At 71.3% G+C, this 112,587-nt stretch carries 101 protein-coding genes, 1 tRNA gene and 1 other RNA gene (2 of these 103 only partly in view); 51 read left to right on the forward strand and 52 right to left on the reverse strand.

The features are described 5' to 3' along the window. From AACH10_RS08860 to cyoA, 7 genes are all read right to left on the reverse strand, one after another. Positions 1–101, reverse strand: partial view of a response regulator transcription factor gene (locus tag AACH10_RS08860; protein ID WP_341410027.1) — the 5' end (the start) only. It extends 463 nt beyond the left edge of the window; the window shows 101 of its 564 coding nt (coding positions 1–101); it begins with the start codon at positions 99–101; its stop codon lies off the left edge, out of view. Beyond that, positions 98–1,534 (reverse strand): ATP-binding protein, encoded by a 1,437-nt coding sequence (locus AACH10_RS08865; protein ID WP_341410028.1) that lies wholly within the window; start codon positions 1,532–1,534, stop codon positions 98–100. The genes AACH10_RS08860 and AACH10_RS08865 overlap by 4 nt, the downstream gene beginning before the upstream one ends. A 158-nt stretch (positions 1,535–1,692) precedes the next feature. Further along, positions 1,693–2,469, reverse strand: a complete 777-nt coding sequence (locus AACH10_RS08870) for an SURF1 family protein (protein ID WP_341410029.1) — start codon at positions 2,467–2,469, stop codon at positions 1,693–1,695. Between the two features lie 110 nt (positions 2,470–2,579). Then, a complete protein-coding gene (gene cyoD / locus AACH10_RS08875) occupies positions 2,580–2,963 on the reverse strand; it encodes a cytochrome o ubiquinol oxidase subunit IV (protein WP_341410030.1) in 384 nt (127 codons plus the stop codon). Between the two features lie 11 nt (positions 2,964–2,974). Further along, positions 2,975–3,616, reverse strand: coding sequence for a cytochrome o ubiquinol oxidase subunit III (cyoC, locus tag AACH10_RS08880; protein WP_341410031.1), 642 nt, complete (start codon positions 3,614–3,616; stop codon positions 2,975–2,977). 34 nt (positions 3,617–3,650) lie between these two features. Further along, the gene (cyoB, locus tag AACH10_RS08885) at positions 3,651–5,687 is read right to left on the reverse strand and encodes a cytochrome o ubiquinol oxidase subunit I (protein ID WP_341410032.1); all 2,037 of its coding nucleotides are present in this window, start codon (positions 5,685–5,687) and stop codon (positions 3,651–3,653) included. Beyond that, entirely contained in the window at positions 5,687–6,832 is a 1,146-nt protein-coding gene (cyoA, locus tag AACH10_RS08890; protein WP_341410033.1) for a ubiquinol oxidase subunit II, read from the reverse strand. The genes cyoB and cyoA overlap by 1 nt, the downstream gene beginning before the upstream one ends. Positions 6,833–7,069: 237 nt before the next feature. Here cyoA and AACH10_RS08895 point away from each other — a divergent pair, with 237 nt between their 5' ends. Continuing rightward, entirely contained in the window at positions 7,070–8,398 is a 1,329-nt protein-coding gene (locus tag AACH10_RS08895; RefSeq protein ID WP_423228581.1) for an MFS transporter, read from the forward strand. A 191-nt stretch (positions 8,399–8,589) separates the two neighbouring features. Here the strand turns inward: AACH10_RS08895 and AACH10_RS08900 are convergent, their stop codons facing one another. The 3 genes from AACH10_RS08900 to AACH10_RS08910 form a co-directional block, all read right to left on the reverse strand. Continuing rightward, complete coding sequence (locus AACH10_RS08900) at positions 8,590–10,959, reverse strand: sensor histidine kinase (protein WP_341410035.1); 2,370 nt, start codon at positions 10,957–10,959, stop codon at positions 8,590–8,592. Between the two features lie 43 nt (positions 10,960–11,002). Beyond that, positions 11,003–11,743, reverse strand: coding sequence for a LuxR C-terminal-related transcriptional regulator (locus AACH10_RS08905; protein WP_341410036.1), 741 nt, complete (start codon positions 11,741–11,743; stop codon positions 11,003–11,005). Between the two features lie 107 nt (positions 11,744–11,850). Beyond that, positions 11,851–12,825, reverse strand: a complete 975-nt coding sequence (locus AACH10_RS08910; protein ID WP_341410037.1) for an NADPH:quinone oxidoreductase family protein — start codon at positions 12,823–12,825, stop codon at positions 11,851–11,853. A 131-nt stretch (positions 12,826–12,956) separates the two neighbouring features. Between AACH10_RS08910 and surE the strand changes: the two genes are divergently transcribed. The 6 genes from surE to rlmD all read left to right on the forward strand — a co-directional run bounded on the left by surE (position 12,957) and on the right by rlmD (position 19,359). Further along, on the forward strand, positions 12,957–13,730 hold the full coding sequence (gene surE / locus AACH10_RS08915; RefSeq protein WP_341410038.1) for a 5'/3'-nucleotidase SurE: 774 nt from the start codon (positions 12,957–12,959) through the stop codon (positions 13,728–13,730). Beyond that, a complete protein-coding gene (locus AACH10_RS08920) occupies positions 13,727–14,557 on the forward strand; it encodes a protein-L-isoaspartate(D-aspartate) O-methyltransferase (protein WP_341410039.1) in 831 nt (276 codons plus the stop codon). The genes surE and AACH10_RS08920 overlap by 4 nt, the downstream gene beginning before the upstream one ends. Positions 14,558–14,583: 26 nt before the next feature. Continuing rightward, positions 14,584–15,480 (forward strand): peptidoglycan DD-metalloendopeptidase family protein, encoded by an 897-nt coding sequence (locus AACH10_RS08925; protein ID WP_341410040.1) that lies wholly within the window; start codon positions 14,584–14,586, stop codon positions 15,478–15,480. A gap of 53 nt (positions 15,481–15,533) precedes the next feature. Beyond that, positions 15,534–16,529 (forward strand): RNA polymerase sigma factor RpoS, encoded by a 996-nt coding sequence (rpoS, locus tag AACH10_RS08930; RefSeq protein WP_341410041.1) that lies wholly within the window; start codon positions 15,534–15,536, stop codon positions 16,527–16,529. A 146-nt stretch (positions 16,530–16,675) separates the two neighbouring features. After that, positions 16,676–17,839, forward strand: a complete 1,164-nt coding sequence (locus tag AACH10_RS08935; protein WP_341410042.1) for an ABC transporter substrate-binding protein — start codon at positions 16,676–16,678, stop codon at positions 17,837–17,839. Between the two features lie 158 nt (positions 17,840–17,997). After that, positions 17,998–19,359: a 23S rRNA (uracil(1939)-C(5))-methyltransferase RlmD gene (gene rlmD / locus AACH10_RS08940; RefSeq protein WP_341410043.1), complete on the forward strand. Its 1,362-nt coding sequence runs from the start codon at positions 17,998–18,000 to the stop codon at positions 19,357–19,359. A 66-nt stretch (positions 19,360–19,425) separates the two neighbouring features. On the opposite strand, the gene AACH10_RS08945 is transcribed toward rlmD, so the two are convergent. Beyond that, on the reverse strand, positions 19,426–20,124 hold the full coding sequence (locus AACH10_RS08945; RefSeq protein WP_341410044.1) for a Bax inhibitor-1/YccA family protein: 699 nt from the start codon (positions 20,122–20,124) through the stop codon (positions 19,426–19,428). 150 nt (positions 20,125–20,274) lie between these two features. Between AACH10_RS08945 and AACH10_RS08950 the strand changes: the two genes are divergently transcribed. The 5 genes from AACH10_RS08950 (at position 20,275) to AACH10_RS08970 (ending at position 26,445) form a co-directional block, all read left to right on the forward strand. Beyond that, positions 20,275–20,688 (forward strand): GlcG/HbpS family heme-binding protein, encoded by a 414-nt coding sequence (locus AACH10_RS08950; RefSeq protein ID WP_341410045.1) that lies wholly within the window; start codon positions 20,275–20,277, stop codon positions 20,686–20,688. A 238-nt stretch (positions 20,689–20,926) separates the two neighbouring features. Beyond that, positions 20,927–22,099: a glutamine-hydrolyzing carbamoyl-phosphate synthase small subunit gene (gene carA, locus AACH10_RS08955; protein WP_341410046.1), complete on the forward strand. Its 1,173-nt coding sequence runs from the start codon at positions 20,927–20,929 to the stop codon at positions 22,097–22,099. Further along, complete coding sequence (carB, locus tag AACH10_RS08960) at positions 22,092–25,397, forward strand: carbamoyl-phosphate synthase large subunit (protein ID WP_341410047.1); 3,306 nt, start codon at positions 22,092–22,094, stop codon at positions 25,395–25,397. Before carA ends, carB begins: the two co-directional genes overlap by 8 nt. A 115-nt stretch (positions 25,398–25,512) precedes the next feature. Continuing rightward, entirely contained in the window at positions 25,513–25,989 is a 477-nt protein-coding gene (gene greA / locus AACH10_RS08965) for a transcription elongation factor GreA (RefSeq protein ID WP_341410048.1), read from the forward strand. A 9-nt stretch (positions 25,990–25,998) separates the two neighbouring features. Beyond that, a complete protein-coding gene (locus tag AACH10_RS08970; protein WP_341410049.1) occupies positions 25,999–26,445 on the forward strand; it encodes a DUF4149 domain-containing protein in 447 nt (148 codons plus the stop codon). Here the strand turns inward: AACH10_RS08970 and AACH10_RS08975 are convergent, their stop codons facing one another. Then, positions 26,446–26,922, reverse strand: coding sequence for a YhbY family RNA-binding protein (locus AACH10_RS08975; protein WP_341410050.1), 477 nt, complete (start codon positions 26,920–26,922; stop codon positions 26,446–26,448). It abuts the gene before it with no gap. 58 nt (positions 26,923–26,980) lie between these two features. Between AACH10_RS08975 and AACH10_RS08980 the strand changes: the two genes are divergently transcribed. From AACH10_RS08980 to phoR, 12 genes are all read left to right on the forward strand, one after another. Further along, complete coding sequence (locus AACH10_RS08980; RefSeq protein WP_423228582.1) at positions 26,981–27,865, forward strand: ABC transporter substrate-binding protein; 885 nt, start codon at positions 26,981–26,983, stop codon at positions 27,863–27,865. A 107-nt stretch (positions 27,866–27,972) separates the two neighbouring features. Then, complete coding sequence (locus AACH10_RS08985) at positions 27,973–28,641, forward strand: RlmE family RNA methyltransferase (RefSeq protein ID WP_341410051.1); 669 nt, start codon at positions 27,973–27,975, stop codon at positions 28,639–28,641. Between the two features lie 215 nt (positions 28,642–28,856). Further along, positions 28,857–30,773, forward strand: a complete 1,917-nt coding sequence (gene ftsH, locus AACH10_RS08990) for an ATP-dependent zinc metalloprotease FtsH (protein WP_341410052.1) — start codon at positions 28,857–28,859, stop codon at positions 30,771–30,773. 89 nt (positions 30,774–30,862) lie between these two features. Beyond that, positions 30,863–31,687, forward strand: a complete 825-nt coding sequence (gene folP, locus AACH10_RS08995) for a dihydropteroate synthase (RefSeq protein ID WP_341410440.1) — start codon at positions 30,863–30,865, stop codon at positions 31,685–31,687. Positions 31,688–31,722: 35 nt separating this feature from the next. Next, positions 31,723–33,054 (forward strand): phosphoglucosamine mutase, encoded by a 1,332-nt coding sequence (glmM, locus tag AACH10_RS09000; RefSeq protein ID WP_341410053.1) that lies wholly within the window; start codon positions 31,723–31,725, stop codon positions 33,052–33,054. A gap of 149 nt (positions 33,055–33,203) precedes the next feature. After that, on the forward strand, positions 33,204–34,238 hold the full coding sequence (gene pstS / locus AACH10_RS09005; RefSeq protein WP_341410054.1) for a phosphate ABC transporter substrate-binding protein PstS: 1,035 nt from the start codon (positions 33,204–33,206) through the stop codon (positions 34,236–34,238). A 121-nt stretch (positions 34,239–34,359) separates the two neighbouring features. Next, on the forward strand, positions 34,360–35,355 hold the full coding sequence (gene pstC / locus AACH10_RS09010; RefSeq protein WP_341410441.1) for a phosphate ABC transporter permease PstC: 996 nt from the start codon (positions 34,360–34,362) through the stop codon (positions 35,353–35,355). Next, positions 35,352–36,245: a phosphate ABC transporter permease PstA gene (pstA, locus tag AACH10_RS09015; protein ID WP_341410055.1), complete on the forward strand. Its 894-nt coding sequence runs from the start codon at positions 35,352–35,354 to the stop codon at positions 36,243–36,245. Before pstC ends, pstA begins: the two co-directional genes overlap by 4 nt. Before the next feature lie 10 nt (positions 36,246–36,255). Beyond that, positions 36,256–37,041 carry a phosphate ABC transporter ATP-binding protein PstB gene (gene pstB, locus AACH10_RS09020; RefSeq protein WP_341410056.1) on the forward strand — a complete coding sequence of 262 codons (786 nt, stop codon included), beginning with the start codon at positions 36,256–36,258 and terminating at the stop codon, positions 37,039–37,041. Positions 37,042–37,057: 16 nt separating this feature from the next. Beyond that, positions 37,058–37,765, forward strand: a complete 708-nt coding sequence (gene phoU, locus AACH10_RS09025; RefSeq protein WP_341410057.1) for a phosphate signaling complex protein PhoU — start codon at positions 37,058–37,060, stop codon at positions 37,763–37,765. A gap of 36 nt (positions 37,766–37,801) precedes the next feature. Further along, positions 37,802–38,503: a phosphate regulon transcriptional regulator PhoB gene (gene phoB / locus AACH10_RS09030; protein WP_341410058.1), complete on the forward strand. Its 702-nt coding sequence runs from the start codon at positions 37,802–37,804 to the stop codon at positions 38,501–38,503. A 37-nt stretch (positions 38,504–38,540) separates the two neighbouring features. After that, positions 38,541–39,896 carry a phosphate regulon sensor histidine kinase PhoR gene (phoR, locus tag AACH10_RS09035; RefSeq protein ID WP_341410059.1) on the forward strand — a complete coding sequence of 452 codons (1,356 nt, stop codon included), beginning with the start codon at positions 38,541–38,543 and terminating at the stop codon, positions 39,894–39,896. On the opposite strand, the gene AACH10_RS09040 is transcribed toward phoR, so the two are convergent. The 4 genes from AACH10_RS09040 to trxA all read right to left on the reverse strand — a co-directional run bounded on the left by AACH10_RS09040 (position 39,889) and on the right by trxA (position 43,931). Beyond that, positions 39,889–41,559 carry a hypothetical protein gene (locus AACH10_RS09040; protein ID WP_341410060.1) on the reverse strand — a complete coding sequence of 557 codons (1,671 nt, stop codon included), beginning with the start codon at positions 41,557–41,559 and terminating at the stop codon, positions 39,889–39,891. The genes phoR and AACH10_RS09040 overlap by 8 nt on opposite strands. Before the next feature lie 126 nt (positions 41,560–41,685). Next, complete coding sequence (locus tag AACH10_RS09045) at positions 41,686–41,952, reverse strand: type B 50S ribosomal protein L31 (RefSeq protein WP_341410061.1); 267 nt, start codon at positions 41,950–41,952, stop codon at positions 41,686–41,688. 96 nt (positions 41,953–42,048) lie between these two features. Further along, entirely contained in the window at positions 42,049–43,314 is a 1,266-nt protein-coding gene (gene rho / locus AACH10_RS09050) for a transcription termination factor Rho (protein ID WP_341410062.1), read from the reverse strand. A gap of 287 nt (positions 43,315–43,601) precedes the next feature. Next, positions 43,602–43,931, reverse strand: coding sequence for a thioredoxin TrxA (gene trxA, locus AACH10_RS09055; protein ID WP_341410063.1), 330 nt, complete (start codon positions 43,929–43,931; stop codon positions 43,602–43,604). Positions 43,932–44,164: 233 nt separating this feature from the next. Between trxA and AACH10_RS09060 the strand changes: the two genes are divergently transcribed. Together AACH10_RS09060 and AACH10_RS09065 are read left to right on the forward strand one after the other, a co-directional pair. Then, positions 44,165–46,060, forward strand: coding sequence for a serine/threonine protein kinase (locus AACH10_RS09060; protein ID WP_341410064.1), 1,896 nt, complete (start codon positions 44,165–44,167; stop codon positions 46,058–46,060). Further along, positions 46,057–48,510, forward strand: a complete 2,454-nt coding sequence (locus tag AACH10_RS09065; protein ID WP_341410065.1) for a protein kinase domain-containing protein — start codon at positions 46,057–46,059, stop codon at positions 48,508–48,510. Before AACH10_RS09060 ends, AACH10_RS09065 begins: the two co-directional genes overlap by 4 nt. Positions 48,511–48,632: 122 nt before the next feature. On the opposite strand, the gene ffs is transcribed toward AACH10_RS09065, so the two are convergent. Beyond that, positions 48,633–48,730, reverse strand: an RNA gene (ffs, locus tag AACH10_RS09070) — signal recognition particle sRNA small type. 99 nt (positions 48,731–48,829) lie between these two features. On the opposite strand from ffs, the gene AACH10_RS09075 reads away from it, so the two are divergent. Then, a complete protein-coding gene (locus AACH10_RS09075; RefSeq protein ID WP_341410066.1) occupies positions 48,830–49,525 on the forward strand; it encodes a response regulator transcription factor in 696 nt (231 codons plus the stop codon). Positions 49,526–49,539: 14 nt separating this feature from the next. On the opposite strand, the gene AACH10_RS09080 is transcribed toward AACH10_RS09075, so the two are convergent. From AACH10_RS09080 to AACH10_RS09100, 5 genes are all read right to left on the reverse strand, one after another. Further along, positions 49,540–51,003 (reverse strand): sensor histidine kinase, encoded by a 1,464-nt coding sequence (locus AACH10_RS09080; RefSeq protein WP_341410067.1) that lies wholly within the window; start codon positions 51,001–51,003, stop codon positions 49,540–49,542. Then, positions 51,000–52,484, reverse strand: coding sequence for a sensor histidine kinase (locus tag AACH10_RS09085; protein WP_341410068.1), 1,485 nt, complete (start codon positions 52,482–52,484; stop codon positions 51,000–51,002). The genes AACH10_RS09080 and AACH10_RS09085 overlap by 4 nt, the downstream gene beginning before the upstream one ends. 87 nt (positions 52,485–52,571) lie before the next feature. Continuing rightward, positions 52,572–53,345, reverse strand: coding sequence for a Crp/Fnr family transcriptional regulator (locus AACH10_RS09090; RefSeq protein ID WP_341410069.1), 774 nt, complete (start codon positions 53,343–53,345; stop codon positions 52,572–52,574). 282 nt (positions 53,346–53,627) lie between these two features. After that, positions 53,628–55,154: a phospholipase D family protein gene (locus AACH10_RS09095; protein WP_341410070.1), complete on the reverse strand. Its 1,527-nt coding sequence runs from the start codon at positions 55,152–55,154 to the stop codon at positions 53,628–53,630. Between the two features lie 105 nt (positions 55,155–55,259). Further along, positions 55,260–56,399, reverse strand: a complete 1,140-nt coding sequence (locus tag AACH10_RS09100) for an AIR synthase related protein (RefSeq protein ID WP_341410071.1) — start codon at positions 56,397–56,399, stop codon at positions 55,260–55,262. Positions 56,400–56,463: 64 nt separating this feature from the next. Here AACH10_RS09100 and dnaX point away from each other — a divergent pair, with 64 nt between their 5' ends. The 4 genes from dnaX to AACH10_RS09120 all read left to right on the forward strand — a co-directional run bounded on the left by dnaX (position 56,464) and on the right by AACH10_RS09120 (position 60,021). Beyond that, positions 56,464–58,617 (forward strand): DNA polymerase III subunit gamma/tau, encoded by a 2,154-nt coding sequence (gene dnaX, locus AACH10_RS09105; RefSeq protein WP_341410072.1) that lies wholly within the window; start codon positions 56,464–56,466, stop codon positions 58,615–58,617. 72 nt (positions 58,618–58,689) lie between these two features. Further along, positions 58,690–59,016, forward strand: a complete 327-nt coding sequence (locus AACH10_RS09110) for a YbaB/EbfC family nucleoid-associated protein (RefSeq protein WP_341410073.1) — start codon at positions 58,690–58,692, stop codon at positions 59,014–59,016. A gap of 25 nt (positions 59,017–59,041) precedes the next feature. Then, positions 59,042–59,629 (forward strand): recombination mediator RecR, encoded by a 588-nt coding sequence (gene recR / locus AACH10_RS09115; RefSeq protein WP_341410074.1) that lies wholly within the window; start codon positions 59,042–59,044, stop codon positions 59,627–59,629. Between the two features lie 14 nt (positions 59,630–59,643). Further along, positions 59,644–60,021 carry a cupin domain-containing protein gene (locus AACH10_RS09120; protein WP_341410075.1) on the forward strand — a complete coding sequence of 126 codons (378 nt, stop codon included), beginning with the start codon at positions 59,644–59,646 and terminating at the stop codon, positions 60,019–60,021. 13 nt (positions 60,022–60,034) lie between these two features. Here AACH10_RS09120 and AACH10_RS09125 read toward each other — a convergent pair whose 3' ends face one another. Then, positions 60,035–61,780: a transglycosylase SLT domain-containing protein gene (locus AACH10_RS09125; protein WP_341410076.1), complete on the reverse strand. Its 1,746-nt coding sequence runs from the start codon at positions 61,778–61,780 to the stop codon at positions 60,035–60,037. After that, positions 61,777–62,550, reverse strand: coding sequence for a hydroxyacylglutathione hydrolase (gene gloB, locus AACH10_RS09130; RefSeq protein ID WP_341410077.1), 774 nt, complete (start codon positions 62,548–62,550; stop codon positions 61,777–61,779). Before gloB ends, AACH10_RS09125 begins: the two co-directional genes overlap by 4 nt. Between gloB and AACH10_RS09135 the strand changes: the two genes are divergently transcribed. Together AACH10_RS09135 and rnhA are read left to right on the forward strand one after the other, a co-directional pair. Next, positions 62,549–63,469, forward strand: a complete 921-nt coding sequence (locus AACH10_RS09135; protein WP_341410078.1) for a class I SAM-dependent methyltransferase — start codon at positions 62,549–62,551, stop codon at positions 63,467–63,469. The genes gloB and AACH10_RS09135 overlap by 2 nt on opposite strands. Continuing rightward, on the forward strand, positions 63,462–63,908 hold the full coding sequence (gene rnhA / locus AACH10_RS09140; protein ID WP_341410079.1) for a ribonuclease HI: 447 nt from the start codon (positions 63,462–63,464) through the stop codon (positions 63,906–63,908). Before AACH10_RS09135 ends, rnhA begins: the two co-directional genes overlap by 8 nt. On the opposite strand, the gene AACH10_RS09145 is transcribed toward rnhA, so the two are convergent. From AACH10_RS09145 to AACH10_RS09155, 3 genes are all read right to left on the reverse strand, one after another. Next, positions 63,905–65,023 carry a protein-glutamate methylesterase/protein-glutamine glutaminase gene (locus tag AACH10_RS09145; protein ID WP_341410080.1) on the reverse strand — a complete coding sequence of 373 codons (1,119 nt, stop codon included), beginning with the start codon at positions 65,021–65,023 and terminating at the stop codon, positions 63,905–63,907. The two genes, rnhA and AACH10_RS09145, sit on opposite strands and share 4 nt — an antisense overlap. A gap of 47 nt (positions 65,024–65,070) precedes the next feature. Further along, entirely contained in the window at positions 65,071–65,745 is a 675-nt protein-coding gene (gene cheD, locus AACH10_RS09150) for a chemoreceptor glutamine deamidase CheD (protein ID WP_423228583.1), read from the reverse strand. Positions 65,746–65,818: 73 nt separating this feature from the next. Next, the gene (locus AACH10_RS09155) at positions 65,819–66,694 is read right to left on the reverse strand and encodes a CheR family methyltransferase (RefSeq protein WP_341410081.1); all 876 of its coding nucleotides are present in this window, start codon (positions 66,692–66,694) and stop codon (positions 65,819–65,821) included. Between the two features lie 184 nt (positions 66,695–66,878). On the opposite strand from AACH10_RS09155, the gene AACH10_RS09160 reads away from it, so the two are divergent. From AACH10_RS09160 to AACH10_RS09170, 3 genes are read left to right on the forward strand one after another with little or no spacing between them, the layout of a single operon-like run. After that, positions 66,879–67,658: a GGDEF domain-containing protein gene (locus AACH10_RS09160; protein ID WP_423228584.1), complete on the forward strand. Its 780-nt coding sequence runs from the start codon at positions 66,879–66,881 to the stop codon at positions 67,656–67,658. Next, a complete protein-coding gene (locus AACH10_RS09165; RefSeq protein WP_341410082.1) occupies positions 67,655–68,482 on the forward strand; it encodes a MinD/ParA family protein in 828 nt (275 codons plus the stop codon). Before AACH10_RS09160 ends, AACH10_RS09165 begins: the two co-directional genes overlap by 4 nt. Further along, positions 68,479–68,907: a group II truncated hemoglobin gene (locus AACH10_RS09170; protein WP_341410083.1), complete on the forward strand. Its 429-nt coding sequence runs from the start codon at positions 68,479–68,481 to the stop codon at positions 68,905–68,907. Before AACH10_RS09165 ends, AACH10_RS09170 begins: the two co-directional genes overlap by 4 nt. Before the next feature lie 163 nt (positions 68,908–69,070). On the opposite strand, the gene AACH10_RS09175 is transcribed toward AACH10_RS09170, so the two are convergent. Then, positions 69,071–70,027, reverse strand: a complete 957-nt coding sequence (locus tag AACH10_RS09175; protein ID WP_341410084.1) for a LysR family transcriptional regulator — start codon at positions 70,025–70,027, stop codon at positions 69,071–69,073. A gap of 194 nt (positions 70,028–70,221) precedes the next feature. Here AACH10_RS09175 and AACH10_RS09180 point away from each other — a divergent pair, with 194 nt between their 5' ends. Together AACH10_RS09180 and AACH10_RS09185 are read left to right on the forward strand one after the other, a co-directional pair. After that, positions 70,222–71,493 (forward strand): M20 aminoacylase family protein, encoded by a 1,272-nt coding sequence (locus AACH10_RS09180; protein ID WP_423228585.1) that lies wholly within the window; start codon positions 70,222–70,224, stop codon positions 71,491–71,493. Between the two features lie 54 nt (positions 71,494–71,547). Next, complete coding sequence (locus tag AACH10_RS09185; RefSeq protein WP_341410085.1) at positions 71,548–72,546, forward strand: Bug family tripartite tricarboxylate transporter substrate binding protein; 999 nt, start codon at positions 71,548–71,550, stop codon at positions 72,544–72,546. Between the two features lie 24 nt (positions 72,547–72,570). On the opposite strand, the gene AACH10_RS09190 is transcribed toward AACH10_RS09185, so the two are convergent. The 5 genes from AACH10_RS09190 to radC all read right to left on the reverse strand — a co-directional run bounded on the left by AACH10_RS09190 (position 72,571) and on the right by radC (position 77,248). Continuing rightward, complete coding sequence (locus tag AACH10_RS09190; RefSeq protein ID WP_341410086.1) at positions 72,571–73,668, reverse strand: PEP-CTERM sorting domain-containing protein; 1,098 nt, start codon at positions 73,666–73,668, stop codon at positions 72,571–72,573. Positions 73,669–73,781: 113 nt separating this feature from the next. Then, a complete protein-coding gene (locus AACH10_RS09195; RefSeq protein WP_341410087.1) occupies positions 73,782–75,158 on the reverse strand; it encodes a sensor histidine kinase in 1,377 nt (458 codons plus the stop codon). Continuing rightward, the gene (locus AACH10_RS09200; protein WP_341410088.1) at positions 75,148–75,816 is read right to left on the reverse strand and encodes a response regulator transcription factor; all 669 of its coding nucleotides are present in this window, start codon (positions 75,814–75,816) and stop codon (positions 75,148–75,150) included. The genes AACH10_RS09195 and AACH10_RS09200 overlap by 11 nt, the downstream gene beginning before the upstream one ends. A 99-nt stretch (positions 75,817–75,915) precedes the next feature. After that, positions 75,916–76,563 (reverse strand): Smr/MutS family protein, encoded by a 648-nt coding sequence (locus AACH10_RS09205; RefSeq protein ID WP_341410089.1) that lies wholly within the window; start codon positions 76,561–76,563, stop codon positions 75,916–75,918. Between the two features lie 10 nt (positions 76,564–76,573). Next, positions 76,574–77,248 carry a RadC family protein gene (gene radC, locus AACH10_RS09210; protein ID WP_341410090.1) on the reverse strand — a complete coding sequence of 225 codons (675 nt, stop codon included), beginning with the start codon at positions 77,246–77,248 and terminating at the stop codon, positions 76,574–76,576. Positions 77,249–77,393: 145 nt separating this feature from the next. Between radC and AACH10_RS09215 the strand changes: the two genes are divergently transcribed. The 9 genes from AACH10_RS09215 (at position 77,394) to AACH10_RS09255 (ending at position 86,637) form a co-directional block, all read left to right on the forward strand. After that, positions 77,394–77,861 carry an FKBP-type peptidyl-prolyl cis-trans isomerase gene (locus AACH10_RS09215; protein ID WP_341410091.1) on the forward strand — a complete coding sequence of 156 codons (468 nt, stop codon included), beginning with the start codon at positions 77,394–77,396 and terminating at the stop codon, positions 77,859–77,861. A 1-nt stretch (position 77,862) separates the two neighbouring features. After that, positions 77,863–78,861, forward strand: coding sequence for a 4-hydroxy-3-methylbut-2-enyl diphosphate reductase (gene ispH, locus AACH10_RS09220; RefSeq protein ID WP_341410092.1), 999 nt, complete (start codon positions 77,863–77,865; stop codon positions 78,859–78,861). Between the two features lie 97 nt (positions 78,862–78,958). Further along, on the forward strand, positions 78,959–80,278 hold the full coding sequence (gene serS, locus AACH10_RS09225; protein WP_341410093.1) for a serine--tRNA ligase: 1,320 nt from the start codon (positions 78,959–78,961) through the stop codon (positions 80,276–80,278). A 96-nt stretch (positions 80,279–80,374) separates the two neighbouring features. Continuing rightward, a tRNA-Ser gene (locus tag AACH10_RS09230) sits at positions 80,375–80,465 on the forward strand. Positions 80,466–80,850: 385 nt separating this feature from the next. Then, positions 80,851–82,548: a methyl-accepting chemotaxis protein gene (locus AACH10_RS09235; RefSeq protein WP_341410094.1), complete on the forward strand. Its 1,698-nt coding sequence runs from the start codon at positions 80,851–80,853 to the stop codon at positions 82,546–82,548. Between the two features lie 154 nt (positions 82,549–82,702). Then, positions 82,703–83,611 (forward strand): hypothetical protein, encoded by a 909-nt coding sequence (locus tag AACH10_RS09240; RefSeq protein WP_341410095.1) that lies wholly within the window; start codon positions 82,703–82,705, stop codon positions 83,609–83,611. Between the two features lie 116 nt (positions 83,612–83,727). Next, positions 83,728–84,309, forward strand: a complete 582-nt coding sequence (locus AACH10_RS09245) for a Spy/CpxP family protein refolding chaperone (protein WP_341410096.1) — start codon at positions 83,728–83,730, stop codon at positions 84,307–84,309. A gap of 94 nt (positions 84,310–84,403) precedes the next feature. Next, positions 84,404–85,114 (forward strand): response regulator, encoded by a 711-nt coding sequence (locus AACH10_RS09250; RefSeq protein WP_341410097.1) that lies wholly within the window; start codon positions 84,404–84,406, stop codon positions 85,112–85,114. Between the two features lie 23 nt (positions 85,115–85,137). Further along, complete coding sequence (locus AACH10_RS09255) at positions 85,138–86,637, forward strand: sensor histidine kinase (RefSeq protein ID WP_341410098.1); 1,500 nt, start codon at positions 85,138–85,140, stop codon at positions 86,635–86,637. On the opposite strand, the gene AACH10_RS09260 is transcribed toward AACH10_RS09255, so the two are convergent. Together AACH10_RS09260 and AACH10_RS09265 are read right to left on the reverse strand one after the other, a co-directional pair. Further along, positions 86,629–88,023 carry an MATE family efflux transporter gene (locus AACH10_RS09260; RefSeq protein WP_341410099.1) on the reverse strand — a complete coding sequence of 465 codons (1,395 nt, stop codon included), beginning with the start codon at positions 88,021–88,023 and terminating at the stop codon, positions 86,629–86,631. The two genes, AACH10_RS09255 and AACH10_RS09260, sit on opposite strands and share 9 nt — an antisense overlap. After that, positions 88,020–88,493, reverse strand: coding sequence for a DUF3717 domain-containing protein (locus AACH10_RS09265; RefSeq protein WP_341410100.1), 474 nt, complete (start codon positions 88,491–88,493; stop codon positions 88,020–88,022). The genes AACH10_RS09260 and AACH10_RS09265 overlap by 4 nt, the downstream gene beginning before the upstream one ends. A 127-nt stretch (positions 88,494–88,620) precedes the next feature. Here AACH10_RS09265 and AACH10_RS09270 point away from each other — a divergent pair, with 127 nt between their 5' ends. Beyond that, on the forward strand, positions 88,621–89,772 hold the full coding sequence (locus AACH10_RS09270) for a hypothetical protein (protein WP_341410101.1): 1,152 nt from the start codon (positions 88,621–88,623) through the stop codon (positions 89,770–89,772). 43 nt (positions 89,773–89,815) lie between these two features. Here the strand turns inward: AACH10_RS09270 and AACH10_RS09275 are convergent, their stop codons facing one another. The 3 genes from AACH10_RS09275 to AACH10_RS09285 all read right to left on the reverse strand — a co-directional run bounded on the left by AACH10_RS09275 (position 89,816) and on the right by AACH10_RS09285 (position 93,868). Beyond that, complete coding sequence (locus AACH10_RS09275; RefSeq protein WP_341410102.1) at positions 89,816–91,576, reverse strand: DEAD/DEAH box helicase; 1,761 nt, start codon at positions 91,574–91,576, stop codon at positions 89,816–89,818. 358 nt (positions 91,577–91,934) lie between these two features. Next, positions 91,935–93,545, reverse strand: coding sequence for a GMC family oxidoreductase (locus AACH10_RS09280; RefSeq protein ID WP_341410103.1), 1,611 nt, complete (start codon positions 93,543–93,545; stop codon positions 91,935–91,937). Between the two features lie 134 nt (positions 93,546–93,679). Beyond that, positions 93,680–93,868, reverse strand: a complete 189-nt coding sequence (locus AACH10_RS09285; protein WP_341410104.1) for a hypothetical protein — start codon at positions 93,866–93,868, stop codon at positions 93,680–93,682. A 388-nt stretch (positions 93,869–94,256) separates the two neighbouring features. On the opposite strand from AACH10_RS09285, the gene AACH10_RS09290 reads away from it, so the two are divergent. Then, positions 94,257–95,054 carry a ParA family protein gene (locus AACH10_RS09290; protein WP_341410105.1) on the forward strand — a complete coding sequence of 266 codons (798 nt, stop codon included), beginning with the start codon at positions 94,257–94,259 and terminating at the stop codon, positions 95,052–95,054. Between the two features lie 43 nt (positions 95,055–95,097). Here the strand turns inward: AACH10_RS09290 and AACH10_RS09295 are convergent, their stop codons facing one another. From AACH10_RS09295 to AACH10_RS09315, 5 genes are all read right to left on the reverse strand, one after another. Then, entirely contained in the window at positions 95,098–95,601 is a 504-nt protein-coding gene (locus AACH10_RS09295) for a DUF3016 domain-containing protein (protein WP_341410106.1), read from the reverse strand. 86 nt (positions 95,602–95,687) lie between these two features. After that, positions 95,688–96,002 (reverse strand): 2Fe-2S iron-sulfur cluster-binding protein, encoded by a 315-nt coding sequence (locus AACH10_RS09300; protein WP_341410107.1) that lies wholly within the window; start codon positions 96,000–96,002, stop codon positions 95,688–95,690. A 5-nt stretch (positions 96,003–96,007) separates the two neighbouring features. After that, positions 96,008–96,643, reverse strand: a complete 636-nt coding sequence (locus AACH10_RS09305) for a DUF938 domain-containing protein (protein WP_341410108.1) — start codon at positions 96,641–96,643, stop codon at positions 96,008–96,010. Between the two features lie 49 nt (positions 96,644–96,692). After that, the gene (locus tag AACH10_RS09310) at positions 96,693–97,739 is read right to left on the reverse strand and encodes a glycoside hydrolase family 18 protein (protein WP_341410109.1); all 1,047 of its coding nucleotides are present in this window, start codon (positions 97,737–97,739) and stop codon (positions 96,693–96,695) included. A gap of 5 nt (positions 97,740–97,744) precedes the next feature. Beyond that, positions 97,745–100,396 carry a TonB-dependent receptor gene (locus tag AACH10_RS09315; protein ID WP_341410110.1) on the reverse strand — a complete coding sequence of 884 codons (2,652 nt, stop codon included), beginning with the start codon at positions 100,394–100,396 and terminating at the stop codon, positions 97,745–97,747. A gap of 303 nt (positions 100,397–100,699) precedes the next feature. Between AACH10_RS09315 and AACH10_RS09320 the strand changes: the two genes are divergently transcribed. Further along, a complete protein-coding gene (locus AACH10_RS09320; protein ID WP_341410111.1) occupies positions 100,700–101,461 on the forward strand; it encodes a GntR family transcriptional regulator in 762 nt (253 codons plus the stop codon). Positions 101,462–101,552: 91 nt separating this feature from the next. Here the strand turns inward: AACH10_RS09320 and AACH10_RS09325 are convergent, their stop codons facing one another. Genes AACH10_RS09325 through AACH10_RS09350 form a run of 6 tightly spaced genes read right to left on the reverse strand, consistent with a single transcriptional unit; the run spans position 101,553 to position 108,323 of the window. After that, positions 101,553–102,389, reverse strand: a complete 837-nt coding sequence (locus tag AACH10_RS09325) for a glycoside hydrolase family 16 protein (protein ID WP_341410112.1) — start codon at positions 102,387–102,389, stop codon at positions 101,553–101,555. Continuing rightward, complete coding sequence (locus AACH10_RS09330; RefSeq protein ID WP_341410113.1) at positions 102,386–103,681, reverse strand: MFS transporter; 1,296 nt, start codon at positions 103,679–103,681, stop codon at positions 102,386–102,388. Before AACH10_RS09330 ends, AACH10_RS09325 begins: the two co-directional genes overlap by 4 nt. Next, positions 103,678–105,222, reverse strand: a complete 1,545-nt coding sequence (nagZ, locus tag AACH10_RS09335) for a beta-N-acetylhexosaminidase (RefSeq protein ID WP_341410114.1) — start codon at positions 105,220–105,222, stop codon at positions 103,678–103,680. Before nagZ ends, AACH10_RS09330 begins: the two co-directional genes overlap by 4 nt. 38 nt (positions 105,223–105,260) lie before the next feature. Beyond that, a complete protein-coding gene (locus AACH10_RS09340) occupies positions 105,261–106,301 on the reverse strand; it encodes an SIS domain-containing protein (RefSeq protein WP_341410115.1) in 1,041 nt (346 codons plus the stop codon). Beyond that, positions 106,291–107,409, reverse strand: a complete 1,119-nt coding sequence (gene nagA, locus AACH10_RS09345) for an N-acetylglucosamine-6-phosphate deacetylase (protein ID WP_341410116.1) — start codon at positions 107,407–107,409, stop codon at positions 106,291–106,293. Before nagA ends, AACH10_RS09340 begins: the two co-directional genes overlap by 11 nt. Next, a complete protein-coding gene (locus AACH10_RS09350; protein WP_341410117.1) occupies positions 107,406–108,323 on the reverse strand; it encodes a glucosamine kinase nucleotide-binding domain-containing protein in 918 nt (305 codons plus the stop codon). The genes nagA and AACH10_RS09350 overlap by 4 nt, the downstream gene beginning before the upstream one ends. A 275-nt stretch (positions 108,324–108,598) precedes the next feature. Here AACH10_RS09350 and AACH10_RS09355 point away from each other — a divergent pair, with 275 nt between their 5' ends. Next, complete coding sequence (locus AACH10_RS09355; protein ID WP_341410118.1) at positions 108,599–109,645, forward strand: BMP family ABC transporter substrate-binding protein; 1,047 nt, start codon at positions 108,599–108,601, stop codon at positions 109,643–109,645. A gap of 54 nt (positions 109,646–109,699) precedes the next feature. Here AACH10_RS09355 and AACH10_RS09360 read toward each other — a convergent pair whose 3' ends face one another. The 3 genes in view from AACH10_RS09360 to AACH10_RS09370 are tightly spaced (at most 54 nt apart) and all read right to left on the reverse strand, a layout consistent with a single transcriptional unit that may run on beyond the window. Further along, a complete protein-coding gene (locus AACH10_RS09360; RefSeq protein ID WP_341410119.1) occupies positions 109,700–110,338 on the reverse strand; it encodes an HAD-IA family hydrolase in 639 nt (212 codons plus the stop codon). Between the two features lie 54 nt (positions 110,339–110,392). After that, the gene (locus tag AACH10_RS09365) at positions 110,393–111,223 is read right to left on the reverse strand and encodes an urease accessory protein UreD (RefSeq protein ID WP_341410120.1); all 831 of its coding nucleotides are present in this window, start codon (positions 111,221–111,223) and stop codon (positions 110,393–110,395) included. Positions 111,224–111,266: 43 nt separating this feature from the next. After that, on the reverse strand, positions 111,267–112,587 hold the 3' portion of the coding sequence (locus AACH10_RS09370) for a class I adenylate-forming enzyme family protein (protein ID WP_341410121.1). 320 nt of this gene lie beyond the right edge of the window; the window shows 1,321 of its 1,641 coding nt (coding positions 321–1,641); its start codon lies off the right edge, out of view; it ends in the stop codon at positions 111,267–111,269.

Below are 112,587 nucleotides of genomic sequence, written 5' to 3' on the forward strand. Positions count from 1 at the left end.
TCGAAGCTGCGGCGCAGCGTGGCGGCCAGCGCGTCGTCGTCCTCCACGATCAGCAGCGTGCGCTCGTCGTCGTCGTCAGTGGGGCGGTGGGCGCTGCTCATGCCGGGCTCCAGGGGGCGGGGCGGGGGTCGGCCGTCAGGGCCAGGGCGGCCAGCGGCAGGGCGATCGTGACCTCGGCGCCGCCGGTCTCGCGGTTGCGGGCGTTGACATTGCCCCCCAGCTTGCGCGCCACGTTGACGCTGAGGAACAGGCCCAGCCCGCCGCCGGGCCGGCCCTTGCTGGAGTGGTAGGGCCGGCCGAAGCTGGCCAGCATCTCGTCGCTGAAACCGGGGCCGCGGTCCAGCACGCGCAGCGTCAGGCGGTCGCCGTCGCAATCGGCCAGCAGCCGCGGCGTGGCCGGCGGCGCGGTGCCGGCGGCCTGCATGGCCTCCAGCGCGTTGTCGAGCACATTGGTCACCATCTGGCGCAGGCCGGTGTCGGCGACTATGGGCGTGGCCGGCAGCGGCCCCAGCTCGGCGCGGAAGCCGCCCTGGTTGCGGCGTGCGCGCCAGTCGTCGCTGAGCTCGTCCAGGAAGTCATGCAGCGTGGTGGCCGTGGGGGCGTCGCCGCGGGTGTCACCGGCCGACATCAGGATGCCGCTGATGATGGCCTTGCAGCGTTGCACCTGGGCTTGCATCTGCTCGATGTCGTCGCGCAGCTCGGGCTCGGCGGCAAACGGTGTCATGTGCGCCCAGTCGCCCAGGATGATGCTCAGCGTGGCCAGTGGGGTGCCCAGCTCGTGTGCGGCGCCGCTGGCCAGCAGGCCCATGCGCACGATGTGGTCCTCCTCGGCGGCGCGCTGGCGCAGCGCGGCCAGGCGCGCGTCGCGCAGGCGCAGGTTGCGGCCGAAGCGGCCGATGGCCACCACCAGCAGCGACGCGCACAGCGCAAAGCACATCAGCAGTCCGCCCAGGTAGTGCAGCGACAGGCGCTGCGGCTGCGGCGCATCGGGCCAGGCCAGCGGCAGGTGCCACTGCGCCAGCAGCATGATGGCCGTGCAGGCGCCCAGCACCAGGGTCCAGGCATAGGCGCTGCGCAGCAGCAGCGCGCCTACGGCCAGCTGCGGCAGGTAGACGAAGACGAAGGGGTTGTTGACGCCGCCGGTCAGCGCCAGCAGCCCGGTCAGCACCACCATGTCCATCAGCAGGCCCAGGAACAGCTCGGGCTGGCCCACGTGGCGGGCGGTGCTGGCGCGCAGCCAGCTGGCCAGGTTGAACAGCGACAGCGCCGCCAGCAAGGACAGCAGCGCCAGGATCGGCAACCGGATGCCGAGCACGAAGTGCACGGCCAGCACCGTGCCCAGCTGCCCGCCCACGGCCAGCCAGCGCAACTGCACCAGCTGCATCAGGTTGCTGCGGCCGGCGCGGGCTTCGGGGGGCAGGGCGGGGTCGTCGGCCAGCGGCGCGTCGGGCACCGGGGCCGGAGGCGGCGCACCGTCGGTGCGCGCGGGCTCGTCATCCGCCGACGCGCCACGCCAGGGCCACCAGGGTGGCATCGGGGCAAGGCGGAACGGCAGCATGGTGGCGTTGAGAGGCGGCGTGGGCGGGCGGTGCGGGCGGTGCGAGCCTGGCGGCGCAGGTGGCTGCGGGCGCCCCGGGTGTGCCGCAGCGGGGCCGGACACCCCGCGCCAGGAGCCGCGCGGGCGGCCCGTGTTCAGGCCGCGCGACGGGCGGGCGCCAGGCGCCACAGCACGGCCGCGGCCACCACGGTGCCGGCGGCCAGCGCCAGCCAGGTGAGCGCGTAGACGAGGTGATTGTTGCTGAAGCGCAGCACGGTCAGGCCGCCGCGCGGAAAGCCCGCGTTGCGCGCCGTGGCGTGCGGCACGGCGGGGGCGCCGTCCGTGCCGATGGCCTCGGCGACCGGGCGTTCGCCCGCCTCGGCCACGTCGATGAAGAAGGGGGCGGCACTGATGCGCGCGGCGCGCGACATCGCGGCCAGGTCGCGGCCCACCCAGCGGCCGCTGGCGGGGTCGTTGCGCTGCCACAGCCACTGGCCGGCTTCGCTGAAGCGCAGCAGGCCGGTGACGGTGATCTCGCCGGTGGGGGCGGGGCGGGTGGCGGGCTCGGTGTGGGCGTCGTCGACGAAGCCGCGGTTCAGCCACACGCGGGCACCGTCGGGGCTGCCGTCGGTGTGGCTGTGGGCGATGCGCAGCGGCACCATCACCCAGTGGCCGCGGCCCAGTTCGGTGCTGGCCAGCACGCGGATCTCGCGCTGCGGCTCCAGATGGCCGCGCAGCGTGACCGGGCGGTACTCGTCGTTGTCACGCGAGATGCCGGCCCAGGCCGCTGGTGCAGCCAGCGGCTGCGGCGCGGCGGCCTGCTGGCGGGCGATGCGCGCCAACAGCGCCTCCTTCCAGGCCAGCCGCTGCCACTGCCAGGCCGACAGCGTTGCGAAGCCGATAGCCGAAGCGAGCAGCAGGCCAGTGAGCACCACCCTGAGCAGTCCGCCGCCCCAACCCAGCGGCCGCCGTGGAGCTGGCTCTGCCAGTCCACTGGCGGCGCCCCCCCGGGGGGGGGCGGCCTTGGCCGCTTCGGGGGGGGTCAAGGTCTGATCCGCATGTCGTGCGTGGGCATCATGTTGGCGTTCAGGTGATGCATCACCCAGATCGAGCCCGCCATCATGATCACCACCAGCACGCCGGTGAACACCAGGGCCAGCAGCGACCAGCCCTGTTCGACCTTGGCGTTCATGTGCAGGAAGTACACCATGTGCACCACCACCTGCACGGCGGCAAAGCCCAGGATCACCGCGGCTGTGGTGGCCGGCGAGGCGATCACCTTGCCCATCACCAGCCAGAACGGCACGGCGGTGAGCAGCACCGACAGCAGGAAGCCGATGACGTAGCCCTTGTAGGTGGCGTGGTACTCGGCCTCACCGTGGCCGTGGTCGTCGTGGTGATCGTGAGAGTCGTGAGCGGCAGCCATCGCGGTGCTCCTCAAGCGGTGGCGGGCATCGAGCCCATCAGGTAGACGAAGGTGAACACGCCGATCCACACCACGTCCAGGAAGTGCCAGAACATCGACAGGCACATCAGGCGGCGGCGGTTGGCCTGGGTGAGGCCCAGCTTGGCCACCTGGATCATCAGCGTGCCCAGCCACAGGATGCCGAAGCTCACGTGCAGGCCGTGCGTGCCCACCAGCGCGAAGAAGGCCGACAGGAAGGCGCTGCGCTGCGGGCCGGCGCCCTCATGGATCAGGTGCTTGAACTCGTACAGCTCCAGGCTGACGAAGCCCATGCCCAGCAAGCCGGTCAGCGCCAGCCAGCCCAGCACCTGGGCCTTGCTGCGCTGGTTCATGCCGATCATCGCGAAGCCGTAGGTGATCGACGAGAGCAGCAGCAGGCCGGTGTTGACGGCCACCAGCGGCAGGTCGAACAGGTCGGCGCCCGAGGGGCCGGCGGCATAGCTGTGCGAGTACACCGCGAACACCGCGAACAGGATCGCGAAGATCAGGCAGTCGCTCATCAGGTACAGCCAGAAGCCGAGCAGGGTGCCCTGCTGCGGATGGTGGCTGCCGTCGTCGTAGAACTGCGGCGGCGTGGCGCGGGCCGCGTCCAGCGCGGCGGAGGAACTGGCCATCAGCATGGTGAAGTCCTTGATTCGTGGATCGTGATCAGGCGGCGGCCGTGGGCTTGCCACCCAGGCCCAGCGAGGCCAGCAGCTGCGTGCGCAGCGCCTCGGTGCGGGTCACGGTGTCGGCGGGGATGTGGTAGTCACGGTGGTAGTTGAAGGTGTGGATCACCGCACCCAGCACCGTGCACACGAACGAGGCCGCCACCAGCCACCAGATGTGCCACACGGCGGCAAAGCCGAACAGCGTGGCCATGCCGGCGATCAGCACGCCGGCGGCGGTGTTGCTGGGCATGTGGATGGGCTGGAAGCCGCTGGTCGGGCGCTGGGCGCCGGCTTCCTTCATGTGGTGCCAGGCGTCGCGCTCGTGCACCACCGGCGTGAAGGCGAAGTTGTAGTCGGGCGGGGGCGAGGCGGTGCTCCACTCCAGCGTGCGGCCGGTGCCCCAGGCATCGCCGGTGAGGTCACGGTACTGCTCGCGGCGCACGAAGCTCACCACCAGCTGGATGATGAAGCTGGCGATGCCGAGCGCGATCAGCACGGCGCCGAGTGCGGCCACCTGGAACCAGGGCTGCAGGCTCATGTCGTTGAAGTGGCTCATGCGGCGGGTCACGCCCATCAGGCCCAGCACGTACAGCGGCATGAAGGCCAGGTAGAAGCCGATGAACCAGAACCAGAAGGAGGCCTTGCCCCAGAACGGATCGAGCTTGTAGCCGAAGGCCTTGGGGAACCAGTAGGTGATGCCGGCGAACACGCCGAACACCACGCCGCCGATGATCACGTTGTGGAAGTGCGCGATCAGGAACAGGCTGTTGTGCAGCACGAAGTCGGCCGGGGGCACGGCCAGCAGCACGCCGGTCATGCCGCCGATCACGAAGGTGATCATGAAGCCGATGGTCCACAGCATCGGCACCTCGAAGCGGATGCGGCCGCGGTACATCGTGAACAGCCAGTTGAAGATCTTCGCGCCCGTCGGGATCGAGATGATCATCGTGGTGATGCCGAAGAACGAGTTCACCGATGCGCCCGAGCCCATCGTGAAGAAGTGGTGCAGCCACACCAGGTACGACAGGATGGTGATCACCACCGTGGCGTAGACCATCGAGGCGTAGCCAAAGAGGCGCTTGCTGCAGAACGTGGCTACCACCTCACTGAAGATGCCGAACACCGGCAGCACCAGGATGTAGACCTCGGGGTGGCCCCAGATCCAGATCAGGTTCACGTAGACCATGGCGTTGCCGCCCAGGTCGGTGGTGAAGAAGTTGGTGCCGACGTAGCGGTCCAGCGTCAGCAGCACCAGCACGGCGGTCAGCACCGGGAAGCTCACGACGATCAGCACGTTGGTGCACAGGCTGGTCCAGGTGAACACCGGCATCTTCATCAGCGTCATGCCCGGCGCGCGCATCTTGATGATGGTGACGATCAGGTTGATGCCCGACAGCGTGGTGCCCACACCGGCCACGTTGAGTGACCACAGGTAGTAGTCCACCCCCACGCCTGGATCGGCCAGGATGCCTGAGAGCGGCGGATAGGCCAGCCAGCCGGTGCGCGCGAACTCGCCGACGAACAGCGAGATCATCATCAGCACCGCGCCGCCCACCGTCATCCAGAAGCTGAAGTTGTTCAGGAACGGGAAGGCCACGTCGCGCGCGCCGATCTGCAGCGGCACCACGTAGTTCATGAAGCCGGTGACGAAGGGCATCGCCACGAAGAAGATCATGATCACGCCGTGGGCGGTGAAGATCTGGTCGTAGTGGTGCGGCGGCAAGAAGCCGGCCTGGTCACCGAAGGCGATGGCCTGCTGCGCGCGCATCATCAGCGCGTCGGCAAAGCCGCGCAGCAGCATCACGATGCCCAGCACCATGTACATGATGCCGATCTTCTTGTGGTCGATGCTGGTGACCCAGTTGCGCCAGAACGGGCCCCAGGCACGGTAGCGGGTCATCAGCGCCAGCACGGCCAGGCCGCCGAGCGCGGCCATCGCGAACGTGACCAGCAGGATGGGCTCGTGCAGCGGCAGCGCCTTCAGCGACAGGCGGCCGAGCAGCAGGGTTTCTTCGACGGGGGCGGCGTTGGACATCACAGCTCCGTGGCGTTGTTGTTGGTGTTGTTGGCGGGCAGGCTGCGTGCGGCCTTGGCGGCGGGTGCAGCGCTCACGGCGACGGGGCCACGGCCTTCCGGATCGGCGGCGGTGCACAGGCCGGCGACCACGGTCTGCTGGCCATCACGCCAGTTGGCGCGGGTCACGGCGGCCAGGCCGCCCTTGCCGGCGCCACCGCGGGCGTCGATGGCCATCATGTCGGCCATGCACATGCGGCCGGGCTCGACGCAGCGGTTCACCACCGCGTCGAACAGGCCCTTGTCCACGCTGGCGAAGCGGCGCACCGCGTCGCGCTGGCTGGGCTTTTCCAGCGCCAGGTAGGTGGCGCGGTCCAGCGCGGCGCCGGCGCCGCGGGCGCCCTCGACCCAGCGGTCGAAGTCGGCCTGCGCCAGGCCGTGGAACGCGAAGCGCATGCCCGAGAAGCCTTCACCGCTGTAGTTGGCAGAGAAGCCTTCCCAGGTGCCGGGCTTGTTGATCACGGCGTTCAGCTGCGAGGCCATGCCGGGCATGGCGTAGATCTGGCCGGCCAGCGCGGGCACGTAGAACGAGTTCATCACCGTCGATGCGGTCAGCGTGAAGCGCACCGGGCGGTCCACCGGCAGCGCCAGCTCGTTGACCGTGGCGATGCCCAGCTCGGGGTAGACGAACAGCCACTTCCAGTCCAGCGCCACGGCCTGCACTTCCAGCGGCTTGACGTTGGCCGGCAGCGCGCGGTTCTCGTCCAGGCGCGACAGCGGGCGGAACGGGTCGAGCTGGTGCGTGCTGATCCAGGTGATCGTGCCCAGCGCGATGATGATGGCCAGCGGCGCGCCCCAGATCAGCAGCTCCAGCTTGGTGGAGTGGTCCCAGTCCGGCTCGTAGCGGGCGCTGCTGGCGCCGGCCTGGCGCACGCGGTAGCGCCAGGCGAACAGCAGTGTCAGCGCGATCACCGGCACGATGATCAGCAGCATCAGCACCGTCGAGGTGACGATCAGGTCGGCCTGCTGGCGCGCGATGTCGCCGGCGGGGTTCATCACGATGGTCTTGCAGCCGGCAAGCGGCAGCACGGGCAGCAGGGCGGCCAGCGGCAGCAGGGCACGGCCGCGGTGGCGTGGGGTGGGGGTGTGGGCGCGGAGGTCGGACATGGCTAGGTGTCTGCCCTGAGAAGGCAGGATTCGCGGGAATCTACCTAGATTGACCGTTGTCAACGATTGGACACTTTGTCCCACCCCCCGTGCCTGGGCGTGCACGGCGATTGACCGGCGCCCCTTGCCAAACGGTGGCTGCCTGTCTCTGATTCCTGCGTGAAACCGCCCTGATCGACGCGTTCTTCCGCCTGTTCCGACCCGTTCTGAACCGCGCCTGCCGGCGCGCCCCCTGCGATGTACGAACGCTTCCCGCTCTCCCGCCTCTGGTCTGCCGCACTGCCTCGCCGAGAGGTGTCACCGCCGCACCGTGATGGTGCAGTCACCCCCGACGACATCGCCGTCGGCGTGGTGGTCGGTCGGGCCAGCGAGTATTTCGACTTCTTCGTCTACGGCCTGGCCTCGGTGCTGGTGTTTCCGGCGCTGTTCTTCCCCGGCCAGCCGCCGCTGCAGGCGCTGCTGGCCTCGTTCACGGTGTTCGCGCTGGCCTTCATCGCGCGGCCGCTGGGCACGCTGGGCGGCATGGCAGTGCAGCGGCGCTTCGGGCGGGGCGCCAAGCTCACGCTGGCCATGTTCGGCCTGGGCACCGCCACCTGCACGATGGCCCTGCTGCCCGGCACGGCCGAGTGGAGCGGCGCGGTGATGCTGCTGGCCGCCTGCCGGCTGCTGCAGGGCCTGGGCATCGGCGCCTCGTGGGACGGCCTGCCCTCGTTGCTGGCGATGAACGCGCCCGCCCACCGGCGCGGCTGGTATGCGATGCTGGGCCAGATCGGCGCGCCGGTCGGCTTCGGCCTGGCGGCGGCGCTGTATGCCTACTTGTGGACCCACCTCAGCGCCGAAGACTTCCTCGGCTGGGGTTGGCGCTTCCCGTTCTTCGTGGCCTTCGCCCTGAACGTGGTGGCGCTGTTCGCGCGGCTGCAACTGGTGCTCGACGACGACTATGCCGACGCGCTGCGCCAGAACGAACTGGAACCCTGCGACCTGCGCGAGCTGCTGCAGTCCGGCGGCGGCCGCACGCTGCTGATCGGCGCGTTTGCCGCGCTGGCCAGCTTTGCGCTGGTGCACCTGGTCACGGTGTTTCCGCTGTCCTGGCTGAGCCTGAGCTCGCCGCGCGAGCTGGGTGAGCTGCTGTGGCTGCAGGTGGCCGGCGCGCTGGTGGCGGCGGCGGTGATGCCGCTGTCGGGCTGGCTGGCCGACCGCATCGGCCGCCGCACCACGCTGGGCACGCTGTCGGTGGCCATCGGCATGTTCGGCCTGGTGTCGCCCTTCCTGCTGGACGGCGGCGCGGCCGGGCAGAACCTGTTCTTCCTGCTGGGCTTCGCGCTGTTCGGCCTGAGCTACGGCCAGGCCGCCGGCGCGGTGGCCTCGGCCTTCGCGGCGCGGCTGCGCTACCTGGGCGCGGCGTTGTCGGCCGACCTGGCCTGGCTGGTGGGCGCGGCCTGCGCGCCGGTGGTGGTGCTGTACCTGTCGGCCCACCACGGCCTGGGCGCCGTGAGCCTGTACCTGCTGTCGGGCATGGCCGGCACGCTGGCCGCCCTGGGCATCCACAAGACACTGGCCAAATGAGTACCGGCGTCTGACGACGCCTGTCATCGCACTGCCACAAACTGAGGCAGCGCAAGGCGAAGCCCCGGCTGACAAGGACTTGGCGCCGCCGGGCCCAGCCATCCCACAGCCTTGTCCACAGGAACTGTGGGCAGAACCGGCTTGTGGACAAGCCGGGCCGGCCGGGTCTGGCGTCGGGGTGGGTGCGGGCGTCAGCCGCGGCCGTCGCGCAGCGGCACGCGCACGTCGCAGCGGATGCCGCGCTGTGCCTGCTCGCGCCACTGCACCTGGCCGCCCAGCTGCTTGACCCGCTTGCGCACGCCGCCCAGCCCCAGCCCGTGCGCCCACAGCGACGGCTCGCGGCCGATGCCGTCGTCCAGCACCGTGAGGTGGAACTCGCCCCGGTCCACGTGCACGCTGATCTCCACCTGCGAGGCCTGGGCGTGGCTGATGATGTTGTTGACCAGCTCGCGCATCACCCGCGTGAGCGCCGACCACTGCACCACGTTCAGCGTCAGGTCGCGCTCGCTGGAAAAGCTCCAGTGCAGGTCGCAGCCGGTGGCCGACAGGCGCTGCGTGATGTCGGCCTTCCATTCGGCGGCGGCATGCGAGAGCCGGTGGTTCGAGGCCGCCAGGCCGCGGGTCAGCGTCTTCAGGTCCTGCAGCGTGTGGCGGATGTACTCCTCGATCTCGCCGTTGGGCGCCTTGTACATCAGCGTCAGCAGGCGCGCGCCGATGTCGTCGTGCAGATCCTGGGCGATGCGGGCGCGCTCCTCGGCGCGGCCATGCTCCACCGCGCGGTCATGGGCCACGGCGTGGCGCAGTTGCTCGATCACGCGTTCGGTGAGTTGCCGGTCCTCGTCGGTGAACAGGCGCCGGCCGCGCTGCGCGTGGCGCAGCACCAGCGCGCCCTGTGTGGCCTGTGCGGGCGCACCATCGCTCAGGTCGGGCACCGGCACGCCCAGCGTCGAGCCGTCGCCGGCCACCCGCACGCGCGACAGCGTGCGCGGCGTCCGGCTGATCTCCAGCGGGTCGAAGAACTCGCGCAGCAGGATGCTCAGCTGGTCGCCTGCCTGGCGCGGCGACTGCTCGAGCTCGCGCGCGGCGCGGTACAGGCTGTCGAACATGCGCTCGGCGCTCACCGTCACCGAGCCGGTGAGCTGGCGCACGATCCAGTGCCGGGCCAGGTGGTACAGGCCCAGCCCCACCCCCAGCGCCATCAGCAGCGCCGCCAGATGGCCGAACGGGAACAGCGTCGCGAACAGCAGGTTCAGCGAGGCCACCGTGGTGGCGATGCCCGCCAGCAGCGCGAACATGCGCAGCACCTGCTGCGAGCGCGACAGGAACGGCGCCAGCATCAGCAGCGCGGTGAAGAACACCATCCACACCACCGGGCCGATCACCGCCACATCGGCCGGCGCCCGGGCGTTGCCACCGCCCACGCCACCGGCCACCCCAATCGCCAGCAGCAGCAGCGCCAGCGTGCCGGTGCCGGCCAGGTTCAGCCACAGCAGCGTGGTGGCCATGGCGTGGCGCGCGTGTCTCAGCGTCCAGCGCAGCAGGCCGATGCCCAGCAGGCCGCAGCCCAGGCCCAGCGCCGAGATCCACCACCACAGGCCCGGCAACGGCAGCAAGGGCGCCGCCACTGCCAGGCCCAGCGCCAGCACCCAGGTGGGGCCGGCCAGCCAGCGCCAGCGCGGCAGCGGCTGCGGGTGCACCAGCAGCAGGTGCACCAGCGCGGCCGAGGTGGTGGCGTCGGCCAGCAGCCGCAGCCGCAGGTCGATGCTGGCCAGGCCCGACGGCACGCCCAGGCCGGGCAGCAACTCGGCGCCGATCAGCAGCAGGTTCACGCACTGCGGCAGCGTCATGGCCGCATACAGCAGCGTGGGCAGGCCCGGGCGCCACACCCACACGGCCACCGTCACCAGGTACAGCAGCAGCGCCAGCGCGCCCAGCACGCCGCTGGCCAGGCCCACGCCCCACAGGCCACGCGGCCGCGGCTGCACGCTGGCCTGGGCCTCGCCGCCCTGGCTGGTGGTGAACACCAGGGTCAGGGCCGGCTGGGCCTGGGCGCGCGACAACTCGGCCTGGGCCGCGGTCTGCCGGGTGCGCGCCTGCTCGTCGATGATCCAGCGCGGCGAGCGCGCCAGCCACTCGGCGCGGGCCAGCACGCGCTGGCCATCGGGCGCCTGCAGCGCCAGCAAGCGCTGGCCGACGTGCGGCGCCAGCGCCGGATCGGTGCTGGCCACCAGTTCCAGCCCGGCCGGTCCGCCGGCCGGCACGCGCCAGCGCGCCGCCAGGTGCGGCTCGGCCGCCATCCAGCGCAGCCACAGCGCCAGCAGCGCCACGCCCAGCAGGCCCGCCAGCAGCAGGCGGCGAGCCACCTCCACCGGGCGGCGCGGCGTGCGGCGCGCGCCCAGCGTGGCGGCTTCGGTCCAGGCCGAGTCGGCCTGCGTGTCGCCCGAGGCGTCGGGCGTGGTCGGGCGGGGGCCCGCCGGGCGCGGCCAGGGGTCGGTGGGGCGGCGGCTGCGGGGCAGCGGCTGGCGGTGCGCCGGATCGTCGGGGCCGGAGGTCGGGCTCACGGCCGCGGTGGCGCTGGCGGGTCGCCCGGCGCGCGGGCGCCGGTCAGACCAGGCCCTGCTTGGTGGCCAGCACCGCGGCCTCGGCGCGGCTGGACACGTTGAGCTTCTTGTAGATGGACTTGATGTGGTCGTTGACGGTGAACCACTTGATGCCCATCAGGCTGGCGATCTCCTTGATCGTGAAGCCCTTGCTCAGGTAGGTGAGCACCTCGCTCTCGCGCGGGGTGAGCCGCTCGTGGTCGGGCAGCTTCTCGATCGGCACCGGCGCACTGGTGGTGGCGAACTCGCCCGGCACCGTGAAACCCGAGTCGGGCACGCTGCCGTCGGGCCGACCGCCATGGCGGAAGTGCGTGAGCAGGCGGCGCGCGATGGCCGGCGACAGCGGCGGCTGGCCGCGCACGATCTTCTGCAACTCTTCGACCAGCACCTCGAAGCGGTCTTCCTTCAGCAGGTAGCCGTCGGCGCCGCGCTGCAGCGCAGGGAACAGGTGGTCGTCGTCGGAGTACAGCGTGGTGACGATCTTGGTGGCCGGGTAGTGGCCCAGCTCGGCCAGCAGTTCCATGCCGTTGCCGTCGGGCAGTTCCAGATCGACCAGGATCAGCTTGAACGGGTCGACGCCGTGCAGGCCGCTGGCGCCGCCGGCCAGCTTGATCTGGGCGCGCGCGGTTTCCAGGTCACCGGCCTCGGTGATCGCGATGGTGTCGCTGAAGCTTTCGCGCACCACGCGGCACAGGAAGGCGCGGGCGACCGGGTTGTCTTCGAGGATCAGGACCTTGACGGCCATAGGCTGGGCTCTCCGCCGTGCATGCTAGCGCAGAAGACCCGTGGGCGCGAAGCGCGGACGTCCCATCACGGGGGTACGCCCGGGTGGACCGGGCGCACGCCGTCGTGTTAAGGCGTCAGCACCAGCTTGCCGATGACCTGGCGGCCCGACATCATCGCGTAGGCCTTGTGCAGGTCGCTCATGGGCAGGGTTTGGTGCACCAGCGGCTTGACCTTGCCCTCGGCGTACCACTGGCCCAGTTGGCGCATGTCGCGCTGGAAGCCGGCCGGCTCGCGGCGCACGAAGTCACCCCAGAACACGCCCACCAGGTCGGCGCCCTTGAGCAGCGCCAGGTTCCACGGCAGGGCCGGGATGCCGCCGCCGGCGAAGCCGATCACCAGGTAGCGGCCGCGCCAGGCGATGCTGCGGAACACCGGCTCGGCCAGGTCGCCGCCCACCGGGTCGTAGACCACGTCGGGGCCCTTGCCGCCGGTCAGGGCCTTCAGCGCCTCGCGCAGGTTGGCACTGCTGTAGTTGATGGTCTCGTCGGCGCCGATCTCCTTGCACAGCGCGCACTTCTCGTCGCTGCTGGCCGCGGCGATCACGCGCGCGCCAGCGGCCTTGGCGATCTGCACCGCAGCGGTGCCCACGCCGCCGGCGGCGCCCAGCACCAGCACCGTCTCGCCGGCCTTCAGGCGGCCGCGGTCGAGCAGGGCGTGGATGCTGGTGCCATAGGTGAACGCGAAGGCGGCGCCATGTTCGTAGCTCATCGCATCGGGCAGCGGGAACAGCTTGTCGGCCGGCACGATGGCATGGCTGCCGAAGCCGCCGTTGCCGGCCAGCGCCGCCACGCGGTCGCCCGGCTTGAAGGCGGTGACGCCTTCGCCCACGGCCTCGACCACGCCGGCGAACTCGCTGCCCGGCACAAAGGGCAGCGGCGGCTTGAACTGGTACTTGTTCTCCACGATCAGCAGATCGGGAAAATTCAGGCTCGCGGCCTTGACCGCCAGCAGCACCTGGCCGGCCTGGGGCTGGGGCGTAGGGGCCTCGCGCCACTGCAGCGCATCCACGCCGATCGGGTTGTCGCAGAACCAGGCTTGCATCGTGTCTCCTCGGGGGCGCGCAGTGCGCATCAAACTCAAAGCGAATGATGATAGGCAGCGACCGCGTGCCAACCCGTCGCCCGGGTGACGAGGCCGGCGGCCGGGCCGGGCGGCTCCTACAATCGCGGCCCATGCGCATCCTGATCGCCAACGACGATGGTTACCTGGCCCCCGGCATCGCCGCCCTGGTGCAGGCCGTGCAGGGTCTGGGCGAGATCGATGTGTTCGCGCCCGAGCAGAACGCCAGCGGCACCAGCAATGCGCTCACGCTGAGCCGCCCGCTGTCGGTGTTCACCGGCGGCGGGGCGCAGCAGGGCTTTCGCGTCGTCAACGGCACGCCGTCCGACAGCGTGCACGTGGCGCTGACCGGCGTGCTGGGCCACCGCCCCGATCTGGTGCTCTCGGGCATCAACCAGGGTGCCAACATGGGTGACGACACGCTGTACTCGGGCACCGTGGCCGCGGCCATGGAGGGCTATCTGTTCGGCATCCCGGCCATCGCGTTCTCGCAGGTCACCAAGGGCTGGACGCACCTCGATGCCGCCGCCCGCGTGGTGCGCGCGGTGGTCGAGGAGGTGCTGGCGCAGGGCATCGTCGGCACGCCCAGCGCCGCGCCCTTCCTGCTGAACGTGAACATCCCCAACCGCGCCGATGCCGACACGCTGCCGCGCCGCATCACGCGCCTGGGCCGCCGCCATGCCAGCGAGCCGGTGATCCGCCAGACCAGCCCGCGCGGCGAGACCATCTGGTGGATCGGCCCGGCCGGCGATGCGCGCGAGGCGGGCGAGGGCACCGACTTCCACGCCACGGCCAACGGCTGCGTGTCGATCACGCCGCTGCAGGTGGATCTGACCGACCATGCCGGCCTGGGCACCTGGGCCGGCCGACTGGCCCGCGGCGGATGAGCGCCGGCAGTCCCAAGCCGCCACGCTTTCCGCTCGGACTGGACAGCGTGGGCCATGGCGCGGTGCGCAGCCGCGCCAAGCCCGAGCCGCGTGCCGTGCTGCGTCCGCAGCGCCCGTTGCACGAGGCCGCGCGCGACGCCTCGCGCCAGGCCACGCCGCAAGGGCTGGGCCTGGATTCGCAGCCGGTGCGCGAGCGCATGATCGCGCTGCTGCGCCGCGAGGGCATCCGCTGCGAACCGGTGTTCGAGGCCATGCGCCGCGTGCCGCGCCACGCCTTCGTCGACACCGCGCTGGCCAACCAGGCCTACGAGGACACCAGCCTGCCGATCGGCCTGGGCCAGACCATCTCCAAGCCCTCGGTGGTGGCGCGCATGATCGAGCTGCTGTTCGACGGTGCCCAGGCTCGCACCCATGGCAGCCTGGGCGGCACGCTGGAGGTGGGCACCGGCTGCGGCTACCAGACTGCGCTGCTGGCGCACCTGGCGCGGCGCGTGGTGTCGATCGAGCGACTGAAGCCGCTGTTCGACAAGGCCGGCACCAACCTCTCGGCCTGGCGCCTGGACCATGTGCGCCTGGTGCATGGTGACGGCCGCCTGGGCCATGCGCCCAATGCGCCCTACGACAGCATCATCGCCGCCGCCGGCGGCGAGGACGTGCCGCAGGCGTGGCTGGACCAACTCGCCGTGGGCGGCCGCCTGGTGGCGCCGATGCACCGTGGCGGCGGGCGTGGCCAGGTGCTGGTGGTGATCGACCGCCATGCCCACGGTTGCCAGCGCACCGAGCACGAGGCGGTGCACTTCGTCCCTCTAAAATCGGGCATCGCCTGAATCCGCCGCTCATGCGGCGCGTTGTCATGACACCGTCCCGCTGCCTGCTGCCCCGCACCCGCCTGCTGACCTGGCCGGCCCTGGCCCTGGCGCTCGTGCTGGCCGGTTGCGCCTCGCCCAAGCACAAGGCGCCGGTGGAAGACCGTGGCAACGCACCGCGGGCCAGCGCACCTGCGCCGGCGGCCGGCCCCACGGGCTCCAGCAGCGCGGCGGGTACCGGCAGCGCCGCGCCCGAGGCCGCCGCCAAGCCGCCGCCGCCGGGCATCGAGAACGCCGGCAAGCCCGGCTACTACACCGTCAAGCCCGGCGACACGCTGACCCGGGTGGCGCTGGAGAACGGCCAGGGCTGGCGCGACATCGCGCGCTGGAACGGACTGGAGAACCCCAACCTGATCGAGGTGGGGCAGGTGCTGCGCGTGGTGCCGCCGAATGTGGACGCCGGTGCCGTGGTGGCGCGCCCGGTCACCTCGGGCCAGGTGGAGACGCGTCCGGCGGCCGCTTCCGCCGCCGGCACCCCGGCCCCGGCGGCGCAACCCGCCCAGCGTGAGGGCGACGAGGACATCGCCTTCAGCTGGCCGGCCAGCGGCCCGGTGATCGCCGGCTTCGACGACGGCAAGAGCAAGGGCCTGTCGATCGGCGGCAAGGCCGGCGATGCCGTGCTGGCCGCTGCCGACGGCCGCGTGGCCTATGCCGGATCGGGCCTGCGTGGCTACGGCAACCTGGTGATCGTCAAGCACAACAACATGTACCTGACCGCCTACGCGCACAACCAGACCCTGCTGGTCAAGGAAGACCAGGTGGTGCGTCGCGGCCAGAAGATTGCCGAGATGGGTGCCAGCGACGCCGAACGGGTGCAACTGCACTTCGAGATCCGGCGCCAGGGCAAGCCGGTCGATCCGGCCAAGTTGCTGCCGGCGCGCTGAGCGCGGCATGATGCGGGCCTGACGGATCGGCGGGCAAGCCCAGGGAGCGCAGCGTGAAGCATGAATCACAGCGCCCCGCCCACGCACCGCAAAACGCAGCGCAGAACGGGGCGCTGAGCGACGCCGCCGCACCGGCCGATGCCGCTGACGCCGAGGCCGGCGACGGCCCGCCGCCCGCCACCGGGGCCGATGCCGAGGGCGAATCGGGCAACACGCTGCAGCGCTACCTGCACGAGATCCGCCGCGCGCCGCTGTTCTCGGCCGACGAGGAGCAGGCCACCGCCCGTGCGGCGCGCGGTGGCAGCTTCGCGGCCCGTCAGGCCATGATCGAGCACAACCTGCGGCTGGTGGTCAGCATCGCCAAGCACTACCTCGGCCGGGGCCTGCCGCTGCCTGACCTGATCGAGGAAGGCAACCTCGGGCTGATGCACGCCATCGCGAAGTTCGAGCCCGAGCGGGGCTTCCGCTTTTCCACCTACGCCTCGTGGTGGATTCGCCAGGCCATCGAGCGCGCGCTGATGCACCAGACACGCCTGGTGCGGCTGCCGGTGCACGTGGTGCGCGAGCTGAACCAGGTGCTGCGGGCGCGGCGGGCTCTCGAGTCCGAGGCAGCCGGTGCCGCCTCGGGCGAACCGGTGCGTGCCGAGGACATCGCCCGCCGCCTGGGCTGGGACGTGGCGCAGGTGGGCGCGTTGCTGGCCATGACCGAGCAGCCGGCCTCGCTGGATGCGCCGCTGGAGCGCGGCGAGGCAGCCGAGACGCTGCTGGACGGCGTGGCCGACGAGCGCGCGGCCGATCCCGCCGGTCTGATGCTGAGCCAGGAGGTCTCGGCGCTGCTCGCCCAGGGCCTGGGCGGGCTGAACGTGCGCGAGCGCGAGGTGCTGGCCGGCCGCTACGGTCTGGGCGATCGCGAGCCCGAGACGCTGGAGGTGCTGGCCCAGCGCCTGGGCCTGACCCGTGAGCGCGTGCGCCAGATCCAGCAGGAGGCCCTGTTGAAGCTCAAGCGCCGCCTGCTGGGCCAGGGTGTGGGGCGCGACGCGCTGTTTTGAGCGGCGCTGTCTTGCGCTTTGTGGCTGGTTGGCGCGGCCGGCGCTCATCGCTTCCCCGAGCAGTGCGCGCCGGGCCTGCGGGCTAGCATGGCCGGCAAGGCCGGACCACCGGCTTGGCCCTTCGCACCCTTCCGGAGCCCCATCGCATGCAGCGCGTTTCCCTCCTGCCCCTGGCCTTCGCCGCATTGGGCGCGGCCAGCACCGCCCAGGCCCAGACCCAGGGCGTCAGCAAGACCGAGATCGTCATCGGCACCATCCAGGACCTGTCGGGCCCGATCGCGGCGCTGGGCAAGCAAAGCCGTGGTGGCATGCAGCTGCGTGTGGACGAGATCAACGAGCAGGGCGGCATCCATGGCCGCAAGCTCAAGCTGATCGCCGAGGACTCGGGCTACGACCCCAAGCGCGCCGTGCTGGCGGCGCAGAAGCTGGTCAGCCAGGACAAGGTGTTCCTGGTGGCCGGCACCATTGGCACCGCCCCGGCCAATGCGGCCATGCCGGTGCAGTTCGAGAAGAACGTCATCAACTTCCTGCCGATCACCGCTGCGCGCGAGATGTACGAGCCCTTCCACAAGCTTAAGTACTCGTTCGCCGCCACCTACTACGACCAGATCCGCCTGACGCTGCCCAAGCTGGTGAAGGAGAAGGGCGCCAAGAAGGTGTGCTCGATGTACCAGGACGACGAGTTCGGCCTGGAGGTCATCCGCGGCGCCGAGGCCGCGCTCAAGGGCCTGAGCATGGAGGTGGCCGAGAAGACCACCTACAAGCGCGGCGCCACCGACTTCAGCTCGCAGATGGCCAAGCTCAAGGCCGCCGGCTGCGACCTGGTGGTGCTGGGCACCGTGATCCGCGAGACCGTGGGCGGCATCGCCGAGGCACGCAAGATCGGCTTCAACCCCACCTTCCTGGGCGCCAGCAGCACCTACTCGGAGCTGATCCACAAGCTGGGTGGCAAGGGCATGGACGGCTTGTACGCCACCATGACCACGCAGATCCCGTACACCGACGAGCCCTCGCAGCCGATCCGCTTCTGGGCCAACAAGTACAAGACCAAGTTCGGTGACGACCCCACCGTGTACTCGGCCTACGGCTACAACATCATCGACATCTTCGCCAAGGCGGCGCAGAAGGCCGGTGCCAACCTCACGACCGAGAGCTTCATCAAGGCCATGGACACCATGGTGGTGCCGCCGGACATCTTCGGCAGCGCCGAGGCCACCTACACCGCCACCAAGCGCCTGGGCAGCGAGTCGTCGCGTCTCTCCCAAATCGTGGACGGTCGGTGGAAAGTTGTCAGCGAGTACATCAAGTGAGATGGTGCACCCGGTGCCGCGGGTACGCGGCACCACCCGCCGGGCGGGTCGCCGGCCGGCTTCGGGCGGCCGGGCGCTCGGCCGGCGCGCCTTCGATGGCCTCCTGATCTGCGCAAGCCGCCCCCGGGCGGCTTTTTCATGCCCGGATAATCCGGCCCATGACTGCACGTGACGAATGGTTGAAGGTCGACGCGATCGACCTGGAGGCGCAGGGCGTGGCCCGCAACGCCGAAGGCAAGGTGGTGTTCATCGAGGGCGCCCTGCCGGGTGAAGAGGTGCAGGTCCAGGTTGGCCGCAGCAAGAACGCCTGGGAGCAGGGCGCGCTGACCGCGCTGCGCAAGGAAAGCGCGCTGCGCGTGCGCCCCGGCTGCCCGCACTTCGGCCTGCACGCCGGCGCCTGCGGCGGCTGCAAGATGCAGCACGTGGATGGCGCCGCCCAGGTGGCCATCAAGCAGCGCGTGCTGGAGGACAACCTGGCCCACCTGGCCAAGGTGAAGGCCGAGAACCTGCTGCGCCCGATCCAGGGCCCCGACTGGGGCTACCGCTTCCGTGCGCGCCTGTCGGTGCGCTACGTGCCGCGCAAGGGCACGGTGCTGGTGGGCTTCCACGAGCGCAAGAGCCGCTACGTGGCCGACATGCAGGTCTGCCCGGTGCTGCCGGCCAAGGTCAGCCAGATGCTGATGCCGCTGCGTGCACTGATCGGCGGCATGGACCAGCGCGACCGGCTGCCGCAGATCGAACTGGCGATCGGCCAGGCCGAGGCCGGCCCGGTCGTCGCGCTGGTGCTGCGCCACCTCGAGCCGCTGACCGAGGCCGACCTGGGGCGCCTGCGCGCCTTCGGCGCCGAGCACGGCGTGCAGTGGTGGCTGCAGCCCAAGGGGCCCGACACGGTGCATCTGCTGGACGAGGGTGGGCCGGAGTTGGCCTACACGCTGCCCGAGTTCGGCATCGTGATGCCCTTCAAGCCCACCGACTTCACGCAGGTGAACCACCAGATCAACACCGTGCTGGTGGGTCGCGCGCTGCGCCTGCTGGCGCCCACGCGCGACGAGCGGGTGATCGACTGGTTCTGCGGCCTGGGCAACTTCACGCTGCCGATCGCCACGCTGGCGCGCGAGGTGCTGGGCATCGAGGGCAGCGAGACCCTGGTGCAGCGCTCGCGCGAGAACGCGGCGCGCAACGGCCTGACCGAGCGCGCCACGTTTGCCGCACGCAACCTGTTCGAGTTGTCGCCCGATGACCTGGTGGCCTACGGCCAGGCCGACAAGTGGCTGGTGGATCCGCCACGCGAAGGCGCCTTCGCGCTGTCCAAGGCCCTGGCCGACCTGCATGCCGCGCCGCGCGCCGACTGGACACCGCCCAAGCGCATCGTCTACGTCAGCTGCAACCCGTCCACGCTGGCGCGCGATGCCGGCCTGCTGGTGCACCAGGCCGGCTACCGCTGCGTGGCGGCCGGCGCGGTGAACATGTTCCCGCACACGGCGCATGTGGAGAGCATGGCGGTGTTCGAGCGCGGTTGACGCGCTTCTGGCGAGCATGAAAAAGGGCACCCGAGGGTGCCCTTGTCGTTTCAGCAGGTGCTGCGATCAGTCGCGCTCGCCGCCGACGATGCCCAGGATGGACAGCAGGCTCTGGAACACGTTGTAGATGTCCAGGTAGATGGCCAGCGTGGCGCTGATGTAGTTGGTCTCGCCGCCGTCGATCACGCGCTTGATGTCGAACAGCATGAAGCCCGAGAAGATCACGATGGCCAGCACCGACAGCGTCATCATCAGCGCGCTGCTTTGCAGGAAGATGTTCACGAGGCCCACCACCATCAGGATCAGGGCGCCGACGAACAGGAACTTGCCCATGTTCGACAGGTCGCGCTTGATCACCGTGGCCAGCGTGGCCATGCCGAAGAACACCACGGCCGTGCCGCCGAAGGCGGTCATGATCAGGCCGCTGCCGTTCTTGAAGCCCAGGATGGCCGCCAGCAGGCGCGACAGCATCAGGCCCATGAAGAACGTGAAGGCCAGCAGCACGGCGACGCCGGTGGCCGATTCCTTGGTCTTCTCGATCGCGAACATGAAGCCGAACGCGCCGGCCAGGAACACGATGGCCGACAGGCCCATGCCCATCGAGGCCATGATGCCGGTGCTGACACCGACCCAGGCGCCCAGCACGGTGGGCACCATCGACAGCGCGAGCAGCCAATAGGTGTTGCGCAGCACGCGGTTGCGGCTGGCCGCCAGCGCGCCGCCGCCGGCGTAGCCGGTGCCGAAGTGCAGGCCTTGTTCGTTCATGAGGACTCCTGGTCTTCAAGGGTTGAGGAATGCGGGTCAGACCGCGCCGCGGATTCTAAGTTCCGCAGGTCAGTTGTGGCCTTTTGAACAGGAATCGCGGGCATTCCCTGGGTCACACTGCCGGCCTCTCTCCTCAACGGTCGCAGAACCATGAACACCAAGCCTTTTCTCACCCTCGACGATGCGCGCGCCATGGCCCAGGCGGCCGAGCGCGAGGCCCTGGCCCACCAGTGGGCCGTGACGATCGCCATCGTCGACGACGGCGGCCACCTGCTGTGGCTGCAGCGCCTGGATGGCGCGGCGCCGATCTCGTCGCAGATTGCCCCGGCCAAGGCGCGCACGGCCGCCGTCGGCCGTCGCGAGAGCCGGGTGTACGAGGAAATGATCAACGGCGGACGCGTTTCCTTCCTCAGTGCCCCGTCGCTCGAGGGCCTGCTCGAGGGCGGCGTGCCGGTGCTGGTGGACGGGCACTGCATCGGCGCGGTGGGCGTCAGCGGTGTGAAGTCCAGCGAGGACGCCCAGATCGCGCGCGCCGGCATCGCGGCGCTGTCGGCGGCGGCCTGATCGCGATGGCCTGAGCGCGGCGAGACGGGTGGACTGGGCCCCAGTGCCCGGCGCACACCCGTGCACCGGCTGAGGGCATGGTGCTCTCCGGGCAAACCCTTGCGGCTATAATTCGAAGGTTTACCCGCCACCACCGCAGCCTTAGCGAAACTCCCCGCGAAGTTTCCGTCCGGATGCCGTCCCCCAGCTTCTTCGGGGTCGACGGCGCTGGGGCTGCGCGACTTCCGGAGCTTCTCCCTTGCTGCCAGTTCTGCCCCCCGCCATCCTCGCACTCGCAGACGGCACGGTCTTTCAGGGCATCTCGATCGGCGCTGCCGGTCACACCGTGGGCGAGGTGGTGTTCAACACCGCGCTCACCGGCTACCAGGAAATCCTCACCGACCCCAGCTACTGCCGGCAGATCGTCACGCTGACGTATCCGCACATCGGCAACTACGGTGTCAACGAGGAAGACGTGGAAGCCGCGAAAGTCCACGCCGCCGGCCTGATCATCAAGGACCTGCCGCCGCGCATCTCGAACTTCCGCGCCGGCCTCACGCTGTCGCAGTACCTCGAGCGCGAAGGCACCGTGGCCATTGCCGGCCTGGACACCCGCCGCCTGACCCGCGTGCTGCGCACGAAGGGTGCGCAGAACGGTTGTATCGCCACCTTCGCCGCTGGCCATGTGGTCAGTCAGGCCGACATCGACACCGCCATCGCCCACGCCCAGGCCGCGCCCAGCATGGCCGGCCAGGACCTGGCCCAGGTGGTCACGGTGAGCGAGCCCTACGCCTGGACCGAGACCGAATGGCAACTGGGCAGCGGCTACGGCCAGGTCAGCGACGCCCGCTTCCACGTCGTGGCCTATGACTTCGGCGTCAAGCGCAACATCCTGCGCATGCTGGCCAGCCGCGGCTGCCGCATCACCGTGGTGCCGGCCAAGACGCCCGCCGCCGAGGTGCTGGCCCTCCAGCCCGACGGCATCTTCCTGTCCAACGGCCCCGGCGATCCGCAGCCCTGCGACTACGCCATCGCCGCCGCCAAGACGCTGATCGAGACCGGCATCCCCACCTTCGGCATCTGCCTGGGCCACCAGATCATGGCCCTGGCCTCGGGCGCCAAGACCTTCAAGATGAAGTTCGGCCACCACGGTGCCAACCACCCGGTGAAGGATCTGGACTCGGGCCGCGTGTCGATCACCAGCCAGAACCATGGCTTCGCGGTCGACGAGACGAGCCTGCCGGCCAACCTGCGCCCCACGCACGTGAGCCTGTTCGACGGCACGCTGCAGGGCCTGGCCCGCACCGACAAGCCGGCCTTCTGCTTCCAGGGCCACCCCGAGGCCTCGCCCGGCCCTCACGACATTGCCTACCTGTTCGACCGCTTCACCACGCTGATGGCCGAGAAGAACGTGGAGAAGAAGAATGCCTAAGCGTACCGACCTGCACAGCATCCTGATCATTGGCGCTGGTCCGATCATCATCGGCCAGGCCTGCGAATTCGACTACTCCGGCGCCCAGGCCTGCAAGGCGCTGCGCCAGGAGGGCTACCGCGTCATCCTGGTCAACAGCAATCCGGCGACCATCATGACCGACCCGGAGATGGCCGATGCGACCTACATCGAGCCCATCACCTGGCAGGTGGTCGAGAAGATCATCGCCAAAGAGCGCGCCGCGCGCCCCGACGAGAAGATGGCCGTGCTGCCCACCATGGGTGGCCAGACGGCGCTGAACTGCGCGCTCGACCTGCACAAGCACGGCGTGCTGGCCAAGTACGGCGTGGAGATGATCGGTGCCAACGAGCACGCGATCGAGAAGGCCGAAGACCGCCTGAAGTTCAAGGACGCGATGACCTCGATCGGCCTGGACTCGGCCAAGTCGGGCATCGCGCACACGATGGAAGAGGCCTGGGGCGTGCAGAAGCGCATCCAGGCCGAGATCGGTGGCACCGGCTTTCCGATGGTCATCCGCCCCAGCTTCACGCTGGGCGGCACCGGCGGCGGCATCGCCTACAACCCGGAAGAGTTCGAGGAGATCTGCAAGCGCGGCCTCGACCTGAGCCCCACCAACGAACTCCTGATCGAGGAAAGCCTGATCGGCTGGAAGGAGTACGAGATGGAGGTCGTCCGCGACAAGGCGGACAACTGCATCATCGTCTGCTCGATCGAGAACCTCGACCCGATGGGCATCCACACCGGTGACTCGATCACCGTGGCCCCGGCGCAGACGCTGACCGACAAGGAATACCAGCTGCTGCGCAACGCCTCGATCGCCATCCTGCGCGAGATCGGCGTGGACACCGGCGGCTCCAACGTGCAGTTCTCGATCAACCCGGCCAACGGCCGCATGATCGTGATCGAGATGAACCCGCGTGTCTCGCGCTCGTCGGCCCTGGCCTCCAAGGCCACCGGCTTCCCGATCGCCAAGATCGCTGCCAAGCTGGCGGTGGGCTACACGCTCGACGAACTGAAGAACGACATCACCGGCGGCGCCACGCCGGCCTCGTTCGAGCCCTCGATCGACTACGTCGTCACCAAGATCCCGCGCTTCGCGTTCGAGAAGTTCCGCGAGGCCGATCCGCACCTGACCACGCAGATGAAGAGCGTGGGCGAGGTGATGGCCATGGGCCGTACCTTCCAGGAATCGTTCCAGAAGGCGCTGCGCGGCCTGGAGACCGGCATCGACGGCCTGACCGAGCGCACCGAGGTGCACGGCGGAGACCGCGAGGAGATCGTCGAGGCCATCGGCAACGCCGGCCCCGAGCGCATCCTGTTCCTGGCCGACGCGTTCCGCATCGGCATGACGCTGGACGAGATCTTCGAGGAAACCGCGATCGACCCGTGGTTCCTGTCGCAGATCGAGCAGATCATCGCCACCGAGAAGCAGCTCGCCGGCCGCACGCTCGAGAGCCTGAGCGCCGCCGAGTTGCGCTACGTGAAGCAGAAGGGCTTCTCCGACAAGCGCCTGGCCAAGCTGCTGGGCACGCACCAGCATGCCGTGCGCGCCGCCCGCCATGCCGCCGGCGTGCGCCCGGTGTACAAGCGCGTGGACACCTGCGCGGCCGAGTTCGCCACGCAGACCGCCTACCTGTACAGCTGCTACGAGACGCTGGACGGCGAGTGCGAAGCCGAACCCACCGACAAGAAGAAGATCATGGTGCTGGGCGGTGGCCCGAACCGCATCGGCCAGGGTATCGAGTTCGACTACTGCTGCGTCCACGCCGCCCTCGCGATGCGCGAGGACGGCTACGAGACCATCATGGTCAACTGCAACCCGGAAACCGTGTCGACCGACTACGACACCAGCGACCGCCTGTACTTCGAGCCGGTGACGCTGGAGGACGTGCTCGAGATCGTCGACAAGGAAAAGCCGGCCGGCGTGATCGTGCAGTACGGCGGCCAGACGCCGCTGAAGCTGGCGCTCGACCTCGAGCGCGCCGGTGTGCCCATCATCGGCACCAGCCCCGACAGCATCGACATCGCCGAGGACCGCGAGCGCTTCCAGCAGCTGCTGCACACGCTGGGCCTGAAGCAGCCGCCCAACCGCACCGCGCGCACCGAGGACACCGCGATCGCGCTGGCCAACGAGATCGGCTACCCGCTGGTGGTGCGCCCCAGCTATGTGCTGGGCGGCCGCGCGATGGAGATCGTGCACGGCGACAAGGACCTCGAGCGCTACATGCGCGAGGCCGTGCGCGTGTCCGAGAAGAGCCCGGTGCTGCTGGACCGCTTCCTCGACGATGCGGTCGAGGTCGACGTCGACTGCATCAGCGATGGCACCGACGTGATGATCGGCGGCATCATGGAGCACATCGAGCAGGCCGGCGTGCACTCGGGCGACTCGGCCTGTTCGCTGCCGCCGTACACGCTGTCGGCCGCGCTGCAGGATGAGCTGCGTCGCCAGACCGCGCTGATGGCCAAGGCCCTGAAGGTGGTGGGCCTGATGAACGTGCAGTTCGCCATCCAGGGCGACGTGACTGGCAGCCTCGAGGCCTGCACCGTCTACGTGCTGGAAGTGAACCCGCGCGCCTCGCGCACCGTGCCCTATGTGTCCAAGGCCACCGGCCAGCCGCTGGCCAAGATCGCCGCCCGCTGCATGGCCGGCCAGAAGCTGCAGGACCAGAAGGGCCTGGGCGGCGTGGCCCCGCACGAGGTGGTGCCGCCGTACTTCTCGGTGAAGGAGGCGGTGTTCCCGTTCAACAAGTTCCCGGGCGTGGACCCCATCCTCGGCCCCGAGATGCGCAGCACCGGCGAGGTGATGGGCGTGGGCCGCAACTTCGGCCAGGCCATGCTGAAGAGCCAGCTCGGCGCCGGCAGCCGCCTGCCGGCCAAGGGCACGGTGGTGATCACCGTGAAGAACAGCGACAAGGCCCGTGCCGTGGAAGTGGCACGCCAGCTGGTGGCGCTGGGCTTCGCGGTGGTGGCTACCAAGGGCACGGCCGCGGCCATCGCGGCGGCCGGCATCCCGGTCCGCCAGGTGAACAAGGTCAAGGACGGCCGCCCGCACATCGTCGACATGCTCAAGGCCGGCGAGATCCAGCTGGTCTTCACCACCGTGGACGAGACGCGCACCGCGATCGCTGACTCGCGCAGCATCCGCACGGCCGCGCTGGCCAACCGCGTGACCTACTACACCACCATGGCCGGCTGCGAGGCGGCCACCGAGGCGCTGCAGCAGCAGGGTGCGGTGGAGGTCTACAGCCTGCAGGAATTGCACGCCGAACTGCACTAAACTCGCACGCGAACACGGCTCCGCCGCGTCTGCCTCCCGGCCTGCCGGGGGATCAGCGCGGCGGATTCGTTTTGTCAGGCGTTTGTCCAGAACATCACGATTTCAGGAGGCTCCCATGGCCACCATCCCGATTACCACCCGTGGCGCCGAGAAGCTCAAGGAAGAGCTGCACCGCCTGAAGACCGTGGAGCGCCATGCGGTGATCCAGGCCATCGCCGAGGCGCGCGCCCAGGGCGACCTGTCGGAAAACGCCGAGTACGACGCCGCCAAGGACAAGCAGGGCTTCATCGAAGGCCGCATTCTCGAGATCGAGGGCAAGCTGGCCGCCGCGCAGATCATCGACCCGTCCTCGCTGGACGCCGGTGGCCGCGTGGTCTTCGGTGCCACCGTGGTGCTGTCGGACGACGACACCGGCGCCGAGGTCACCTACCAGATCGTCGGCGACGACGAGGCCGACCTGAAGCTGGGCCGCATCTCCATCAGCAGCCCGATCGCCCGGGCGCTGATCGGCAAGGAGACCGGCGACGAGGCCGTGGTGCAGGCGCCGGGCGGCGAGCGGCACTACGAGATCGTGGACGTGCGCTACCTCTGACGCCGGCACATGGCCCGCGCTGAGCTGATGGCCCGTGCGCAGCGCCTGCTGCCGGCGCTGTGGGCCGGTGCGCTGGCCTGCGTGGGCCTGATCGCCACGCCGGCGCCCTTTGCCATGCTGGCGGTGCACGATGCGGGCCGCGTCGTCTCGCGCATCCTGGCGCAGGAGGCGTGGCTGAGCCTGGCGGCCGGGGTGGGGGTGCTGCTGCTGGCGCGCCTGCGGGCGCGAGCCGATGCGCAGGCCGGCCGGGGCTCGGCCTTCAGCACCGACATGGTGCTGGCGCTGGCCACCGTGTTCTGCACGGTGGCCGGCTACTTCGCGATCCAGCCGCTGCTGCCCGCCGCGCGGGCCGGGCAGGGGCCGTTCAGTTTCGGCCAGCTGCACCTGGCCAGCGCATCGTTCTTCGTGCTGAAGGCGCTGCTGGTGCTGGTGCTGGCCTGGCGCGCGTCGCGCTGATCAGTCGGCCACCTTCTTCTTCACGCTGGTCGGGCGCTTCTTCTTCACGCGCTTGATGTTGCCGCCGGGCGTGACGCGCTCGTTGCCGAGCACGCGCACCTTCTTGACCTGCGGGCGCGTGCTGCCGCTCTTGGCGAACTTGACGATCTTGACCACGCGCGGCGCCGGCGCGCGGTCGCTGCGCTCGGCCTTGGCCTTCTCGGGCACCGGGCGCCACAGCACCAGCAGCTTGCCGATGTGCTGCACCGGCGCGGCCGACAGCTGGTCGGCCAGCTGCGCCAGCAAGCCCTCGCGGGCGGCGCGGTCGTCGGAGAACACGCGCACCTTGATCAGGCCGTGGGCGCTCAGGGCGCGGTCGATTTCCTGAACCACCGCGGGCGTCAGGCCCTCGCCGCCGATCAGGACGACCGGGTCGAGGTGGTGGGCACCGGCGCGGTGCTCCTTGCGTTGGGCGGGGGAGAGGAGAAGGGCAGACATGACGCGATTGTCCTATGACTGGCGCACGAGACCCGGTTTTATGATGCATCGGACGCCGATGCCTGCCTCTCCTGCCTCGCCAGCCCCACCGATGCCGCCCTTGTCACCGCCACCGCACGCGCCCCGCCACGCCCGCCTCGGCCTGACGCTGCACAGTCGGCGCGCCGCCAGCGCGCTGGCCCTGGCGTGCCTGGCCGCCGTGACGCAACCGGTGAGCGCCGGCCCGGTGGCCGAGCGCCAGCGCAGCAGCGGTGAACTGCGCGTGTGCATCTGGCCCGACTACTACGGCATCACCTACCGCAATCCGCGCACCGAGCAACTGGTGGGCATCGACATCGACCTGTCGGCCGAGTTCGCCAAGTCGCTGGGGCTGAAGCTGCAGTATCTGGAGTCCTCGTTCGCGAAGCTGGTGGACCATCTGCTCGAGGACCGCTGCGACATCGCCATGCACGCCGTGGGCGTGACGCCGCAGCGCCAGAAGGTGCTGCGCTTCTCGCAGCCTTACCTGCAGAGCGACATCTACGGCATCACCACGCGCAGCAACCATGTGGTGCGGCGCTGGGAGGACATCGACCGGCCCGGCGTGCGCGTGGCGGTGCAGGCCGGCACCTTCATGGAGCCGGTGATGACCGAGGCGCTGAAGCAGGCGCAGATGGTGATCATCCGCCCGCCCAAGACCCGCGAGCAGGAGCTGGAGGCCGGCCGCGTGGATGTGTTCATGACCGACTTCCCGTACAGCCGCCGCCTGCTGGACAACGCCGACTGGGCCCGTCTGGTGGCGCCGCCACGGCCCTTTCACACCATTCCCTACGCCTACGCCGTGAAGCCCGGCGACGATGACTGGCTGCGCCAGGTGGACCAGTTCGTGGCCCAGATCAAGCGCGACGGCCGCCTGGAAACCGCGGCGCGGCGCCACGGCCTGGGCGAGATCGTCGTCAAGTAGGCGCGCGGCCCGGGGCCGGCGGCCTGGCGGCCCATCGGCGATACTCCTGCCCCCGCGATGGCTCCCGGCCGGCGCGTCCACCGCACGAGCGCGAGCCCTTTCCCCTCATGGCGACCAAATCCAAGAAGGTCAACCGAGCCTGGCTCAACGACCACCTGAACGATCCCTACGTCAAGCTGGCGCAGAAGGAGGGCTACCGCGCCCGCGCCGCCTACAAGCTCAAGGAGATCGACGAGGCGCTGGGCCTGTTCCGGCCCGGCCAGGTGGTGGTGGATCTGGGGTCGGCGCCCGGTGCCTGGAGCCAGTACCTGCGCCGGCGCTTTGCGCCCAAGGTGGCCGGCGCCGGCGGCGCGGCCTCGGGCGAGTTGCAGGGCACGATCATCGCGCTGGACCTGCTGCCGATGGAGCCGGTGGAGGATGTGCTGTTCCTGCAGGGCGACTTCCGCGACGATGCGGTGCTGGCACAGCTGAACGCGGCCGTGGCCGGCCGGCCGGTGGACGTGGTGGTCTCGGACATGGCGCCCAACCTGTCGGGCATCGCCTCGTCGGACTCGGCACGCATCGAGCACCTGATCGAGCTGGCGCTGGATTTCGCGCAGCAGCACCTCAAGCCCGAGGGCGCGCTGGTGGCCAAGGTGTTCCATGGCAGCGGCTACAGCCAGCTGGTGGAGCTGTTCAAGCAGCAGTTCCGCGTCGTCAAGCCGATCAAGCCCAAGGCCTCGCGCGACAAATCGGCGGAAACCTTTCTGGTCGGCATCGGTCTGAAGAGCCGCTGAGGTGCCGGTCCGGGCTCGGCGCGCGATTGCGCTGCGTCGAATTCGGCCCGATTTCCCCCCGCTCACGCCGGTTTTCACGCCCGCGCCCGGGGGCTTGACTCGACTAGAATTGGCCCCATCTGCCGTGGAACTGCGTTTTTGTCTCGCGGGAGCGGGCACGCCACGGCGGTGCCGGCACCCTTTGCGCAGTCTCGGTATTGGCTGAAGGAGCCGCGGTGAACAATCAATGGTTCTCGAAGGTCGCTGTCTGGCTGGTGATTGCACTCGTGCTGTTCACCGTGTTCAAGCAGTTCGACCGCGGGGTGTCGTCGGGATCCCAGATCGGGTATTCCGAGTTTCTCGATGAAGTGCGCGCCAAGCGGGTCAAGCAGGTCACCCTGCAGGAAGGCAACGGCGGCACCGAGATCCTGGCCGTCACCAACGACGACAAGCGCATCCGGTCCACCGCCACCTACCTCGACCGGGGCCTGGTGGGCGACCTCATCAACAACGGCGTCAAGTTCGACGTCAAGCCGCGCGAAGAGCCCTCGCTGCTGATGAGCCTGCTGATCAGCTGGGGCCCCATGCTGCTGCTGATCGGCGTGTGGGTGTACTTCATGCGCCAGATGCAGGGCGGCGGCAAGGGCGGCGCGTTCAGCTTCGGCAAGAGCAAGGCCCGCATGCTGGACGAGGCCAACAACTCGACCACCTTCGCCGACGTCGCCGGCTGCGACGAGGCCAAGGAAGAGGTCAAGGAACTGGTCGACTTCCTGAAGGACCCGCAGAAGTTCCAGAAGCTGGGCGGTCGCATCCCGCGCGGCGTGCTGCTGGTCGGCCCCCCGGGCACCGGCAAGACGCTGCTGGCCAAGGCCATCGCCGGCGAGGCCAAGGTGCCGTTCTTCAGCATCTCGGGTTCTGACTTCGTCGAGATGTTCGTCGGCGTGGGCGCGGCCCGCGTGCGCGACATGTTCGAGCAGGCCAAGAAGAGCGCGCCCTGCATCATCTTCGTCGACGAAATCGACGCGGTGGGCCGCCACCGTGGTGCGGGTCTCGGCGGCGGCAACGACGAGCGCGAGCAGACGCTGAACCAGATGCTGGTCGAGATGGATGGCTTCGAGACCAACCTCGGTGTCATCGTGATGGCGGCCACCAACCGGCCCGACATCCTGGATCCGGCGCTGCTGCGCCCGGGCCGCTTCGACCGCCAGGTCTATGTCACGCTGCCCGATGTGCGTGGTCGTGAGCAGATCCTCACCGTGCACATGCGCAAGGTGCCCATCGGTCAGGACGTGCGCGCCGACATCCTGGCCCGCGGCACGCCCGGCTTCTCGGGTGCCGACCTCGCCAACCTGGTCAACGAATCAGCCCTGTTCGCCGCACGCCGCAATGCGCGCGTGGTGGAGATGGTCGACTTCGAGAAGGCCAAGGACAAGATCATGATGGGCCCCGAGCGCAAGTCCATGGTCATGCCCGAGGAAGAGCGCAAGAACACCGCCTATCACGAGGCCGGCCATGCCCTGGTGGCGCGCCTGAGCCCGAAGACCGACCCGGTGCACAAGGTCACCGTGATCCCGCGCGGCCGCGCGCTGGGCGTCACGATGCAGCTGCCCGAGGGCGACCGCTACAGCATGGACAAGGAGCGCATGCTCTCGACCATCTCGGTGCTGTTCGGCGGCCGCATCGCCGAAGAGGTGTTCATGAACCAGATGACCACCGGCGCCAGCAACGACTTCGAGCGCGCCACGGCCATCGCCCGCGACATGGTCACGCGCTACGGCATGACCGACGAGCTGGGCCCGATGGTCTATGCCGAGAACGAGGGCGAGGTGTTCCTGGGCCGTTCGGTGACCAAGCAGGTGCACATGTCCGAGGCCACCATGCAGAAGGTGGACAAGGAAGTGCGCCGCATCATCGACGAGCAGTACGCCACCGCGCGCAAGCTCATCGAGGACAACCAGGACAAGATGCACGCCATGGCCAAAGCCCTGCTCGACTGGGAAACCATCGACGGCGAGCAGATCGACGACATCATGGCCGGCAAGCCGCCACGCCCGCCCAAGGACTGGACGCCCACCGCGCGCAACACCGGCAGCGGTGGCGCCAGCGGCAGTGGCCCGGTCAGCACCGACGGTGCGCCGGCCGCCGCGGCCTGACCGCCCAGGCCGTCCTCCCAAGCACGCGGGGCCTTCGGGCCCCGTTTTCATGCCAGCGTGTCCCTGACACGCCTTCCCACATGGCCGTCATGTTCTGGCAGACCACCCGTTTCCGCATCGACCTGGGCCGGCCGCAGGTGATGGGCATCGTCAACGTCACGCCCGATTCGTTCTCGGACGGTGGCCGGCATGACGAGGCCCATGCGGCGCTGGCGCATTGCGAGCGGCTGCTGGCCGAAGGCGCCGACATCCTGGACATCGGGGGCGAATCCACGCGGCCGGGCTCGCGCAGCCCGGCGCCCGGCGAGGAACTGGCCCGGGTGCTGCCGGTGCTGCGCGGCGCCGTGACACTGGGGGTGCCGGTGTCGGTGGACACCAGCGCGCCCGAGGTGATGCGCGCCGCGCTCGACCTGGGCGTGGACATCGTCAACGACGTGCGGGCGCTGCAGCGCCCGGGCGCCCTGGCGGCGGTGGCCGCCCACCCGGCGGCCGGCGTGTGCCTGATGCACATGCGCGGCGAGCCCGACACGATGCAGCAGCTGACCGGCTACGACGACGTCGTCGCCGAGGTGCTGGCCTGGTTGCGCCAGCGCCGTGACGAGGTTCACGCGGCGGGCATCACGCGCGACCGCATTGCGGTGGATCCAGGGATCGGCTTTGCCAAGACGCCCGAGGACAATTGGGCGTTGTTGCGCCGGCAGTCCGAGTTGCTGGCGCTGCAGGCGCCGCTGCTGCTGGGCTGGAGCCGCAAGGGCACGCTGGGCCTGCTGACCGGCCGACCGGTGCACGAGCGCCAGTCGGCCAGCGTGGCGGCTGCGCTGGCTTGCGTGCAGCGCGGCGGCCATGTGGTGCGGGTGCACGACGTGGCCGCCACGGTGGATGCCTTGAAGGTCTGGCGCGCTGCCGGGCTGTGAACGATTTCGACAGACAGGGTGAAGGACAGAGACAGATGACACGCCAATACTTCGGCACCGACGGCATCCGTGGCACGGTGGGCCAGAGCCCGATCACGCCCGACTTCATGCTGCGCCTGGGCCATGCGGTGGGCCGCGTGCTGCGCCGCCAGGGTGGCCGGCCCACGGTGCTGATCGGCAAGGACACGCGGATCTCGGGCTACATGATCGAGTCGTCGCTGGAGGCCGGCCTGGCGTCGGCGGGCGTCGACACGCTGCTGACCGGTCCGCTGCCCACGCCGGGCGTGGCCTACCTGACCCGTGCGCTGCGCCTGGACCTGGGCATCGTCATCAGCGCCTCGCACAACGCCTTCCCCGACAACGGCGTCAAATTCTTCTCCGCGATGGGCGAGAAGCTGCCCGACGACTGGGAACTGGCGGTCGAGGCGGCCCTGGACGAGCCGCCGCAGTGGGTCGATTCGGCCAATCTGGGCAAGGCCCGCCGCATCGAGGACGCGCGCGGCCGCTACATCGAGTTCTGCAAGAGCTCGGTGCCCAAGGCCATGTCGCTGAAGGGACTGAAGCTGGTGGTCGATGCGGCGCACGGTGCTGCCTACCATGTCGCGCCCGACGTGTTCCATGAGCTCGGTGCCGAGGTCATCACCATCGGCTGCAGCCCGAACGGCCTGAACATCAACGACGGGGTGGGTGCCACCTCGCCCAAGGCGCTGATCGCCGCCGTCGCCCAGCATGGCGCCGACTACGGCATCGCGCTCGATGGCGACGCCGACCGCCTGCAGTTCGTCGACCGCCATGGCCGCCTGTTCAATGGCGACGAGATCCTGTACGTGATGGTGGCCGAGCGCCTGGCCCGCGGCCATGCCGTGCCGGGGGCCGTGGGCACGCTGATGACCAACCTGGCGGTCGAGGTGGCGCTGAAGCAGCGTGGTGTGGAACTGGTGCGCGCCAAGGTCGGCGACCGCTATGTGCTGGAGGAACTGGCCGCGCGCGGCTGGCTGCTGGGCGGCGAAAGCTCGGGCCACCTGCTGGCGCTGGACAAGCATTCCACCGGCGACGGCATCATCAGCGCGCTGCAGGTGCTGCATGCGGTGCAGCAGGCCCAGGCCACGCTGGCCGACCTGCTGGCCGACGTGGTGCTGTTCCCGCAGACCATGATCAACGTGCGCCTGCGCGACGGGCTGGACTGGAAGAACCACGCCGGCTTTGCCGCCGAGCAGGAGCGCGTGCGCGCCGAACTGGCCGACACCGGCCGCATCCTGATCCGTGCCTCGGGCACCGAACCGGTGCTGCGCATCATGGTCGAGGCGCGCGATGCGGCCCAGGCCAAGGCCGCCGCCGAGCGCCTGGCCGCCACGCTGCAGGCCTGAGCGCCGGGAGGTTGGCGGGCGCGGCTGTCATGTGACGGTTTTTGAACTGTCATGTGACAGCCTGGGCCCCAGGGTAGGGTCTGTCATGGACCTGTCACAGCCTGTTCTTAGAGTGTCGGTCAGTGCAAGACACCTCGAAAGGCGACACCATGATCACCCATTGGATCCGCATCGCTGGCCTCGGCGCCACGCTGGCCCTGACCACCGCCGTCCAGGCGCAGGACATGACCGGCGCCGGCGCCTCGTTCCCGGCCCCCATCTACGCCAAGTGGGCCGATGCCTACAACAAGGCCACCGGCGCGCGCCTGAACTACCAGTCGATCGGCTCGGGTGGCGGCATCAAGCAGATCAAGTCGAAGACGGTGGACTTCGGTGCGTCCGACATGCCGCTGACCGACGAGGAACTGGCCAAGGACGGCCTGGTGCAGTTCCCCACGGTGATCGGCGGTGTGGTGCCGGTGGTCAACATCCCGGGCATCAAGCCGGGTCAGATCAAGCTGACCGGCACCGTGCTGGCCGACATCTACCTGGGCAAGATCACCAAGTGGAACGACGCCGCCATCGCCGCGCTGAATGCCGGCGTGCCGCTGCCGGCCGCCGACATCTCGCCGGTGATGCGCGCCGACGGCTCGGGCACCACCTTCATCTTCACGAACTACCTGTCCAAGGTCAGTGCCGACTGGAAGGCCCAGGTGGGTGAGGGCACCACGGTGAAGTGGAAGGCCGGCACCGGTGGCAAGGGCAACGAAGGCGTGGCCGCCTTCGTGCAGCGCCTGCCCAACTCGATCGGCTATGTCGAGTACGCCTACGCCAAGCAGAACAAGATGTCCCATGTGCAGATGCGCAACAAGGACGGCGTGTACGTGAACCCGAGCGACGACGCCTTCAAGGCGGCCGCTGCCGGCGCCGACTGGGCCAAGAGCTTCTACCAGATCCTGACCGAGCAGGCCGGCAAGGACAGCTGGCCGATCACCGGTGCCACCTTCATTCTGATGCACAAGGTGCAGGACAAGCCGGCCAACGCCACCAACGTGCTGAAGTTCTTCGACTGGGCCTATGCCAACGGCGACAAGGCCGCCGACGACCTGGACTACGTGCCGCTGCCGCAGTCGGTGAAGGACAAGGCCCGCAAGCTGTGGACCGAGCTGAAGGACGGCGCGGGCAAGCCGGTCGCCACCAAGTAAGCTGAGCCGGGCCGGCATCCGGCCCGCGATGGCCGCCGGCGCGTCTTCCGCGCCGGCTCAGGTCGTCCATCCCGTCCGCGACGTGGAGAATCCGGTGACTGCTGCACTACCCGCCAACGCCATGCCCGACCGTCCGTCCCTGGCGCGCTCCACGCCCCAAGGCCACCCGCCCAACCGCCGGCGCGTGGCCCCCTGGGCCGACAGCGTGTTCTCGCTGCTCACCCATGGCGCCGCCTGGCTCACGCTGGCGCTGCTGGTGGGCATCATCGGCTCGCTGATCATCGGCGCCGCGCCGGCCATCGAGAAGTTCGGCCTGGGCTTCCTGTGGTCCAAGGCCTGGGATCCTGTGAAGGAGGAGTTCGGTGGCCTGGTGATGATCTACGGCACGCTGATGACTTCGGCCATCGCGCTGCTGATCGCGGTGCCGGTCAGCTTCGGCATCGCGCTGTTCCTCACCGAGCTGTCGCCGGGCTGGCTGAAGCGGCCGCTGGGCATCGCGATCGAGCTGCTGGCGGCGGTGCCGTCCATCGTCTACGGCATGTGGGGTCTGCTGGTGTTCAGCCCCATCCTGTCGCAGTACGTGCAGCAGCCGCTGCAGGCGGCGTTCAAGGGCGTGCCGGTGCTGGGCAGCCTGTTCGCTGGCCCGCCGGTGGGCATCGGCATCCTGTCGGCCGGCATCATTCTGGCCATCATGATCATCCCGTTCATCGCCTCGGTGATGCGCGATGTGTTCGACGTGACGCCGCCGATGCTCAAGGAATCGGCCTACGGCCTGGGTTGCACCACCTGGGAGGTGGTCTACCGCGTCGTGCTGCCCTACACCAAGACCGGCGTCATCGGCGGCATCATGCTGGGCCTGGGCCGGGCGCTGGGCGAGACGATGGCGGTCACCTTCGTGATCGGCAACTTCAACCAACTGGACTCGATCTCGCTGTTCGAGGCCTCCAACAGCATCACCTCGGCCCTGGCCAACGAGTTCGCCGAGGCCGGCGAGGGCCTGCACCAGGCCTCGCTGATCTACCTGGGTCTGGTGCTGTTCTTCATCACCTTCGTCGTGCTGGCGCTGTCCAAGCTGCTGCTGGCCCGTCTGAAGAAGGGCGAGGGCACCCGCGCATGAGCACCGATACGCTTCCAGCCGGCGCCGCGGCGCTGGCGCTGCAGGCCAGCCGCCTGGCCCACCACCGCCGGCGCAAGCTGGTCAACCGCATCGCGTTGACGCTGTCGCTGGCCGCCATGGCCTCGGGCGTGTTCTGGCTGATGTGGATCCTGTTCGAGACGGTGCGCTTGGGGCTGGGTGGCCTCAGCCTGAGCCTGTTCACCGAGATGACGCCGCCGCCGCAGGCCGAGACCGGCGGCCTGGCCAATGCCATCTTCGGCTCGCTGCTGATGGTGGGTGTGGCCACGCTGGTGGGCACGCCGATCGGCATCCTGGCCGGCATCTACCTGGCCGAGTACGGGCAGAAGACCTGGCTGGGCACGGCGGTGCGCTTCATCAACGACATCCTGCTGTCGGCGCCGTCCATCGTCATCGGCCTGTTCATCTACGCCGCGATCGTGGCCCGCATGAAGGCCTTCTCGGGCTGGGCCGGCGTGCTGGCGCTGGCGCTGATCGTGATCCCGGTGGTGATCCGCCAGACCGAGAACATGCTCACGCTGATCCCGAACGCGCTGCGCGAGGCCGCCTACGCACTGGGCACGCCCAAGTGGAAGGTGATCCTGTCGGTCACGCTGAGCGCCGCGCGCTCGGGCGTCATCACCGGCGTGCTGCTGGCCGTGGCGCGCATCTCGGGCGAGACGGCACCGCTGCTGTTCACCGCGCTGTCCAACCAGTTCTGGACCAGCCACCTGGGCGAGCCGATGGCCAGCCTGCCGGTGACGATCTTCAAGTTCGCGATGAGCCCGTACGAGAACTGGCAGAAGCTGGCCTGGGCCGGCGTCTTCCTGATCACGCTGGGCGTGCTGGTGATCAACATCGCCGCCCGCGTGCTCTTCAAGAACAAGCACTGAGAGAAACACCATGGACGCACGTGTCAACGCCCCGGTGGCCGAGAAGGCCAAGATCTCGGTGCGCAACCTGAACTTCTACTACGGCAGCTTCCTGGCGCTGAAGAACATCAACCTCGACATCCCCGAGCGCAAGGTCACGGCCTTCATCGGTCCGTCGGGCTGCGGCAAGAGCACGCTGCTGCGCACCTTCAACCGCATGTTCGAGCTCTACCCCGAGCAGCGCGCCGAGGGCGAGATCAACGTCGACGGCGAGAACATCCTCACCAGCAAGGAAGACGTCTCGCTGATCCGCGCCAAGGTGGGCATGGTGTTCCAGAAGCCCACGCCGTTCCCGATGTCGATCTACGACAACATCGCCTTCGGTGTGAAGCTGTTCGAGACCATCTCTCGCGCCGAGATGGACGAGCGCGTGGAGTGGGCGCTGAAGAAGGCCGCGCTGTGGGGCGAGGTCAAGGACAAGCTCGACCAGAGCGGCGCCGGCCTGTCGGGCGGCCAGCAGCAGCGTCTGTGCATCGCCCGCGGCATCGCCATCAAGCCCGAGGTGCTGCTGCTCGATGAACCCTGCTCGGCGCTCGACCCCATCTCGACCGGCAAGATCGAGGAACTGGTGCATGAGCTGAAGGCCGACTACACGGTGGTCATCGTCACGCACAACATGCAGCAGGCCGCGCGCGTGTCGGACTACACCGCCTACATGTACCTGGGCGACCTGATCGAGTTCGGGCCGACGAGCGAGCTGTTCATGAAGCCCAAGCGCAAGGACACCGAGGACTACATCACCGGCCGCTTCGGTTGATCACGAGGAATCCAGCATGACCGACAAGCATCTGTCCACGCAGTTCGATTCCGAACTGAGCGCCGTCTCCACCCGCGTGCTCGAGATGGGTGGCCTGGTCGAATCCCAGGTGGCCCAGGCCATCTACGCGCTGTCCAACTTCAGCGGCGAGACCGCCTCGCAGGTGCTCAAGCAGGAAGAGCGCGTCAACGCGCTTGAGGTCGAGATCGACCGCGACCTGTCGACCATCATCGCCCGCCGCCAGCCCACCGCGCGCGACCTGCGCCTGCTGATTGCCGTGAGCAAGACCATCGGCAACCTCGAGCGCATCGGCGACGAGGCGGCGCGCATCGCGCGCACGGTGCAGCGCCTGCTGAACTCCGGCGTCTCCAGCCGCCTGCGCCTGCCGGTGGCCGACCTGGCCTTCGAGAGCGAGCTGGCCACCAAGCAGCTGCGCAAGGCGCTCGACGCCTTCGCCCGCCTGGACACCGACGCCGCGCTCGACGTGCTCAAGCACGACGACCAGATCGACCAGGAGTTCGACGGTCTGCTGCGCAAGCTGATCACCTACATGATGGAAGACCCGCGCACCATCTCGTCGTCGATCGACCTGGTGTTCGTGGCCAAGGCCATCGAGCGGGTGGGCGACCACGCCAAGAACCTGGCCGAGCAGATCATCTACATCGTCAAGGGCACCGACGTGCGGCACAACCCGCTGGACGCGGTGGAGAGCCTCGTGCGCTGACGCGCCGGGGTCACGGAATCCGAGGGAGAACGAGTCATGAGCACCATCGTGGTGGTCGAGGACGAATCGGCGATCGCCGAGCTGATCGCCATCAACCTGCGCCATGCCGGGCATGAGGTGACCATTGCCGCCACCGCCGAGCAGGCGCAGCGCGAGGTCGACGCCATGCTGCCCGACCTGGTGGTGCTGGACTGGATGCTGCCCGGCCAGTCGGGCCTGGCGCTCGCGCGCCGCTGGCGTGGCGATGCCCGCACGCGCGAGCTGCCGATCATCATGCTCACCGCCCGTGGTGAAGAATCCGACAAGGTGGCCGGCCTGGATGCCGGCGCCGACGACTACCTGACCAAGCCCTTCTCGACCAACGAGCTGATGGCGCGCATCCGTGCCGTGCTGCGGCGCAAGGCGCCGGAGGCGCTGGACGAGGCGGTCGACGTTGCCGGCCTCAAGCTCGACCCGTCGACGCGCCGCGTCAGCCACGGCGAGCGCGAGCTGAAGATGGGGCCCACCGAGTTCCGCCTGCTGCACTTCCTGATGACCCACCCCGAGCGCGTGCACAGCCGTGCGCAGCTGCTCGACCGCGTGTGGGGCGACCATGTGTTCATCGAGGAACGCACGGTGGACGTGCATGTCAAGCGCCTGCGCGAGGCGCTGTCGCCCGCGCAGTGCGCCGGCATGATCGAGACGGTGCGCGGCGCCGGCTACCGCCTCACGCGCCACGCCAGCGCGGTGCAGGCCTGATCCGCCGCCAACCGGGGCGCGCCACCGAGGCCCTGCGATGACCTGGCTGCTGCCCCGTCTGCTGGTGGTGCTGGCGGCCCTCGGGCTGGGGGCGCTCGCGGGCTACCTCGCCGGTGGCTTGTTGCACACGCCCGACCTGGGCACGGCCATCGGTGCGGCCGTCGGCGTGGACCTGGTGGTGCTGCTGGACACCGTGCGCGGCGCCCGCCTGCTGCGCTGGCTGCGCGGCGACATGGCACTGGGCGCACCGCGCGACGCCGGCTTCTGGGCCGAACTGGCCTACCGGGCCGAGCGCGCCGTGCGCGAGCGCGATAAGGCCATTGCCGACGAGCAGCAGCGCCTGGCCGATTTCCTGTCGGCCATCGAGGCCTCGCCCAACGGCGTGGTGCTGCTCGACGGCAATGACCAGGTGCGCTGGTGCAACGCCATCGCCGCCGATCATCTGGGCCTGGACGGCAAGCGCGACCTCGGCCAGCCGATCACCAACCTCGTGCGCATGCCGGCCTTCGTGGCCTTTCTGCAGGGGCGCGACTGGCGCGAGCCGGTGCTGCTGACCGCGCCGGATGGCCGCTCGACCCTGCAGCTGGTGATGCGCGGCTATGGTGAGCGGCAAACGCTGCTGATCACGCAGGACGTCACCGAACGGCAGCGCGCCGACGCGATGCGGCGCGACTTCGTGGCCAATGTGTCGCACGAGATCCGCACGCCGCTCACGGTGCTGGCCGGCTTCGTCGAGACCATGGCCACGCTGCAGCTCACCGGCGCCGAGCGCACCCGGGTGCTGGCCCTGATGCAGCAGCAGACGCTGCGCATGCAGACCCTGGTGGCCGACCTGCTGACCCTGGCCCAGCTGGAGGGCAGCCCGCGGCCGCCGGTCGACCGCTGGGTGGCGTTGGGTCCCTTGCTCGAGCGTGCCGTGGCCGATGGCCGCACGCTGTCGGCCGGTCGTCACACGCTGGCGCTGGGGGCGGTGCCGGCGCTGGATATCGCGGGCCAGGAGAGCGAGCTGTTCAGCGCCGTGGTCAACCTGGTCAGCAATGCCGTGCGCTACACGCCTGATGGCGGCAGCATCGGCGTCACCTGGCAGGCGCGGCCCGACGGCGGCGGTGAGGTCCAGGTGCGCGACACCGGCATCGGCATCGCGCGCGAGCACATCTCGCGGCTGACCGAGCGCTTCTACCGCGTGGACGGCAGCCGGTCGCGTGACACCGGCGGCACCGGCCTGGGCCTGGCCATCGTCAAGCATGTGATGCAGCGCCATGGCGGCACGCTGGAGATCGACAGCGAGCCGGGCAAGGGCTCGTGCTTCCGCATCGCGCTGCCGGCCGGCCGGGTGCGGTCGCAGCCGCTGGTGCTGGAGACGGCCGAGGCGCCGGCCTCGCGCGTCAGCTGACCGGCCCGGCGCGGCGGAACACCAGCGTCCACTCGAAGCGGTCGGTCGGCCGGCGCTCGCGGGCCACTTCGGTCCAACCGGCCTGCCGGGCCGCGGCCACGCCGGGCGAATCGGCCTCGCCGCGCTGCACCAGCATCAGCACCGGGCAGGGGCCCTGGGCCGCATGGCTGGCGGCGTCCACGCGGTGACGGCCATGGAATTCCAGCGCCGCCACCAGCGAGGTCGACGCATCGGGCACGGCGATGCAGGCCCCGGGCGGCACATGCCGGGCCAGGCGCTGCGCCAGTGGCCGGTTGCTGCGCGCATAGTCCAGCAGCGGCAGCCACAGCGTCATCAGCAGCAGCCAGCACAGCGCCACGCCGCCGGCCGGCAACACCTGGCTCTTCCACAGCGCGGCGCGGTGGCGGCCGGTGCGCCAGCGCACCAGGGCCAGCCACACCACGCTGCCGGCCAGCGCCAGCAGCAACGGCAGCCAGGCCACCTGGGCCTGGAATCCCGGCGCCAGGCGCGCGATGTTGGCGGCCGGACGCGGCGGCACGCCGGTCTGCATGGCCAGGTACATCACCCAGATCACCCCAGCCGCCAGCGTGAAGAAGCACACCGAGAACCAGTCGACCGCCGCCGCGGTGCCGCGCTGCAGCGTGGGCAGCGCAAAGGCCGCCAGCACGGCCAGGCCGGGCAGGCCCAGCATCAGCGCGCGGTCGGTGCCGCCCATCGCCAGGCTGGCCGCAAAGGCCACACCGAACACCAGGCCGGGCAGGGCCAGGTGCCGTTCGGCCAGGTGGCTGCGCCAGCGCCATAGTGTCCACAGCGCCAGCGGCCAGGCCGGCCACAGGAACCACAGCCACAGCTTCAGCAGCGGCAGTGCAGCCGGCACGGTGGCCATGCGCCAGGCCCAGCTGTGCGTGGGCCAGCCGGCCAGCGCCGCCAGCACCAGTGCGGCGGCCAGCCAGGGCCACAGCGCGCGCACCTCGCCGTCGCGGCTGGTCAGAGACAGCCCCAGAGCCCCGGCACCCAGCACCAGGGCCATCGTGGGTGCACCACAGGCCGCCAGGGCCGGCAGCAACAGCAGCACGCCGATGCGTGGTCGCGATCCCGATGCGGCGGCCAGCACCCACTGCAGCCCGGCCACCACCGCCAGCTGGGCGATCTCGGGCGTCGTCTCGTGGCCCAGTTGCAGCAGGCCCAGCGTGGCCATCAGGGCCAGCAGCGCGGCGTCGGCCATCGCACGGGCATAGTCCAGCGGCGCCGCCTCGCCGCCGAAGGCGAAGGGCAGCGGCTGCGCAGCCTCGCTGCGGGCCAGGTGGAAGGTGGCGTACCAGGTGCCCGCCAGCGCCAGCGCCAGCAGCGCGGCAAAGGGCAGGCGGGCGGCCAGCGCCGGGTCCAGCCAGGGCTGGGTGAGCACGATGGCTGCGGCGCCCAGCCAGTGCGGCAGCAGCGCGGCATCGGTGGGCACGCCGCCCAGCGTGGGCAGCCACCACGACGAGCGCCCTTCGGCGATGGCCAGCATCTGGCCGAAGGCGGTGAGGTCGGCGCCGCGCCAGGGGTCGCGGCCGAACAGCCCCGGCAGCAGGTAGGCGGCGCAGAACAGGATCAGGGCCAACCGCGGCAGGCGCTGCGCGGCCTCGGCGGTGACGAGGGCAGGGCGGGGCGAAGGTGTCACGGCGGCGATGATGCCCGATGTGGCGAGGCGCTCCGGCAGGCGGCGCACAATGCAAAACGGCAGCCGAAGCTGCCGTTGTAGAGAGAGGCGGGTGGCGCCGCGTGCCCGCGACGCCAGGCGCCTTGTTCAGGCCTTCTTGGCGATGCCGACCTTGGCGAACTTGTTGCGGAACTTCTCGACGCGACCGCCCAGCGTGTCCACGCTCTTCTGCGTGCCCGTGTAGAACGGGTGGGTCTCGCTGGTGGTTTCCAGCTTCACCAGCGGCAGTTCACGGCCGTCGTCCATCTTGATGGTTTCCTTGCTCTGCACCACCGAACGGGTGACGAACTTGAAACCATTGGTCAGGTCGACGAAGCAGACGTCGCGGTAGTTGGGGTGGATGCCTTCTTTCATGGGAAACCCTTCGCTGTGGTGGCAGGCAGCCACGCGGCACCCTTTGCCACGCACTTGCCCGAAGCGGAAAACCCGCGATTATAGCGTGAGCCGAGGTCAGCCGCCTCGCCGCATCATGTCGAAGAAGTCCAGGTTGTTCTTGCTGGCCTTCATCTTGTCGAGCACGAACTCCATCGCCTCGATCTCGTCCATGTTGTAGAGCAGCTTGCGCAGGATCCAGGTCTTTTGCAGGATCTCGGGGCGCAGCAGCAGTTCTTCGCGCCGCGTGCCGCTCTTGTTGATCAGGATCGAGGGGTACACGCGCTTCTCGGCCATGCGGCGATCCAGGTGGATTTCGCAGTTGCCGGTGCCCTTGAACTCCTCGTAGATGACCTCGTCCATCTTCGAGCCGGTGTCGATCAGCGCCGTGCCGATGATGGTCAGCGAGCCACCTTCCTCGACATTGCGCGCGGCGCCGAAGAAGCGCTTGGGGCGCTGCAGTGCGTTGGCATCGACGCCACCGGTCAGCACCTTGCCGCTGGAGGGCAGCACGTTGTTGTAGGCGCGGGCCAGGCGGGTGATCGAGTCGAGCAGGATGACCACATCCTTGCCCAGCTCGGTCAGGCGCTTGGCGCGTTCGATCACCATCTCGGCCACCTGCACGTGGCGGGCCGCGGGCTCGTCGAAGGTGGAGGAGATGACCTCGCCGCGCACGCCGCGGACCATTTCGGTCACTTCTTCCGGCCGCTCGTCGACCAGCAGCACGATCAGGTGGATCTCGGGATGATTGGCCACCAGCGCGTGCGCGATGTGCTTCATCATGATCGTCTTGCCGGTCTTCGGCTGGGCAACGAGCAGTGCGCGCTGGCCTTTGCCGATCGGGGCGATCAGGTCGATGATGCGGCCGGTGACGGCGTCCTCGCCCTTGAGGCCTTCACGCTCGAGCTTGAACGCTTCCTTGGGGAACAAGGGCGTCAGGTTCTCGAACATGATCTTGTGCTTGTTCTCCTCGGGCGTCAGGCCGTTCACGCGGTCGACCTTGACCAGCGCGAAATAGCGCTCGCCGTCCTTGGGAACCCGCACCTCGCCCTCGATGAGGTCGCCGGTGTGCAGGTTGAAGCGCCGCACCTGGCTGGGGCTGAGGTAGATGTCGTCGGTCGACGCCATGTAGCTGGTGTCGATCGAGCGCAGGAAGCCGAAGCCATCGGGCAGCACTTCGAGCACGCCGTCGCCGAAGACCTGCTCGCCGGCCTTGGCGCGCTTCTTCATGATGGCGAACATCAGCTCCTGCTTGCGCAGGCGCGAGACGTTGTCGATCTCCAGCGCCTCGCCCATCTTGATGAGTTCGGAGACGTGGAGCGCCTTCAGTTCGGACAGATGCATCGGGGGTTCACCCTGGGGTGGTTGCCGCGCGCCTTGCCGGGGCGCAGTCGGCCGGATCGGACGGCCCCGGCTGTGGGCCCGCCGCCTTCAGCCGTTGGGGCCGAGGCTTGCACGCCGCACAGATGCGGCGTTGGCAGACTGGAACACGGGGGAGGGGCCGAGACCACGCGGTTCAAGCGCCGGGCGGCAGGCCCGGGTGGCGTGGTGGCAGGTGCCGGATCGCGCTGTGTGCCCGCTGTTGCGCCACTTGTGGCGGCGCACGGGAAATTCAGCGCGTTGGCAGCAGATTATAGATGCGGCGCGAGGAAGGCGGTCAATTGCGCCTTGGACAGCGCGCCCACCTTGGTGGCGGCCAGCTGGCCGTCCTTGAACAGCATCAGCGTCGGGATGCCGCGGATGCCGAACTTGGCCGGCACTTCACGGTTCTCGTCGACGTTCATCTTGGCGATGCTGAGCTTGGCGCCGTATTCCTTGGCGACCTCGTCCAGGATCGGGGCGATCATCTTGCACGGCCCGCACCATTCGGCCCAGTAGTCCACCAGCACCGGGGTGCCGGACTCGAGCACGTCAGCCTGGAAGCTGGCGTCGGTGGTGTGCTTGATCAGTTCGCTGCTCATCTGTGATTCCTTGGCGGCAGGGCCCTCCGTGGGGGAGTCGAAAGATTGTGGCACAAAGGCCCTGGCGTCGCGGCCGCCGGGGCCATGCACGGACGCAAGGTCGGCCGGCCGTCGGGCCCAATTCGGCCAGCTGACGGCGAACTGGCGCCGAACTGGCGGCGGCGCAGCCCGCATTTCAGGCCTTCGACGCAACAGCGGCGCCGTTCCAATCGGGCGAGACCCGCCCACCGCCCATGAACGCGCCCACCTCCTCCGAGCGACCCGCCGCTGCCGGCCAGGCGGTGCGTCGCCTGGGCCGTTTCCAGCTGCTGCGCCTGCTGGCCAAGACCCAGCAGAGCATGATGTGGCTGGTGAGCGAACCGCGCTTCGGCCGCGAGTGGGTGCTGGTGATCCCGCGCCGCCAGCCCGAGGATGCCGATGCGCTGCAGGCCTGGCTGCAGACGGCGCAGCGCGCCTCGCGCATCGATCACCCCGGCCTGGCCCGGCCGGTGGAGATCGGCGAGCAGGAGCGCTGGCCTTACGTGGCGTACGAGCGCGACAGCGGCGTGCTGCTGTCCGAGCGCATCGGCCGTTCCGGTCTGCCGGGCACCGAACTGGCGCCGCTGGCCATCCAGCTGCTGGAGGGCCTGGCCATGGCCCACGAGGCGGGTGTGGCCCACCGCGACCTGCACGCCGCCATGGTGCTGCTGCACGAAGGCGGTGGTGCACAGCTGCTGGGGCTGGGCGTGGTGCAGTCCGACGGTGCCGGCGGGCTGCCGGCCCAGCGCCGGGCCGCCGAGCAGGATGTGCTGGCCTTCGGCCTGGTGATGCACCATGGCCTGGTGGGCGAACCGGCGCTGCAGCAGCCCGACGTGATGCAGGTGGTGGCGCAGATGCCGCCGCTGGGGCGTGAGTTCGTGCGTCTGCCGCGTGGCACGGGGCCGGTGATTCCGGATCCCCTGCGCGCCATCGTCAACCGAGCCACCGACCGCCAGGAACGGCAGCGCTACCGCAGCGCACGCACGCTGGAGCGGGCGCTGTCGGGCTGGCTGCGCGCCGCGGGGGATGGCAACCTGGGGCCGCTGGCCCTGCTGACCGACCGCATGCGCAGCGCCGGCCTGCTGCCGGGCATGCCCGGTGGCGCGCGGCGTGCGGCGCGGCTGGCGCTGATGGACCGCGAGCGCACCTTCGAACTGGCCGCCGTGGTGCTGGAGGACGTGGGCCTGTGCTTCGAGCTGCTGCGCCAGGTCAACAGCGCCGCGGTGCGCGGTGCCATGGGGGCCGGCAGCGGACCGATCCTGACGGTGCGACGCGCCATCGCGCTGCTGGGCCTGGACAGCGTGCGCCAGGCCGCGCAGGCCATGAAGCCCTGGCCTGGTGCGCTGGGCGAGGCTCAGGCGCAGGATCTGTCGCAGCAGTTCGCGCTGGCCCGCCAGGCCGGGCGCATCGCGCAGATGCTGCGCCCTGCCGGCTACGACGCCGAGCTGTGCTACCTGCTGGCCTTGCTGCAGCGCCTGGGGCGGCTGCTGGTGCAGTACCACTTTCCGGAAGAGGCGGCGCAGATCCGCCGCCTGATGCTGCCGGCGCCCTCGGGCCGGCCCGACGAGCCCGAGGACCCCGGCATGAGCGAGGAGAGCGCCTCGTTCGCGGTGCTGGGCATCGACGTCGAGTCGCTGGCCACCGCGGTCGGGCGCCAGTGGGGGCTGGACGACGACGCCCAGCACATGATGCGCCGCATGCCGCTGGACGCCCCGGTGCGCGCGCCGCACAGCGACACCGAGCGCCTGCGCATCACCGCCAGTGCCGCCAATGAACTGGTCGACAGCCAGCTGCAGCCGCTGCACCACCGGGCCGCGGCGCAGCAGCGCGTGGCCCAGCGCTACGGTCGTGCGCTGGACGTCAGCCTGGCCGATCTGCAGCAGGCCCTGCTGGGCGAGCCGCCCACCGAGCCGGCCACGCTGGGGCCGCGGCCGGTGGACATCCGCCCCGACGATGCTCTGGACGACACGACCGCTGCGCCTGCCGCGGCGGCCATGCCGCCCGGCCGATCCGGCGCGCCCGCCGGAGCCCCCCCCGCCGCCGCGGCCGGCAGCCTGGCCGCGCGCCTGGCCGACGCCCGCCGCGCGGCCCGCCAAGGATCCACCTCATGAGCGCCGTGTTGCAGGCATCGTTGCCCTTGCGTCCCGGCCAGCGCCTGGGGCGGTTCCGACTCGAGGCCGTGCTGGGCCGTGGTGCCCAGGCCACCGTCTGGCGGGCCACGGACGAGCGACTGCAGCGCGAGGTGGCGCTCAAGCTGTTCACCGAGGGTGCCGACGCGGTGGGTGCCGCGCACTGGCTGCACGAGGCGCGCGCGGTGGGCCGGCTGGCGCATCCGCACATCGTGCCGGTGTTCGATGCCGACACCTTCGACGGCCATCCGGCCCTGGTGTTCGAGCTGGTGCAGGGCCCCACGCTGGCCGAGGTGCTGCGCCGCGACGGCGCGATGCCGGCGCGCGCCGCGGTCGAGCTGATGCTGGGCGTGGTGGATGCGCTGCGCGCCGCCCATGACCAGGGCATCGTGCACCGCGACCTCAAGCCCTCGAACATCCTGATCGATGCCGAGGGCCGCGCGCGGGTGATGGATTTCGGCATCGCCGCCCGCCTGGCGCGCCCGGGCGAGGGCGCGGCGGGCGAGGGCATGGTGGCCGGCACGCCGGGCTACCTGTCGCCCGAGGCGGCGCGTGGCGCGGCACCGACACCGCGCATGGACGTGTTCGCCGCCGGTGTGGTGCTGGCCGAGATGCTGTGCGGCCGGCGCCTGCTGGCCGAACGCGACGTGGCGCGCGCGCTGGAGCGCGTGCAGACCGAGGACCTGCGCCTGCCCGACGACACCGCGGCCGACGACCGCCTGCGCGCCGTGGTGCAGCACGCCATCGCGCGGGCGCCGGACGACCGCTACGAGAGCGCGGCCGCGCTGCGCGATGCGCTGATGCTGTGGCTGCAGCCGCCCGACGAGGCGCTGCCCGACAGCAGCACCGGCCATGGCACGCTCGACTTCCTGCTGCGGCGCATGCGCCACAAGAGCGACTTTCCGGCCATGTCGGACCGCGTGCTGCGCATCCAGCGCATGGCCAGCTCCGAGACCGAGTCGCTGCACAGCGTGTCCGACGAGATCCTCAAGGACGTGGCGCTGACCGGCAAGCTGCTGAAGCTGGTGAACACCGCGCATTTCCGGCGCGACGTGCACGGCGTGTCCACCGTCTCGCGCGCGGTGGCCCTGGTCGGCATGGCCGGCATCCGCAATCTGGCCCTGTCGCTGGTGCTGGTCGAGCACATGAAGGACAAGGGCCATGCGCAGCGCCTGAAGGAGAGTTTTCTGCGCGTGCTGCTGGCCGGCGAGATGGCGCACGAGCTGGCTGGCAACCCGCGCGATGCCGAGGAGGCCTTCCTCGGTGCGATGTTCTACAACCTGGGCCCGCTGCTGGCCGAGTACTACTTCCCCGACGAGGCCGAGACGGTGCGCGACGAACTGGCGCGCCAGCAGCGCGAGGGCCGCCTGGACCCCAAGGTGCATCCGGACCTGCTGGCCGACCGCGTGGCGCAGCAGGTGCTGGGCCTGGGCTGGGAGTCGCTGGGCGTGGGCGTGGCCAAGCACTGGGGCCTGCCCGAGGTGCTGCAGCAGTGCATGCGCCGGCCGAATGCGGCCTCGCCGGCGCGGGCCCTGCCGGCCGGGGCCGAGCGCATGCGCTGGCTGGCGGTGGCGTCCAACGAGATGGTCGAGGCGGTGTGGGAAGGCGACGAGCAGGGCCTGCCCGAGCGCCTGGAAGCCGTCGCCACCCGCCATGGCCGCGCGCTGGGGGTGGTGGGCACCGACCTGCGCCGTGCGGCCGAAGGCGCGCAGCGCGCGGTGCTGGAGATGGCGCCGGCGCTGGGCCTGTCGGTGCCGGCGGCGCGCCGCATGCTGGGCGCCAGCGCGGCGCTGCCTGGGCCGGCCCGCGTGCCGGCCGAGGTGCTGGCCACCGTACGACTGGACCACCGCCAGACGGCCGATCCCGCGGCGCAGGCGGCTGCGCTGGCTGCCGCACGCGAGGCGGCGGTGACGCTGCTGAATGCCGGCATCCAGGACATCACCGACACGCTGGCTGGCGATGCGGTGCAGCTCAACCAGGTGCTGCGCATGGTGCTGGAGACGGTGTACCGCGCGCTCGGCTGCCGCCGCGTGCTGTTCTGCCTGCGCGACGGGGCCACCGGCCGGCTGCGCGGCCGCTTCGGCCTGGGCGAGCAGGCCGACAGCCTGGCGCCGCAGTTCATCGTCCTGCCGGCGGCGCCCGAGGGCACGACGCCCGACCTGTTCACCGTGGTGTGCCAGAAGGGCACCGACACGCTGATCCCCGACCTGGCCGAGCCGCGCGTGGCCTCGGCGCTGCCGGCCTGGTTCAGGCGGCAGGGCTTCGGTGGCTCGTGCCTGCTGCTGCCGATGTCGCTGCGCGGCGCCCCGTTCGCGCTGATCTACGCCGACCACGCCGGCACCATGCCGGTCGAGGAGCGGGGTCGCGCGCTGCTGCGCACGCTGCGCAACCAGACCGTGCTGGCCTTCCGCCAGGCCGGTCACGGCCAGTGACCTGGCGCGGCATGGCCGCGCGACGCGGGTGGGGAGGGGTGGCCCGCGGACATGACCGCCGGGCGGGGGATCCAGGCAGGCACCGCGCACACGGGCGTTCGGTGGCTGTCTGACGGGTGAGAGGTGACGAGCCTGAACCTCGGCACTGGTTGCAACGGTTGGGGCTGCTTCGTTCCCGACCTGACCCGGTTGGCCGCGCTTCCATGCGAGGGGGCCCGTCGCCTTCATTGTAGGTGATGCGCCGGCGGGTCGGCCGGTGTGCCGGCGCCCATGACGCAGAATGGGTGTTTTTGGCGCCGCCACTGCTTGGCTCCCGTCCGTGACCACGCTCCCGCAGACCCTGGCGCTGATCGACGACGACGTCGCGTTCAGCGAGTACCTCACGCAGTTCCTGCAGCAGCAGGGCATCTCGGTGCGCTGGTTCGCCGACAGCGACGACCTGCTGTGCAGCGAGCGCCCGTTCGAGTTCGACTTCTACATCGTCGACCTGATGCTGCCGGGCGTGGACGGGCTGAGCCTGCTGCGCCTGCTGCGCCGGCGCACCGACGCCGGCGTGCTGGTGGTCTCGGGCAAGCTGGGCAATGACGTATTCGACCAGGTCATCGGCGCCGGCGCCGACATGCACCTGGCCAAGCCGGTCACGTTCGAGCAGGTGCTGCTGGCAGTGGGCAGCGTGTACCGCCGTGCGGCGCGCACGCTGGACGCCACGCCGGCCCAGGCCTGGCGGCTGGACGAGTTGCAGCGCCGCCTGGTGGCGCCCGACGGCGCCACCATCGAACTGAGCCCCACCGATGTCAGCGTGCTGGCCTGCCTGCTGGAGGCCAAGGGTGAGACGGTGGGCCATCAGACGCTGCTGAGCCTGCTGGGCCTGTCGTCCGAGGACGACCCGAACCGGCTGCATGCCACCATCTACCGGCTGCGCCGCCGCATCGAGCGGGCCACGCCGGCGCTGGTGCCGCTGCAGTCGAAGTCGCGCGTGGGCTACGTGTTCCGCGCGCCGCTGGTGCGCGCCTGACCGGCGGGGCCGGCTCAGGCCGGCGTGTCGCTGGGGTCGGGGAACACCAGGCGGGCGCGCAGGCCCTGCGGCAGGTTGGCCGACAGCACCAGCCGGCCATGGTGCAGCGCCATCACGCGGCGCACGATGAACAGGCCCAGGCCACGGCGCGGCACGGCCGGCGTCGCGGTGTCCGGGCCGGGCGTCGGCGGGGCGCCGGCTTCCAGCAGCGCCGACAGGCGGCCCTGGCCGTCGTCGGACACCACCAGGGCCACGGCGGGCGGATCGTCCTGCTCCTCGATCGACAGGCTCACCTGCACGTCCGGGCCGCCATGCTCGAAGGCGTTGCGCATCAGGTTGCGCAGGGCCAGGCGCACCAGGCCGGGCTCCAACTCGGCCGAGCGCAGCGGCGTCTGCCACTCCACCCGCGTGCGTGCGCGCTGCGACTCGGGCAGGTCGCCCAGCACCAGGTGCACCAGCAGGTGCAGGTCGACGTCCTGCACCACCAGCGGTTCGCGGCGGGTGAGCATCAACGCCGCAGCCAGCGTGTTGTCGAGCACCGAGCGCACATCGCCCAGCATGGCCTGCGCGCGCACCACGCGCTCGGTGAGCTGGCGCGCGTCGGTCGGCTGCGGCGCCTGCACCAGCAGGGCCGCGGCCTGCAGCGCACCGCTGGCGTTGTGCAGCGGCTGGCGGATCTCGTGCGCCAGCACGCGCAGCAGCTGGTCGCGCTCGGTGGCCAGCTGGTCGCGCTCGGCCAGCAGGGTGCGCAGTGCGGTGGCGGCCTGCTCGGCGGCCTGGCGCCGCGCGGTCTCGGCCATCTGGTCCTGCCGCGCGCGGTGCTCGGCGCGGCGCACGCGGTCCAGCACCATGCCCAGGTAGCCCAGGTTGCCGTACAGCGCGGCGGCCAGGGCCGCCAGCACCAGCAGGGCGAAGTCCCAGCTCATGCCCTGCGGCTGCGCCGGCAGCCAGCCCAGCGCGATGCCGGCCACGCGCAGCAGCAGCACCAGCACCAGGGCCGACTCCACCCAGGCCAGCGCCATGCCGTTGCGCGAGCGGGCGGCCAGCGCGGCGTGGTAGGCCTGCCAGGCCAGCACCGCGGTGCCCAGCGCCAGCGCGCCCTGGCCGAACAGCGAGCGGCCCAGTGGCGTGAGCCACAGCGCCGCCAGCTGGTAGGCGGCCACCATCGCCAGCCAGGCCGCCAGCGCACGGCCGCAGCGGGCGGGGCGGCCCATGTCCAGCCGCAGGGCCAGCACGCGCAGCGGAAACGAGCCGAAGGCCAGCGCGAAGGTGCCGGTCTGGGCCAGCCAGGACGGCACCTGCTCGCGCAGCGCCAGCATGGCCATGGCCAACCCGGCGCTGGCAGCGCCCAGCGACCACAGCGCCAGCGGCACGCGTGGATGGCGGCGCTGCAGCAGCGCCCACACGGTGAGCGCCACCAGGGCGTAGAGCAGGCCGACGATCAGCGTGGCGGCTGTCGGGCGGATGTCCAGCATCATGGCCGCAGGGCGGCCGGGGCCGGGCCGTTCTCGCTGGGATCGGGAAACACCAGGCGAGCCTGCAGGCCGCGCGGCATGTTCGGCGCCAGCACCAGCTGGCCGTGGTGCAGCGCCATCACGCGGCGCACGATCACCAGCCCCAGGCCGCGGCGCACCAGCGCCGGTGCGCCGGCATGGGGCGGCACCGGCGGTGCGCCGCCTTCCTCCAGCTGCGGGCCGGGACGGCCGTCACCGGTGTCGGCCACGGTCAGCACCACGGCGGGCGGCGCCTCCTGCTCCTCGATGCGCAGCGTCACCTGCACGTCGGGCCCGCCGTGCTCGAAGGCATTGCGCAGCAGGTTGCGCAAGGCCAGGCGCACCATGCCGGGCTCCAGCTCGGCCGAGCGCAGCGGCGTGAGCCAGTCCACCCGGATGCGCGCGCGCTGTGCCTCGGGCATGTCGCCCAGCACCAGGTGCGCCAGCAGGTGCAGGTCCACGTCCTGCACCACCAGCGCGTCGCGCCGCGTGAGCATCAGGGCCGCGGCCAGCGTGTTGTCGAGCACCGAGCGCACGTCGCCCAGCACGGCCTGGGCACGCCGCAGCCGGCCCGACACCTCGGCCGTGTCGGCCGGCCGGGGGGCCTGCACCAGCAGGGCCGCGGCCTGCAGCGCGCCGCTGGCGTTGTGCAGCGGCTGGCGGATCTCGTGGGCCAGCATCTGCAGCAGCTGGTCGCGCTCGGTGGCCAGCTGGTCGCGCTGCTCGATGGCCTGTCGCAGCTCGGTGGCCGACCGCTCGGCGGCCTCGCGGCGCGCCGCCTCGGCCAGCTGATCGCGGCGCGCGCGCAGCTCGGCCTCACCCAGGCGGTCGAACTCCATGCCCAGGTAGGCCAGGTTGCCGTACAGCGCCGCGGCGATCAGCACCACCACCAGCAGCCAGAAGCTGGGCACGTCGGCCATCGGCTCGGCGGGTGACTCGCCGGCCAGCACCGACTGGGCGCGGTACAGCATGGCCACCACCAGCAGCCATTCGACGCCAGACAGCACCAGGCCGCTGCGCGAGGGCAACTGGCGGCCGGCGCGCAGCGCATGCTGGGCCACCAGCGCGGTGCCGCCGGCGCTCAGCAGCAGGCCCACGAGCACCCGCAGCGTGGTGTCGCCCTGTTCGGCCACGGCCACGAACAGCGCGATCGCGCCGGCGCACAGCGCCGCCAGCCGCCGTCCGTGCACCGGCAGGCCCAGGCCCTGGCGCAGCCCGGCCACACGCAGCGCGTGCGAACACAGCATCAGCGCATTGGCCAGCGGCACGCTCACCCACCACGGCACCGCCGGGCGCGCGGCGATCAGCATCACGCCGATGCCCAGGCACATCGAGCCGGCCGACCACAGATCGACATGCGGCGTGCTGCGGCCCCGGCGCACCGTGACCCAGACCGTGATCGACAGCAGGGCGTAGATGGCGCCGGACAGCAGGGTCAGGGCGGGGGCGGAAATCGACGGCAACATCGCAGGCGGGCGCCCGCCGCGGGCCGCGCGACACCGCGGCCGCCGCAGACGGGCAAGCGGGCGATTGTCGGTGCGCCGCGCGGTGGGTCAGCCCTCGGCGGGCGGGCGCACGATGATCGAGCCGTCGTCCAGCGCCTCGGCGATGCCGCGGCGGCTGAGCTGGCGCATCACGCGGCACACCATCTCGCGCGAGGCGCCGACCATCAGCGCCATCTCGGTGCGGCTGACGCGGCCACGCGCATGGAAGGCGCCATCGCCGCAGGGCTCGCCATGCTCGCGCAGGTAGTCGATGACACGGTCGTGCACGTCGTGCAGCGCCAGCGAGGCGATGCGCCGGTTGGCGCTGCGCAGGCGCTGCACCAGCACCTGCACCATGGCCTGGGCGAACTCGGGCCAGTCGCGCAGCTGTTGGTCGATGTCGCGGCCGGACAGCATCAGCACCTCGCACTGCACCAGGCAGCGCACGCTGCCGCCATGCGGCAGCCCGTCGAGGACGCCCAGCTCGCCGAAGAAGTCGCCGCGGCGCAGCACCTGCAGCAGCAGCGCGCGGCCGTTGTGGCCGGTGCGCACCGCATGGGCCTTGCCGCTGAGCAGCACGTGCAGCGTGTCGCTGCTGCGGCCCTGCTCGACCACGCGCTCGCCACGGCGGAAGTGGCGCACGGTGGCCCGCGCCAGCAGCGACGCCACCCGCGCCGGTGGCAGCGTGCTGAACAGCGGCAGCTCGCACAAGGCCGCCGGGCTGAGGTCGATGGGGGCTCGCGTGACGGCGGCGGCGGGCGGCTCGGCCGCCGCCGCGCGCAGGGGCGGCACGGATCCGAACACGGCGCTGGGCGCAAGGAGAGCAGTGGGCGACGACAGCATGGTGCATTTCCGGCAGACCTGGCGCCGAGCCCGCGGTGGCAACGCCCGCCGCTTCGGCCCGACACCCCGGTTGCAGGACTCCCTGAGTGAGTTCGATCGGGTATGACCTGATTGTGATCATATATGACCGATGCTGATCAATGCTCGCCCGTGAACCCGCAGTCGTGGGGGCGGGGCGGAACGTGGAAACGCTTTCTTTCCTGCTGGCGGTAATAACGCGAAAAACGAGCGTACAAAACGCCGGCGCCGATCAGAAAATGGCGCCGCCACCGGGCGCGGGCCTCAGAGGAGGTCGTCGGGCACCAGCTGGTACAGCAGCCACAGCTTCAACCGCTGCCACCAGGGCGGCGTGGGTTCCTCGCGCAGGCGTTCGTCAACGCCGGCGGCGGCATCGCGGCCCAGCCACTCCAGGCTCTGGCCGTCGGCGGCTAGGCGCACCTCGAACAGGCCCGACGGTTCGGCCGGCTGCAGCTGCTGCTGCACCTGGCGCACCAGCTCGGCGCTGTCGACCAGCAGCATCAGCTCGGTGTTGGTGCCGGCCGAGCGCGGGTCGAGGTTCATCGAACCCACCAGCAGCAGCCGCTCGTCGATGAAACCCAGCTTGGCGTGCAGCCGGCCCACGCTGTTGGCCAGCACCTCGCGCAGCGGGGCATGGCGCTTGAGCCGCTCGGACGACAGCTCGAACAGCCGCACGCCCGACTGCAGCAGCGCCAGCCGGTGGCGGCCATAGGCCACGCTGACCAGCGGCTCGTCGCTGTCGACCAGCGAGTTGGTGGTGACCTGCACCTCCACGCCGCGCTCGCGCGCGCGGCGCATGCCGTCCAGTCCGGCGGCGCTGGGCAGGAAGTAGGGCGTGACGATGTCCACCTTGCGTTGCGCCGTGGCCAGCAGCTGGGCCACCGGCAGCGTGGGGGTCGGCGTGCCGCGGGCGGCGGTCTTGTCGGGGGAATCGAAGAAGACCTGCGCGCGCTCGGCCACCACCCAGGGGGCGCGGCCCAGGCTCCAGCTGGCGGCCTGGCCGGCCGGCACCGCACGCAGCGGCGCCAGGCCGGGGCGGGTGAGGGCCTCGACGCTGGCGCGGCGCGCGTCGGTATCCAGCGTGTTGTCGGCCAGCTGCTGCACCGGCACCGCGAAGCGGCTGTTCCAGAAGTCGTCGAAGTGCGTGGCCAGCTCGGGCACCACGGCGCCGGCGCACAGCAGGTCGAAGTCGATGAAGTTGCCCTCGTCGCTGCGCATGAAGTAGGCATCGGCCAGGTTGCGCCCGCCCACCACGGCCAGGCGGCCGTCGGCGATGAACAGCTTGTTGTGCATGCGCCGGTTCAGCCGGCCGAAGTCGCTCACCAGGCTGAAGCCGCGCAGCAGCCAGCTGTCGCGGCCGGCCGGAAACGGGTTGTACAGCCGCACCTCGACATTCGGCTGGGCCGCCAGGCCCAGCAGCAGATCGGTCAGGCCGGCGGTGTACAGGTCGTCCACCAGCAGGCGCACGCGCACACCGCGCGCCGCGGCCTCGCTCAGCGCGCGCAGCAGCTGGTGGCCGGTGGCGTCGTCACCCAGCAGGTAGGTCTGGATGTCGATGCCCGACTGCGCGCGGGCGATCAGCGACAGCCGGGCCTGCAGCGCCACGCTGGACAGCAGCATCGGGCGGAAGGCCGAGCCGCCGGCCGGGGCACCCGACGCGGCCGCCACGCGCGACAGCGGGGCGTCGTCGACGGCGGTGATGAAGCGGGCCGGCGGGCCGGGCGCGCGTTCGGGCGTGGGCAGTGCGGCGCAGCCGCCGAGCCCGGCCAGCAGCCCGGTGGACAGCAGCATTGCCAGCCGCCTGGTCAGCCATCCGACCAGCCAACCCGCGAGCCAACCAATCTGCCACCGTGGCGGCGTGATCGGGCGCCTGCGGGCCACGGCCGTGGCCTGCCTTCAGCGCAGCTGCAGGTCGTCGTCGCCGAAGCGCACGCCGATCGGCTCGATCAGCAGCTGCTTCGGGCCGGCCTCCACCACGCCGGCGATGCGCGCGCCGATGCCCTGGGCCTGGGCCACGGCCACCGTGCGCTCGGCATCCTCGGCGGCGACGAAGATCGCGAAGCCGGCGCCCATGTTCAGCGTGGAGTACGCCTCGCGGTCGTCGTGCTGGGCATGGTGCTGGATGAACTTCAGCACCGGCGGCACCGGCGGGAGGGTGTGGATGCGGTAAGTGAAGGCCGCCGGGTGGCGCAGCAGCTTGCGCCAGCCATGGCCGGTGATGTTGGCGCAGTAGTGCGGCACGATGCCGGCGGCCCACAGCGCCTCGGTGACGGGCGAATACAGCGGCGTGGGCGCCAGCAGCGCAGCGCCGTAGGTGAGGCCGGGGTGGTTGACCGGGTCGACCTCGGTCAGCCAGCCGTTGGGCAGGCGCTCCACCAGCTTGCGCGCCAGGCTCAGGCCGTTGGCGTGGATGCCACTGGCGTCCAGCAGCACGATCGCGTCACCGGCCTGCAGGCCATCGCCCACCGAGAGCCGCTGCTTGGGGTTGATCAGGCCGGTGCACGAGGCCGCCAGGTCGATGCGGCCGGCTTCGACGATGCCGGCCAGCGCCGGCGTCTCGCCGCCGCCCCAGGCCACGTTGCACACCTCGCAGGCCTTCTTCCAGCCGGCCACCAGGGCCTGGGCGCGCTGCGCGTCGCCGAACCAGTCGGAGCCGCCGGCGGCCCAGTAGGCCTGCACCACCAGCGGCGTGGCGCCCACGGTGATCAGGTCATTGACCGCCATCGCAATGGTGTCCTGCGCGATGCCGTCGTACCAGCTGCGGCCGGTGAGGGTGGCCATCTCGTCGGCCACCAGGGCCTTGGAGCCCAGGCACTCGACGATGGAGGCGATGTAGAACGGGCCCACGTCGACCACATAGGCCGATTCGCCGCGCGAGGCGGCCACCTCGGTGAAGCCGTGGCGGCCCAGCTGGGTGGCGGTGGAGGCGGCAGCGCGCTGGGCGCTGACCTTCAGCGGATCGATCAGGTCGTAGTTGACACCGGCCTGCTCGTAGCTGAGCGTGCCCGGGTTCGAGGGGGCGTGCGAGGAACTCATGGGCGGGATTATCGGCGACGGCTGCGGCCGCCCCGGGCGAGGGCAGTCCCTACAATGCCGCCGCATGAGTGATGTCGTCCTGGCCCGCAAGTACCGCCCGCGCAGCTTCGAGCAGATGGTGGGCCAGACGCACGTGGTGCAGGCGCTCACGCACGCGCTGCAGTCGGGCCGCCTGCACCATGCCTACCTGTTCACCGGCACCCGCGGCATCGGCAAGACCACGGTCAGCCGCATCCTGGCCAAGAGCCTGAACTGCACCGGCCCCGACGGCACCGGCGGCGTCACCGCCCAGCCCTGCGGCCGCTGCCAGGCCTGCACCGAGATCGACGCCGACCGCTTCGTCGACTACATCGAGCTCGACGCCGCCAGCAACCGCAGCATCGACGAGATCCGCGACCTCATCGAGCGCGCCGCCTACAAGCCCAGCGTCGGCCGCTACAAGGTCTTCATGATCGACGAGGCGCACCAGCTCACCAAGGACGCCTTCAACGCGCTGCTCAAGACCCTGGAAGAGCCGCCCGAGTACCTGAAGTTCGTGCTGGCCACGACCGACCCCGAGAAGATGCTGCCCACGGTGCTGAGCCGCTGTCTGCAGTTCAACCTGCGGCCGATGGCGCCCGAGACCGTGCGCGAGCACCTGGCCCAGGTGCTGCAGGCCGAAGCCGTGCAGGCCGACGCCGGCGCGCTGCGCCTGCTGTCGCGCGCCGCGCGCGGCTCGATGCGCGACGCGCTGTCGCTGACCGACCAGGCCATCGCCTACGGCGGCGGCCAGCTGGGCGAGGAGGCCGTGCGCGCCATGCTGGGCAGCGTGGACCGCTCGCACGCCACCCGCCTGGTGCTGGCCCTGGCCCAGCGCGACGGCCCCACGGTGCTGGCCACCGTGCAGGGCCTGCGCGACCGCGGCCTGTCGGCCGCCGGCACGCTGGAGGAGATGGCCGCGCTGCTGCAGCAGATGGCCATCGAGCAGGCCGTGCCCGGTGCGCTGGACGACACCGATCCCGACACCGCCGGCGCGCGCCACCTGGCCGCCGCGCTGGCCGCCGACGAGACGCAGCTGCTGTACGGCATCGTGATCCACGGCCGCGCTGAGCTGGGCCTGCTGAGCGACGAGTACGCGGCGCTGACCATGGTGCTGCTGCGCTTCCTGGCCTTCCCGCCGGCGGGCGCCGCCGCACCGGCCCCGGCCCGCGCCGCACCGCTGGCCGTGACACCGGCGATCGCCCGTGCCACCGCGCCGGCCCGCCCGGTGGCCGCGCCGGTGCAGACACCGGTGCAGGCTCCGGTGGCGGCCGCGCCTGCACCGGCACCTGTGGCGCCCGTGTCGCCCGTGGCGCCCGCCGTGCACGCGCCGAAGCCGCCGGCCGGGCCGGCTGCCGCCCCCGCGGTGCTGCGTGCCGCCGAGCCGACGGCACCCGTCGCCCTGGCCGCACCGGCTGCGCCGGCCGCCCCCTCCCGCCCCGTGGCCGCACCGGCAACGGCAACGGCGCCGGCCGCGCGTCCCGCCGCCAGACCGGGCAGCCGGCCGGCCGCCACCCAGGAGGTGCCGCCCTGGGCCGACGAGGATGTGCCGCCGCTGGACGCCTATGCCGATGGCGACTTCGCCGGCGCGCCGGCCGATCTGCCCGAGCCCGATCTGCAGACGGCCGCTGCGGCACCGGTGCGCCGCCCGCAGCCGTCGGCCGGCACGGCCGCGACTGCCGCGTCGATCGCGGCACCGGCCACCGCGCCCAACACCGGCGCCACCACGGCGTCCGCCACACCGCCGGCCAGCGCGCCGCTGCAGGTCACCGAGATGGGCGAGCTGTGGAACCGCACGCTGCGGCCGCTGGTGGCCCCGGGCGGCGGCCTCGTGGCCCTGGTGCGCGAACTGGCGGTGCAGGCCGAGTTGCTGGCCGTGCAGCCGATCGGCCCGGGCGAGGGCGCCGGCCGCCGCTGGCGGCTGCGCGTCGAGCGCGAGTCGCTGCGCGCACCGCCGCTGGTGCAGAAGCTGGCCACCGCGCTGCAGGCCGCGCTCGGCGAGCCGGTGCAGCTGGACACCGAGGCCGGCGTGCCGCAGGACTCGATCTCGCGCCGCGACATCGAGGCCCGAGAGGCCGCGCAGCGCCAGGCCGAGCAGACCATCCGTGGCGATGCCGCGGTGCAGGCGCTGATGGCGCAGTTCCCGGGCGCGCGCATCGTGCCCGGCTCGATCAAGCCGGTCAGCCCGCCCGCGGCCTGAGCCCCAACCCTGTCGCGCCGGCCGCGTGCCGGCGCCTGTGTCGCAACCCCTTCCCACCCGAGGAACCCCACCATGATGAAGAACCAGTTGGCCGGTCTGATGAAGCAGGCCCAGGCCATGCAGGACAACCTGAAGAAGGCGCAGGAAGAGCTGGCCACCATCGAGGTCACCGGCGAGAGCGGTGCCGGCCTGGTGAAGGTGCAGATGACCTGCAAGCACGACGTCAAGCGCGTGACCATCGACCCCAGCCTGCTGGCCGACGACAAGGACATGCTGGAAGACCTGGTGGCCGCGGCCATCAACGACGCCGTGCGCCGCGTGGAGACCACCACGCAGGAGAAGATGGGCCGCATCACCGCCGGCATGCCGCAGATCCCCGGCATGAAGTTCCCGTTCTGATCCCGCACCGCCACCCGCTGAACCGGTGAGCGAAGGCAGCCTCGAAGGCCTGATCGACGCGCTGCGCCGCCTGCCCGGCGTGGGCGTGAAGTCGGCGCAGCGCATGGCCTACCACCTGCTGCAGCATGACCGCACCGGTGCCGAGCGCCTGGCGCTGGCGCTGCAGCACGCGGTCAGCCATGTGCACCACTGCGAGCGCTGCCACACCTTCTCGGAGGCGCGCGTCTGCGCCACCTGCCTCGATCCGCAGCGCGATGCGCGCCAGCTGCTGGTGGTGGAGTCGCCTGCCGACCAGGCCGCGCTGGAGCGCAGCGGCAGCTACCGCGGCCTGTACTTCGTGCTGATGGGCCGGCTGTCGCCGCTGGACGGCATCGGCCCGGCCGACATCGGCGTCCACCCGCTGCTCGACCGCGCCAGCGACGGTGTGGTGCAGGAGGTGATCCTGGCCACCGGCTTCTCGGCCGAGGGCGAGGCCACGGCCCATGTGCTGGCCGCGGCGCTGAAGGCGCGCGGCCTGTCGGTCACGCGCCTGGCGCGCGGCGTGCCGGTGGGCAGCGAGCTGGAGTACGTGGACCTGTCCACGCTGGCCCACGCGCTGCACGACCGCCGCTGAACCTGGCTTCCAAAATGAGCGACATCTCCCTGCACAAGCTGAGCGCGGCGATGCCCGGCGCGCCGGCCATCGACCACCCGCGGCCCGAGCGCCTGCTGCGCGGCAACCCGCGGCGCGAGACCTGGGCCGCCAGCAGCCGGCCGCTGGGCCAGGGACTCACGCTGCACCAGGGGGTGTGGCGCTGCGAGCCGGGACACTGGCGCATCGCCTTTGGCCCCGCGCAGCATGAGTTGTTCACCGTGCTGTCGGGCCGCTGCCGCGTGCATGACGCGGCCGGCAGCTACCAGGAGGCCGGCCCGGGCGAGGCGATCAGCATCCCGCCGGGCTTCGAGGGCTCGTTCGAGGTGCTGGAGACGGTGACCAAGACCTACGCGATCGTCGATCGCGACTGAAGTCCTCAGGTCTTCAGGTTTGCGGCACGCGGCTCCTGGCCGTGGGCCCCGGCTTCTGGATGCGCTTGCCGGTGCTGGCCCGCGCCGCCATGCGCACGCCCGGCGCCTTGGCCTTGGCGGCCACGCGTGCGCCACCCTGGCTGGCAGCCGCCACCGCGGTGGAGGCGGCCGCCGCACGGTTGGGCAGCATCACCACGATGGACTGGCCGGCCTTGAACTGGCCATTGGCCGTGGTGCCGGGGTTCCACTGCGCCACCTGGGCAGGGCTGACGCGGTAGCGCGCCGCGATGGCGGCCACGCTTTCGCCGCGCTTGCCGGCCTTCAGCGTCACGCGGCGCAGCGGCGGCAGGTCAGGCGCCAGCGCCAGCGTGGCGTTGTCGGCGATGTGCTCGGCCACGTCCTCGGTGCGGTGCGCCTGGCGCGGCACCAGCAGCGTGGAGCCGGCCTTGACCAGCATGCGCGGCGGGATGGCGTTGACCTGGCGCAGCTGCTCCTCGTCCATGCCCACCAGCTTGGCGGCCTCGGCGGTCTTCAGCGTGCGCGGCGCCACCCAGGCCGTCCAGTGCGACAGCGGGCCCTGGGCCGACTGCAGCGCGCGCACGAAGCGGTTGGCGTTGTCGTAGGGCAGCAGCACCTGCGGCGTGCCGGCGGCCAGGATCACCGGCTTGTTCATCTGCGGGTTCAGCGCCTTGAACTCGTCCAGCGGCAGGCCGGCCAGCTGCGCGGCGCGCTCCAGGTCGATGTCGCGGTCGATGCCCACCGAGATGAAGTACGGGTGGTTGCGCAGCTCGGGCAGGGTCAGGCCGTAGGCGTCCGGTCGCGAGACGATGTTCTTCACCGCCTGCAGCTTGGGCAGGTAGTTGCGGGTCTCGTCGGGCATGCTCAGGCTGAGGTAGTCGGTGGCCAGCCCGGCCTTCTGGTTGCGCGCGATGGCGCGCTGCACATTGCCCTGGCCCCAGTTGTAGGCGGCCAGCGCCAGCTGCCAGTCGCCGAACATGCCGTGCAGGGTCTGCAGGTAGTCGAGCGCGGCGCGGGTGGAGTCGAGCACGCTGCGGCGGTCGTCTCGGAACACGTTCTGCTTGAGCGCGAAGTCGCGGCCGGTGCCGGGCACGAACTGCCACATGCCCGAGGCCTTGGCGCTGGACATGGCCTGCGGGTTGAAGGCGCTCTCGATGAAGGGCAGCAGCGCCAGCTCGGTGGGCAGGCCGCGGCGGTTGACCTCCTCGACCACGTGGAACAGGTAGCGGCTGCCGCGGTCGGTCATGCGCTGCACGTAGTCGGGGCGTGCGGCGTACCACTGCTCCCACTTGCGCACATGGTCGGTCTCGAGGTCGGGCAGGGCCAGGCCGCGGCGCACGCGCGCCCACAGGTCGGTCTGCGCGGCCACGTCGTCGAGGTTGATGCGGGCTGTGGGCTCCAGCGGGTCGATGGCGATCGGCGCACTGGCGTCGCTGGCGGCGGCCGTGGCGGCAGTGGCTGAGGCGGATGCTGCGCTGGCGCCAGACGCGCCTGTTGCAGCGGCGGCGGGACCGGTGTTGTTGGCGTTGGCAGCCAGGAACAGCGCCGACGGCGTGGCCGGGGCCACGGCCTTCAGGGGCAGCGCGGCGCTTTGCGACTCGGTGCCGGCGGCGGGCTGGCCGCCGGGCGTGGCGCAGGCGGCCAGCAGGCTGGCGGCGGCCAGGGCCAGGGCGCGCGGCAGCCAGGGCAGGGCGGGAGGGTTGGCCTTGGCGCGCGGGGCCCGGGCGTGCGGCGGATTCATCGGAAACGGTTCTTCCATTCGCGCAGCGCCCCGAGCACCTCGGAGCCGCTGTCGTTGGCCGCACCTTGCGCACGCGCGGCGGCAATCACGCTGGGCTGGGCACAGCGCATGAAGGGATTGATCGCGCGTTCCAGCGCGATCGTCGACGGCAGGGTCGGCTGGCCACCGGCCCGCAGCGCCTGACAACGTGTGATGTGGGCGGCCACCTCGGCATTGTGCGGCTCCACGGCCGCGGCGAATTGGAGGTTGCTCCCGGTGTACTCGTGGGCGCAGCACACGCGGGTGGCGTCGGGCAGCGCGGCCAGAGCGGCCAGCGAGGCATGCATCTGCGCCGGCGTGCCCTCGAACAGCCGGCCGCAGCCGGCCGAGAACAGCGTGTCGCCGCAGAACAGCACCGGCGCCTGGGTGGCGTCACCGGCCCACCAGTAGGCCACGTGGCCGGCGGTGTGGCCGGGCACGTCGATGACGGTGAAGTCCAGCCCCAGCAACTGCACCGCACTGCCGGCCTGCACGGGCAGGTAGGGCGCGGGGATGGTCTCGCGTGCCGGGCCGAACACCGGGCCCTGCAGCCGGCCGCGCAGCGCATCGACGCCACCGACATGGTCGGGGTGATGGTGCGTCACTAGAATGCCGGCCAGCGCGAGGCCCTGGGCATCGAGTGCGGCCTGCACAGGCGTCGCGTCGCCCGGATCCACGACGAGGGCCCTGTGACCATCGTGCAGCATCCAGACGTAGTTGTCCGAAAAGGCGGGCAGGGCGACGAGATTCATGACGCGTTCTGACGCAATTATAGAGTTGGCCCATTGGTGGCAGAGCCCGCCCGGCCGCTACCTGCTGGCCTGGGAGCAGCGCCAGCTCGACGGTCTGGTCAATGACCTGTTCGGCTTCCATGCGCTGCAGCTGGGCCTGCCGCAGCTCGATGCGCTGCGCGCCAACCGCATGCCGCACCGCTGGCTGGCCACGGCCTCGGCCATGGACACCGCACTCGACCTGCCGCCGGTGCCGCTGCCGCCGGTGGACGAGGCGCTGTCCACGCTGCTGCCCGACGACCTGGCGCCGCAGGGCGTGGCCGCGCTGCACTGCGATTTCGACGCACTGCCGTTCCCGGCGCAGAGCCTGGACCTGGTGGTGCTGCCGCATGCGCTGGAACTGGCGCGCGACCCGCACGACACGCTGCGCGAGGTCGAGCGCGTGCTGCGCCCCGAGGGCCGGGTGCTGATCGTCGGCCTGAACCCGGCCAGCCTGTGGGGCCTGCGCCAGCGCGCGGGCCACCTGCGCCAGCGCCTGGGGTTGGGCGGCTCGCTGTACCTGCCGCCGTCGGGCGAGTTCATCGGCTACGGCCGGGTGCGCGACTGGCTGCGGCTGCTGGGCTTCGAGGTGGAGAGCGGGCGCTTCGGCTGCTGGCGTCCGCCGCTGCGCAGCACGGCCTGGCTGGAGCGCTGGGGCTGGCTGGAGGCCGCCGGTCAGCGCGCCTGGCCGGTGCTGGGGGCGCTGTACATGGTGCAGGCGGTCAAGCGCGTGCGCGGCATGCGCCTGGTGGGCCTGGCCCGCCAGCGTCAGCAGATCAAGGGCGCGGCGCCGGCGGTGGCCGCGCAGCGCCAGGGCCGCACGCCCACCCGGCCGCCGCGCCCGGCCGCCGGGACCAACCGATCACGGACCGAAACAATGGAGATGGAATTCAATGAGTGAACGCGTGGTGATCTACACCGACGGCGCCTGCAAGGGCAACCCGGGGCCGGGCGGCTGGGGCGCCTGGCTGCGCTGGGGCGAGCACGAGAAGGAGCTGTTCGGCGGCGAGCCCAACACCACCAACAACCGCATGGAGCTCACCGCGGTGATCGAGTCGCTGGCCCTGCTCAAGCGCCGCACGCCGGTGGCCGTCTACACCGACAGCGAGTACGTCAAGAACGGCATCACCACCTGGATCCACAACTGGAAGCGCCGCGGTTGGCGCACCGCCGACAACAAGCCGGTGAAGAACGACGACCTGTGGAAGCGCCTGGACGGCCTGGTGGCCGAGCATGAGGTGCAGTGGCACTGGGTGCGCGGCCACACCGGCGACCCCGGCAACGAGCGCGCCGACCAGCTGGCCAACCGCGGTGTCGACAGCGTGCGGGGCCGCGGCTAGACGCGGTTGATCGACGCGCCCACCGTGCTCTTCAGGCGCTCGATCAGCGCCGGGGCGATGCGCTGCAGCGGCAGCACCTCGTGCGCCGCGCCGTGGGCGATGGCCTCGCGCGGCATGCCGAAGACCACGCAGCTGGCCTCGTCCTGGGCGATGTTCCAGCTGCCGGCGTCGCGCATGGCCTTCATCGCGCGGGCGCCGTCGGCCCCCATGCCGGTGAGCATCACGCCCAGCGCATTGGGGCCCACCACGCGGGCGGCGGATTCGAACAGCACCTCGACGCTGGGCTTGTGGCGGTTGACCGGATCGCCGTCGCGCACGCGGGCGATGTAGTTGGCGCCCGAGCGCTCCACGCTCAGGTGCAGGCCGCCGGGTGCGATGTAGGCATGGCCGGGCAGCACGCGGTCGCCGTCCTTGGCCTCCTGCACGCGGATGCGGCACAGGCCGTCCAGCCGTGCAGCGTAGCTCTTGGTGAAGCCGGCCGGCATGTGCTGGGTGATGACCACTGCCGGCGCATCGTGCGGCAGGTTCATCAGCACTTCCTTGGTGGCCTCGGTGCCGCCGGTGGAGGCGCCGATGAAGATGATCTTCTCGGTGGACAGGCGGCCCAGCGCGGCCACCGGCGGTGCCTGGCGCACGCCGGCGGCGGCGGCGCCACCGGCGGCCGCCGGGGCACCGGCGGCCGGGGCCGCCGCGGCCGGCGGCAGGCGGCGCACATGGGCGCGTGCGGCGGTGCGCACCTTGTCGGTGATGTCCTCGGCGAGTTGGCGCAGGCCGTCGGCCACGCCGATCTTGGGCTTGGCCACGAAGTCCACGGCGCCGAGTTCCAGCGCGCGCATCGTCACCTCGGCGCCGCGCTCGGTCAGCGTGCTCACCATCACCACCGGCATCGGGCGCAGGCGCATCAGGCGGCTGAGGAAGTCCAGCCCGTCCATGCGCGGCATCTCCACGTCGAGCGTGATGACGTCGGGGTTCAGGTTGCGGATCATCTCGCGCGCCACCAGCGGATCGGCGGCGGCGCCGATGCAGGCCATGTCGGGCTGCTGGTTGATGATCTCGGTGAGCAGGCCGCGCACCAGCGCCGAATCGTCGACCACCACCACGCTGATCTTGGACATGCTTCGCGTACTCCTTGTCTGTTGTCGTCCCTGGGGCGCCGGTGCGGTCAGAACAGGTCGACCGAGCCGCCGCCGGTGCTGGCGGGCACGGCGCGCTGGGCGGCGAAGCGGTCCTGCGCGGCCAGGGCCTCGGTGTTGGTGGGGGCCAGGCGCTTGACCATGGCCTTGCCGCTGGCCGGCAGGAAGCAGACCTTGCGCGCGTAGATGTCCATCACGTCACGGCTGACGATGGGGATGCGCTCGGTCTGCAGGTAGTCGGTGACGAACTGCGTGTTGCGCTCGCCCACGTTGATGCTGTTCATGCCGCTGATGACCGCGCCGCCGCCGAAGATCTTGGCTTCCATGGTCATGCGCGAGGCGCCGCGCTTCATCATCTCGTTGATCAGCAGTTCCATCGCGTAGCTGCCGTAGCGGCCCGAGTCGCCCGAGCCCTCGGGCAGCATGAAGTGGTTCATGCCGCCGATGCGGCGGTCGCGGTCCCAGATGCAGGCGGCGATGCAGCTGCCCAGCGTGGTGGTGATCAGGATGTCCTCGTCGTGGACGAAGTACTCGCCGGGCAGCACCTTGACCGCCTCGTTCTTGAAGTGCGCGTCCCAGAAAAAGAAAGACGCCTCGCCGGCACGGCGCGACACCGCCTTCAGCCGTTCCAAGCGGGGCGTGGCGTTCAGGCCGGCCATCCGCGGCGGCATGGACGGGGGGGCTGCTGCGGCAAATGCGTTCATCGGTGGGGTCCTCGATTGGGGATATCGGCATCCGGCGGTCGAACTTCAGTGCGCGGCCGGCGGGCCGCGCGCCTCACACGCGCTGGTAGATCGTCTTGCCGCGCAGCTTGAACAACTCGCGCGAGTCGGTGAAGTTCTCGGAGTGGCCCACGTAGAGCAGCCCGTCGTCGCGCATCACGCGGTGCATCTGCTGCAGCACGCGGCGCTGGGTGGGCGCGTCGAAATAAATCATCACGTTGCGGCAGAACACCAGGTCGAAGGGCTCGCCCAGCTGCCACTGCGCGCTCATCAGGTTGAACGGTCGGAACTCGATCATCCGCGCCAGCTCGGGCTTGACCCGGATCAGGCCGGCGTTGTCGCCCTTGCCGCGCAGGAAATGGCGCTGCAGCCGCTCGTGTGACAGGCCGCGCGCACCGGCCTCGTAGACGCCGCGCTGGGCGGTGGCCAGCACCTTGGTGTCGATGTCGCTGGCGACGATGCGCACGTTGGCGCTGGCGCCCAGGGTCTCGGCCACGGTCATCGCGATCGAGTAGGGCTCCTCGCCGGTGGACGCGGCGCTGCACCAGATGCGCAGGGCGCGGCCGCTGCGCGCCTTCAGGTCGGTCACCATCTCGTGGAAGTGGTGCTCCTCGCGGAAGAAGGCGGTCAGGTTGGTGGTCAGGCAGTTGATGAACTCCTGCCACTCGCTCTCGCCCGACGGGCCGCTGGCCTGCTGCAGCCAGCCCAGGTAGTCGGCAAAGCTGCGGTGGCCGGTCTCGCGCAGCCGGCGCGACAGGCGGCTGTAGACCATGGCCTGCTTGCCCGCCTGCAGGCTGATGCCCGCGCGCTGGTAGATCAGCTGGCGCACCTGGTCGAAGTCGGCCTTCGAGAACGCGAATTCCTGGTCGCCGGGCAGGCCCGTGGCGGCGGCCGGGCTGGCGGGGGATCGGGATGGCAGCAGTTCGGGCATGGTGGCGGTGGGGTCGGGGCACGCGGAAGAGGGCCCACATTGCGTGGCAGTCTGCGTCCGCTGCGCGGGCGCGATGCGTCGAACAGCGGTGCCGAACCGGCCAGTTCAGCGCCGGCGCCCCCGAAGGCCGCTGCTAGACTGCCTGCTCACCCTGTCCCCATTCGCATTGCCGCCGTCGCCCCCTGTGGATTCGCGCACCCACCGCCCGACCGAGCCGGCCGCCCACGCCTGGCGGCTGGACACCGCGCTGTCGCTGCTGCGGCATGCCGGTCTGCCGGTGCCCGCGGGCGAGCCGGGCTCGCCGGCCTATCTGCAGGAGCTGGTCGACCAGCTGGTCGCCTTGTCGTCGCGTGACGCGCTCACCGGCCTGGCCAACCGCCGCAACTTCGAGATGGCGCTGGCGCGCGAGGTCGACCGCGTGGCCCGTTCGGGCGAGTCGGCCCTGCTGCTGATGGTGGACATCGACCATTTCAAGCGCGTCAACGACACCCACGGCCATGCCGCCGGCGATGACGTGATCCGCGCCGTGGGCCGCGCCCTGGCCGAGAGCGTGCGGCCGATGGACCTGGTGGCGCGCATCGGCGGCGAGGAATTCGCCATCCTGCTGCCCAACTGCCCGGCGGCCTTCGGGCCGCAGGTGGCCGGCCGCGTGCGCCAGCGCGTGGCACGCACGCCGGTGTCGGTGGCCGAGGGGCTGCAGATCACCGTCACCGTCAGCGTCGGCGGTGCCTTCGCGCCGCAGTGGGTGCGCTCCACGCCCGCACTGTGGATCGAGCGCTCCGACCGCCAGCTCTACCGCGCCAAGGCCGAGGGCCGCGACCGCGTCTGCTTCGAACCCATGGCCATGCCCCAGGTCAGCCTGGAGGAGCGCGAGCTGCTGCTGGGCGGCAGTGCCGGCACGCCGGCCGCCCCGGCCCCGCACGGCGCCCCTTCGACCCCTGTCGCCCAGGATTCCTCTGAATGATCGAGCCCGGCAGTTCCTCCGCGGCGTCCACCCCGTCCCCGGCACCGGCTGCGTCCGGCGGCCGGCGCAACGCGCGCGTCACCGCGGTCACCAGCGGCAAGGGCGGGGTCGGCAAGACCTTCGTCGCCGCCAACCTGGCCGCCGCCCTGGCGCGCCGCGGCGAGCGTGTGCTGGTGCTCGACGCCGACCTGGGCCTGGCCAATCTGGACGTGGTGCTGAACCTGGCCGCCCGCACCACGCTGCACGACGTGTTCACCGGCCGCGCCTCGCTGGAGCAGGCCATGCAGCCTGCGCCCGGCGGCTTCACGGTGCTGCTGGCCGGCTCGGGCCTGATCGAGTACTCGCGCATGACGCCCGAGGTGCGCGAGAAGCTGCTCGGCCTGATCGAGCAGGTGCGCCCGCAATTCGACCAGGTGCTGCTGGACACCGGCGCCGGCATCTCCGATGTGGTGCTGTTCACCATCTCGCTGGCCGACGAGGTGCTGGTGGTGGCCACGCCCGAGCCCACCTCGCTGGCCGATGCCTATGCCACCGTCAAGGTGCTGGCCGGCACACAGGCCGCGCGGCCGATGCGCCTGCTGGTCAACCAGACCCAGCGCCCCGGCGAGGGCCGCGGCGTGTGCCAGCAGCTGCAGACCGTGGTCGACCGCTTCGTCAATCCGCTGCGCGAGCAGCCGGTGCAGCTGAGCTGCATGGGCGAGATCCCGCTGGACATTGCGGTGCGCGAGTCGGTGCAGCGCCGCGAACTGTTGCTGGTGTCGCAGCCCGGCAGCGCGGCCGCGGTGGCCCTGGCCCAGGTGGCCGGCAAGCTGGTGACGCCATGACCGACACCCCGCAGACCACCGACGACCCCGACGCACCGCCGCCCGGCCCCACGCCCTTCGAGCGCCTGGGCGGCGAGCCCGGCGTGCGCGCGCTGGTCGACCGCTTCTACGACCTGATGGACCTGGAGCCGGCCTATGCGGGCATCCGCGTGCTGCACCCCAGCAGCCTGGACGGCTCGCGCGACAAGCTGCACTGGTTCCTGTGTGGCTGGCTGGGTGGCCCCAACCACTACATCGAGCGCTTCGGCCACCCGCGGCTGCGCGCGCGGCACCTGCCCTTCGCCATCGGCATTTCAGAGCGCGACCAGTGGATGGCCTGCATGATCCAGGCGATGGAAGAGCGCGCGATCGATCCCGCCTTCGCCCAGCGCCTGGCTGAATCCTTCTTCGGCACCGCCGACTGGATGCGCAACAAGGGCGGTTAAGTTGGGCACCCGGCGCCGCGGGTACGCGGCACCACCCGCCGAGTGGGCTGAGCCCGGACACAAGGCGTCCTGAGGACGACTTGTGCCTGGCGAAGCGGTCAGCCCTGCAGGGCTGACCGTGGGAAGGGCCTGCTTGGGGCGGCCCGGCGCTGGCCCGCTGGTTTCAGGCCAGCAGCTCGATGCTGTAGTACACCCGCCGCAGCGCCGGATCGGGATCGGCCAGGCCGCGGCGCACCTCGTCCATGAACAGCGCCACGAAGCGCTGCGCCGCCAGGCTGGGCGCCTCGTGTGCACGGCGGATCACGCCCACCGTGCGGCTGTCGAAGCGCTCGCGCAGCGGCAGCGCCACCAGTTCGCCACGCAGGCCGCCGGTCTCCAGCAGCGGCCAGGGGCAGAAGGTCAGCATGTCGGTCTGGCGCACCAGGGTCAGCATCAGCGAGGCCGATTGCGCCAGGTGGATGCGTCCGCGCGGCACCGGCGCGCCGTGGGCGCCGAACAGCTGGTGCATCAGCGCGGCCTCGCCGGCGGCGTCGAAGTTCAGCAGCCAGTCGCTGTCCAGCAGCTCGTGCACGCTGGTGGCGCGGGCATTGGGATGGCCGCGCCGGCCGGCCACGATGGCCTCGTAGCTGAACAGCGGCGTGGCCTGCAGGCCCGCCATCTCCTCGGGTGCGCCGATGCGGCCGATCATCATCGACAGCTCGCCCGAGCGCAGCCGCGGATAGGCCAGGGCCGAGAAGCCGTCGAACAGCTCCAGCTGCACCTGCGGCATGGCGGCGCGAAAGGCCACCAGCACCGGCGCCAGCAGCGCCTGCGCCACCCACGGCGTGATGCCCAGCGACAGGCGCTCGACCGCGCCGCGCTGGCGGTGCAGCGCGATGTCGGCCTCGGCCTGCTGCAACTGCTGCACGATGCGCTGGGCATGCGCCAGCAGGTCACGCCCGGCGGCGTTCAGCGCCAGCGCGCCGCCGCTGCGGTCGAACAGGCTCAGCGCGCAGTCGGCCTCCAGCTCGCGCAGGCCCTGCGTCACGGTGGCCGGCGTCAGCCCCAGCGCACGCGCGGCGGCACGGATGCTGCCCTGGGCCTCCACCGCCACCAGGTAGCGGATCTGGTGCAGCTTCATCGGCGCGGATTATCCCGGTGCGCCGTGCACCGCCCCGGCGCAGCGCCTCCCAGGCCTGGTGCCGCAAGGCAGGCTCGGCTGATCGGTGGCAGGCGTGGCCTGCCTCCACAGCCTGCCGGGTGGTGCCTACGCTGCGGCGTTGTCTGTTCCCTCCCTCCGTTCGACCCTAGCCGCGGCGCCGCCGGCGCCCATGGATGACGATGAGCCTGAGCTGCTGCCCCACCAGCGTGTTTGCCGCGCTGACCGACGCCGAACTGCCCGCCCCGCACCCCGCCGTGCCCGCCGCGCTGCAGGCGCTGATGCCCGAGATGGTGGCGCTGCGCCACCACCTGCATGCCCACCCCGAACTGGCCTTCGAGGAGCGCGCCACCAGCCAGGTGGTGGCCGATTGCCTGGCGCAGTGGGGCTACGAGGTGCACCGCGGCCTGGGCCGCACCGGCGTGGTCGGCACGCTGCGCCGCGGCCACGGCCCGCGCCGCCTGGGCCTGCGCGCCGACATGGACGCGCTGCCCATCGCCGAGGCCACCGGCCTGCCCTACGCCAGCCGCCACAGCGGGCGCATGCATGCCTGCGGGCATGACGGCCACACCGCCATCCTGCTGGCCGCGGCGCGCCACATCGCCGAGGGCGGCGTGGCCTTCGACGGCACGCTGCACCTGATCTTCCAGCCGGCCGAGGAGGGCCTGGGCGGTGGCCGGGAGATGGTGGCCGATGGCCTGTTCGAGCGCTTTCCCTGCGACGCCATCTTCGCGTTGCACAACATGCCGGGCCATCCGGTGGGCACTTTCGGCTTCCGCGAGGGCTCGTTCATGGCCTCGTCCGACACCGTGATCATCGACGTGCACGGCCGCGGCGGCCATGGCTCCACCCCGCACCTGACGGCCGACCCGGTGGTGGCGGCGGCGCACATCATCGTGGCGCTGCAGACCATCGTCAGCCGCAACACCGACCCGCGCGACATGGCGGTGATCTCGGTGGGCGCCATCCACGCCGGCGATGCGCCCAACGTCATCCCGGCCCATGTGCAGATGAAGCTGACCGTGCGCGCCTACCGGCCCGAGGTGCGCCAGGCGCTGCGCGAGCGCATCACGGCGCTGGTGCACAGCCAGGCGCAGACGCTGGGCGTGCGCGCCGAGGTGGATTACCACTGGCGCTACCCGGCGCTGGTGAACGACGCCGGCTGGGCGCGCTTTGCCCGCGAGGTGGCGCGCGACTGGCTGGGCGAGGACGGCCTGATGCCCGACCTGCAGCCGCTGACCGGCAGCGAGGACTTCAGCTTCATGCTCGAGGCCTGCCCCGGCGCCTACCTGATCGTGGGCAACGGCGTGGGCGAGGGCCACGGCCAGGGTGGCTGCATGGTGCACAACCCCGGCTACGACTTCAACGACGCCGCGCTGCCGCTGGCCGCCACCTACTGGACCAAGCTGGTGCAGCGTTTCCTGGTGAACCAGCCGCTGCCGGCCTGAGGGCCGTCCGCCACCGTCCTGCGCCTCCCGCTTCCTTCCACTTTGCCCATCGCCATGACCGACGCTCTCGCCCCCTTGCATGCCGCGGCCCTGCGCCGCCGCCACCTGCTGGCCCTGGCCGCCGGTGGCCTGGCCCTGCCGGCCGCCCGTGCCGCCAGCTACCCCGACCGCCCGATCAAGCTGGTGGTGGGCTACCCGCCCGGCGGCTCGGTGGACGCCACCGCGCGCCAGCTGGCCGATGTGCTGGGCCCGAAGCTCAAGGCCTCGATCGTCATCGACAACCAGGGCGGCGCCGCCGGCGCGCTGGGCGCGCAGCGCGTGGCCACCAGCGCGGCCGACGGCTACACGCTGCTGCTGGGCTCCAGCAACGAGCTGGCCGCCACCGGCGTGCTCAACCGCGCGCAGAAGTACGACCCGATGAAGGACTTCACGCCGATCGGCCTGGTGTCCAGCGCCCCGGTGCTGCTGGTGGCCGGGCCCAAGGCCGGCTTCAAGACCCTGGCCGAGATGGTGGACGGCGTGAAGCGCAACCCCGGCAAGTACAGCTACGGCTCGTCGGGCGTGGGCTCCACGCTGCACTTTGCGGGCGAGTTGATGAAGCAGCGCGCCGGCCTGTTCATGACCCACATCCCCTACCGCGGCGTGGCCCCGCTGACCAACGACCTGGCTGGCGGCGCCATCGAGCTGGCGATGCTGTCGGTGCCGGGCGCGCAGCCCTTCCTGCAAAGCGGCCGGCTCACCGCGCTGGGCGTCACCGGCGGCCAGCGCCTGAAGGCGCTGCCGCAGGTGCCGGCGCTGGCCGAGCATCCGCTGCTCAAGGGCTACGAGATGAGTGGCTGGTTCGCGCTCGTTGGCCCCAAGGGCCTGCCGGCCGATGTGAGCGGCCGGCTGCAGGCCGCGCTGCACGAGTCACTGGCCGACCCGGTGCTGCGCCAGCGCATGGAAGACACCGGCGCCTACCCGGCCGGCCCGCGCGACGACCTGGCCAAGCTGATGCGCGAGGACATCGCGCGCTTTGCCAAGCTGGCCGACTACGCGCACATGCGGGAGTGAGTGGCAGCGGCCGGCCGCAGTGGATCAGGCGCGGCGGCGCGCCTTCCAGCCCAACGCGCCCAGGCCGGCCAGCAGCAGCGCCCAAGAGCCGGGTTCGGGCACCGGTGCGAGGTTCAACTGCGCGTTCTGGGCGCCGATGAAGGCGCCCACGTCGCCCGGGCCGGGCCGTGAATCACCGAATCCGGCCGCGAACTTGGCCTCGTGGGTCTCGTCGTCGTAGGTGCCGGTGAACTCGAAGAACTCGTAGCGGCGCAGCACCGCGTGGTCCTTGCCGGCCACTGCGCCGCCTTCCTCGATGATCCCGGAGTTGGGATTGCCGGGATCCTTCTGCAGCAACTGCCACGCGATCTCGGTGTTGTTGGCATCGCGGCGCAGGCGGGCGCCATTGGCCAGCAGCGGCGCCTGCATCAGATCCTCGAGCCCCAGTGCGTGCTCCACCTCGGTGGTGTACACCTTCACCCAGATGGCGGTGCCGAACTGCGGCTCGGCGCCTTCGGGCGGCTCGGGCGGCGGCGGGGCCTCCACCCGGGCCTGCACCACCGGCAGCGCGGCCGGCTGGGCCGGTGGCACCACCACCATCACCGGCGCCGGCAGGTTCAGCGCCACCTTGGCCAGGCCACCCGGTGTGACGCCGTCGTCCACCAGCCAGCTGTAGGTGGTGCGCGTGGGATTGCGGGCGATGCCCACGCCGAAGTGGTCGCAGGGCGTGGTGATCGCGTAGTTGATGCCGCCGCCGCTCCAGCAGTTGTCGCCCGGCGTCTGGAAGCTCACCGCCGACGGCGTGCCGATGCTGGCCACCTGACCGGCAAAGGTGCCGCCAGGCGCCAGCCAGTTGCCGCTCAGCGCGTCGAAGCTGGCGCTGTAGATCACGCGCACGCCGCCGGCGTAGTCCTCGATGCGGGGCGCGCCATAACGCTCGACCGTGGTGGCGAAGCCGCGGTTCAGTCCGCCGAAGGTGTCGGTGATGTCAGGACTGCTCAGACCCTCGAGCTCGATCTCGAAGCCGCGCGCGGTCTTGCCGGTGTTGTTGACGGCGTCGAAGTTGCCCAGGTACTGGGCCGAGGCGGCCCAGGGCAGGGCGGCCAACAGAAGCGCCAGGCGGCGCGGGCGGGCGATGGTCATGCAGCGGTCTCCTCGGTGCAGCGATCCCTCCGCGGACCGCCGTGGCCCGATGGTGCGCACCGCGATGAACCGAAGCTGAACGGTCCGGCCCCACCGGCCTGCGACCCCGCTGTTCAGGGGGGCGGGGTGGTAACGGCTTGAAACTCAAGCGTGGCGGCGAAGCCACCGCCCCCGGGCCGCAGCGGCGACTGCAGCCGCAGCTGCGCATCCGACTGTCGCGCGATGGCCTCCACCAGCGCCAGGCCCAGGCCGCTGCCTTCGGCGGTGACCGCGGCGTCGCGCGCAAACGGGCGGCGCAGCGCCTGCAGGCGCTCGGACGGCACGCCGGGCCCGTCGTCCTCCACGGTGATCTCGGCGCCGTCCAGGCGCACGGTGACCTGGCCGGCGGGCCCGCTGTGCTTGAGCGCGTTGTCGATCAGGTTGCGCAGCGCGATGCCCAGCGCGTCGATGTCGCCGCGCACGGTGGCCGGGATGTCGCGCACCGCCAGCCGCAGCCGGCCGTCGCGCTGCGCGTCGGCGAAGTCGTCGGCCACCAGCAGCACCAGCGCGGCCAGGTCCACCGGCTCGCGGCGCAGCGTCACACCGGCCTCGATGCGCGCCAGCTGCAGCAGCCGCGTGGACAGGCGGGTCAGGCGCGCCAGCTGGCGCACCAGGGCCTCGGCCGCGGCGCGGGTGTCGGGGTCGTCGCCGCAGGCCTGCTGCAGGCGCTGGGCCTGGGCCATCGCGGCGGCCAGCGGCGTGCGCAGTTCGTGCGCGGTGTTGGCGGCAAAGGCGCGCTCGCTGTCGACCATCGCCCGGGTGCGCGCCAGCAGCGCATCCACCGCGTCCACCCAGGGGCGCAGCTCCTGCGGCGCACCGTCCAGGCGCAGCGGGCTCAGCTCGTGCTCGCCGCGGCGGGCCAGTTCGCGGCGCGCCGGCTCCAGCGCGGCAAAGCCGCGGTCGAGCACCCAGCGCGCGCCCAGCGCCACCAGCGGCAGCAGGGCCAGCGGCATCAGCAGCAGGCCGCCCAGGCTGGTCCACATCACCTCGCGGCGGTGGGCCAGGGTTTCGGCCACCTGGGCCCGACGGCCGTCGGGCATGCCCAGCGTGTAGACGCGCCAGCCGTCGAACTGGCTCACGCCGCGCCGCGCGCCCGGGTGCAGCGCGCGGTCGGGCGCGCCGTGCGAGCGCAGGCGCAGCTGGCCCTGGGCATCGAAGACCTGGTAGACCACGAACTCGCCGTGCGCGCCCAGCTCGGCCAGGCGCGCCGCGGTGTCGGGCTCGCCGGGGATGGCGGCGGTCATCAGCAGCAGGCGCTCGGCGGTTTCCTGCAGCGCGCTGTCCAGCACCTCGCCGGTGCCGCGCCACACCACCGCACCCACCAGCGCCGACGCCGCCAGCCAGGCCACGGTGATCAGTGCCAGCAGGCGCTGGCGCAGCTGGCGCTGCAGGCTCCACGGCGCGGCAGGCGCCGTGGACGCTTCGGGCGCGGCAGGGGGATCAGGCCTCAAGCCGGTACCCCAGGCCGCGGTGCGTGCTGATGGCCGTGGCGCCCAGCTTCTTGCGCAGGCGGCTGACGATCACCTCAATCGAGTTGCTGGCCGCATCGGCCAGGCCCTGGCCCTGCAGCCGCGACTCGATCTCGGCGCGGCTGTAGATGCGGCCAGGCCTGCGCGCCAGGCAGGCCAGCACGGCCCACTCCATCTGCGTCAGGTCCACGCGTTGGCCGTGCTGCCACAGCGCGTGCTGGTCGAGGTCGAGCGTGAGGCCATCGTCCCGGCCCGCGCCCAGCTGCAGCCGGCGTGGTGCGGCCATGCGCCGGGCCACGGCGTCCACGCGGGCCAGCAGCTCGTCCAGGTCGAAGGGCTTGACCAGGTAGTCGTCGGCGCCGGCCTGCAGGCCGCGGATGCGGTCGGAGACCTGGTCGCGCGCGGTCAGCGCGATCACCGGCCAGCTTGAGCCGGCGGCGCGCCAGTCGCGCAGCAGGTCCAGCCCGTCGCCATCGGGCAGGCGCAGGTCGATCAGCGCCAGACCGGGCTCGTCGTCCTCGGCCGCGGCACGCGCCTCGGCCAGCGTGCGGCACCAGCGCACGCGGTGGCTGGCCGCACGCAGGTGATCGGCCACGGCCTGGCCGAGGTCGGTGTCGTCTTCGAGCAGCAGCAGGTCCATGGGCGGGCGGGCAGGGCGCCCGCCATTGTGTGCGGGATGCCCCCCGGGGCACCGCCCCGCGAACCGGCGGGTGCGCCCGGGCGGACGCGGTGCCGTGGGTCAGCTGCCCGCCAGCAGCACCACCAGCGCGCCGGCGCCGCCCTGCGGCCCGGTGGCCTGGGCGAAGGCGATCACCTCGGCGCATTGCGCCAGCCACTTCTGCACCTTGCCCTTGAGCACCGGCTGGCGGCCCGGAGAGCCATTGCCCTTGCCATGCACCACGCGCACGCAGCGCATGCCGCGGCGGTGGCTGTCGCGCACGAAGGCGGCCAGCATCTCGCGCGCCTCGTCGCGGTTGTGGCCGTGCAAGTCGAGCTGGCCCTGCAGCGCCCAGTGGCCGCGGCGCAGCTTGTTGACCACGTCGGGCCCGATGCCGGCGCGGCGGAAGCTCAGGCCGTCGTCGGTGAGCAGCAGGGATTCGAGCGTCACCTCGTCGCTCATGGTCGCGGCGAGTGCGGCCTGTTCATCCAGCTCGCGCTGGCGCGGCAGCGGCGGCGGGCGCGGCAGTTCCAGCTCGGCCAGGCCGCGGTCGCGCAGCGGGTTGACCGGACCGACCGCGCGGGCGAACAGATCGTGCTCGGCCTGCGCCTGGCGCTCGCGCTGGCGGCGCTGCGCCGCCTCGCGGGCGCGGCGCTCGGCCGCCGCGCGTTCGGCAGCGCGCACGGCGTCGCGCAGGGCGCCCAGTTCGGCCAGCGAGCGGATCTTCATGCGCCGATTTTCACAGCAGACCGCGTTCGGCGAAGCTCACCACCTCGCTTCGCCCCACCACCAGGTGGTCGAGCACGCGCACATCCACCAGGGCCAGCGCGCTTTTCAGGGTCTGGGTCAGGTACTCGTCGGCGCGCGAGGGCTCGGCCACGCCCGAGGGGTGGTTGTGCGCCAGGATCACTGCGCCGGCATTGAGCGCCAGCGCGCGCTTGAGCACCTCGCGCGGGTACACGCTGGTTTGCCCCAGCGTGCCGCGGAACAGCTCTTCCAGCCGGATCAGGCGGTGCTGGGTGTCGAGGAACAGCACCGCGAAGACCTCGTGCGCCAGGTGGCCCAGCTGCAGCCGCAGGTAGTCCTTGACCGCCTGCGGCGACTCGAACACCGGTTGTTCGGCCAGGCGCTGGTTCAGCGCGCGGCGCGCCATCTCGATCACCGCCGACAGCTCGGCGCGCTTGGCCGGGCCCAGGCCGCGCACGCCGTTCAGGGCGCCCGGCCCGGCCTGCAGCAGGCCGGCAAAGCCGTCGAAGCGCGCCAGCACGCCCTCGGCCATCTGCAGCACGCCCTGGCCGCGCACGCCGGTACGCAGCAGCAGGGCCAGCAGCTCGGCATCGGCCAGGCTGGCGGCGCCGTGCTGCAGCAGCTTTTCGCGCGGGCGGGCGGCGGCGGGGAGGTCCTTGATCGACATGGGATCGACGTGGCGGGGTGATTGCACCCTGTTCGGGCCGGCGGCGCGGTGGGCGCCTCGTAAAATCACGGCCAGTCTAGGCGCGGCTGCGGCCGCGACGCATTCCCCCATCCATCCCCCAGGCATCCCCCAAGGCATCCCCCTCATGGGCGTGAACACCATTCAGGAGGGGTCGTTCCTGACCCTTCATTACCGGCTGGCCGGTCCCGACGGCGCCGACGTCGTCAGCACGTTCGATGGCAAGCCGGCCACGCTGTCGCTGGGCACCGGCCAGCTGGCGCCCGCCATGGAGCAGCGCCTGATCGGCCTGCCCGAGGGCGCGCACGAGCGCTTCACGCTGGCGCCGGGCGAGGCCTTCGGCGAGCGCAACCCCGAGCTGCTGCAGCGGGTCAAGCGCGCGCTGCTGCGCGAGCTGGGCGATCCCGATGCCGACTATGCCGTGGGCGACGTGGTGCAGTTCCCCACGCCCGACGGCGGTGGCCAGTACGCCGGCGTGGTGCGCGAGCTGGGTGGCGAGGACGCCGCCGACGGCGGCTGGCTGCTGTTCGACTTCAACCACCCGCTGGCCGGCCAGCCGGTGAGCTTCGAAGTGCAAGTCATCGGGGTGCTGTGAGATGAGCGATGCTGCTGCCCTGGTGAACGAGGTGCTGCTGGCCGAGCCGCGCGGCTTCTGCGCCGGTGTCGACCGGGCGATCGAGATCGTCGAGCGCGCGCTGGTGAAGTTCGGTGCGCCGATCTACGTGCGCCACGAGATCGTGCACAACACCTATGTGGTGAATGACCTGAAGGCCAAGGGCGCGATCTTCATCGAAGACCTGGCCGAGGTGCCGCCTGGCGCCACGCTGGTGTTCAGCGCCCATGGCGTCAGCCGCGCGGTGCGCGACGAGGCTGCCGCGCGCGGCTTCCAGGTCTTCGATGCCACCTGCCCGCTGGTCACCAAGGTGCACGTGGAAGTGGCCAAGCTGGCGCGCGAGGGCTTCGAGTTCATCATGATCGGCCACAAGGGGCATCCCGAGGTGGAAGGCACGATGGGCCAGCTCAGCGACGGCATCTACCTGGTGGAAGATGTCGCTGACGTGGCCGGCGTGCGCCCGCGCGGCGACAAGCTGGCCGTGGTGACGCAGACCACGCTGAGCGTGGACGACGCCGCCGGCATCCTGGCCGAGGTGAAGCGCGTGTTCCCGCATGTGCGCGAGCCCAAGAAGCAGGACATCTGCTACGCCACGCAGAACCGCCAGGACGCCGTGAAGCTGCTGGCGCCGCAGGTGGACGTGGTGATCGTGGTGGGCAGCCCCACCAGCAGCAACAGCAACCGCCTGCGCGAGCTGGCCGAACGCCTGGGCACCGACGCCTACATGGTCGACGCCGCCGAAGACCTGCAGGCCGCCTGGTTCGACGGCCACCCGCACGGCGCGCGCGTGGGCCTGACCGCCGGCGCCTCGGCGCCCGACATCCTGGTGCAGCAGGTGATCGCCCGGCTCAAGGCCCTGGGCGCGCTGAGCGTGCAGCGCATGCACGGCGTGGAAGAGACCGTGCACTTCCCGCTGCCCATGGGCCTGGGCGACAAGAGCATGCAGCAGGTGGCGGCCGAGCGATCCGCGCCGCGATCCTGACCGCCATCGGCCACACCCGCCGCCGTGCCGCGGCCGCCCTGCGCCGGCCCCATGGCCCGCCCCAATTCAAGACATTGCCGTATTCCGAGGATCTCCCATGCTCGACATCAACCTGCTGCGCCGCGACCTGAACGGCGTCGTCGCCCGGCTCGAGGCGCGCAAGAACCCGCAGCCCTTCCTGGACGTGGCGCGCTTCAGCGCACTGGAAGCCGAACGCAAGACCCTGCAGACCCGCACCGAGGAACTGCAGGCGCAGCGCAATGCGCTGAGCAAGCAGATCGGCATGCTCAAGGGCAAGGCCGCCAAAGGTGAAGACACCTCGGCGCAAGTGGCCGAGCTGATGGCCCAGGTGGCCGCCGCGGCCGACGAGATGGCCAGCGGCGCCACGCGCCTGGACGCGCTGCAGACCGAGCTGCAGGGCCTGCTGCTGTCGGTGCCCAATCTGCCCGACGAGAGTGTGCCGGCTGGCACCGACGAAACCGGCAACGTCGAGGTGCGGCGCTGGGGCACGCCGGGCAGCTTCGCCTTCGAGGTGAAGGACCATGTGGACCTGGGCGCACCGCTGGGGCTGGATTTCGAAACCGGCGCCAAGCTGGCCGGCGCGCGCTTCAGCTTCATGCGTGGCGCCATCGCCCGGCTGCACCGCGCGCTCGCGCAGTTCATGCTGGACACGCACACCCAGAAGCACGGCTACACCGAGTGCTACACGCCCTACATGGTCAACGCCACGGCCATGCGCGGCACCGGCCAGCTGCCCAAGTTCGAGCAGGACCTGTTCCACGTGACCAGCGGCGACGGCGAGGCTTCGGGCAGCAAGTGGTACCTGATCCCCACCTCGGAAGTCACGCTCACCAACACCGTGGCCGACAGCATCCTCAGCGCCGAGCAGCTGCCGATCAAGCTGACCGGCCACACGCCGTGCTTCCGCTCGGAGGCCGGCAGCGCCGGCCGCGACACGCGCGGCATGATCCGCCAGCACCAGTTCGACAAGGTGGAGATGGTGCAGATCGTCGCCCCCGACCAGAGCTTAGCCGCGCTGGACGAGATGGTGGGCCATGCCGAGTCCATCCTGCAGGCGCTGGAGCTGCCGTACCGCGTGATGCTGCTGTGCAGCGGCGACATGGGCTTCGGCGCCGTGAAGACCTTCGACCTGGAGGTGTGGCTGCCGGCACAGGGCACCTACCGCGAGATCAGTTCGTGCAGCAGCATGGGCGCCTTCCAGGCGCGGCGCATGCAGGCCCGGTTCAAGAACGCCCAGGGCAAGACCGAGCTGGTGCACACGCTCAACGGCTCGGGCCTGGCGGTGGGCCGCACGCTGGTGGCGCTGCTGGAGAACCACCAGCAGGCCGACGGCAGCATCGCCGTGCCGGCCGCGCTGCAGCCGTATCTGGGCGGGCAGACCGTGCTGCGCGCCTGAATCCGCGCGAACAATTGCCGCGGGGCTGGAGCAGGCGCCAAAACCTGCGCTAGAATCTGCGGCTTCACCCGATGACGACCCGGGTGCACCGTTTCAGGAGAGGTGGCAGAGTGGTCGAATGTACCTGACTCGAAATCAGGCGTACGGTATCCCCGTACCGAGGGTTCGAATCCCTCCCTCTCCGCCAAAGCAAAAGCCCAAGTGATCAATTCACTTGGGCTTTTTTCATGGCCGCGGCCTGCGCGCATGGGCCTGCCTGTGGCATTTGATCTGCGTCAGTGCCGATGCGCAATGCGGCATCGCGGGCGCTGATCAGGCATGTAACTTGTCTGAAACAAATGCGCTCACTTTGCACGATAAGGTGGCCAATGCGATCGCAGCGGCGATCTGTTGCCCGAATCCGGGTCAAGTCGACGGATCGCACCACCGATATGCCAGTGACCATGTGCCGATTGTGGCCATGTGCGCACGACGGTGTATGACAACGGACGTTCTCAGGCGTTTCTCGGGCATGCAGGTTGTACGCGTTTTTTGCGTGTTAGCACGCGACGAATCAGTAGCAGGAACGCAGCATGAACCTCTTCGCTCGAGTCACCGTGGGCCGCCGGCTGGCCCTTGGATTCGGCCTCATCACCGCACTGATCTGCAGCTTGGCGGTGGTCACGTGGTTGCAACTGACCGGCATCCGCGCCGACGTGTCGCAGCTGGTCGATGACCGTTACCCGAAGGTCGACATCTCCAGGGACATCTACGACGCCATCAACACGCAGGCGCGCAATTTGCGCAACGCCGTCGTGGCCGTCAGCGTGAACCAGGTGGCGGAGGCCGATGCGTTTCTGGCCAAGGTCGACGGCGCGGTCGCCGAGAACAATGCGCGGATGGACAAGCTCAAGGGCATGATCAATACGCCCAAGGGTGAAGCCCTGTTCGCCGCCATGCTGGCAGCGCGTGCCGACTATGGCAAAGCCCGCAACGAGGCCGTCAGGCTGGTGCGCGAGCGCAAGTGGGAAGAGGCCGGTGCCCATACCTTGGGCGAGGTGCGGGCCCGGCAGGACCAGTTCTTTGCCGCCATCGACAAGATGGTCCACTTCCAGCAGGAGTTGATGGTGCAGAACGCGGGCTCGGCGAAGGACCGGATTGCGCACACCGTCACGGTCACGCTGGCCGTGGCCGCGCTGGTGCTGGGCCTGGCCATCGGGCTGGGGACGCTGATCACGCGATCGCTGCTGCGCGACCTCGGCGGCGAACTGTCGGACGCACGGGAGGCGGCGCAGCGCATCGCGTTGGGCGACCTGGACACTGACATCCGGGTGCGCGCCGGCGATCGGGACTCGCTGATCGCGTCGCTGCGGGCGATGCAGAAGGCGCTGACGTCTGCCGTGACCACGGTCAGGCAGGGCAGCGAGTCGGTGGCCACCGCGTCGGCGCAGATCGCCCAGGGCAACCAGGATCTGTCCAGCCGCACCGAGGAACAGGCCAGCGCGCTGCAGCAGACCGCAGCGACGATGGAGCAACTGGGCAGCACGGTGCGCAACAACGCCGACAGCGCCCGGCAGGCCAACCTGCTGGCGCAGGCCGCTGCCAACGTGGCCAGCCAGGGTGGCGAAGTCGTCGGCCAGGTGGTGGGCACCATGCAGGGCATCGCCGCGTCCAGCCACCGGATCGGCGACATCATCGGGGTGATCGATGGCATCGCCTTCCAGACCAACATCTTGGCGCTCAATGCGGCTGTGGAGGCCGCGCGGGCGGGCGAGCAGGGCCGGGGCTTTGCCGTGGTGGCCGGCGAGGTGCGCACCCTGGCCCAGCGCAGCGCCGAGGCGGCCAAGGAGATCAAGGCCTTGATCGGCCGCAACGTCGAGCAGGTCGAGCAAGGCACGGCGCTGGTCGACCGGGCCGGCAAGACGATGGGGGAGATCGTCGGATCGATCCAGTCCGTCAGCGACATCGTCAGCGCGATCAGCGCCGCCACGACCGAGCAGAGCCATGGCATCCAGCAGGTGGGCGATGCCGTGGGCCAGATGGACCAGGCGACGCAGCAGAACGCCGCGCTGGTCGAGGAAAGCGCCGCCGCGGCGGAAAGCCTGAAGATGCAGGCGGGCCAGCTGGTAGAGGCCGTGGCCTTCTTCAAGGTCACGGCGGCGGGCGCGCCGACCGCCTCGCCGTCGGCTGTCGCGCCGCGGCCGGTGCTGGCTGGCGCCACGGCGCGCCTGCCGGCGGCCGCACCCCGCGGGGCGGCCGGTGCCGCATCGGCGGAGTGGGCCGCGTTCTGACCGGGATGGCCTGCGGCCGCGGCGCGCGTGCGCCCTGAGCGCCTCACCGGGAGGGGGCCACGTTTCGGGGCGTGGTCACGCGGCACAATGCTGGCCCATGTTCCGCCGTCCGAGGTTCCGTCAGGGCGTTGTCGCCGTCTCTGCTGTCGCGCTGTTGTGCGGGCTGCAGGCGGGCTGCGCCACGCGCGCGTCGGGCGTCGCGCCCAAGCCCACCGACCCGGCGGCCTACGCCGGCTGGAGTTGCGACCGCCTGTTCGACGAGACCGATGCCGTGCAGCAGCGCGCGGCCGATGTGGCCTATGCGGTGGACGCGCGCGCGGGCAACAACATGATCGCGCTCGGCCTGGGTGTGATGGTGTTCTGGCCGGCCTTGCTGGCCATGCGCCCCGATGGTGAGGAGGCGCAGCAGCTGGCCGAGCTGAAGGGCCGCTTCGAGGCCTTGCGCACGGTGGCCGATGCGCAGCACTGCGGCAATGCGCCCACCGCCATGGCCGCACGCCGCGCACAGGCGCTGCCGGTGGCGCTGGGCGAGCGCTTGGTCTACGAGGAGCGCAGCGGCGGCCAGGCGGCGCCCCATCTGCTGGGCCTGCAGGTGGCGGCGCTGCGGCGCGACCGCATCGAGTACCGGGTGGAATTCGACGGCCGCGCCACCGGTGCCACCTGGCAGCAGGACCTGGTGGGCAACACGCTGGCCGACGGCCCGGCACCGCTGATCGGCTGGCGCCGCCTGTTGCGGGGCGACCTGGCGCTGGGGCAGGTGCTGACCGGTGAACTGGCCGCGGCGGGTGAGCGCGTGGCGCGTGCGCGTGTGCGCGGGCAGGTGGTGGCCACCGGGCCTCAGACCATCGCCGGGCGCAACTTCGACGTGGCGGTGATCGAGTTGTTCGGTGATGCGCCGCCGGCCCCGCCGGCGTTGTCGGAATCGGCCAGTGGCGCGCGGCTGGATGGCGTGATGGCCGTGGACCGCGCCAGCGGCATGCTGCTGCGCCTGGAACTGCGCAGTGCCAACCCCGATTTCGCGCTGCGCCGGCGCCTGCTGCGCGTGGAACCGGCCACGCCTTGAGGCCGCGCAGACCGGCGCCGCGCGGTCGTTTTACCCTACTTTACAAAGCCGGCGCGCAGGGGATACCGGGGGTGCGCACCATCACGGCATCGAATGAAGAGCAAGAGGTGAAGACGATGTCCTTCGACCACTTTCAACTGCGCCTGAACCCGCAACGCCTGGCCGCACCGGTGGCCGCCATCGCGCTGCTGGCCGGTCTGGCCAGCGTGGCCATGGCCCAGCCGGCCGACGGGCCGGCGGCCGGCGCGGGTCCGCGCCATGCCGGCATGCACCGCATGGGCCCGGGTGCCGGCGGCGAGATGCCCGGCATGGTGGGTGCCGGCCTGGGTCTGCTGCCCGAGCGCGAACTGGACGCCGTGGGCGCCAGCGCCGAGCAGAAGACCAAGGTGCGTGAGATCCTGCGGGCCGCCCACGATGACCTGCGCAAGCAGCACGACGGCGCACGCGAGCTGCACCAGCAGATGATGCAGCTGCTGGCGGCCCCCAAGGTGGACGCCGCCGCGGCCGAGGCGCTGCGCCAGAAGATCCACGCCCAGCACGACGTGGCCAGCAAGCGCATGCTGCAGGCCGCGCTGGAGGCCGGCGCCGTGCTGACGCCCGAGCAGCGCCAGAAGCTGGCCGAGCGCCGCAAGCAGATGAACGACCGCATGCCGCCGCCGCCCGGCGAGCGTGAGGGCCCGCGCGGCCCGCGCGGCTGATGCCGCGATTGCACCGATGACACAGGGCTTCGCTCCGGCACCGCAGGGCGCCGGGGCGTTTTTTCCATCCGCCACAGAGATCCGTGACCCGTCCATGACCACCGCCCGGCTGCTGATGATCGATGACGATGCGCGCCTGTCCACCATGGTGGGCGACTACCTGCGCGCCAACGGCTACGAGGTCGACACCGCCGGCACGCTGGCCGCCGGCCGCGACCGCCTGCGCCAGATCAACTACGACGCCCTGGTGCTCGACCTGATGCTGCCCGACGGCGACGGCCTCGACCTGACCCGCGAGCTGCGCGCCGACGCGCGCACCAAGCGCCTGCCGCTGCTGATGCTCACCGCCCGCGGTGAGCCGCTGGACCGCGTGCTGGGTCTGGAGCTCGGCGCCGACGACTACCTGCCCAAGCCCTTCGAGGCGCGCGAGCTGCTGGCCCGCGTCAAGGCCCTGCTGCGCCGTGCCCAGCCCGAGCCGGTGACCGACGAGGTGCTGCAGTTCGGCAAGCTGGAAATCGACCTGGGCGCGCGCGAGGCCCGCCTGGGCGGTGTGCCCTGCGACCTCACCAGCCACCAGTTCGACCTGCTGGTGGTGCTGGCCAAGAGCGCCGGCCGCGTGCTCAGCCGCGACCAGATCATGGATTCGCTCAAGGGCCACCCGATCGATGCCTTCGACCGCAGCATCGACGTGCATGTCTCGCGCATCCGCGCCTGCATCGAGGAAGACGCCAAGAACCCCAAGCGCGTGCTCACCGTGCGCGGCGTGGGCTACGTCTTCGCCAAGAAGCAAGACCACGAGACCTGATCCTTGCCGGCTGACGCGCGTCGATGAAATCGCTCTACCTGCGCATCTGGCTCACCGTGGTGGCCGCGCTGGCACTGTTCGCGCTGGTGTCGGGCTGGATGTGGCAGCGCCACATCGAGGATGAGCGCAGCCGCTTCGAGCAGGTGGCCAGCGACCGGCTGGCGGCCTGGGCCGAGCTGGTGCAGCGCTCGCTGCCGGGTGCCGACGCGCCGGTGGAGCAGCAGGCCGAGGCGCTGCGCGAATGGTCGCTGCGCCTGCGCGTGCCGATGGCGCTGGACGATGCCAAGGGTCGGCGCATCGCGGCCAGCGAGAGCTTCCAGCGCCGTGCCGCCGAGGGCGGGCCGATGAACGTTGCCTCGGTGCACCTGGACGATGGCCGCACGCTGCTGCTCACGCGCCGCAGCCTGCGCCGCACGCCGGGGCCACCGCCACCCGAGGCCATGCTGATGTGGCCCGGCACGCCCAATGGCGGGCCGGGGCCGGGCGGGCCGGACGGCCCGCCGCCCGAGTTCCGCTCGGGCGATGCGGTCGGTGGCGCAGGCGGCCGCAACAACGAGCGCCTGCTGTTCGGCTTGCCGCGCGCGGTGGGCCCGCTGGTGCTGGTGGCGGTGCTGTTCGTGGCCGTGGCTGCCGGGGCCTACCCGGTGGTGCGCCGGCTCACACGCCGGCTCGAGGCGCTGAAGCAGGGCGTCGAGGCCTTCGGTGACGGCAACCTGGGCCAGCGCGTGGATGCCACCGGCCGCGACGAGGTGGCCGCGGTGGCCGCCACCTTCAACCAGACCGCGGCGCGCATCGAGTCGCTGGTCAACTCGCACAAGAGCCTGCTGGCCAATGCCAGCCACGAGCTGCGCTCGCCGCTGGCGCGGCTGAAGATGGCCGTGGCCATGCTGGGCAGCCTGAACGACACCTCGCCGCCGGCGCAGCGCGCCTCGCTGTCCAAGGAAATCGACACCAACATCCGCGAGCTCGATGCGCTGGTGGAAGAGGTGCTGTTGGCCAGCCGCCTGGACGCGTCGGGCACGCTGGAACGCGACGACCAGGTCGATCTGCTGGGCATCGCCGTCGAGGAGGCCGCGCGCGTGGGGGCCGAGGTCGATCTGGGCCATGACGACGCGTCGGCCGAGGCGGAGGGCGAGGGCGCCGACGCCGCGTCCGGCCTGGCGAAGGGCACGCAGTTCTGCGTGGTCCCGGGCAGCGACCGCCTGCTGCGCCGCGCGCTGCGCAACCTGATCGAGAACGCCCACCGCTACGGCGGTGGTGACGTGGTGGTGGCCTTGCGGCCGCTGCCGGCCGGCGGGCTGGAGGTCTGCGTCAGCGACCGCGGCCCGGGCGTGCCGGCCGACTTCCGCGAACGCATCTTCGAACCGTTCTTCCGCCTGCCCGGCCATGCCGAGCAGGCCGGCGGCGTGGGCCTGGGCCTGAGCCTGGTGCGCCAGATCGCCCAGCGCCACGGCGGCAGCGTGCGCTGCGAGGCGCGCGAGGGCGGCGGCAGCCGCTTCGTGCTCAGCCTGCCGTCACACTGAGGCCGGCCGGGCGGCGGGCTTCTGCCGCGCCATCACCCACACCAGCAGGCCGGTGAGCGCCAGTGCCGCGGTGGTCAGCCCGGTGGTCGACGCGATCCAGAAGCCGCGCGCGCCATGCCAGGCGGCCGGTGTGGCGGTGTCGCTGCCGAAGGCCAGCCAGTAGCCACCGCCCAGGCCCACGCCCCACAGCGCGACCACGTAGATCACCATCGGCACCGTGGCGATGCGCCAGGCGCGCAGCACGAAAGCCACCAGGGTCTGCACCGCGTCGGCGGCATGGAACAGCGCCACCCAGGCCAGCAGCGGCAGCGCCGCAGCCACCACCGCCGGGTTGCCGGTGTACAGGCGCACCACGCCCTCGCGGGTGGCAAACACTGCCAGCCCCATCACCAGCGCGATGCCCAGCGTCAGCTGCAGGCCGTGCCAGCCCAGGTGGCGCGCGTCGCGCAGGTCGCCGGCGCCGATGCGCTGCGCCACCAGCGTGCTGGTGGCGTTGGACAGGCCCAGCGGCATCATGAACAGGATGGACACCAGGTTGGCGGCGATCTGGTGGCCGGCCACGGCCGTCTCGCCCAGGCGCGAGATGAAGATGGCCATGAACGAGAAGCCCGTCACCTCGATCAGGATGGTCAGCCCCATCGGCACGCCCAGTTTCAGCAGGGCGCGCAGCGACGGGCCGTGCGGCGCACGGTGGCCGGCCTGGGCCAGGTCGAAGCGCTGGTAGAACGGATCGCGCCGCATCACCAGCGCCGCCACCGCCAGCTGCGCCCACATCACCACCGCGGTGGCAATGCCGCAGCCCACCACGCCCAGCGCCGGCAGGCCCAGGGACGGCGCGCCAGTGACCAGCAGCCACGACAGCGGCAGCTTCAGCGCCAGGCCACCGATCTGCAGCACCATCACCGCCTTGGGCCGCGACACCGCGTTGTTGAAGCCGCGGTAGACCGAGAACAGCAGCGAGGCCGGCAGCGCCACGGCCAGCGCCAGCAGGTAGCCGCGCACCTTGTCGGCCACGGCCGGCGTGGCATGGGCCAGCGCCAGGAAGGGCCCTGGAAACACCAGCAGCGTGCTGCCCAGCAGCGCGAAGCCCAGCGCCAGCCAGCCGGCCTGCCACACCTGGTGGCCGGCCTCGTGCAGGCGCTGCGCGCCGAACAGCTGGCCGACGATGGGGCCGATGGCCAGCACCGCACCCATCAGGCCGATGAACACCGTGATGTAGGCCGTGCCGCCCACCGCCAGCGCCGCCAGGTCGGTGGCCGAATGGCGCGCCACCAGCACCGTGTCCACCGTGGCGAAGCCCAGCACCGCCAGCTGGCCGATGAACAACGGCCAGGCCAGCGGCACGATGCGGCGCACGCTGGCGCTGAAGCCGCCTGCCGCCGTCATGCAGCGGGCGCCTCGGGCGCGTCGTTGGCGTTGACCGCCGCACCCGGCACCGCACCCGACACTGCACCCGGCAACGCCCGCTCGGCATAGCGGTTGAAGCGCCAGGCCGTGCCCTCGGCGGTGATGCGGCGCCACACCAGGCGCTTCTCGGCCGGGCTGAGCTGGGGCCAGTGCTGCACCTCGTGCTCGCTGCGGCCGCAGCCCTTGCAGATGGCGTCGCCCTGGGCCGTGGAGCAGATGGCGATGCAGGGCGCATCGGGCGTGGTGGCGTACCAGGTCAGCCAGGCCGCGCGGGCGTCGGGCGGCATGCTGCGCTCGTCGGCCAGCGGCTCGCGGTAATAGACCATCAGTGCATACACCTCGGCCAGCGCGCGCACCTCGGGGCTGAGGCCGATGCCGTCGGGCGAGGGTGAACGGTCGCGCCACCAGTTGATGGCGCTTTCGATGTCGGTGATGTGGATGCCGGCCATGGGGTCACGCAAAGGGGCCGCGAGCATAGCGTGAGCCCGCATGCCCATGGCCGGCACGGGCCATGCATACTGGGGACGGTCGTCCACCGGGGAGGCGCCGCCAACGCAGCGGCGCGCTGAGTCCAGCATGTCCTTGCCATCCGTTCGCATCCGCTTTGCCGCACCGGCGCTGGCCTTGATCGCCGCGCTGGCCACCAGCCCGCTGCGCGCTGGTGAATTCAGTGACGAGTTCGACCGCCAGCGCTTCAAGGAAGGCCTGAAGCACGAGATCGCCTTCCGCGAGGCCGCCATCCACGTGGCCTGGGGCGCCGAGCCGCTGTGCGACGACACCACCGAGATCGAGCCCTTCGTGCTGTGGAGCACCCGCACGGTGCGCAAGGGCCTGTCGAGCAAGCACCAGGAACTGTTCAAGCAGGCCACCGGCATGGACGAGCACTGGCGCATCGCCTGGCTGGACGAGGCCGCGCCGGACGAACTGAAGCTGGGCCAGCGAGTGATCGCGGTGAACAAGCGGCCGCTGCCGGCGCCGGGGCAGAAGTTCGAGCTGAGCGCGGTGTTCCGCGGCGGCTCGACGATGTCGGTGGACGACCAGGCCTTCTGGACCGTGATGCACCAGGCCCGCGAGGAGGCCAACAGCGACCAGACCATGACGCTGACGCTGGAGGGCGGGCGCGAGATCAAGGTCAGCACCCAGACCGGCTGTTCGGGCACCGTGATGGCCAGCGCCTTCGACGACGAGCCCGAGAACTTCCTGCGCCAGGACGGCAAGCGCAGCAAGATCCCCGGCAACGCCATGCTGGAGGCGCGCACGCGCGACGAGTACCGCTGGCTGGCGGCCTTCGGCACCTACTTCCTGGCCAGCGAGAAGTCGATCCAGCGCCAGCGCTCGTCGGACGACGTGGGCAACGCCTTCATGATCGGCAAGGTGCTGGCGCTGGCGGTGCCGGGCGGCGGCACCATCCTGTCGGCCGTGGAGGCGCAGACGCAGCGCACGATCCAGGTCGACGGCCTGGTGGGCGGGGCCGACCTGTTCGCCAATGAGGTGGTGATGGCGCTGGGCGGCGACCCGTCGGTGGGCATGAAGCTGTCCGACCGGTTGAAGGCCCAGGGCACGCGCGCCGACGTCATCGTGCTCAGCGAGTTCCGCCGCTCGAACGTGGAACTGCACCTGCGCACGCTGAAAGAGATCGACGCCGCACGCAAGAAGGCCGAGGAAGCCGAGGCCGCGGCCGAAGCCGCAGCACCGGCGGCCTCGGCCGCATCGGGGTCAACGCGCTGAGGCGTTGCGTGTCAGCCGGGCGGCGCGCCCGGCCGGCATGGGGTCAGCGACCGCCGCGACGCGGGCCGGCGGGGCCGTTGTCACGGAACGGGGCACGGCCCTCGCCCTGGAAGCCACCCTGGTGGCCACCTTGCGGGCCACGGTGGTCGGGACGGCCGCGGAAGCCGCCGTCGCCCTGATGGCCTTGGTGGCCCTGGAAGCCCTGGCCTTCATGGCGCGGGCCGCGCGGGCCGCCAAAGCCACGGTGCTCCTGCGGGGCGCCGAAGCCGCCGCGGTCCTGGCCGCCGAAGCCACGGTCGCCGCGATCACCACCACGGTCGTGGCCGAAGCCACCGCGGTCGCCGCGGTCGCCATGGGGCGCCGGGCCCCCATGGCCACGGTCACGGCCACCACCGAAGCTGTTGAACGAACCGTAGCCACCCTGGCCGCCCTGGCCGGGACGGCCGCGGCCGTAACCGGGGCGCTCGCCACGGCCACCGAAGCCGCCGAATCCACCGGGGCGGCGGTCGCCGCGCGGGGCGTCGGCCGGCGCCGGCATCTTGGGCTCCAGGCCCGGCACCACGGCCACCGCGATCGGCTGGGTGGTGAAACGCTCGATGCGGCGGATCATGCCCAGGTCACGGCGCTCGCCCAGCGTGATCGCCAGGCCCGAGCGACCGGCGCGGCCGGTGCGGCCGATGCGGTGCACGTAGTCCTCGGCCTTCATCGGCAGGCCCCAGTTGATGACGTGGGTGATGGTCGGCACATCGATGCCGCGGGCGGCCACGTCGGTGGCCACCAGCACGCGCAGCTGGCGCTGGCGCAGGCCCTGCAGCACGCGGTTGCGGCGGCCCTGCGGCATGCCGCCGTGCAGTGAGGCCACGGCATGGCCGATGTCGGCCAGCGCGTCGGCCAGCACGTCGGCGTCCTGCTGGGTGCTGGTGAACACCACCGCCTGGTCCAGCTGCGGGTCGGCCAGCAGTTGCTCCAGCAGCGCGCGCTTGTGGCTCAGGTTGTCGGCCCAGTGGATGCGCTGCTCGATGCGGGCATGGGTGTCGGTGTGCGAATCGATGCTGATGCGCTGCGGGTCACGCGTCAGCGTGCGCGCCAGGTTGCCCACGCTGCCGGCGAAGGTGGCCGAGAACATCAGGGTCTGGCGGGTCGGCGGCAGGGCCTCGGCGACGGCGGTGATGTCGTCGATGAAGCCCATGTCCAGCATGCGGTCGGCCTCGTCCAGCACCAGCATTTCCACCTGGCTCAGGATGGCGGCGCCCGAACCCATCAGGTCGAGCAGGCGGCCGGGGGTGGCGATCAGCACGTCCAGCGGCGCGCGCAGCGCCTTCAGCTGGGCCTGGTAGGGCACGCCGCCCACCACGTGGGCCACGCGCAGGCCTTGCAGGCCCAGGCCGTAGGTGGCGCAGGCGCGGGCCACCTGCAGGGCCAGTTCACGCGTGGGCACCAGCACCAGCACGCGCGGGCCGCAGGGCTGGCCCTTGACGCGCTTCTTGGCCGGGTCGCGGCGGGCGTTCAGGATGGCCTGCAGCGCCGGCCACACGAAGGAGGCGGTCTTGCCGCTGCCGGTCTGCGACGAGACCAGCAGGTCCACGCCGGTCAGGGCCACCGGCACGGCGCGGGCCTGCACCGGGGTGGGTTCGTTGTAGCCGGCGCGGGTGATGGCGCTGACCACCTCGGCCGACAGGCCGAGTGCGGCGAATTCGGCGCCGGGCTCGCCCTGCGGGGCGGCGGCGGTGGCGATGGCCTCGGGGGTCTCGGCGTTCAGGTCGGCATCCAGCGGCGCGGCGGACAGTTCGGAATCAAAGCTCATGATGGTTTTTCTCGTGGCAAGGGCTCGCCCCGGTGGCGCAGAGCGTCACGGCAAGGCAGGCCCATGGCGCCGCGGCGTCGGGTGTGACGCACGGGGCACCCTGGGGGTGATGTCGCTGTGGGGATGGCCGCGAGACTGCGATCGAATGGCGACGCAGGAGCCCGTGAGTCCTGAAGCAACGGCAGGCATCGCCGCCGACCAGGACTCGGGACACGGGGTCTCCCCGTGCGCAATCACTGTGGTGATGGACGGGGCCGCGCTCGATGAGGGCCAGAGGGGATGAACGAAGGCGCTGACCGGAATCAACGCCGAAGCGCGGATTATCTCAGAGTTTTCCCGAATGCGCCAGGGGCCGGGATCAGGCGGCGGTGCGGATCAGGTCGGCCGCCTTCTCGGCCATCATGATCGTCGGCGCATTGGTGTTGCCGCCCACGATGCGCGGCATGGCCGACGCATCCACCACGCGCAGGCCGGCGATGCCGTGCACGCGCAGCTGTGCGTCCACCACCGCACCGCCGGCTGCATCGGGCCCCATGCGGCAGGTGCCCACCGGGTGGTAGATGGTGTCGGCGTAGCGGCGGATGAAGTCGGCGATCTGCGCCTCGGTGCGCACCTCGCGCGAGGCCGCCACCGGCCGGCCGCCGAGTGCCGCCAGCGCCGGCTGCGCAGTGATCTGGCGCATGCGCTGGAAGCCCTTGACCAGGCGCGGCAGGTCGTCGGGATGGCTCAGGAAGCCGGGGTCGATGGCGGGCGCGGCCAGCGGGTCGGGGCTGGCCAGCTGCAGCGTGCCGCGGCTCTTGGGGTGCAGCAGGCACACATGCGTGCTCCAGCCATGGCCCAGCACCGTGGTGCGGCCATGGTTGACCAGCTTGCCGATGACGAAGTGCAGCTGCACATCGGGCACCGGCTCGGTGGGGTCGGTGCGGAAGAAGGCGCCGGCCTCGGCGAAGTTGGTGGTGAAGCGGCCGGTGCGCTGCCTGCGCCACTCGCGCAGGTCGCCCACCGCCTGCCACAGGCCGTGCAGCGACAGGCCGAACAGCTCGCGTGTGCCCAGCGCGCCGGGCGCATGCATCACCTCGACCACGTCGATGTGGTCGTGCAGGTTGGCGCCCACGCCGGGCAGGTCCAGCGCCACCGGGATGCCGAAGCGCTGCAACTGCGCGCCGGGCCCGATGCCGCTGAGCAGCAGCAGTTGCGGCGACTGCAGCGCGCCGGCGCTCAGCAGCACCTCGCGGTGGGCATGGGCCTGCCGCGGCACGCGGTCGCGCCCGACGTACTCGACGCCGGTGACGCGGCGACCGTCCAGCAGCAGCCGCGTGGCCTGCGCGCCGGTGATCACCGTCAGGTTGGGCCGCCCGCGTGCCGGCGTCAGGTAGGCCTTGGCGCTGCTGCAGCGCTCGCCGTCGCGGTGGGTCACCTGGTACCAGCCCACGCCTTCCTGGCGCTCGCCGTTGAAGTCGTCGTTCAGCGGCAGGCCGGCCTGCTGTCCGGCCTGGATGAAGCGTGCGGCGCCGGGGTTGGGCGTGCCCAGGTCTTGCGCCTGCAGCGGGCCGCCGCGGCCGTGCAGCGCGCCGTTCAGCCGCGTGTTGTGCTCGGCGCGGCGGAAGTAGGGCAGCACCTCATCGAAGGACCAGCCGGGGTTGCCGTCGGCGGCCCAGCCGTCGTAGTCCTGGCGCTGGCCGCGGATGTAGATCATCGCGTTGATCGAGCTCGAGCCGCCCAGCACCTTGCCGCGTGGCTGGTAGCCGCGGCGGCCGTTCAGGCCGGGCTGGGGTACGGTTTCGAAGCCCCAGTTCAGCGCCGGGCTGCGCGCCATCAACGCCAGGCCGGCGGGGCAGTGGATCAACGGGCTGGTGTCGTCGACACCGGCTTCCAGCAGGGCCACCTGCACGGCGGGGTCTTCGCTCAGGCGGGCGGCCAGCACGCAGCCGGCCGAGCCACCGCCGATCACCACATAGTCGAAGTGCATGCCCGGGTCTCCATGATTTCGGGAAATCATGACAGCCGGTCATGCGGCTGTGGCCGGGTGGGGCCTGGGCTGGGCTCCTGCCTCTAGAACGGGCTGGGGTTGTCCCGCATCGCTGCCGCGATGCAGCGCGCGGATCAGGCCGCGGGCGGGGTGTTCGGCGGGGTGTCGCTGGCGCTGGTGTCGTCGGGCGCGCCGTCCTGGCCTTCGGCCGGGGCGCTGCCGTCGTCGGGGCGCTGGGCCTTCTTCTGGCGCTTTTCCTCGGCCTTGCGCTTCTTGGCCAGTTCGCGCTGCCGCTTTTCGTAGGAGTAGTTCGGAGTCGCCAAGGGAGGGTGTCCTTTCGGGGAAGGCTCAAGGCGCGCCGATCGCGCTATGCAGCGTCCGCGCAGCATAAGGCATCCGGCCGGTGGACCCCGCCGTTGCCGTGTGCCGGTGCGGCGGCCGCGCAGAAAAGGCAAAGGGCCATGCATGCATGGCCCTTCTGGGTGTCTGGCGCCGGGTACGGGTTCCGGTACTCCGCCCATTGGTGCGGTCGGTTTTCGCGTCGACAGAAGAGATTGTGCAGGGCCGTGATGACGAAGACATGACGAAGAACAAGGGGCAAACCCGGCCAGTTCCCGCGATTGCGGGGGGCAGGTTCGTTGCTGCAGTGCACAATTCCAGCCTCCACAGCGAACTGCGGCCGACGACGGTCGCCACAGGTGAAGGGAAGCCATGCGCCAGGTCGTGTTCAATCAGAAGGGCGGGGTGGGCAAGTCCACCATCACGTGCAACCTGGCCGCCATCGGCGCGCAGCAGGGCCTGCGCACCCTGGTGGTCGACCTGGACGCCCAGGCCAACAGCACGCGCTACCTGCTCGGCGCACAGGCCGATGACGAACTGCCCGGCGTGGCCGAGTTCTTCGACCAGACGCTGAAGTTCACGCTGCGCGACCAGGGCATCGAGGCCTTCGTCACCGCCTCGCCGTTCGAGAACCTGGACGTGATGCCGGCCAGCCCGCGGCTCGATGAACTGCACGGCAAGCTGGAGAGCCGCTACAAGATCTACAAGCTGCGCGATGCGCTGGCCGCACTGGGCACGCAGTACGACCGGGTGTGGATCGACACGCCGCCGGCGCTGAACTTCTACACCCGCTCGGCGCTGATCGCCGCGCAGGGCTGCCTGATCCCGTTCGACTGCGACGACTTCTCGCGCCGCGCGCTGTACGGCCTGATGGAGGCGGTGCAGGAGATCCAGGCCGACCACAACCCCGACCTGGCCGTCACCGGCATCGTCGTCAACCAGTTCCAGCCGCGCGCCAACCTGCCGCAGCGCCTGGTGCAGGAACTCATCGACGAAGGCCTGCCGGTGCTGCAGCCCTACCTGGGCGCCAGCGTGAAGATCAAGGAATCGCACGAGCGCAACCTGCCGATGGTGCATCTGGACGCACGCCATCGCCTGACGCAGGACTACCTGGCGCTGCACGCGGCCCTGCAGCCGGTGCCGGCGGCCAAGGGCAAGCGCGGCCGTTGAGCGGCCGTTGAGCGGGCGCTGACGCGGCGGGCGCGCCGGCGCCTCAGCGCGTCGGGCTCTGCGGCGCGAACCGCGCGCGGAACCACTGCGTGAGCATGCGCGTCTCGTAGGGCAGCGGGCCGTCGGCGTGGCGGTCGCCATGGTCGAGGTAGGCCATGTCCGACACCGTGGCGCTGCCGCTGTCGATCACCTGCTCGCCACGGCTGAGCGTCCAGCGCAGCTGGAGGCGTGGCCAGTCGGCGCGGCCGCGCAGCACGCGCACCTCCTGCATCGTGCGGTACATCGGCAGCAGTTCGCCGGCCAGGTCGATGTCCAGCACCTCGATGTGCAGCGCCTGGTCGGCCGGCAGCAGGCTGGCGCCGAGCGACTGGAACAGCCGCGTCAGGTCATCGCGCACGCGCTCGGCGTCGAGGCCGCGGCCGGCGTCGGCATGGCGCTCGGGCGCGATGTAGCTGACGTCCACGCTGCCGGCGCGGGCCAGGCCGGCGGCCAGGGTGAACAGCAGCGCGGCAAGAGCAGCGGCGGACTTGGGCTTCGGCATGCACATGGTGGTCCTCCAGGGCCGGGCCCGGTGCGGCACGGCATGAGTGGGAGTGGCGGACGGGGCCAGGGGTTCCGCGCTTGGCCGGCGCTTCACACAGCGGTGCCGCGCCCATCGCCGGGCACCATCGCCAGCGCGGTGCAGCCCGGCGCCGGCTCGGCCACGCAGGGCAGGATCCAGCCCTCGGCGATCTCATCGGCCAGCAGGCTGGGCCAGTCGATGCGATGGCGCACCTGGCCTTGCACCAGGCGGCTGATGCAGGTGCGGCAGCTGCCATTGCGGCACGAGGCCGGCACGGCCAGGCCCTCGCGCAGCGCCGCCTGCAGCAGCGAGTGGCCGCGCAGCACCGGCACCGTGCGGCCCTCGGGCAGCACGGTGAGGGTGACGGGTGGGCTCTCGTGCGGCATCGCGCTCAGCCGGCCGGTGCGCAGGCGCGGCGGAACACCAGCACCAGGTTGTTGGCCGGCATGGCCACGCGCTCGTGCAGCACCAGGCCTGCGTCGCGAGCGGCGTCGACCACATCGCCGAGGCGCCGCACGCCCCAGGCGGGGTTGCGCTGGCGCAGGTCGGCATCGAAGGCCACGTTGCCGGGCGCTGGGTCTTCACCGTCGACGAAGTAGGGGCCGTAGGTGATCAGTTGGCCGCCCGGCGACAGCAGGCGCGCGGCGCCCCGCATCAGCGCGCCGCAGCAGGCCCAGGGCGCGATGTGGATCATGTTGGCGCAATAGACCGCGTCGACCGGGCCGGCGACCGGCCAGGGCTCGGCCAGCACGTCGAGTTGCTGCGGCGCCAGCAGGCCGGGCACATCGGCTTGCGCACGCCAGGCGGCGATGGACGACAGCGCCGCGGCATCGGGGTCGGTGGGCTGCCAGGTCCAGCCGGGCAGGTGGGCGGCGAAGTGCGCCGCGTGCTGGCCGGTGCCGGCGGCAATCTCCAGCGCCGCGCCGCGTTCGGGCAGCACGCGCTGCAGCACCGCGAGGATCGGCGCCTTGTTGCGCTCGGCGGCGGGGCTGGTCTGGCGGATCGGCGGTGGGATGACGGTGGACATGCGGGGCGCAGTCTGCCACGCGTGAGCCCGCCTTGCGGGGACCGAGGCTTCAGCGCGCCGGCGCCTCGGACAGTGCCTCGGTGAAGCCCAGCGGCGCCATGCCGGGCAGGCCGTGGCACAGCGGCGACAGCGCATCGGCGTCCTGCACGCAGGCGCGGTCGCGATCCAGCGACCAGAAGTGCAGGCCTTCCAGACCGGCGGCGCGGGCGTCGGCGGCCAGGCGGCGGGCATCGGCCAGTGTGAAACGGTTCTCGGCCACGTCGTTGCGGCCCAGCATCGGCGTCAGCGCGATGCGCGACAGCGGGATGCCGTACTTGGCCTGCACATTGCGCGCGGCCTGCAGGCCCGAGGCGCCCATGTCGCAGACGGGTGGCTTGTCTGCAGCCGCCTCGCGCTGCAGGCAGTGGCGCGGCCGGGCCGGGCCGTAGTTCATCACCATCAGGTTGACCACCAGATGCTCCAGCACGCCCGCCGTGCGTGCGGCGGCCAGCACGCGCTCGCCGGTGGTGTTCAGGCTCTGGTGGCTGCCGTCGGTGGCGGCATGGGTGGCCAGCGTGACGCTCCAGCGCAGGCCGGGGCGGTGGCGCAGGCCGAAGGCCACGCGGGCCATCAGCTCCGCGATCTGTGCGTCGCTCTGGTCGCGCTCGATGTCGAGGTCGATGCCGCGCAGCCGTGGCGAGTCGTAGCGCGCCAGGAAGCGGGCCATGCCGGCATCGCTGGCGCAGTGGAAGCCGCCGGCCTCGCCGCCGGTGGCCACGATGTACGGCACGCCGGCGGTGGCGAAGGCCGCCACGTTCAGGCGCGCGAAGGCGTCGGTGTCGAACGGGCCCCAGCGCTCGGCGCCGCACTCGCCGGTGGCGAAGGCCCACACCAGGGCCTGGGCGCCGCCGGGCAAAGCCCCGCCACCGCCCGCGGCGCTGCGGGTGGGCAGCAGTTCGGGCGGCCCGCCACGCACCGCGGTGGCGATGCGTGGCGTGGCGGGATCGATGGCCAGCGAGACGTCCTTGTAGGGCATCAGCGGCGGGCCGCCGGCCAGCGCCACGGCGCTCGCCGTGGCCAGCAGGGCTGAGGTCAGCGCTGCCGCGAGTGCCCGCACCCGCGTCACAGCGTGCCGCGCACGCCCAGGAAGTACTGGCGGCCGTTCTTGTAGAAGGCGCGCGGCTGGTCCGGCGTGCTGGCGTAGGACTTCAGCAGCGGGTCGTTCAGGTCCTTGCCTTCCACCGCCAGCGACAGCTTGTCGCTGAGCTTGTAGTTGACCGAGGCCGACACCGTGCCCACGCCCGACTGGTAGATCGCGCTCTTGCGGTCCAGGCCGTTCAGGAAGGTGGAGCGGTAGTTGTAGACCACGCGCGCGCTCAACGGGCCCATCTCGTAGAAGGCGCCCAGGTTGTAGACGTTGCGCGAGGTGCCCACCATGTCGCAGTTGCCGGTGGTGGCGCAGGCCGAGCCCGCGGCCTTGCCGGTTTCCTTGCCGTCGGCGTAGGTGTAGTTGGCGTTGAAGCCGAAGCCGTTGCCCAGGTCCTGCACATAGGCCAGCTCGATGCCCTTCAACTCGGCCTCGGTGTTGGCTGCTGCGCTCAGCGCATAGGTGGTCGTCTTCTTCTCGGCGTTGTTGTAGAAGTCGGCCGAGAAGGACGCGAAGGTCACGTAGGACGGCATCTTCATCCAGTACGCGCCGGCCGACACCATGGACTTGGGCTGGAAGTACCACTCCACCGCCGCCTCCAGGTTGTTGGAGCGCACCGGCTTCAGGTTAGGGTTGCCGCCCGAGCCGGTCTTCTGGATGTCCAGCAGGTTCAGTGCGCCCAGCTGGCCGAAGTCAGGCCGCGCCATCGTGCGGCTGATGGCACCGCGGGCGATCAGGTCGCGGTTGATCTGGTAGCGCACATTGGCGCTGGGCAGCACGTCGTTGTAGGTGTTGTTGACGTTGACCGGCGTCCACACATCGTTGCTGGAACTGTTGGTCACGCCGATCTTGGTCTGCACCAGGCGCAGGCCCACGTTGCCCTGCAGGGTGTCGGTGGTGAAGTCGCCCATCAGGTAGCCGGCGTTCACCGTCTCCTTGATGTGGAACTCCTTCTGGTAGCTGTGGCTGTTGAAGGTGACGAACTTGTCGCCCCAGGCGTTGACCGCGTCGGCGCCGATGGTCCAGGCGCCGGTGAGCAGGTTGGACAGCGGCGGCGACGGGAAGTGCGTGAGCCCGCTGGTGGGCGCATTGGCCAGCGTGCCGGCGCCCGCGCCCAGCGTGCCGTTCAGCCATTCCAGCGAGCGGGTGTGCCGGGCCGTGCGCACGCCGAAGTGCAGCGCGGTGAACAACTCGCCGTTGAGCTTCAACTTGCCGTCGGCCTGGGCATAGTCTTCCTTGTCCTTGGCCGTGATGTTGGAGGCCCAGCCGCCGAAGAAGTCAGCGCCGGTGCGCGGCGAGAAGGTGCCGCTGTTGGCGATGCTGACGTTGGCCGGCGCGCTCAGGCCGTTGAGCGTCATGCTGGCGCCCGAGTAGGCGTTCCACACCTCGTAGCCATAGTCCTGCGCGTGGCCGGTGCCCTCGGTGCTGCCGATCTTGCCCTTGACGCTGAGCGCATCGCTGACGCGCCAGTCGGCATCCAGGTTGAAGTACTTCGACTGGCTGTACGAGCCGGGGCGCGAGATGATGTCCTGCACCGACGAGCCCATTTTCGAGCAGTCGGCCACCGGGCAGGTGCCGGGCAGCGTGATCGAGCTGATCGTGTCGCCGGTGATCTTGTAGGCGCTGGGCACCACGCCACCCACGCCCGACCAGTTGTTCGACAGCGCCTGGTAGGGCGAGAACATGAAGTTGGCGTTGATGTTGGTGGCCGACATCTTCGACTGGAAGCCGCTCAGGTCGAAGGTCAGGTCACGGCTGGCCTTGAACTGCACGTCGATCAGGCCGCCCTGGCGGTGGCGCTCCTGCTCGAACAGCGTGGAGCCGGTCAGCAGCGAGATGTTCTTGCCCTCGACCTCGGGGTTGGCCTTGATCCAGTCGTTGGCGAACCAGGTGGCCACCTTGTCCCACCACAGGAACTCCTGGCCCATGCGGCGCAGGTGGCGCTTCTCGTCGAACACCTGCACCAGGGCACCCACGGTGCCCTCGTCGTTCTTCCAGGCCACCAGGCCGCTGAGTTGCGGGTCGTTCTTGCCCGAGGCGGTGGAGTTCACCATCGACACATTGGCGAAGCCGGTGACACCCTTCTTGAAGTCCAGCGGGCGGCGCATCTCGATGTCCACGCTGCCGGCGGCGCCGCCCTCGATCAGGTTGGCCTGCGAGGACTTGAACACGCGCACCCGGCCGATGATCTCGGACGGGAACAGCGAGTAGCTGACGCTGCGGCCGCCGCCGGCGATGTTGTCCACGTACCAGTCGCCGCTGGAGACGGTGTGGCCGTTCAGCGTGGTCAGCGTCATGAACGAGGGCGCGCCGCGCAGGCTGACGCGGTCGTTCTCGCCGAAGCCGCCCTCGGTGCCGCCGGCGGTGGCGATGTTCACGCCGGGCAGGCGCTGCAGCGAGTCGGCCACGTTCTTGTCGGGCATCTTGCCGATGTCCTCGGCGGTGATCACTTCCACCACGCCGTCGGCATTGCGCTTCTGGTTGATGGACTGCTGCAGCGCGGCGCGGATGCCGGTGACCACCACTTCCTGGGTGGACGCGCTGTTGGCGGCCTGCTGGGCCTGGGCGGCGGTGCCCAGCAGCGCCAGCAGCGCGGCGGCGGCGATGGGGGAGGGGGACAGCTTCATCGGGATCACTCCTGGCGTGGTGGACTGGGGGTCTCGGTGGTCAGCCGGGTGCAGATTGGTTCTGTCGCCGGCTTGAATTGGTGTGATACCAATATACTACCAATGACCGAAATGTTGCTACCAGTTTTCCCGGGTGTGAGGCTGTGTGACCCCTTGTTCGCGCGTTCCTCGGCCACAGCCGGGGCCCGGTTGGCACGCGGTGCGTGACAGGTCTGGATCGGCGGGTTGGTTTGGTATGCTATTGGTCATGACAATCGGGCATGACCGCCGCCGGCGCCGCGCAAGCGGATGCCCGCCCCGCCGATGAGCGCCACCACCTCGGGCGGCGCCACGCTGGCCGCGCTGCTGGGCGCGCTGGATGCGCAGTCCAGCCAGCCGCTGTACCTGCAGCTGCAGCAGGCCCTGCGCCGCGCCATCGAGCAGCGCGTGCTGGGCCCCGAGACGGCGCTGCCGCCCGAACGCGTGCTGGCCGAGGAACTGGGCGTGTCGCGCATCACCGTGCGCAAGGCCATCGACGGCCTGGCCGCCGAGGGCCTGCTGGAAAAGCGCCAGGGCGCGGGCAACTTCGTCTGCACCCGCATCGACAAGAACTTCGCCAAGCTGACCTCGTTCTCGGAGGACATGCGCGCGCGCGGCCGCTCGCCCAGCAGCGTGTGGCTGAAGAAGAGCGAGGGCACGGTGTCGCCCGAGGAGGCGCTGAAGCTGGCGCTGAGCCCTGGCACCACGGTCTACCGCTTCGAGCGCCTGCGCCTGGCTGACGGCCACCCGATGGCGATCGAGCGCTGCACGCTGGCGGCGTGGACGGTGCCCTCACTGACCGCGGTGGACCACTCGCTGTACGACGCGCTGGACCAGGCCGGCCACCGCCCGGTGCGCGCGCTGCAGCGCCTGCATGCGCTGCTGCTCACCGACGAGCAGGCGCGCCTGCTGGAGGCCAAGCCACGCGACGCCGGCCTGCTGGTGGAGCGCCTGGGCTACCTGGCCGATGGCCGCGCGGTGGAGTTGTCGCAGTCGATCTACCGCGGCGACACCTACGATTTCGTGGCCGAGCTGAACGCGGGCTGATTGGGGCACCCGGTCTCGCGGGTACGCGAGACCACCCGCCGGGTGGGTGCGGGCTGGCTTGGGAGCGGCCCTGCGCTCAGCCCGCGCGGCCTCATAGGTTGCAAGGGCTGTCCAGCGGCGGCTTCTCGGCCGGGATCGCATCTTGCCGCGCCACGCCCGCCGCCCGCAGCCGCGCCACCTCGGCATCCACCTCGGCGGGCGCCAGCAGGCGGTCTTTCGCGTGCAGCACCCAATCCACCTCGTAGCGCCACACCCGCGGCTGCGCGCTGGGCGCACCCAGGTTGCCGGGTGAGAACCACAGGTTGAACTGCAGTGCCATGGCCTGCACCGGCACATTGCGGCCGCCGTGCACGGCAAAGGGTTCACCGTCGACGAACAGACGCACCTCGGCCGGTGTCACCTGCATCAGCAGCTGGTGCCAGCCGGCCAGGCTGCCCGGCCGTTCATGCGCGCTGTTGTGTGCATCCCAGGGCTCGATGCGCACGGTCTGCCAGCTCAGGCCATACAGGCGCGTCACCGGGCTGCCCCAGCCGCCGTTGGCCAGGTACTCCCAGTCGACCTCGGAGAAGCGCGGGTCGTAATCGTGCGCCAGCGGGCTGGTGGCGTAGAAGCTCTGGATCACCGGGTCGCCATCGGCGCCCGCGAACGGCTCGTCGTGGAAGCGGATGCGTGCGGCATAGGTGCCGCGCAGCATCTTGCGCGTGCTGCATAGCTGTGCCTGCTGCGTGCCGGCGGGCGTGCCGTCGGTCTGGGCGCGCAGCTGCAGCAGGCGGTTGCCGGGCCGCTCGGGGTCGTCGATCAGCACCAGGCCGGCCGCGCCCCAGCGCGCGCCGGGCACGCCGGGGTGGCCGGCCACGTTGCGCACGATCCAGCCGTCGGCCGCCAGCGCGGTCACATCGGGCTGCGAGAAGTCGTCGAAGAAGATCATGCAGCCGGCGCCGGATCGGCGGCCGGCGCGGCCCCGGCCCCGGCCTCTGCCGGTGCCTCTTCGCGGATCGGCAGCCGGTGCAGCATCGCGAACACCGGCACCGCGCAGGCCAGCACCCACAGGAAGAAGTGGCGGTAGCCCAGGGCCTGCTGGATGTCGCCGCTGACCGTCTTGAACAGCACATAGCCCAGCGCCATGAAGCCGGTGGCCAGCGCGTAGTGCGCCGTCTGGTAACGGCTGCCGGCCACGAACTGCATCATGAACAGGATCACCGCGACGAAGCCGAAGCCGTAGCCGAAGGTCTCCAGGCTCACCGCGGCCGAGATCAGCCACAGTTGCTGCGGCTGCGCCACGGCCAGCAGCCAGAAGGCCAGGTTGGGCAGGTTCATCGCCACGATCAGCGTCAGCAGTGCGCGCTTCAGGCCCAGCCAGGCGGTGAAGTAGCCCGAGGCGATGCTGCCGGCCAGGAAGGCCAGCGTGCCGGCCGTGCCATAGCTCCAGCCCACCTCGGTGGTGGCCAGGCCCAGGCCGCCAGCGGCCACGGCGTCCTTCAGGAACAGCGGGCCGATGGTCTGCACCTGCGCCTCGCCAGCGCGGAACAGCACGATGAAGGCAATCGCCCAGCCCACGCCGGGCAGTTGGAAAAAGCTGCGCAGCACATCCACCAGCGTGCCGCCGATGCCGTCGGCAGCCGGTGCATCGCTGCGCCGCGTGTCGGGCAGGGCCCACGCGTGATACGCGGCCAGCAGGGCCATGGTGGCCGCGGCCAGGCCGAAGGCCGTGCCCCAGGCGCCGGCCACGCCCAGCGTGGGCTCCAGGTGGCCGGCCAGGATCACCAGGCCGCCCATGGCCGCCAGCTTGGCGCCGTTGAAACAGGCGCCCAGCCAGCCCGACCACTGCGCGCGCGCCTTGGCGTTGAGCGACGCGATGTAGAGACCATCGCAGGCGATGTCGTGCGAGGCCGAGGCGATGGCTGCGGCGGCCAGCACCGCGATCACCACCGCGAAGAAGGCCGGCAGCTTGAGCGCCAGCGCCACGCCGGCCAGCGCCAGCGCGCCGACGGCCTGGCAGGCCACCACCACCCACTTCTGGCTGGGCGCGGCCTCCAGCAGCGGGCTCCACAGCGGCTTGAACACCCAGGCCAGGCCCAGCAGGCCGGTCCAGCGCGCGATGTCCTCGTTGGCCACGCCCAGGCTCTTGAGCATCAGCCCGGCCACCACGTTGACCATGAAGAAGGGCAGGCCCTGTGCAAAGTACAGACTCAGCACCCAGGTCGCAGGACTGCGGTTCATGCGGTTTCCAGTGTCTTCGCTTCGAGTTCAGCCGGCGGCACGCCGTGGGCATCCAGCCGCCCGCGCAGCCAGGCCGCCAGCGCGGCCAGCGCGCCCTCGGCATAGCCCCAGGTGACGAGGGCCGGCGCCGGGATGTCGGCCACCTGGAATGGGTTCCACAGCACCAGGTGCAGATCGGGCCTCAGCGTGCAGCCAGCGGGGTAGCGCTGGCGGTGGTTGGACACCAGCACGGTGAGCCGGCCGTCGGCCGGGCCCAGGTCGACCGCGGTGGCGGCGCGCAGGTCGGGCACGGTGCGCCAGTCCACATCGGCCCAGCCTTCGAACAGGCCGCGCACCGCGCTGGCGGGCAGGCCGGCTTCGGAGACGCCGTCGCTCACCACGCTGTCTTGGGTCAGCACGCGCAGGCGGGCGCCGGGGGCGGGCGGGTGGGCATCGCGCAGGGCGGTCAGACCGCGCGCCCAGGCGGTGTGCATCAGCGCATCATCGGCGCGGCGTTGGGCTTCGGGGTAGGGCTGCGGATCGACGGGGTAGGCCGCAGCCAGTGCGTCCAGCCGCGCGGCCGAACGGTGCAGTTCGGCGGCCTGCAAGCGGCCATCGCCCAGGGCCTCGGCGATGGCCTGCAGCGTGGCGGCCTGCTCGTCGCGGCTGCCCTGGGCCAGCGGCATGTCGGCACCGGCTTGCAGCGCCAGCACGGCGGCGCGGGCATGGCCCCAGCGGGCGTGCACGGCCTGCATCATCAGCGCGTCGGTGATCACCACGCCGTCGTAGCCCAGGCGCTGGCGCAGCAGGCCGTGCAGCACGGTGCGGCTGAGTGTGGCCGGCCGCTCGGCATCGAGCTGCGGGTAGACGATGTGCGCGGTCATCATCGCCGGGGCCTGGCTGGCCAGTGCGGCGAAGGGCCGCAGTTCCAGCGCCACCAGTTCGTCCAGCGACTTGTTGACCGTGGGCAGCGCGTGGTGCGAGTCCTCGTGCGTGTCGCCATGGCCGGGGAAGTGCTTGACGCAGCAGGCCACGCCCTCGCGCAGGCTGCTGCGCAGCCAGGCGCCGGCCAGGCGCGTGACGGCATCGGGGTCGGCGCCGAAGCTGCGCTCGCCGATCACCGGGTTGGCCGGGTTGCTGTTCACATCCAGCACCGGCGCGAAGTTCCAGTTGATGCCCATGTGGCGCAGCGCGCGCGCCACGGCGGCGCCCACGGCCTCGGCCTGGGCGCAGGCGGCGGCGTCGGATCCGGCCGCGCCCAGCGCCATGGCCGCCGGCGCCTGCGGCACGAAGGTGGCACGTACGACCGAGCCGCCTTCCTGGTCGATGCCGATCAGCGCCTGCGGGCCCAGCACGGCCCGCAGGTCGGCCAGCAGCTGGCGCACCTCGGCCTCGCTGCCCAGGTTCTTGCGGAACAGACACACGGCGCGGATGCGGTGCTGGCGCAGGAACGCGGCCGTCTCGGCATCGAGCGTGCGGCCGGGGATGTCGACCATCACCAGGCGGCCGGGGTGGAAGTCAGCAGACGTCGCGGGATCGGGGGCGGACACGGTGTCGCTCATCAGAAAAGTTGGGTTCCAGGCCGGGCCGTGCGCCGCGTTCAGTGCGTGCGCGTCACCTTGTTCAGGAAGCGCGGCTGGTCGGGCGGCAGGCCGCGGGCGCGGGCCAGGGCTTCCACGGCCGGGTAGAAGCTCTGGATCGCGGCGATCACGTCCAGCTCCTCATGGCCGGTGGTGGCCAGCGGCAGCACCATGCCGGGCGTGCCGGGCGGCGCGGCCAGCAGCACGCGGGCGCCGCGCTCGCGCATCTGCGCGGCCAGCGCCAGCAGCCCGGCCTGGGCCGGACCGCGCGGCGCGAACACCAGCAGCGGCCAGCCTTCGGCTATCAGCGCCATCGGCCCGTGCTGCACCTCGGCGCCCGAGAAGGCCTCGGCGTGGATGCCGCACACCTCCTTGAACTTCAGCGCCGCCTCCATCGCGATGGCCTGGCCGGTGCCGCGGCCGATCACGTAGAGCTGCTGCGCGCCTTGCAGCGCATCCACCAGCGGCGTCCAGTCCAGGCCCGCGGCCCCGGCCAATGGCTCGGGCAGGGCCTGCAGCGCGCGCAGCAGCGGCGCATCGGCCTGCCAGTGGGCCACCAGCGCGGCACCCAGGGCCAGCTGGGCGATGTAGCTCTTGGTGGCGGCCACGCTGCGCTCGGGCCCGGCCGACAGCGGCAGCACCCACTGGCTGGCCTGGGCCAGCGGCGAGGCGGCATCGTTGACCAGCGCCACGGTGCGGCCGCCATGTGCACCCACATAGCGCTGCGGCGCCACGAGGTCGGGGCTCTGGCCCGATTGCGAGAAGGCCAGCGACAGCAGGCCCTCGCAGCGCAGCTGCGACTGGTACAGCGTGACCAGCGACATCGGCAGCGAAGTGACCAGCCGGCCCAGCCGCGCCATCACCAGATAGGCCATGTAGTGCGCGGCATGGTCGCTGCTGCCGCGCGCCACGGTCAGGATGCCCTGCGGCGGCGTGGCGCGCAGCATGCTGCCCAGTTGGCCCAAGGTGTCGTGGCTGGTGGCGATGGCGCGGGCCACGGCGGCCGGGGCCTCGCGGGCCTCGGTCAGCATGCGCGATTCGGTGCGCTCGTCAGTCGTCAAGGGGTTCTCCTTCGACCCACACGCGCTGCAGCTGCAGCGCGGGGTCGAGCATCACAAGGTCGGCCCAGGCGCCGGGCTGCAGGCGGCCGCGGTCATCCAGGCCCAGGAAGTCGGCAGCATGGGTGGACACGCGGCGCGAGGCCTCGTCGATCTCCAGGCCGATGTCGTGCACCAGGTTGCGCAGCGCCTGGTCCATCGTGAGGGTGCTGCCGGCCAGCGTGCCGTCTTCCAGCCGCACGCCGCCCAGGCACTTGCGCACCTGGTGGCTGCCCAGGCGGTACTCGCCATCGGGCATGCCGGTGGCGGCGGTGGAATCGGTGACGCAGTACAGGCAGGGGATGGCGCGCAGCGCCGCGCGGATGGCGCCGGGGTGCACATGCAGCAGGTCGGGAATGATCTCGGCATGCGTGGCATGCGCCAGCGCCGCGCCCACCATGCCCGGCGCGCGGTGGTGCAGGCCGCTCATCGCGTTGAACAGGTGGGTGAAGCCGGTGGCGCCCTGGCGCAGCGCGGCCACGCCGTCGTCGTAGCTGCCGGCGGTGTGGCCGATCTGCACCACGAAGCCGGCCTCGCGCAGCCGGGGGATCCATTCGAGGTTGCCGGGGATCTCGGGCGCCAGCGTGATCAGGCGGATGGGCGCCAGCGCATGCAGGCGCTGCAGTTCCTGCGTGCTGGCCGGGCGTGCATGGTCGGGCTGGGCGCCCAGGCGGCCGGGGTTGATGTAGGGGCCTTCGAGGTGCACGCCCAGCACGCGGGCCGTGCCTGGCGTGCGCTGGCGGCAGGCCGGGCCCATGCCGGCCAGTGCCATTTCCAGCTCGTGCGGCGGCGCGGTCATCGTGGTGGCCAGCAGCGCCGTGGTGCCGTGGCGCGCATGCACACGGGCAATGGTGGCCAGCGCATCGCCGCCTTCCATGCTGTCGCGCCCGCCGCCGCCATGCACATGCAGGTCGATGAAGCCGGGCAGCAGCAGCGGCAGCGTGCCGTGGCGCACCTGGGGTTCGCTGACCGGCGTGCCGTCGATCGCGGCGATGCGGCCATCGGCACCGATGTGCAGCGAGCCGGCCAGCCAGCCGGTGGGCGTGAGGATGTGGCCGTCGACGCGCGTCATGCTGATTCCCCCGCGGCGGCGCTGGCGCTCGGGCGCAGCAGGTGCAGCGCGCCCTCGGTGGCATCGGCCCGGGCCGGCATGCTGCGCGTGTGCAGGCGGGCCGGCAGGCGTGGCGCCAGGCGCTGGCCCACGCTGCCGCCCACCACGATGGGCAGGTCGCCGGCCGGGTCCATGGCATCCACCAGGCGGGCCAGGGCCTGGGCGGCCTCGTCCAGCAGGTTCCAGGCCACGGGGTCTTGCGCGGCATGGTCGAAGACCAGGGGCGCCAGCGAGGCATAGGCCTGCTGGCCGGCCTGGGCGCACCAGTCGATCAGCTGGTCGCGCTGGCGGCCCACGCGCTCCCACACGGCGCGGGCCAGCGCGCCCTGCGGGCCGCGGCCGTCCATGGCCTGCTGCGACAGCTGCATGGCACGCAGGCCTAGCCAGGCGCCGCTGCCTTCGTCACCCACCGGAAAGCCCCAGCCGCCCACCGACACGCGCTGGCCGTCGCGGCGCAGGGCCTCGCCCACGCTGCCGGTGCCGGCGGCCACGATGACACCGGGCTGCCCGGCATGGGCGCCCAGCAGCAGCGTGCCGGCATCGGTGTCGAGCACCAGCCGCGCATAGCCGGGATCGGCCTGGCGGAACGCGGTGGCCAGCGCCGGTGCATGCACGCCGGCCAGGCCCAGGCCCAGCGCGCAATCGCCCGGATCGGCCACCGGCAGGCCGGCGGCGGCAAAGGCGGCGGCGATGGCTTGGCGCACATGGCGCCAGGCCTGCGGCACGCCCTGGCCCAGGCCGGACGGGCCGGCCTCGCCGAGGGCCAGCGTGCGGCCTTCGGCATCGGCCAGGCGGGCGCGCGTGCCGCTGCCGCCGCCGTCGATGCCGATGCGGTAGCGCGCCGCGCCGTGGGGGGAAGTGGTGGACCGGTTCATATAGTACCAATGTAATACCAAATCGACCGACCGGTCAATCCATGCCGCCCGCGGGCGGTCCCTGCAAGTGAAGGGCCTGCAGGGCCGGTGCGCGGCGGCGAAGGCTGGGGCATTGGCATATAACCAATTGCGATCCAGTTGCAATGAAGGGGCATCGCGGCATCGGCGACAATTCCACGCGTTGACGCGCCGGCTTCGTGCCCCCGAAGCCGGCGCTTTTCATCCACGGGGCCATGTCGAGGACAACCATGCACAAAAACCTCAGGCGCGCAGCCATGGCTGCGGCGTTCTGTGTCGCTTCCACCCAGGCCAGCGCGGCGCCCCTGCAAGCCTGCTTCGTCTACGTCAGCCCGGTGGGCCAGGCGGGCTGGACCTTCCAGCACGAGCAGGGCCGCCAGGCCATGCAGCAGGCGCTGGGCGATGCGGTGAAGAGCCGCTTCGTCGAATCGGTGCCCGAGGGCGCAGACAGCGAGCGCGTGATGCGCGACCTGGCGCGCGACGGTTGCGGCCTGGTCTTCGCCACCAGCTTCGGCTACCTGGAGCCGGCACTGCGCGTGGCGGCCGACTTTCCGGCGGTGAAGTTCGAGCATGCCGGCGGCTACAAGACCGCTGCCAATCTGAACACCTACAACGCCCGCTGGTACGAAGGCCGCTGGCTGGCAGGCTGGCTGGCCGGCAAGCAGAGCAAGAGCGGCGTGGCCGGCTATGTGGCGGGTTTCCCGGTGCCCGAGGTGGTGCAGGGCATCAACGCCTTCACGCTGGGCATGCGCGCGGCCAACCCCAAGGCCGAGGTCAAGGTGGTGTGGCTGAACACCTGGTTCGACCCCGCGCGCGAGCGCGAGGCTGCGCTGACCCTGGTGGCCCAGGGCGCCGACGTGCTGACCAACCACAGCGGCTCGCCCGCCGTGCCGCAGGCCGCCGAAGAAAAGGGCGTGATGCTGCTGGCCTACCAGAGCGACATGCGCCGCTTCGCGCCCAAGGCGCAGCTGGCGGCGGTGACGCAGCACTGGGGGCCGTACTACACCCAGGTGGCCAAGGCGGTGATCGCCGGCAGCTGGAAGCCGCAGCCGGTGTGGGGCGGCATGAAGGACGGCGGCGTGCAGCTGTCGGCCGTCAGCGACACGCTGCCGCCGGCAGTGAAGGCCGAGCTGGAGAAGAAGCGCGCCGACATCGTGGCCGGCAAGCTGCTGCCCTTTGCCGCGCCGCTGAGCGACAACACCGGCCGCGTGCGCCTGGACAAGGGCGCGCTGCCCGATGCCCGGATCGCGCAGATGGACTGGTTCGTGCAGGGCGTGGTGGGCAGCGTGCCGGCCGCCCGCTGAGCGTCACTGCCCGCGCAAGGCCACCGGGCGCAGGCCGCGCGCGGCCTGCATGGTTCAGTCCAGGCTGAAGCCCACCAGCGCCTGCAGCTGCGCCAGCGCGGGGCCGGGCTCGCCCACCTTGATGGTGTGCATGCCCAGCGCGCGTGCGGGCTTGAGGTTGACGCCCAGGTCGTCGAGGAACACGGCCTGCGATGCCGCCACGCCCAGCGCGTCGAGCATCAGCCGGTAGATGGCCGGGTCGGGCTTGCGCAGGCCCACCTTGGCGCTCTCGATCACGTGGTGGAACTGCGCCAGCACCTCGCCGCGGCCGGCGTCGGCCTGGCCGTCACCCTCGGGCGCACGCACGTTGTTGGTGATCAGGCCCAGCTTCAGCCGCGGCCGCAGGCGGCGCAGGGCCTGCACCATCTCCGGCCGGATCTCGCCGCCGAGCAGCGCGATCACCTCGCGGCCTGGCACGGCATGGCCCAGCGCCGCGCTCTCGGCGGCAAACGCGGCATTGAAGGCGTCGAGGTCGATTTCGCTGCGCTCGAAGCGGGCCCAGGCGTTGTCGAGGTGGTTGGTGGCGTTGACCTGGCGCAGAAAGCCGGCCGGCAGGCCGCGCTCGCGTTCCAGCCGCGCAAAGGCCTCGAAGGGCGAGCGGGTGATCACGCCGCCGTAGTCCCAGATCACGGCGCGGATGTCGGGTGCACTCATCGGGTCTCCAGGGTCTCCAGGGTCGGCTTGGGTTGGATCGGGTCGGGGGCCGCCTCAGGTGCGCCACACGCGCGGCGTGCAGGGCGCCAGTTGCCAGTGCTGCTGGCGCCAGGCGGCCCACACGGCATGCAGCAGCGCGATCACCGGCTCGACCCGCTCGCCCAGCACGCGCAGCACCAGCAGCGACTCGTCGGGCGCGGTCACGCCGGCGGTGGCGGCCAGCGCATGGCCGTCGATCAGCGCGCGGGCCGCGTCCAGCAGCGTTTCGCGCGCGCTGCGCGGCAGGGCCTGGCCATCGGCCAGCCACAAGGTGCCCAGCACGCTGCGGCCGGCCAGGCCCAGCGGCGACTGCAGCAGCAGCGTGTCGTCGCCGTCGAGGCGGCCGCGTTCAAGCCAAACGCCGGGCAGCTCGATCTGCTGGGTGACGCTGCCGCGGCCGAAGGCCTCGCCCGCCGCCGGCAGGCCCAGGGCCAGCACATCCAAGCCCATCATCTGGGCGCCCGGGGCCAGCGTGAAGCGCAGCCGGTTCTCGACGCGGCAGCCGGGGTAGGCGATGGCCTCCAGCGGCAGCCATTCCAGGCGGGCACCCTCGGCCACCTGGGCCTGCACCTGCTGCACCGCCAGCGGGCCGTTGCTGCGGTAGAAGCGCGTGGCGCCGGGCGTGGTGATCAGCGCATGGCTGCCGGGCTCGAGCCGGGCGTTCACCACCAGTTCGTCGCCGCCGACGATGCCGCCGGGCGGGTGCACCAGCACATGGTGGCAGACGGCATCGCCCTCGGGGTACAGGCGCTGCAGCACGCGCAGCGGGCCATGGTGACGGTCGAGCGCCGTGGTGCGGGTGCCGTCGTGGCGGTAATGCAGATCGAGGTGGCCTTGCCAGCCCATGGCGCGGTGCGTGGAGTGGAGAGCCGGCCAGTTTAGGGCCGGGTCAGAGCCCCTCGCGCAGCAGCCGCTTCATCAGCTTGCCGTTGGCATTGCGTGGCAGCGGCACCTCGCTCCAGGTGATGCCCTCGGGCACCTTGTAGTCGGCCAGGCGCTCGGCGCAGAAGGCGCGCAGCGCGGCGGTGTGTTCGTCACCGGCCGCATGGCCCGGCGACACGTGCACGAAGGCATGCACGCGCTCGCCCAGCACCGGGCAGGGCTTGCCGACGATGGCGGCCTCCACCATGCCGGGCCAGCCCATCAGCACGTTCTCGACCTCGACCGAGTAGATCTTGAAGCCGCCGCGGTTGAGCATGTCCTTCTTGCGGTCGAACACGCGCACATAGCCTTCGGCATCCACGCTGCCCAGGTCGCCGGAGTGCCAGTACCCGGCGGTGAAGCTGCTGGCCGTGGCCTCGGGCCGGTCCCAGTAGCCCGGCACCACCATCGGGCCGCCGATCCACAGCTCGCCGGTCTCGCCGGGCGGCAGTTCGCGGCCGTCGTCGTCCATCACCTTCACGTCGGCCGCGGGCAGGGCCACGCCCACGCTGTCGGCGTGCGCCCGGGTGCGGCCCCAGGGGATCATCGTGGTGGGCGAGGTGGTCTCGGTGGCGCCGTAGCAGTTCAGCAGCGTCAGGCCGGGCAGGCGCTCGGCCAGTGCGTCGATGGTGGCCACCGGCATCGGTGCGCCACCGTAGCCGCCCACGCGCCAGGCGTCGAGCCGGGCCTCGGCGAAGCCGGGCTGCAGCAGGCACAGGTTGTACATGGCCGGCACCATCAGCGTGTGCGTGATGCGCTCGGCCTGCAGCAGCGCGATGAAGGACTCGGCCTTGAACGCCGGCACCACGACGATGGCGCCGCCCACGTGCAGCATGGCCGCCACGATGGCGATCAGGCCGGTGACATGGCTGGCCGGCACGGCCAGGGCCGAGCGGTCGTCGGCCTGCAGGCGCATGCACACCTGGTAGTGCAGCACCGAGTGGGCGATGTTCAGGTGCGTGATCGTCGCGCCCTTGGGTTGGCCGGTGGTGCCCGAGGTGTAGAGGATCACGGCCACATCGGTCTCGGCCACGTCGGCGGGAGGGGGCGGCGCGTCGCTGCCGGCCTGCAGCGCGGCCAGCGGCGTGCAGCCCGGCGCCTCGCCCACGCTGATGCGCAGGCGCAGCGCGGGCGTGCCGGCCGCCTCGGGCAGGCGGTCCACCAGGCCGGCATCGGCCACGATGGCGGCGGCGCCGCATTGCCGGGCGATGTAGCTCAGGCCCGGCCGCTGCTCGCGCACGCCCACCGGCACGGTGATGGCGCCCAGGCGCTGCAGCGCCAGCCACACG

Origin of the sequence: Pseudaquabacterium inlustre (assembly GCF_038066595.1) — a bacterium.
GTDB classification, from domain to species: domain Bacteria; phylum Pseudomonadota; class Gammaproteobacteria; order Burkholderiales; family Burkholderiaceae_C; genus Pseudaquabacterium; species Pseudaquabacterium inlustre.

Coding starts and splice junctions, on each gene's coding strand:
- AACH10_RS08975 (WP_341410050.1), bottom strand. CDS start 26,922: ATGTCTGCCCTTCTCCTCTCCCCCGCCCAACGCAAGGAGCACCGCGCC.
- AACH10_RS09365 (WP_341410120.1), bottom strand. CDS start 111,223: ATGGGCTGGCAAGGCCACCTCGATCTGCATTACCGCCACGACGGCACC.
- AACH10_RS09355 (WP_341410118.1), top strand. CDS start 108,599: ATGGCTGCGGCGTTCTGTGTCGCTTCCACCCAGGCCAGCGCGGCGCCC.
- AACH10_RS09275 (WP_341410102.1), bottom strand. CDS start 91,576: ATGAGCTTTGATTCCGAACTGTCCGCCGCGCCGCTGGATGCCGACCTG.
- cyoD (WP_341410030.1), bottom strand. CDS start 2,963: ATGGCTGCCGCTCACGACTCTCACGATCACCACGACGACCACGGCCAC.
- AACH10_RS09145 (WP_341410080.1), bottom strand. CDS start 65,023: ATGTCCAAGATCAGCGTGGTGGTGGTCGACGATTCGGCGCTGGTGCGC.
- AACH10_RS08920 (WP_341410039.1), top strand. CDS start 13,727: ATGAGCGCCGGCAGTCCCAAGCCGCCACGCTTTCCGCTCGGACTGGAC.
- cyoA (WP_341410033.1), bottom strand. CDS start 6,832: ATGTCCGACCTCCGCGCCCACACCCCCACCCCACGCCACCGCGGCCGT.
- AACH10_RS08865 (WP_341410028.1), bottom strand. CDS start 1,534: ATGCCACCCTGGTGGCCCTGGCGTGGCGCGTCGGCGGATGACGAGCCC.
- greA (WP_341410048.1), top strand. CDS start 25,513: ATGGCCACCATCCCGATTACCACCCGTGGCGCCGAGAAGCTCAAGGAA.
- AACH10_RS09065 (WP_341410065.1), top strand. CDS start 46,057: ATGAGCGCCGTGTTGCAGGCATCGTTGCCCTTGCGTCCCGGCCAGCGC.
- AACH10_RS09215 (WP_341410091.1), top strand. CDS start 77,394: ATGGGCGTGAACACCATTCAGGAGGGGTCGTTCCTGACCCTTCATTAC.
- AACH10_RS09245 (WP_341410096.1), top strand. CDS start 83,728: ATGTCCTTCGACCACTTTCAACTGCGCCTGAACCCGCAACGCCTGGCC.
- AACH10_RS09045 (WP_341410061.1), bottom strand. CDS start 41,952: ATGAAAGAAGGCATCCACCCCAACTACCGCGACGTCTGCTTCGTCGAC.
- glmM (WP_341410053.1), top strand. CDS start 31,723: ATGACACGCCAATACTTCGGCACCGACGGCATCCGTGGCACGGTGGGC.
- surE (WP_341410038.1), top strand. CDS start 12,957: ATGCGCATCCTGATCGCCAACGACGATGGTTACCTGGCCCCCGGCATC.
- serS (WP_341410093.1), top strand. CDS start 78,959: ATGCTCGACATCAACCTGCTGCGCCGCGACCTGAACGGCGTCGTCGCC.
- AACH10_RS09100 (WP_341410071.1), bottom strand. CDS start 56,399: ATGAGTTCCTCGCACGCCCCCTCGAACCCGGGCACGCTCAGCTACGAG.
- AACH10_RS09255 (WP_341410098.1), top strand. CDS start 85,138: ATGAAATCGCTCTACCTGCGCATCTGGCTCACCGTGGTGGCCGCGCTG.
- AACH10_RS09185 (WP_341410085.1), top strand. CDS start 71,548: ATGACCGACGCTCTCGCCCCCTTGCATGCCGCGGCCCTGCGCCGCCGC.
- AACH10_RS09060 (WP_341410064.1), top strand. CDS start 44,165: ATGAACGCGCCCACCTCCTCCGAGCGACCCGCCGCTGCCGGCCAGGCG.
- AACH10_RS09190 (WP_341410086.1), bottom strand. CDS start 73,668: ATGACCATCGCCCGCCCGCGCCGCCTGGCGCTTCTGTTGGCCGCCCTG.
- AACH10_RS08945 (WP_341410044.1), bottom strand. CDS start 20,124: ATGAACGAACAAGGCCTGCACTTCGGCACCGGCTACGCCGGCGGCGGC.
- AACH10_RS09205 (WP_341410089.1), bottom strand. CDS start 76,563: ATGAAGATCCGCTCGCTGGCCGAACTGGGCGCCCTGCGCGACGCCGTG.
- AACH10_RS08925 (WP_341410040.1), top strand. CDS start 14,584: ATGACACCGTCCCGCTGCCTGCTGCCCCGCACCCGCCTGCTGACCTGG.
- AACH10_RS09165 (WP_341410082.1), top strand. CDS start 67,655: ATGATCGAGCCCGGCAGTTCCTCCGCGGCGTCCACCCCGTCCCCGGCA.
- AACH10_RS09295 (WP_341410106.1), bottom strand. CDS start 95,601: ATGTGCATGCCGAAGCCCAAGTCCGCCGCTGCTCTTGCCGCGCTGCTG.
- AACH10_RS09175 (WP_341410084.1), bottom strand. CDS start 70,027: ATGAAGCTGCACCAGATCCGCTACCTGGTGGCGGTGGAGGCCCAGGGC.
- AACH10_RS08970 (WP_341410049.1), top strand. CDS start 25,999: ATGGCCCGCGCTGAGCTGATGGCCCGTGCGCAGCGCCTGCTGCCGGCG.
- carB (WP_341410047.1), top strand. CDS start 22,092: ATGCCTAAGCGTACCGACCTGCACAGCATCCTGATCATTGGCGCTGGT.
- AACH10_RS09270 (WP_341410101.1), top strand. CDS start 88,621: ATGTCCTTGCCATCCGTTCGCATCCGCTTTGCCGCACCGGCGCTGGCC.
- pstB (WP_341410056.1), top strand. CDS start 36,256: ATGGACGCACGTGTCAACGCCCCGGTGGCCGAGAAGGCCAAGATCTCG.
- nagA (WP_341410116.1), bottom strand. CDS start 107,409: ATGACGCGCGTCGACGGCCACATCCTCACGCCCACCGGCTGGCTGGCC.
- AACH10_RS09265 (WP_341410100.1), bottom strand. CDS start 88,493: ATGGCCGGCATCCACATCACCGACATCGAAAGCGCCATCAACTGGTGG.
- AACH10_RS09305 (WP_341410108.1), bottom strand. CDS start 96,643: ATGTCCACCGTCATCCCACCGCCGATCCGCCAGACCAGCCCCGCCGCC.
- AACH10_RS09235 (WP_341410094.1), top strand. CDS start 80,851: ATGAACCTCTTCGCTCGAGTCACCGTGGGCCGCCGGCTGGCCCTTGGA.
- pstA (WP_341410055.1), top strand. CDS start 35,352: ATGAGCACCGATACGCTTCCAGCCGGCGCCGCGGCGCTGGCGCTGCAG.
- AACH10_RS09330 (WP_341410113.1), bottom strand. CDS start 103,681: ATGAACCGCAGTCCTGCGACCTGGGTGCTGAGTCTGTACTTTGCACAG.
- cheD (WP_423228583.1), bottom strand. CDS start 65,745: ATGAACGCATTTGCCGCAGCAGCCCCCCCGTCCATGCCGCCGCGGATG.
- AACH10_RS09325 (WP_341410112.1), bottom strand. CDS start 102,389: ATGATCTTCTTCGACGACTTCTCGCAGCCCGATGTGACCGCGCTGGCG.
- AACH10_RS09095 (WP_341410070.1), bottom strand. CDS start 55,154: ATGCTGCTGTCCACCGGGCTGCTGGCCGGGCTCGGCGGCTGCGCCGCA.
- AACH10_RS08895 (WP_423228581.1), top strand. CDS start 7,070: ATGTACGAACGCTTCCCGCTCTCCCGCCTCTGGTCTGCCGCACTGCCT.
- AACH10_RS08980 (WP_423228582.1), top strand. CDS start 26,981: ATGCCTGCCTCTCCTGCCTCGCCAGCCCCACCGATGCCGCCCTTGTCA.
- phoB (WP_341410058.1), top strand. CDS start 37,802: ATGAGCACCATCGTGGTGGTCGAGGACGAATCGGCGATCGCCGAGCTG.
- gloB (WP_341410077.1), bottom strand. CDS start 62,550: ATGAATCTCGTCGCCCTGCCCGCCTTTTCGGACAACTACGTCTGGATG.
- AACH10_RS09110 (WP_341410073.1), top strand. CDS start 58,690: ATGATGAAGAACCAGTTGGCCGGTCTGATGAAGCAGGCCCAGGCCATG.
- AACH10_RS09260 (WP_341410099.1), bottom strand. CDS start 88,023: ATGACGGCGGCAGGCGGCTTCAGCGCCAGCGTGCGCCGCATCGTGCCG.
- dnaX (WP_341410072.1), top strand. CDS start 56,464: ATGAGTGATGTCGTCCTGGCCCGCAAGTACCGCCCGCGCAGCTTCGAG.
- AACH10_RS09360 (WP_341410119.1), bottom strand. CDS start 110,338: ATGAGTGCACCCGACATCCGCGCCGTGATCTGGGACTACGGCGGCGTG.
- cyoB (WP_341410032.1), bottom strand. CDS start 5,687: ATGTCCAACGCCGCCCCCGTCGAAGAAACCCTGCTGCTCGGCCGCCTG.
- cyoC (WP_341410031.1), bottom strand. CDS start 3,616: ATGGCCAGTTCCTCCGCCGCGCTGGACGCGGCCCGCGCCACGCCGCCG.
- AACH10_RS09090 (WP_341410069.1), bottom strand. CDS start 53,345: ATGCTGTCGTCGCCCACTGCTCTCCTTGCGCCCAGCGCCGTGTTCGGA.
- AACH10_RS09300 (WP_341410107.1), bottom strand. CDS start 96,002: ATGCCGCACGAGAGCCCACCCGTCACCCTCACCGTGCTGCCCGAGGGC.
- trxA (WP_341410063.1), bottom strand. CDS start 43,931: ATGAGCAGCGAACTGATCAAGCACACCACCGACGCCAGCTTCCAGGCT.
- AACH10_RS09280 (WP_341410103.1), bottom strand. CDS start 93,545: ATGCACTTCGACTATGTGGTGATCGGCGGTGGCTCGGCCGGCTGCGTG.
- AACH10_RS09155 (WP_341410081.1), bottom strand. CDS start 66,694: ATGCCCGAACTGCTGCCATCCCGATCCCCCGCCAGCCCGGCCGCCGCC.
- folP (WP_341410440.1), top strand. CDS start 30,863: ATGTTCTGGCAGACCACCCGTTTCCGCATCGACCTGGGCCGGCCGCAG.
- AACH10_RS09250 (WP_341410097.1), top strand. CDS start 84,404: ATGACCACCGCCCGGCTGCTGATGATCGATGACGATGCGCGCCTGTCC.
- AACH10_RS09125 (WP_341410076.1), bottom strand. CDS start 61,780: ATGAATCCGCCGCACGCCCGGGCCCCGCGCGCCAAGGCCAACCCTCCC.
- AACH10_RS09120 (WP_341410075.1), top strand. CDS start 59,644: ATGAGCGACATCTCCCTGCACAAGCTGAGCGCGGCGATGCCCGGCGCG.
- AACH10_RS09170 (WP_341410083.1), top strand. CDS start 68,479: ATGACCGACACCCCGCAGACCACCGACGACCCCGACGCACCGCCGCCC.
- phoU (WP_341410057.1), top strand. CDS start 37,058: ATGACCGACAAGCATCTGTCCACGCAGTTCGATTCCGAACTGAGCGCC.
- AACH10_RS09080 (WP_341410067.1), bottom strand. CDS start 51,003: ATGATGCTGGACATCCGCCCGACAGCCGCCACGCTGATCGTCGGCCTG.
- AACH10_RS08950 (WP_341410045.1), top strand. CDS start 20,275: ATGAACACCAAGCCTTTTCTCACCCTCGACGATGCGCGCGCCATGGCC.
- AACH10_RS09085 (WP_341410068.1), bottom strand. CDS start 52,484: ATGTTGCCGTCGATTTCCGCCCCCGCCCTGACCCTGCTGTCCGGCGCC.
- nagZ (WP_341410114.1), bottom strand. CDS start 105,222: ATGAGCGACACCGTGTCCGCCCCCGATCCCGCGACGTCTGCTGACTTC.
- AACH10_RS09315 (WP_341410110.1), bottom strand. CDS start 100,396: ATGAAGCTGTCCCCCTCCCCCATCGCCGCCGCCGCGCTGCTGGCGCTG.
- AACH10_RS09290 (WP_341410105.1), top strand. CDS start 94,257: ATGCGCCAGGTCGTGTTCAATCAGAAGGGCGGGGTGGGCAAGTCCACC.
- phoR (WP_341410059.1), top strand. CDS start 38,541: ATGACCTGGCTGCTGCCCCGTCTGCTGGTGGTGCTGGCGGCCCTCGGG.
- AACH10_RS09320 (WP_341410111.1), top strand. CDS start 100,700: ATGAGCGCCACCACCTCGGGCGGCGCCACGCTGGCCGCGCTGCTGGGC.
- pstS (WP_341410054.1), top strand. CDS start 33,204: ATGATCACCCATTGGATCCGCATCGCTGGCCTCGGCGCCACGCTGGCC.
- AACH10_RS08985 (WP_341410051.1), top strand. CDS start 27,973: ATGGCGACCAAATCCAAGAAGGTCAACCGAGCCTGGCTCAACGACCAC.
- rnhA (WP_341410079.1), top strand. CDS start 63,462: ATGAGTGAACGCGTGGTGATCTACACCGACGGCGCCTGCAAGGGCAAC.
- rlmD (WP_341410043.1), top strand. CDS start 17,998: ATGACTGCACGTGACGAATGGTTGAAGGTCGACGCGATCGACCTGGAG.
- AACH10_RS08905 (WP_341410036.1), bottom strand. CDS start 11,743: ATGGCCGTCAAGGTCCTGATCCTCGAAGACAACCCGGTCGCCCGCGCC.
- pstC (WP_341410441.1), top strand. CDS start 34,360: ATGCCCGACCGTCCGTCCCTGGCGCGCTCCACGCCCCAAGGCCACCCG.
- AACH10_RS08910 (WP_341410037.1), bottom strand. CDS start 12,825: ATGCAAGCCTGGTTCTGCGACAACCCGATCGGCGTGGATGCGCTGCAG.
- radC (WP_341410090.1), bottom strand. CDS start 77,248: ATGTCGATCAAGGACCTCCCCGCCGCCGCCCGCCCGCGCGAAAAGCTG.
- ispH (WP_341410092.1), top strand. CDS start 77,863: ATGAGCGATGCTGCTGCCCTGGTGAACGAGGTGCTGCTGGCCGAGCCG.
- AACH10_RS08935 (WP_341410042.1), top strand. CDS start 16,676: ATGCAGCGCGTTTCCCTCCTGCCCCTGGCCTTCGCCGCATTGGGCGCG.
- AACH10_RS09200 (WP_341410088.1), bottom strand. CDS start 75,816: ATGGACCTGCTGCTGCTCGAAGACGACACCGACCTCGGCCAGGCCGTG.
- rho (WP_341410062.1), bottom strand. CDS start 43,314: ATGCATCTGTCCGAACTGAAGGCGCTCCACGTCTCCGAACTCATCAAG.
- AACH10_RS09350 (WP_341410117.1), bottom strand. CDS start 108,323: ATGAACCGGTCCACCACTTCCCCCCACGGCGCGGCGCGCTACCGCATC.
- AACH10_RS09135 (WP_341410078.1), top strand. CDS start 62,549: ATGACGCGTTCTGACGCAATTATAGAGTTGGCCCATTGGTGGCAGAGC.
- AACH10_RS09180 (WP_423228585.1), top strand. CDS start 70,222: ATGACGATGAGCCTGAGCTGCTGCCCCACCAGCGTGTTTGCCGCGCTG.